The 115,343-nt window shown below is 37.9% G+C and carries 125 protein-coding genes and 1 tRNA gene (1 of these 126 cut by a window edge); 9 read left to right on the top strand and 117 right to left on the bottom strand.

Going from position 1 to position 115,343, the window contains the following annotated elements:
- The 5 genes from F606_RS0106570 to ylqF form a co-directional block, all read right to left on the bottom strand.
- On the bottom strand, positions 1–182 hold the 5' portion of the coding sequence (locus tag F606_RS0106570; RefSeq protein WP_019553085.1) for a YraN family protein. The gene continues 181 nt to the left of window position 1, outside the view; only the first 182 of its 363 coding nucleotides appear in the window; it begins with the start codon at positions 180–182; its stop codon lies beyond the left edge, outside the window.
- A 195-nt stretch (positions 183–377) separates the two neighbouring features.
- Positions 378–680, bottom strand: coding sequence for an EscU/YscU/HrcU family type III secretion system export apparatus switch protein (locus tag F606_RS0106565; protein ID WP_019553084.1), 303 nt, complete (start codon positions 678–680; stop codon positions 378–380).
- Between the two features lie 2 nt (positions 681–682).
- On the bottom strand, positions 683–2,911 hold the full coding sequence (locus F606_RS0106560) for a hypothetical protein (protein WP_019553083.1): 2,229 nt from the start codon (positions 2,909–2,911) through the stop codon (positions 683–685).
- 16 nt (positions 2,912–2,927) lie between these two features.
- Positions 2,928–3,695 carry a ribonuclease HII gene (locus F606_RS0106555; RefSeq protein WP_019553082.1) on the bottom strand — a complete coding sequence of 256 codons (768 nt, stop codon included), beginning with the start codon at positions 3,693–3,695 and terminating at the stop codon, positions 2,928–2,930.
- A gap of 303 nt (positions 3,696–3,998) precedes the next feature.
- Positions 3,999–4,889 carry a ribosome biogenesis GTPase YlqF gene (gene ylqF / locus F606_RS0106550; RefSeq protein ID WP_019553081.1) on the bottom strand — a complete coding sequence of 297 codons (891 nt, stop codon included), beginning with the start codon at positions 4,887–4,889 and terminating at the stop codon, positions 3,999–4,001.
- Positions 4,890–5,167: 278 nt separating this feature from the next.
- On the opposite strand from ylqF, the gene F606_RS0106545 reads away from it, so the two are divergent.
- On the top strand, positions 5,168–5,368 hold the full coding sequence (locus tag F606_RS0106545; protein ID WP_019553080.1) for a KTSC domain-containing protein: 201 nt from the start codon (positions 5,168–5,170) through the stop codon (positions 5,366–5,368).
- A gap of 98 nt (positions 5,369–5,466) precedes the next feature.
- Here F606_RS0106545 and lepB read toward each other — a convergent pair whose 3' ends face one another.
- From lepB to F606_RS0106475, 14 genes are all read right to left on the bottom strand, one after another.
- A complete protein-coding gene (gene lepB / locus F606_RS0106540; protein WP_019553079.1) occupies positions 5,467–5,994 on the bottom strand; it encodes a signal peptidase I in 528 nt (175 codons plus the stop codon).
- Between the two features lie 63 nt (positions 5,995–6,057).
- The gene (gene rplS, locus F606_RS0106535) at positions 6,058–6,399 is read right to left on the bottom strand and encodes a 50S ribosomal protein L19 (RefSeq protein WP_019553078.1); all 342 of its coding nucleotides are present in this window, start codon (positions 6,397–6,399) and stop codon (positions 6,058–6,060) included.
- 116 nt (positions 6,400–6,515) lie between these two features.
- A complete protein-coding gene (locus F606_RS0106530; RefSeq protein WP_019553077.1) occupies positions 6,516–7,082 on the bottom strand; it encodes an RNA methyltransferase in 567 nt (188 codons plus the stop codon).
- Between the two features lies 1 nt (position 7,083).
- A complete protein-coding gene (trmD, locus tag F606_RS0106525; protein WP_019553076.1) occupies positions 7,084–7,830 on the bottom strand; it encodes a tRNA (guanosine(37)-N1)-methyltransferase TrmD in 747 nt (248 codons plus the stop codon).
- Positions 7,831–7,832: 2 nt separating this feature from the next.
- Entirely contained in the window at positions 7,833–8,333 is a 501-nt protein-coding gene (rimM, locus tag F606_RS0106520) for a ribosome maturation factor RimM (RefSeq protein ID WP_033368236.1), read from the bottom strand.
- 4 nt (positions 8,334–8,337) lie between these two features.
- Complete coding sequence (locus tag F606_RS0106515) at positions 8,338–8,745, bottom strand: YlqD family protein (protein ID WP_019553074.1); 408 nt, start codon at positions 8,743–8,745, stop codon at positions 8,338–8,340.
- Between the two features lie 118 nt (positions 8,746–8,863).
- Positions 8,864–9,091 (bottom strand): KH domain-containing protein, encoded by a 228-nt coding sequence (locus F606_RS0106510; protein WP_019553073.1) that lies wholly within the window; start codon positions 9,089–9,091, stop codon positions 8,864–8,866.
- An 18-nt stretch (positions 9,092–9,109) separates the two neighbouring features.
- Positions 9,110–9,385: a 30S ribosomal protein S16 gene (gene rpsP / locus F606_RS0106505; RefSeq protein WP_019553072.1), complete on the bottom strand. Its 276-nt coding sequence runs from the start codon at positions 9,383–9,385 to the stop codon at positions 9,110–9,112.
- A gap of 43 nt (positions 9,386–9,428) precedes the next feature.
- Positions 9,429–10,790 (bottom strand): signal recognition particle protein, encoded by a 1,362-nt coding sequence (gene ffh / locus F606_RS0106500; RefSeq protein ID WP_019553071.1) that lies wholly within the window; start codon positions 10,788–10,790, stop codon positions 9,429–9,431.
- Position 10,791: 1 nt separating this feature from the next.
- Positions 10,792–11,148 carry a YlxM family DNA-binding protein gene (ylxM, locus tag F606_RS0106495; protein WP_019553070.1) on the bottom strand — a complete coding sequence of 119 codons (357 nt, stop codon included), beginning with the start codon at positions 11,146–11,148 and terminating at the stop codon, positions 10,792–10,794.
- Between the two features lie 92 nt (positions 11,149–11,240).
- On the bottom strand, positions 11,241–12,158 hold the full coding sequence (gene ftsY, locus F606_RS0106490) for a signal recognition particle-docking protein FtsY (RefSeq protein ID WP_019553069.1): 918 nt from the start codon (positions 12,156–12,158) through the stop codon (positions 11,241–11,243).
- A 16-nt stretch (positions 12,159–12,174) separates the two neighbouring features.
- Complete coding sequence (gene smc, locus F606_RS0106485) at positions 12,175–15,729, bottom strand: chromosome segregation protein SMC (RefSeq protein ID WP_019553068.1); 3,555 nt, start codon at positions 15,727–15,729, stop codon at positions 12,175–12,177.
- A 101-nt stretch (positions 15,730–15,830) separates the two neighbouring features.
- Positions 15,831–16,634, bottom strand: coding sequence for an MBL fold metallo-hydrolase (locus F606_RS0106480; RefSeq protein WP_019553067.1), 804 nt, complete (start codon positions 16,632–16,634; stop codon positions 15,831–15,833).
- Positions 16,635–16,708: 74 nt separating this feature from the next.
- Positions 16,709–17,119 (bottom strand): winged helix-turn-helix transcriptional regulator, encoded by a 411-nt coding sequence (locus tag F606_RS0106475; RefSeq protein WP_019553066.1) that lies wholly within the window; start codon positions 17,117–17,119, stop codon positions 16,709–16,711.
- A gap of 153 nt (positions 17,120–17,272) precedes the next feature.
- On the opposite strand from F606_RS0106475, the gene F606_RS0106470 reads away from it, so the two are divergent.
- Positions 17,273–17,746, top strand: a complete 474-nt coding sequence (locus F606_RS0106470; RefSeq protein ID WP_019553065.1) for an acyl-CoA thioesterase — start codon at positions 17,273–17,275, stop codon at positions 17,744–17,746.
- Between the two features lie 110 nt (positions 17,747–17,856).
- On the opposite strand, the gene F606_RS0106465 is transcribed toward F606_RS0106470, so the two are convergent.
- From F606_RS0106465 to F606_RS0106405, 13 genes are all read right to left on the bottom strand, one after another.
- Entirely contained in the window at positions 17,857–18,909 is a 1,053-nt protein-coding gene (locus tag F606_RS0106465) for an elongator complex protein 3 (protein ID WP_019553064.1), read from the bottom strand.
- 42 nt (positions 18,910–18,951) lie between these two features.
- Positions 18,952–19,683, bottom strand: coding sequence for a ribonuclease III (gene rnc, locus F606_RS0106460; RefSeq protein ID WP_019553063.1), 732 nt, complete (start codon positions 19,681–19,683; stop codon positions 18,952–18,954).
- A 1-nt stretch (position 19,684) separates the two neighbouring features.
- The gene (gene fabF / locus F606_RS0106455; protein WP_019553062.1) at positions 19,685–20,929 is read right to left on the bottom strand and encodes a beta-ketoacyl-ACP synthase II; all 1,245 of its coding nucleotides are present in this window, start codon (positions 20,927–20,929) and stop codon (positions 19,685–19,687) included.
- 19 nt (positions 20,930–20,948) lie between these two features.
- Entirely contained in the window at positions 20,949–21,893 is a 945-nt protein-coding gene (locus F606_RS0106450) for an NAD(P)H-dependent flavin oxidoreductase (RefSeq protein ID WP_019553061.1), read from the bottom strand.
- A gap of 95 nt (positions 21,894–21,988) precedes the next feature.
- Complete coding sequence (locus tag F606_RS0106445) at positions 21,989–22,219, bottom strand: acyl carrier protein (RefSeq protein WP_019553060.1); 231 nt, start codon at positions 22,217–22,219, stop codon at positions 21,989–21,991.
- Positions 22,220–22,253: 34 nt separating this feature from the next.
- Positions 22,254–22,997, bottom strand: coding sequence for a 3-oxoacyl-[acyl-carrier-protein] reductase (gene fabG, locus F606_RS0106440; protein WP_019553059.1), 744 nt, complete (start codon positions 22,995–22,997; stop codon positions 22,254–22,256).
- A 1-nt stretch (position 22,998) separates the two neighbouring features.
- Positions 22,999–23,940 carry an ACP S-malonyltransferase gene (gene fabD, locus F606_RS0106435; RefSeq protein ID WP_019553058.1) on the bottom strand — a complete coding sequence of 314 codons (942 nt, stop codon included), beginning with the start codon at positions 23,938–23,940 and terminating at the stop codon, positions 22,999–23,001.
- A 21-nt stretch (positions 23,941–23,961) separates the two neighbouring features.
- The gene (fabK, locus tag F606_RS0106430; RefSeq protein WP_019553057.1) at positions 23,962–24,909 is read right to left on the bottom strand and encodes an enoyl-[acyl-carrier-protein] reductase FabK; all 948 of its coding nucleotides are present in this window, start codon (positions 24,907–24,909) and stop codon (positions 23,962–23,964) included.
- Position 24,910: 1 nt separating this feature from the next.
- A complete protein-coding gene (locus F606_RS0106425; protein WP_019553056.1) occupies positions 24,911–25,915 on the bottom strand; it encodes a beta-ketoacyl-ACP synthase III in 1,005 nt (334 codons plus the stop codon).
- Positions 25,896–26,924: a phosphate acyltransferase PlsX gene (plsX, locus tag F606_RS0106420; RefSeq protein WP_019553055.1), complete on the bottom strand. Its 1,029-nt coding sequence runs from the start codon at positions 26,922–26,924 to the stop codon at positions 25,896–25,898. Before plsX ends, F606_RS0106425 begins: the two co-directional genes overlap by 20 nt.
- 16 nt (positions 26,925–26,940) lie before the next feature.
- Positions 26,941–27,498, bottom strand: a complete 558-nt coding sequence (fapR, locus tag F606_RS0106415) for a transcription factor FapR (protein WP_019553054.1) — start codon at positions 27,496–27,498, stop codon at positions 26,941–26,943.
- Positions 27,499–27,634: 136 nt separating this feature from the next.
- A complete protein-coding gene (gene rpmF, locus F606_RS0106410) occupies positions 27,635–27,817 on the bottom strand; it encodes a 50S ribosomal protein L32 (RefSeq protein ID WP_019553053.1) in 183 nt (60 codons plus the stop codon).
- A 45-nt stretch (positions 27,818–27,862) separates the two neighbouring features.
- On the bottom strand, positions 27,863–28,366 hold the full coding sequence (locus F606_RS0106405; protein WP_019553052.1) for a YceD family protein: 504 nt from the start codon (positions 28,364–28,366) through the stop codon (positions 27,863–27,865).
- Positions 28,367–28,510: 144 nt separating this feature from the next.
- On the opposite strand from F606_RS0106405, the gene F606_RS0106400 reads away from it, so the two are divergent.
- A complete protein-coding gene (locus tag F606_RS0106400; protein ID WP_019553051.1) occupies positions 28,511–29,749 on the top strand; it encodes a nucleotidyltransferase in 1,239 nt (412 codons plus the stop codon).
- 14 nt (positions 29,750–29,763) lie between these two features.
- Here the strand turns inward: F606_RS0106400 and F606_RS0106395 are convergent, their stop codons facing one another.
- From F606_RS0106395 to rsmD, 3 genes are read right to left on the bottom strand one after another with little or no spacing between them, the layout of a single operon-like run.
- On the bottom strand, positions 29,764–30,213 hold the full coding sequence (locus F606_RS0106395) for an ATP synthase subunit B family protein (protein WP_019553050.1): 450 nt from the start codon (positions 30,211–30,213) through the stop codon (positions 29,764–29,766).
- 47 nt (positions 30,214–30,260) lie between these two features.
- The gene (gene coaD / locus F606_RS0106390; protein WP_019553049.1) at positions 30,261–30,746 is read right to left on the bottom strand and encodes a pantetheine-phosphate adenylyltransferase; all 486 of its coding nucleotides are present in this window, start codon (positions 30,744–30,746) and stop codon (positions 30,261–30,263) included.
- A gap of 19 nt (positions 30,747–30,765) precedes the next feature.
- The gene (gene rsmD / locus F606_RS0106385; RefSeq protein WP_019553048.1) at positions 30,766–31,341 is read right to left on the bottom strand and encodes a 16S rRNA (guanine(966)-N(2))-methyltransferase RsmD; all 576 of its coding nucleotides are present in this window, start codon (positions 31,339–31,341) and stop codon (positions 30,766–30,768) included.
- Between the two features lie 260 nt (positions 31,342–31,601).
- Between rsmD and F606_RS0106380 the strand changes: the two genes are divergently transcribed.
- Both F606_RS0106380 and F606_RS0106375 read left to right on the top strand, forming a co-directional pair.
- On the top strand, positions 31,602–33,278 hold the full coding sequence (locus tag F606_RS0106380; RefSeq protein ID WP_019553047.1) for a DUF4127 family protein: 1,677 nt from the start codon (positions 31,602–31,604) through the stop codon (positions 33,276–33,278).
- A 56-nt stretch (positions 33,279–33,334) separates the two neighbouring features.
- Positions 33,335–33,410, top strand: a tRNA-Gln gene (locus F606_RS0106375).
- A 91-nt stretch (positions 33,411–33,501) separates the two neighbouring features.
- Here F606_RS0106375 and fusA read toward each other — a convergent pair.
- The 55 genes from fusA to yicI form a co-directional block, all read right to left on the bottom strand.
- Complete coding sequence (gene fusA / locus F606_RS0106370) at positions 33,502–35,574, bottom strand: elongation factor G (protein ID WP_019553046.1); 2,073 nt, start codon at positions 35,572–35,574, stop codon at positions 33,502–33,504.
- Positions 35,575–35,825: 251 nt separating this feature from the next.
- Entirely contained in the window at positions 35,826–36,320 is a 495-nt protein-coding gene (locus F606_RS0106365; RefSeq protein WP_019553045.1) for a cob(I)yrinic acid a,c-diamide adenosyltransferase, read from the bottom strand.
- A gap of 22 nt (positions 36,321–36,342) precedes the next feature.
- Entirely contained in the window at positions 36,343–36,759 is a 417-nt protein-coding gene (gene ndk, locus F606_RS0106360) for a nucleoside-diphosphate kinase (RefSeq protein WP_026329280.1), read from the bottom strand.
- 13 nt (positions 36,760–36,772) lie between these two features.
- Positions 36,773–37,291 (bottom strand): gamma carbonic anhydrase family protein, encoded by a 519-nt coding sequence (locus tag F606_RS0106355; RefSeq protein ID WP_019553043.1) that lies wholly within the window; start codon positions 37,289–37,291, stop codon positions 36,773–36,775.
- A 126-nt stretch (positions 37,292–37,417) separates the two neighbouring features.
- Positions 37,418–38,656 (bottom strand): tRNA nucleotidyltransferase/poly(A) polymerase-related protein, encoded by a 1,239-nt coding sequence (locus F606_RS0106350; RefSeq protein ID WP_019553042.1) that lies wholly within the window; start codon positions 38,654–38,656, stop codon positions 37,418–37,420.
- Between the two features lie 75 nt (positions 38,657–38,731).
- The gene (thrB, locus tag F606_RS0106345; protein ID WP_019553041.1) at positions 38,732–39,646 is read right to left on the bottom strand and encodes a homoserine kinase; all 915 of its coding nucleotides are present in this window, start codon (positions 39,644–39,646) and stop codon (positions 38,732–38,734) included.
- 4 nt (positions 39,647–39,650) lie between these two features.
- A complete protein-coding gene (locus tag F606_RS0106340) occupies positions 39,651–40,952 on the bottom strand; it encodes a homoserine dehydrogenase (protein ID WP_019553040.1) in 1,302 nt (433 codons plus the stop codon).
- A gap of 33 nt (positions 40,953–40,985) precedes the next feature.
- Positions 40,986–41,432 carry an ACT domain-containing protein gene (locus F606_RS0106335; RefSeq protein ID WP_019553039.1) on the bottom strand — a complete coding sequence of 149 codons (447 nt, stop codon included), beginning with the start codon at positions 41,430–41,432 and terminating at the stop codon, positions 40,986–40,988.
- Positions 41,433–41,586: 154 nt separating this feature from the next.
- The gene (plsY, locus tag F606_RS0106330) at positions 41,587–42,186 is read right to left on the bottom strand and encodes a glycerol-3-phosphate 1-O-acyltransferase PlsY (protein WP_019553038.1); all 600 of its coding nucleotides are present in this window, start codon (positions 42,184–42,186) and stop codon (positions 41,587–41,589) included.
- Positions 42,187–42,214: 28 nt separating this feature from the next.
- Positions 42,215–43,540 carry a ribosome biogenesis GTPase Der gene (der, locus tag F606_RS0106325; RefSeq protein ID WP_019553037.1) on the bottom strand — a complete coding sequence of 442 codons (1,326 nt, stop codon included), beginning with the start codon at positions 43,538–43,540 and terminating at the stop codon, positions 42,215–42,217.
- Positions 43,541–43,558: 18 nt separating this feature from the next.
- Positions 43,559–44,986, bottom strand: coding sequence for a DUF512 domain-containing protein (locus tag F606_RS0106320; RefSeq protein WP_019553036.1), 1,428 nt, complete (start codon positions 44,984–44,986; stop codon positions 43,559–43,561).
- A 116-nt stretch (positions 44,987–45,102) separates the two neighbouring features.
- Positions 45,103–47,076, bottom strand: coding sequence for a bifunctional 4-hydroxy-3-methylbut-2-enyl diphosphate reductase/30S ribosomal protein S1 (locus tag F606_RS0106315; RefSeq protein WP_019553035.1), 1,974 nt, complete (start codon positions 47,074–47,076; stop codon positions 45,103–45,105).
- 17 nt (positions 47,077–47,093) lie between these two features.
- Positions 47,094–47,696, bottom strand: coding sequence for a lysophospholipid acyltransferase family protein (locus tag F606_RS0106310; RefSeq protein WP_019553034.1), 603 nt, complete (start codon positions 47,694–47,696; stop codon positions 47,094–47,096).
- Between the two features lie 6 nt (positions 47,697–47,702).
- A complete protein-coding gene (cmk, locus tag F606_RS0106305) occupies positions 47,703–48,362 on the bottom strand; it encodes a (d)CMP kinase (protein ID WP_019553033.1) in 660 nt (219 codons plus the stop codon).
- Between the two features lie 14 nt (positions 48,363–48,376).
- Positions 48,377–49,678, bottom strand: a complete 1,302-nt coding sequence (gene aroA / locus F606_RS0106300; RefSeq protein WP_019553032.1) for a 3-phosphoshikimate 1-carboxyvinyltransferase — start codon at positions 49,676–49,678, stop codon at positions 48,377–48,379.
- A 28-nt stretch (positions 49,679–49,706) separates the two neighbouring features.
- Positions 49,707–50,948, bottom strand: a complete 1,242-nt coding sequence (locus F606_RS0106295; protein WP_019553031.1) for a BaiN/RdsA family NAD(P)/FAD-dependent oxidoreductase — start codon at positions 50,946–50,948, stop codon at positions 49,707–49,709.
- A 38-nt stretch (positions 50,949–50,986) separates the two neighbouring features.
- On the bottom strand, positions 50,987–51,706 hold the full coding sequence (locus F606_RS0106290) for a pseudouridine synthase (protein WP_019553030.1): 720 nt from the start codon (positions 51,704–51,706) through the stop codon (positions 50,987–50,989).
- 136 nt (positions 51,707–51,842) lie between these two features.
- Positions 51,843–53,000: a D-alanyl-D-alanine carboxypeptidase family protein gene (locus F606_RS0106285; RefSeq protein WP_245542090.1), complete on the bottom strand. Its 1,158-nt coding sequence runs from the start codon at positions 52,998–53,000 to the stop codon at positions 51,843–51,845.
- A 141-nt stretch (positions 53,001–53,141) separates the two neighbouring features.
- On the bottom strand, positions 53,142–53,663 hold the full coding sequence (gene scpB, locus F606_RS0106280; protein ID WP_019553028.1) for an SMC-Scp complex subunit ScpB: 522 nt from the start codon (positions 53,661–53,663) through the stop codon (positions 53,142–53,144).
- A gap of 2 nt (positions 53,664–53,665) precedes the next feature.
- Positions 53,666–54,388, bottom strand: coding sequence for a segregation and condensation protein A (locus tag F606_RS0106275; RefSeq protein WP_019553027.1), 723 nt, complete (start codon positions 54,386–54,388; stop codon positions 53,666–53,668).
- Entirely contained in the window at positions 54,389–55,378 is a 990-nt protein-coding gene (gene trpS, locus F606_RS0106270) for a tryptophan--tRNA ligase (protein ID WP_019553026.1), read from the bottom strand.
- Between the two features lie 12 nt (positions 55,379–55,390).
- Positions 55,391–56,005: a site-2 protease family protein gene (locus F606_RS0106265; protein WP_019553025.1), complete on the bottom strand. Its 615-nt coding sequence runs from the start codon at positions 56,003–56,005 to the stop codon at positions 55,391–55,393.
- Positions 56,006–56,188: 183 nt separating this feature from the next.
- Complete coding sequence (locus F606_RS0106260) at positions 56,189–56,731, bottom strand: NUDIX domain-containing protein (RefSeq protein ID WP_019553024.1); 543 nt, start codon at positions 56,729–56,731, stop codon at positions 56,189–56,191.
- Positions 56,732–56,757: 26 nt separating this feature from the next.
- Entirely contained in the window at positions 56,758–58,464 is a 1,707-nt protein-coding gene (gene recN, locus F606_RS0106255; protein ID WP_019553023.1) for a DNA repair protein RecN, read from the bottom strand.
- A gap of 31 nt (positions 58,465–58,495) precedes the next feature.
- Positions 58,496–58,948 carry an arginine repressor gene (argR, locus tag F606_RS0106250; protein WP_019553022.1) on the bottom strand — a complete coding sequence of 151 codons (453 nt, stop codon included), beginning with the start codon at positions 58,946–58,948 and terminating at the stop codon, positions 58,496–58,498.
- A 4-nt stretch (positions 58,949–58,952) separates the two neighbouring features.
- Positions 58,953–59,513 (bottom strand): tRNA 5-(aminomethyl)-2-thiouridylate-methyltransferase MnmM, encoded by a 561-nt coding sequence (locus F606_RS0106245; protein WP_019553021.1) that lies wholly within the window; start codon positions 59,511–59,513, stop codon positions 58,953–58,955.
- Positions 59,513–60,367: an NAD(+)/NADH kinase gene (locus F606_RS0106240; protein ID WP_026329277.1), complete on the bottom strand. Its 855-nt coding sequence runs from the start codon at positions 60,365–60,367 to the stop codon at positions 59,513–59,515. Before F606_RS0106240 ends, F606_RS0106245 begins: the two co-directional genes overlap by 1 nt.
- A 54-nt stretch (positions 60,368–60,421) precedes the next feature.
- The gene (locus F606_RS0106235; RefSeq protein WP_019553019.1) at positions 60,422–61,243 is read right to left on the bottom strand and encodes a TlyA family RNA methyltransferase; all 822 of its coding nucleotides are present in this window, start codon (positions 61,241–61,243) and stop codon (positions 60,422–60,424) included.
- Positions 61,244–61,273: 30 nt separating this feature from the next.
- Positions 61,274–63,148, bottom strand: a complete 1,875-nt coding sequence (gene dxs / locus F606_RS0106230; protein ID WP_026329276.1) for a 1-deoxy-D-xylulose-5-phosphate synthase — start codon at positions 63,146–63,148, stop codon at positions 61,274–61,276.
- Positions 63,149–63,182: 34 nt separating this feature from the next.
- Positions 63,183–64,061, bottom strand: coding sequence for a polyprenyl synthetase family protein (locus F606_RS0106225; protein WP_019553017.1), 879 nt, complete (start codon positions 64,059–64,061; stop codon positions 63,183–63,185).
- 3 nt (positions 64,062–64,064) lie between these two features.
- Positions 64,065–64,304 (bottom strand): exodeoxyribonuclease VII small subunit, encoded by a 240-nt coding sequence (gene xseB, locus F606_RS0106220; RefSeq protein ID WP_019553016.1) that lies wholly within the window; start codon positions 64,302–64,304, stop codon positions 64,065–64,067.
- Positions 64,291–65,508 carry an exodeoxyribonuclease VII large subunit gene (gene xseA / locus F606_RS0106215; protein ID WP_026329275.1) on the bottom strand — a complete coding sequence of 406 codons (1,218 nt, stop codon included), beginning with the start codon at positions 65,506–65,508 and terminating at the stop codon, positions 64,291–64,293. The genes xseB and xseA overlap by 14 nt, the downstream gene beginning before the upstream one ends.
- Before the next feature lie 130 nt (positions 65,509–65,638).
- Positions 65,639–66,037 carry a transcription antitermination factor NusB gene (gene nusB / locus F606_RS0106210; protein WP_019553014.1) on the bottom strand — a complete coding sequence of 133 codons (399 nt, stop codon included), beginning with the start codon at positions 66,035–66,037 and terminating at the stop codon, positions 65,639–65,641.
- 47 nt (positions 66,038–66,084) lie between these two features.
- Complete coding sequence (locus tag F606_RS0106205) at positions 66,085–66,318, bottom strand: DUF2273 domain-containing protein (RefSeq protein WP_019553013.1); 234 nt, start codon at positions 66,316–66,318, stop codon at positions 66,085–66,087.
- A 31-nt stretch (positions 66,319–66,349) separates the two neighbouring features.
- Complete coding sequence (gene amaP / locus F606_RS0106200; protein ID WP_019553012.1) at positions 66,350–66,919, bottom strand: alkaline shock response membrane anchor protein AmaP; 570 nt, start codon at positions 66,917–66,919, stop codon at positions 66,350–66,352.
- A 14-nt stretch (positions 66,920–66,933) separates the two neighbouring features.
- On the bottom strand, positions 66,934–67,332 hold the full coding sequence (locus F606_RS0106195) for an Asp23/Gls24 family envelope stress response protein (protein ID WP_019553011.1): 399 nt from the start codon (positions 67,330–67,332) through the stop codon (positions 66,934–66,936).
- 261 nt (positions 67,333–67,593) lie between these two features.
- Positions 67,594–68,151 (bottom strand): elongation factor P, encoded by a 558-nt coding sequence (gene efp, locus F606_RS0106185; protein ID WP_019553009.1) that lies wholly within the window; start codon positions 68,149–68,151, stop codon positions 67,594–67,596.
- A gap of 33 nt (positions 68,152–68,184) precedes the next feature.
- Positions 68,185–69,255 (bottom strand): M24 family metallopeptidase, encoded by a 1,071-nt coding sequence (locus F606_RS0106180; RefSeq protein WP_019553008.1) that lies wholly within the window; start codon positions 69,253–69,255, stop codon positions 68,185–68,187.
- A gap of 12 nt (positions 69,256–69,267) precedes the next feature.
- Positions 69,268–69,705 carry a type II 3-dehydroquinate dehydratase gene (gene aroQ, locus F606_RS0106175; protein ID WP_019553007.1) on the bottom strand — a complete coding sequence of 146 codons (438 nt, stop codon included), beginning with the start codon at positions 69,703–69,705 and terminating at the stop codon, positions 69,268–69,270.
- Positions 69,706–69,817: 112 nt separating this feature from the next.
- Positions 69,818–70,102, bottom strand: coding sequence for an acylphosphatase (locus F606_RS0106170; protein WP_019553006.1), 285 nt, complete (start codon positions 70,100–70,102; stop codon positions 69,818–69,820).
- A gap of 117 nt (positions 70,103–70,219) precedes the next feature.
- Positions 70,220–70,429: a DUF4911 domain-containing protein gene (locus F606_RS0106165; protein WP_019553005.1), complete on the bottom strand. Its 210-nt coding sequence runs from the start codon at positions 70,427–70,429 to the stop codon at positions 70,220–70,222.
- On the bottom strand, positions 70,426–71,649 hold the full coding sequence (locus F606_RS0106160; RefSeq protein ID WP_019553004.1) for a peptidase U32 family protein: 1,224 nt from the start codon (positions 71,647–71,649) through the stop codon (positions 70,426–70,428). Before F606_RS0106160 ends, F606_RS0106165 begins: the two co-directional genes overlap by 4 nt.
- On the bottom strand, positions 71,636–72,241 hold the full coding sequence (locus tag F606_RS0106155) for an O-methyltransferase (RefSeq protein WP_019553003.1): 606 nt from the start codon (positions 72,239–72,241) through the stop codon (positions 71,636–71,638). The genes F606_RS0106160 and F606_RS0106155 overlap by 14 nt, the downstream gene beginning before the upstream one ends.
- Before the next feature lies 1 nt (position 72,242).
- Positions 72,243–73,274 (bottom strand): endolytic transglycosylase MltG, encoded by a 1,032-nt coding sequence (gene mltG, locus F606_RS21940; protein ID WP_019553002.1) that lies wholly within the window; start codon positions 73,272–73,274, stop codon positions 72,243–72,245.
- A gap of 148 nt (positions 73,275–73,422) precedes the next feature.
- Entirely contained in the window at positions 73,423–75,147 is a 1,725-nt protein-coding gene (locus tag F606_RS0106145) for a HAMP domain-containing methyl-accepting chemotaxis protein (protein ID WP_019553001.1), read from the bottom strand.
- A 379-nt stretch (positions 75,148–75,526) separates the two neighbouring features.
- Complete coding sequence (locus tag F606_RS0106140; protein WP_019553000.1) at positions 75,527–75,895, bottom strand: DUF1292 domain-containing protein; 369 nt, start codon at positions 75,893–75,895, stop codon at positions 75,527–75,529.
- Between the two features lie 85 nt (positions 75,896–75,980).
- On the bottom strand, positions 75,981–76,394 hold the full coding sequence (gene ruvX, locus F606_RS0106135; RefSeq protein WP_019552999.1) for a Holliday junction resolvase RuvX: 414 nt from the start codon (positions 76,392–76,394) through the stop codon (positions 75,981–75,983).
- 25 nt (positions 76,395–76,419) lie between these two features.
- Complete coding sequence (locus tag F606_RS0106130; RefSeq protein ID WP_019552998.1) at positions 76,420–76,674, bottom strand: IreB family regulatory phosphoprotein; 255 nt, start codon at positions 76,672–76,674, stop codon at positions 76,420–76,422.
- 215 nt (positions 76,675–76,889) lie between these two features.
- Entirely contained in the window at positions 76,890–79,505 is a 2,616-nt protein-coding gene (gene alaS / locus F606_RS0106125) for an alanine--tRNA ligase (protein WP_019552997.1), read from the bottom strand.
- Positions 79,506–79,675: 170 nt separating this feature from the next.
- On the bottom strand, positions 79,676–80,770 hold the full coding sequence (gene mnmA / locus F606_RS0106120) for a tRNA 2-thiouridine(34) synthase MnmA (RefSeq protein WP_019552996.1): 1,095 nt from the start codon (positions 80,768–80,770) through the stop codon (positions 79,676–79,678).
- Positions 80,771–80,896: 126 nt separating this feature from the next.
- Positions 80,897–81,280 carry a Fe-S cluster assembly scaffold protein NifU gene (nifU, locus tag F606_RS0106115; RefSeq protein WP_019552995.1) on the bottom strand — a complete coding sequence of 128 codons (384 nt, stop codon included), beginning with the start codon at positions 81,278–81,280 and terminating at the stop codon, positions 80,897–80,899.
- A 61-nt stretch (positions 81,281–81,341) separates the two neighbouring features.
- Entirely contained in the window at positions 81,342–82,556 is a 1,215-nt protein-coding gene (gene nifS / locus F606_RS20695) for a cysteine desulfurase NifS (protein WP_019552994.1), read from the bottom strand.
- A 15-nt stretch (positions 82,557–82,571) separates the two neighbouring features.
- On the bottom strand, positions 82,572–82,991 hold the full coding sequence (locus F606_RS0106105) for an RrF2 family transcriptional regulator (protein ID WP_019552993.1): 420 nt from the start codon (positions 82,989–82,991) through the stop codon (positions 82,572–82,574).
- Between the two features lie 216 nt (positions 82,992–83,207).
- Positions 83,208–84,611: a glycoside-pentoside-hexuronide (GPH):cation symporter gene (locus F606_RS0106100; protein WP_019552992.1), complete on the bottom strand. Its 1,404-nt coding sequence runs from the start codon at positions 84,609–84,611 to the stop codon at positions 83,208–83,210.
- A 56-nt stretch (positions 84,612–84,667) separates the two neighbouring features.
- Positions 84,668–87,001 carry an alpha-xylosidase gene (gene yicI / locus F606_RS0106095; protein WP_019552991.1) on the bottom strand — a complete coding sequence of 778 codons (2,334 nt, stop codon included), beginning with the start codon at positions 86,999–87,001 and terminating at the stop codon, positions 84,668–84,670.
- 284 nt (positions 87,002–87,285) lie between these two features.
- Between yicI and F606_RS20690 the strand changes: the two genes are divergently transcribed.
- Positions 87,286–88,170: an AraC family transcriptional regulator gene (locus F606_RS20690; protein ID WP_019552990.1), complete on the top strand. Its 885-nt coding sequence runs from the start codon at positions 87,286–87,288 to the stop codon at positions 88,168–88,170.
- Between the two features lie 24 nt (positions 88,171–88,194).
- On the opposite strand, the gene F606_RS0106085 is transcribed toward F606_RS20690, so the two are convergent.
- The 4 genes from F606_RS0106085 to miaA form a co-directional block, all read right to left on the bottom strand.
- Positions 88,195–89,529 (bottom strand): replication-associated recombination protein A, encoded by a 1,335-nt coding sequence (locus F606_RS0106085; protein ID WP_019552989.1) that lies wholly within the window; start codon positions 89,527–89,529, stop codon positions 88,195–88,197.
- A gap of 5 nt (positions 89,530–89,534) precedes the next feature.
- Positions 89,535–89,987, bottom strand: a complete 453-nt coding sequence (locus F606_RS0106080) for a dCTP deaminase/dUTPase family protein (RefSeq protein WP_019552988.1) — start codon at positions 89,985–89,987, stop codon at positions 89,535–89,537.
- 77 nt (positions 89,988–90,064) lie between these two features.
- Positions 90,065–90,316 (bottom strand): RNA chaperone Hfq, encoded by a 252-nt coding sequence (gene hfq / locus F606_RS0106075; protein ID WP_019552987.1) that lies wholly within the window; start codon positions 90,314–90,316, stop codon positions 90,065–90,067.
- A gap of 62 nt (positions 90,317–90,378) precedes the next feature.
- Complete coding sequence (gene miaA / locus F606_RS0106070) at positions 90,379–91,323, bottom strand: tRNA (adenosine(37)-N6)-dimethylallyltransferase MiaA (RefSeq protein WP_019552986.1); 945 nt, start codon at positions 91,321–91,323, stop codon at positions 90,379–90,381.
- A 188-nt stretch (positions 91,324–91,511) separates the two neighbouring features.
- Between miaA and F606_RS0106065 the strand changes: the two genes are divergently transcribed.
- The gene (locus F606_RS0106065) at positions 91,512–92,282 is read left to right on the top strand and encodes an HAD-IIB family hydrolase (protein ID WP_019552985.1); all 771 of its coding nucleotides are present in this window, start codon (positions 91,512–91,514) and stop codon (positions 92,280–92,282) included.
- 61 nt (positions 92,283–92,343) lie between these two features.
- On the opposite strand, the gene ygiD is transcribed toward F606_RS0106065, so the two are convergent.
- Both ygiD and F606_RS0106055 read right to left on the bottom strand, forming a co-directional pair.
- On the bottom strand, positions 92,344–93,111 hold the full coding sequence (ygiD, locus tag F606_RS0106060; RefSeq protein ID WP_019552984.1) for a 4,5-DOPA-extradiol-dioxygenase: 768 nt from the start codon (positions 93,109–93,111) through the stop codon (positions 92,344–92,346).
- Between the two features lie 40 nt (positions 93,112–93,151).
- The gene (locus F606_RS0106055) at positions 93,152–93,823 is read right to left on the bottom strand and encodes a metal-dependent hydrolase (RefSeq protein ID WP_019552983.1); all 672 of its coding nucleotides are present in this window, start codon (positions 93,821–93,823) and stop codon (positions 93,152–93,154) included.
- Positions 93,824–94,037: 214 nt separating this feature from the next.
- Here F606_RS0106055 and F606_RS0106050 point away from each other — a divergent pair, with 214 nt between their 5' ends.
- Together F606_RS0106050 and thiT are read left to right on the top strand one after the other, a co-directional pair.
- Positions 94,038–94,751 (top strand): thiamine diphosphokinase, encoded by a 714-nt coding sequence (locus tag F606_RS0106050; protein ID WP_019552982.1) that lies wholly within the window; start codon positions 94,038–94,040, stop codon positions 94,749–94,751.
- Between the two features lie 35 nt (positions 94,752–94,786).
- On the top strand, positions 94,787–95,437 hold the full coding sequence (thiT, locus tag F606_RS0106045; protein WP_019552981.1) for an energy-coupled thiamine transporter ThiT: 651 nt from the start codon (positions 94,787–94,789) through the stop codon (positions 95,435–95,437).
- 95 nt (positions 95,438–95,532) lie between these two features.
- On the opposite strand, the gene F606_RS0106040 is transcribed toward thiT, so the two are convergent.
- The 21 genes from F606_RS0106040 to F606_RS0105935 all read right to left on the bottom strand — a co-directional run bounded on the left by F606_RS0106040 (position 95,533) and on the right by F606_RS0105935 (position 115,174).
- Positions 95,533–96,198 (bottom strand): GGDEF domain-containing protein, encoded by a 666-nt coding sequence (locus F606_RS0106040; protein WP_019552980.1) that lies wholly within the window; start codon positions 96,196–96,198, stop codon positions 95,533–95,535.
- Between the two features lie 166 nt (positions 96,199–96,364).
- Entirely contained in the window at positions 96,365–96,583 is a 219-nt protein-coding gene (locus F606_RS0106035) for a hypothetical protein (RefSeq protein WP_019552979.1), read from the bottom strand.
- Between the two features lie 160 nt (positions 96,584–96,743).
- Positions 96,744–97,409: a hypothetical protein gene (locus F606_RS0106030; protein ID WP_154651114.1), complete on the bottom strand. Its 666-nt coding sequence runs from the start codon at positions 97,407–97,409 to the stop codon at positions 96,744–96,746.
- 241 nt (positions 97,410–97,650) lie between these two features.
- The gene (locus F606_RS0106025) at positions 97,651–98,139 is read right to left on the bottom strand and encodes a phenolic acid decarboxylase (protein WP_019552977.1); all 489 of its coding nucleotides are present in this window, start codon (positions 98,137–98,139) and stop codon (positions 97,651–97,653) included.
- Positions 98,140–98,253: 114 nt separating this feature from the next.
- Positions 98,254–99,492, bottom strand: coding sequence for an LL-diaminopimelate aminotransferase (locus F606_RS0106020; protein WP_019552976.1), 1,239 nt, complete (start codon positions 99,490–99,492; stop codon positions 98,254–98,256).
- 74 nt (positions 99,493–99,566) lie between these two features.
- A complete protein-coding gene (locus tag F606_RS0106015) occupies positions 99,567–100,034 on the bottom strand; it encodes a MarR family winged helix-turn-helix transcriptional regulator (RefSeq protein ID WP_019552975.1) in 468 nt (155 codons plus the stop codon).
- A 167-nt stretch (positions 100,035–100,201) separates the two neighbouring features.
- A complete protein-coding gene (locus F606_RS0106010) occupies positions 100,202–100,786 on the bottom strand; it encodes a nitroreductase family protein (RefSeq protein WP_019552974.1) in 585 nt (194 codons plus the stop codon).
- A gap of 55 nt (positions 100,787–100,841) precedes the next feature.
- Positions 100,842–101,237, bottom strand: a complete 396-nt coding sequence (locus tag F606_RS0106005; RefSeq protein ID WP_019552973.1) for a pyridoxamine 5'-phosphate oxidase family protein — start codon at positions 101,235–101,237, stop codon at positions 100,842–100,844.
- A gap of 229 nt (positions 101,238–101,466) precedes the next feature.
- Positions 101,467–102,099, bottom strand: a complete 633-nt coding sequence (gene hxlA / locus F606_RS0106000; RefSeq protein ID WP_019552972.1) for a 3-hexulose-6-phosphate synthase — start codon at positions 102,097–102,099, stop codon at positions 101,467–101,469.
- 93 nt (positions 102,100–102,192) lie between these two features.
- Complete coding sequence (locus F606_RS0105995) at positions 102,193–103,248, bottom strand: galactitol-1-phosphate 5-dehydrogenase (protein WP_019552971.1); 1,056 nt, start codon at positions 103,246–103,248, stop codon at positions 102,193–102,195.
- Between the two features lie 20 nt (positions 103,249–103,268).
- A complete protein-coding gene (rpe, locus tag F606_RS0105990; protein ID WP_019552970.1) occupies positions 103,269–103,919 on the bottom strand; it encodes a ribulose-phosphate 3-epimerase in 651 nt (216 codons plus the stop codon).
- Between the two features lie 69 nt (positions 103,920–103,988).
- A complete protein-coding gene (locus tag F606_RS0105985; RefSeq protein ID WP_245542089.1) occupies positions 103,989–105,236 on the bottom strand; it encodes a PTS transporter subunit IIC in 1,248 nt (415 codons plus the stop codon).
- 77 nt (positions 105,237–105,313) lie between these two features.
- Complete coding sequence (locus tag F606_RS0105980) at positions 105,314–105,622, bottom strand: PTS sugar transporter subunit IIB (protein WP_019552968.1); 309 nt, start codon at positions 105,620–105,622, stop codon at positions 105,314–105,316.
- 62 nt (positions 105,623–105,684) lie between these two features.
- Positions 105,685–105,846 (bottom strand): hypothetical protein, encoded by a 162-nt coding sequence (locus F606_RS23805; protein ID WP_019552967.1) that lies wholly within the window; start codon positions 105,844–105,846, stop codon positions 105,685–105,687.
- Positions 105,836–106,171 carry a PTS sugar transporter subunit IIA gene (locus F606_RS0105970; RefSeq protein ID WP_019552966.1) on the bottom strand — a complete coding sequence of 112 codons (336 nt, stop codon included), beginning with the start codon at positions 106,169–106,171 and terminating at the stop codon, positions 105,836–105,838. Before F606_RS0105970 ends, F606_RS23805 begins: the two co-directional genes overlap by 11 nt.
- An 81-nt stretch (positions 106,172–106,252) precedes the next feature.
- Entirely contained in the window at positions 106,253–108,160 is a 1,908-nt protein-coding gene (locus tag F606_RS0105965; RefSeq protein ID WP_019552965.1) for a BglG family transcription antiterminator, read from the bottom strand.
- A 130-nt stretch (positions 108,161–108,290) separates the two neighbouring features.
- The gene (locus F606_RS0105960) at positions 108,291–109,151 is read right to left on the bottom strand and encodes a ketose-bisphosphate aldolase (RefSeq protein ID WP_019552964.1); all 861 of its coding nucleotides are present in this window, start codon (positions 109,149–109,151) and stop codon (positions 108,291–108,293) included.
- Between the two features lie 17 nt (positions 109,152–109,168).
- A complete protein-coding gene (locus tag F606_RS0105955) occupies positions 109,169–110,542 on the bottom strand; it encodes a PTS fructose transporter subunit IIC (protein ID WP_019552963.1) in 1,374 nt (457 codons plus the stop codon).
- Positions 110,543–110,596: 54 nt separating this feature from the next.
- The gene (locus F606_RS0105950) at positions 110,597–111,046 is read right to left on the bottom strand and encodes a PTS sugar transporter subunit IIA (protein WP_019552962.1); all 450 of its coding nucleotides are present in this window, start codon (positions 111,044–111,046) and stop codon (positions 110,597–110,599) included.
- A 112-nt stretch (positions 111,047–111,158) separates the two neighbouring features.
- On the bottom strand, positions 111,159–113,132 hold the full coding sequence (locus tag F606_RS0105940) for a BglG family transcription antiterminator (protein ID WP_019552960.1): 1,974 nt from the start codon (positions 113,130–113,132) through the stop codon (positions 111,159–111,161).
- Positions 113,133–113,488: 356 nt separating this feature from the next.
- The gene (locus F606_RS0105935) at positions 113,489–115,174 is read right to left on the bottom strand and encodes a methyl-accepting chemotaxis protein (protein WP_019552959.1); all 1,686 of its coding nucleotides are present in this window, start codon (positions 115,172–115,174) and stop codon (positions 113,489–113,491) included.
- Positions 115,175–115,343: the final 169 nt, after the last annotated feature.

Below are 115,343 nucleotides of genomic sequence, written 5' to 3'. Positions count from 1 at the left end.
CCAAATTTCAAGCTGCGCCTTGTTTTTACTTCAACAAAAACAAGAACGTCTTTGTCTTTTACAATAAGATCAATTTCACCAATTTTAACTTTAAAATTTTTCACTAAAACAGAATACCCATTTCTATGTAAATAGGTTGCTGCAATCGCTTCTCCAAGTGCCCCCAAACATTTATTATCCATAAAAGCGCTTCCATTTCAAGCAATTTAATAAAAAAATCAAACTATCATAAGTTACATTAAATATTTTATATGGCAATCGTCAGGAATTTGGTATAGGCTTGAGTGGCGTTACGGAGGAATCAAACGATGCCCTGTACCAAATTCCCGACAGACTAATAGGCTAGATATCATTTATTTAATACATTATATATAACATTACAAATTAAAATCCTTCATTCTTTTTTGGTCCATTCGATATACATACGCTAAAACCTCAGCAACCATGGCATACAGATCTGGTGGAATTTCCTTATCAATTTCCAGTGCCATAAGCATTGCTGTTAACGTTTTATTCTTATAGACAGGCACAGCATTATTTTGCGCAGTAAGCAGAATGTTTTCTGCAACTTTCCCCTTACCTTTTGCAACAATTTTTGGTGCCGTATTTTCATCTTCCCTATATTGTAAGGCAACGGCTTTAATAGTTTCTTGTTTTTCACTTTTTTCATCATTGATCATAGTTATTCACCTATCGCCCGCACTTTAAAATCTTTTAAAACCAAAGGATAATTTTCAAAAGAAGCTTTCAGTTCTGGTATATATTGATTAAACGACTCTACCATGTCTGTATTTGAAAAAGACAGCCGCACATTTATATTTTCTTTTTCATACAATCGAAATACCATTTCTACCGCACCAATATTTTCAGTAAGAAGACAAAGCCTGAGCCATGTTTCTTTTTTTTCATTATTTGGACCATTCTCATTTTCAGACTGGTCATATATATGAACATAGGTTGGATAATTTTTTTGATTCTCACCTAAATACAACGGTGTCATAAATGCCATCGAACGATGATTTTCCGAAATTGAGTTTTCATTCCCCATGGATTTACGTAATAGCGAGGCAAAATCGTTCATATTTTTACTGGCATTTTTTAATTCATTCGCTTGCATATCCTTTAATTCACTCAAATCACAAAGTTGAACAAATGTCCATAATTTTGGTAATTCAGGCAGGTTTTGCTTGATTGCCGCCTGTGAAATAGATGTTGGTATGTTTTTTTCGCTGAGTTTCAGTAACAACTGTAACTGTTTTGCATCCTCTTCTGACATCATTTCTTGTTTTCCATTGAGAAAATTCTTCAATAAAGTGAAACTCTTCTCATCTAATGAAGACGTATTCATCAGCTGATTTGCTAAATTCTTCATTGTTTGCATCGTCTGTTCTGTATTTTCCAGCGGTGCTGCTAATAACTGACTCAAGGTTTGCGGATTCACAGCCGAACTTACTACGAATTGTCTCATCATCGTAGAATTGGCTTGACCAGGTAGAGACCCTGCAGAATTTTGTAGTTTGGTTTGCGTTTGCATCATTTCATTTTCATCGAATGCAGCCGTACCAGCATTTGTTAAAATCAGCTTTGTATCTGTTTTTGTGGCAAGTGTCTGATTTAATGTATCATTTGCCAAGGTTCTCGTCCCTGCATTTTGCTGCAAAGAAGAAGCCATTGCTTGTCCTTTCACTTGTGGATTGGCTCCAGCTTGATTATTTTGCTTGTTGGCTCCATTTTCTTGGTCCATTGATTCAGTTTCAGCTGATGTACCAGGACTTGATAAGGTTGCATCCGTTTTTGTGGTAAGTGGCTGATTTAATATATCATTTGCCAAGGTTTTCGTTCCTGCATTTTGCTGTAAAGAAGAAGCCATTGCTTGCCCTTTCATTTGTGGATTGGCTCCAGCTTGATTATTTTGTTTGTTGGCTCCATTTTCTTGATCCATCGATTCATTTAATGAATCTTCAATAGGCTCCTGCAGTGTCATCGTATTCAGTAAATTTTCATTTGCTGTACCAAAATTTTTCTGCATAGCATAAGTTGCCGAAGCCAAAGACTGTGTTGTTGTCTGCAAGGGATTTCTCAGGCTGCCTTCATTTGGCATTGATTGTTTTGTATTCGTCGCCGCCGTTTGATTTTCATTTTCCAAATTGCCTGTTCCTAATTTTTGCTGAGGTACATTCGTTGAAGCCGTGGCTGAGGGTGCATTAGTCTGTCCCATATTTTGCTGATTTTGCGATGCAGTATTTATCGATGAAGGAGTCGGCAAAAACATTTTAACCAATTGTTTCAAAAAGCCTAAACTTTCTGTTTCTGATTGCGGCAAAGCAGGCATAGAACTTTTGCTATTCCCTAGCAAAAGTTGTAATTGTGCAGGAAAATCTTCGACGGATTTCCCTTCTAACAATTGAAATGCCATTTTCATCAAATTTACGGAATTAAGTGTTTTTCCATTATTTCCATCTAACTGCGTTAGATTGCTTAAAAGTGTTTTCAAATCATCCGGTAAAACCTTCGCTTGATCCATTTCCGCCAGAGTGCCCATTTGATCTAAAATTTTTGCTACGCCATTCAATTGATCAAGCGTGAACCGTTGGCTTTGCAGCACACTGCCAAGGCCTTCTGATAAAGAAGAATCTACTGAAAAAGAATTTTGCAGCAAATTATTGATAAATTTCTGTAATTCAGCTGGCATTTTTTGTGTTCCATCTGCGGTCTCTGTTGCAGCTTTTGATAACACATTCAGCATATCCGCTACTGAATTTTCTATTGTTACATTCGTTTGTGGCTGAAACGGCGAACTTGCTTGATCACCCACTTTTTTATTACTGACTGTGCTATTATTTGAAATAGGTTGTGTCCGCTCTACAGGCGATATATTATTTACACCCGTAGCATTCGTTTCTATTGCCATAGTTATTCCTCCATACTTAACACTTCACAAGCGACTTCACTGGTTCAAAAGAGCGACGATGGATTGGGCAAGGACCGTATTTTTTAAGAGCCGCTACATGTTGGGCTGTTCCATATCCCTTGTGCTGCGCAAAACCATATTCAGGATACATTTTATCATATTCATCCATCATATGATCACGTTCTACTTTAGCCACAATCGATGCTGCTGCAATCGAAGCACTGATAGCATCTCCTTTTATCAAAGACAGTGATGGTATCTCTAGCTGTTCTAAAGGAACTGCATCAATCAAAACCTGCTGTGGTTTTGGCTTTAGTGATAAAATCGCATTATACATACCATTAATCGTTGCTTGATAAATATTAATCCGATCAATCGTTTTCTCATCCACAATTGATCTTTCAATAGCAATTGCTTCTTTTAGCAGTAATTCATAAATTGACTCTCTGACTTTCGCTGATATTTTTTTCGAATCATTTATTTTAGGAATATATAAACCGATCGGTAAAATAACAGAAGCTACAAATACAGGACCAGCTAAAGGTCCACGTCCAGCCTCATCTACACCAGCAATGTATTCAATGCCTTGCTTTTGGAATTGATATTCATATTTATATAAAGCATCGACTCGCTGTATTTCATTTTGCTCACGTTCCCATTTACGAAAAAGTCTCTGAACCGCACTGCGTGTATCATTTGTTAACGCTGTGATTGTTTCTGCCATTAAATCTTTTTGCTTAACTAATATCTCTATTTCTTTTATCGTCATTTTTTGAATATCCATTAATTAATTCTGCGCCCCATCTCATAATTCTTCTAAAAATATATTACATATATAGAACGCATTAAACATTTTATATGGCAATCGTCAAGAATGGGGTATAGGGCTCCGTGGCCTTACGTAGGAAGCAAACGATGCCCCCTATACCCCATTTTTGGCAGACTGATAGACTGGATGGAATTTCTTTAATGCGTTATATATAATCTGTATTCGATAGCAAAAGATTTGTTTCCTTGTAAAAAGTACTTTTATTTCTTCCGATTAAAAAAGCTGTCTACGATATTGTAAACAGCTTTTAGCAAAGGTTTAATGAACCTGCTGCGCATTGGGCTGATCCAAACTAATCAAACCAAGCTTGCCGGCACGAAATTCATTTATGATAATACGTCTACCTTTTTCATGATCGATAATACCACCTTTTAAAAGGAATCCACGTTTTTTACCAATCATCTCTAAAATTTCTGCCGATGTTTTTGGCAATTCACCGATTAATTTATAACGTTCTATGAGCCTTTCTGGATAATCTGCTGCCATCGTTTCTAAAAAAACACTCATTACCTTTTCCATATCATATGCTTCATCATTAATTGCTCCAGTAAAGGCGAGCTTTAACCCTACCGTCATATCTTCAAATTTCGGCCATAATATACCCGGTGTATCAAGTAAATCTAGATTTTTTCCTATTTTAATCCATTGCTTTGATTTTGTCACACCTGGTTTATCGGCGGTCCGTGTGACCGATGCACCAGCTAAACGATTAATCAAAGAAGATTTCCCTACATTCGGTATACCTAAAATCATAACACGTGCTGCTCTCGCATTCGCACCACGACTCACTAATTTTTCTGTTTTTACCCTTGCTAATTCTTCGGCCATCTTCACTAAAGTTTTCATACCAACACCGGTCATTGCATCAATAGAAACAGCTTGTACCTGCTGCTTTTTATACAAATCAATCCACGCCTTTGTCGTTGCTGGATCTGCCAGATCAGACTTATTTAAAGCCACTACACGCGGTTTTTCACCAATAAGTTCAAGAAGCATCGGATTAGCACTACTATAGGGAATGCGTGCATCAAGAAGTTCAATCACCACATCAACGAGTTTTAGATTTTCGGTAATTAAACGACGTGCTTTTGCCATATGCCCTGGAAACCAATGAACCGTTGGCAAATCATTTTTCATTTCTTCAGTCATCTTTTATTATCCTCCTGTGAACCATTGACAGTACTGGATTTCTCAATGGTTTCGCATTTTTATTTTTTTAATTTTCTTGTATTATCTTTTCCTGTATTATACAGTTTTAAAGTGAAATGGTAGACGGCGGTAGACAAAATGTAGACAAATCGCTTAACATCAAGCATATTCTTGATTATTTATTTATAAATATTATCTATTGTTTAATTGTTGTTTTTTGCGTATACTTACAGTATCAACATAATTTGTTGAAATGGTCTAGAAGGGAATGGTTTATAATGCAGAGACACACTGTATCATCTAGTCGAATAGATAGTGTTGGCTGGGAAAATAACGTCTTGGAAATTAAATTCCCAGGCGGATTACTATATCAATATGCAGATGTTTCTAAAGCGGAATATGATAATTTTCTTAATTCCGCGTCTTTAGGTTCTGCTCTTTCCCGTATTGAAATAATCCATCATTATCATCGAGTTTAGCTTATAAAAGTGGCTGTGGTTTTGGATGCAGCCACTTTTTTTGTTTCTATAAATAAAACGCCAGTATATAGGTTCTATATACTGGCGTTGTTGTCTAATTAAGATAATGTCTTTAAATGATCAAACGGCCAAAATACCATAACCGCTTTTCCTTTTATTAATTCAAACGGAACAAATCCAACATCAGAAAATCTGCTGTCTTCTGAATTATTTCGATTATCGCCCATAACGAAGATGTGACCATCCGGCACAGTCGATAATGGATAATCTCCCATTGTTTTACTTAAAATATAAGGTTCATTCATCAATTGTTGATTCACAAAAACTCTGCCTTCTTTTATCTCAATTGTATCGCCAGGTACAGCAATAACTCTCTTAATAAAATCGCGACTAGTGTCTTTTGGATATTGAAAAATCAAGACTTCGCCACGCTCAGGGGCTCTAAAGCGATAAATAAATTTATTTACCACCAAACGTTCCTGACTTAGTAAAGTAGGCCGCATGGAAGGTCCATCTACTAAATATAATTCAACAATAAAATATCGAATAAAAAACGCTAATATTACAGCAATAAGTATGGATATGATCCAGTCTTTAAGTTCTTCACCTAGCGACATATTACTCATAAACGCAAGCCTCCCTATAAAAACAAAGAATAGGGACTGGAAATACAGTCCCTATCATTACTACTAACGTCTTTCTTTAATACGAGCAGCTTTACCAGTAAGGCTACGAAGATAATAAAGTTTCGCGCGGCGTACAACACCTCTACGAATAACGTCGATTTTTTCAAGTCTTGGAGAATGTACAGGGAAAGTACGTTCAACACCAACACCATAAGATATACGTCTTACTGTAAATGTTTCACGAACGCCGGTACTCTGACGACCAATTACAACGCCTTCAAACATCTGAATACGTTCACGCGTACCTTCGACGACTTTTACATGTACACGTACACTGTCACCAGGTGCAAATTCAGGAATATCTGAGCGAAGTTGTTCTTGTTCTAAAGCTTGAATAATGTTCATTGATAATTTCCTCCTTAATTCAGACGTTCATGGTAAATCATATAATCATTACTCAGAGGACCGTCCACATACTTTTTCATTATATCATATATTAAAATTTGTTTCAAACACTTTTTTCATTTCCACCAGATTTCACCTAATAGGCGATCTAAAATAATCGCTGCAGCGGCACGAACTGGCAAATGATTATAATCAACAGCACCATAAATTGGAGTAAGAATAAAATCAAACTTTGCCATGGTCTCTTTTTCAATACCCCAGCCCGTACCAAATAGCAGTAAGCATGGCTGATCGTCCGCAGCTAGCTTATCTCGCAGCAACTGATATGATATCGTATTGGGATAGGTTCGTGCATCTGTTGTTACAACAAAAGGTCTCTGACCTTCTCGTTCTTGAATTTGTTGAATGGCGTCTTCAATCGTAGCAACCTGTTGCAAAATTGAAAATGCTTCCTTACGATCTTTATGATATTCGCTGCCATAACCAGTTTGCCAATAATCAATAACAGCCTGAGCCAGCTTTGCCTGTGCTTCATTTGGTTGAATAATAAAATATTTAACCATACCATAAGTCCGTGCAGTTCGTGCAATATCATGCAAATCATAATTGGTCAAAGAGGTCGTTACAACTTCCATATTGCGATTATAAATCGGATAATGTACCAAACCAATATACACCGTCATATTAGCTGCCCCTGCGTTCTGCTTTTATTTCAGCTAATAGTTTGAGGTCCGTCGAATCAAGTTCAATCTTTTCTAATAAATCAGGGCGTGCGTACAATGTTACACGCAAAGCCTCTCGGCGACGCCACAAATTAATTTTCGCATGATCCCCAGAAAGAAGAATATCTGGTACTGAAAGCCCATGATATTCTCGCGGACGAGTATATTGCGGACACTCTAAAAGCCCTGCATAAAACGAATCAGTTGGCGCTGACTCAGCTGAACCAAGCACGCCAGGCAGCATTCTAGACAATGCATCAACAATCACCATTGCGGGCAATTCACCACCAGTAAGAACATAATCACCAATGGAAATAGCTTCATCAACTAGATGACCCGTAATCCGAGCATCAAAACCTTCATAATGACCACAAACAAAAATCAACTGATCATAGCCCGCCAATTCTTTTGCTTTAGCTTGCGTAAAAGGCTGTCCACTCGGACACATCAATACGACGCGACGCTTGATAAATTCTGTATTTTCTTTAATATGCTTGACCGCACGAAAAAACGGTTCTGGTTTCAAAACCATACCGTTGCCGCCGCCAAAAGGAGCATCATCGACCTGCTGATGTTTGTCATAAGCAAATTGACGAGGATTTGTAATTTGTACATTTAAAAGATTGTTTTCAATTGCTCTTTTGGTAATGCTTTGACCAAAAGGACCCGCAAACATCTCAGGAAATAAAGAAATGATATCTATCTGCATAATTAATCCAACTCTTCTGGACGAATAATTTTCATTTTACCATTCACGAGATCAATCTCTGTTACAACCTTTTTAAGTGCTGGCACTAAAATCTGTTTTGCTTGCCCTTTTTGCGAAACAATATATACATCATTGCTGCCTGTTTTTAATATTTCCGTAATGTTTCCGACAAGCTCATTATTTTCATCGTACACAGACAAACCAATGATATCAAAAGAATAATACTCACCTGCAGAAAGCGGTGGGACTTCACTGCGTTTCACATGGATCAATTTTCCATTAAAAGGCGTGATATCATTCCGTTCATTGAATTGCTTAAATTTCATGATAATGAACTGTTTGTTGTATTTCATTGATTCCACCTCAAGTGTTGTGGAATCTTCCAAATAAACTTTTTTCAAAGACTCAAATCGATCGGGGAAATCAGACAGAGAAATAATACGAACATCACCCCGCACACCGTGCGGGGCACCAATCTTACCAATTACAATTAATTTTTCCATTGTTTTAGTTGCGGAAGGCAATGATTTTTCCATCTTCCACCAAAATTTCAGCATTCATAATTTGTGGCATTTCATCGCCAACTTTGATTTCAACAATTCTTTCCAATGTCCCCTGAACGATTTCCGCGCCAATTTCAAGCTGTCCACTTTCTTTTAACTGATCAACTAAATGATTTTTAAAATCAAGGCGCTTCTTAGTTTCCGCATCAATTTGTTGGCGAACTGCTTCCAATCCCTGCATATCCTGTTTTGCTTGTTCTGCCATGATACGCTTTGCCTGAAATTCAATCTGCTGCAATTCTAAATCTGTTTTCTTGATATTGTTTTGAATCTCACTCGCTAATTGTTTTTTTAAGTCTTCCGTAACTTTTGCCTTGATAGTTACAGGACATTTCAAAGTCATACTATCCATTATACGGTCACTCCCACTCTATTTTATGTAAATAATCTATCATTTTCCATCAAAATTTTTATAAAGAAACAGCGGCAATAATCCCTATTCTAAAAGAATGGATTCGTTGCCGCAGTTTTCAAACGATCTCAACAGTGACTTTTTTGTTTTCGCGAGTAGCCGCCGCTTTCACAACAGTCCGCATTGCTTTCGCAATGCGACCTTGTTTGCCGATGACTTTGCCCATATCATCCGGAGCAACATGTAATTCATATACAGTAATACTAGTATTATCTTTTTCTACTACTACTACCTGTTCCGGATTTTGTACTAATGATTTGGCGATAATTTCAACAATTTGTTTCATATCTATTATGCCTCTTTCTTAGTTCTTTGTGCGTTTTGCTTCATCAAATTTAGCCATGATACCTTCTTTTCTAAATAAAGACTTAACGGTATCAGTTGGTTGAGCACCTTTATTCATCCATTCAAGAGCTTTTTCTTCATCAATCTTAATAATTGCAGGTTCTTTAGTGGAATCATAATGTCCTAATATTTCAATAAAACGACCATCACGTGGTGAACGAGAATCAGCTACTACCACACGATAGAAAGGGTTCTTTTTCGCACCCATACGGTTTAAACGAATTTTAACTGCCATAAAAAAATTCACCTCCTTCTAAAAATAATAAATTCTATAAACTTTAATTCATAAACGGCATTTTAAAACCGCCTAGACCTTGTTTACCTTTACCTTTGGTCATTCCCTGCATCTTTTTCATCATCTTTTTAGCTTCAGAAAATTGTTTGATGAGTTTATTAACCTCTTGGACTTTTGTACCACTGCCTACAGCAATACGTTTACGTCGGCTGCCATTTATAATATTTACATCCCGACGTTCTTTCGGCGTCATGGAATAAATAATAGCTTCAATATGTTTTATTTCTTTACCATTCAAATCAAGATCTACATCGCCTAGCTTTTTCTTGATATTACCCATACCCGGAATCATACCAAGAATCTGATCTAACGATCCTAATTTACGAACCTGCTGCATCTGTGCTAAAAAATCATCTAAAGTAAATTCATCTTTACGGAATTTCTTTTCCATTTTTTTAGTTTCATCGGCATCAAACGTTGATTGTGCTTTTTCAATCAACGAAAGCATATCACCCATACCAAGAATTCGTGATGCCATACGGTCTGGATAAAATGGTTCAAGAGCTTCTAGCTTTTCGCCCATACCGACAAATTTAATTGGGCAGCCTGTTACTGCCTTAACAGATAATGCCGCACCACCGCGGGCATCACCATCTAATTTGGTGAGGATTACACCATCTAAGCCTAAATCAGCATTAAAACTTTCCGCAACATTAACTGCATCCTGCCCCGTCATAGCATCAACTACAAGTAAAATTTCATGTGGTTTGACGTGTTGCTTAATTGATTTTAATTCCTGCATCAATTCTTCATTGATATGCAAGCGACCGGCTGTATCTATAATTACAATATCATTGATATGTGAGTTTGCTTGTTCCATCGCTTTTTCAGTGATTGTCACAACATCCGTGCCTTCCGGCATTGCAAAAACTGGAATATCAAGCTGTTCGCCTAATACTTGCAGTTGCTTGATTGCTGCCGGACGATAAATATCCGCTGCCACTAAAAGAGGCCTTTTGCCTTGCTTTTTCATTGCTAAACCAAGTTTTCCTGCCGATGTTGTTTTCCCTGCGCCTTGCAGACCAACTAACATGATAACCGTTGGCGGTTTAGATGCAATCATAATTCGGCTTTGTGTGCCACCCATTAAAGCCGTTAATTCTTCATTAACAATCTTTATGACAACTTGCGCCGGTGTCAATGTTTCTAAAACATCTTGACCAATTGCACGTTCTTTTACTTTTGCAACAAATTCTTTTACAACTTTAAAGTTAACATCTGCTTCTAAAAGTGCCATACGCACTTCACGCATTGCTTCATTAACATCAGCTTCTGTTAACTTGCCATGACCGCGTAACTTCTTAAAAGTCTCTTGGAGACGATCCGCTAAACCTTCAAAAATCATTTCATGCCTCCTTAACCTTACCAATTAGGCTGGAAAGCCTTTTCAATATATCATTTATTTCTGTTTTATTATCTAAACCCCGAAGTTTCTCTACCGATTCTGAAATCGATTGCAACTCCAAGCGTTCTTCTTTATATCTTGCGACTAAACCCAGCTTTATTTCATAATCATTCAAAGACTGCTCTGAACGATGGATAATATCATAAATAGCTTGCCTCGATATTCCCAGTTCATTTGCAATTTCTGATAAAGACAAGTCATCAAAAAAATGCATTTCCAGGCAACGTTGTTGCTTCTCTGTAAGTAAAGCCCCGTAAAAATCAAACAATGCACTCATGTGCAAAAGTTTTTCCAGCACGTCGGATCACCCTGACTACTACATTTATTCTGCCAAGTAAATTCACTTGACTTTGCTATTATACAGAACTTATTTATTATTGTCAAGCTTTTTTACTTGTCGGAGAATAAAGCTTTCGCAAAGTCTTCTGAGTTAAATGGTCTCAAATCATCTACCGCTTCACCGATGCCAATCCACTTCACTGGCATTTTTAGTTCGGCTTTGATGCCAACAACAACGCCGCCTTTTGCCGTACCATCCAATTTCGTCAATACTACACCAGAAATTGGTGCCGACTGTGAAAAAACATCGGCCTGATTAATCGCATTTTGCCCCGTTGTTGCATCTAGCACAAGCAATGTTTCGTGGGGAGCTTCGGGAATTTCGCGTTGAATGACCCGATTTATTTTTTTCAATTCTTCCATTAAATTTGATTTTGTATGCAAACGACCAGCTGTATCAATAATGAGCACATCGATATTTCTGGCTTTTGCCGCTTTCACTGCATCAAAAGCAACTGATGCAGGGTCTGATCCTTCATCATGTTTAATTACAGTTGCCCCGATACGGCTGCCCCAAATTTCCAGCTGATCAATCGCCGCAGCGCGAAATGTATCCGCGGCAGCCAGCATAACGGTTTTGCCTTGTTCCTTATAGTAATTTCCTAACTTACCAATGGTTGTCGTCTTACCGACTCCATTAACACCAATAACCAGAATAACCGTAGGTGGATTCACGGCTAGTGTACTTGCATCCGACCCGGCCATTAAAAGCGCACTGATTTTTTCCTCTAGGAACGGTCGTAAATCTTCTGGTGTATTAATTTCTTTCTTTTTGATGCCGCGGTGAACCTCTTCCATTAACAGAGTTGATGTCTTTACCCCAACATCTGCTGAAATCAAAGCTTCTTCCAACTCATCGAGTAAATCATCGTCTATTTTTGCGTAACCCACAACAATTTGTTCAATTTTTTCTGTAAACGATTTACGTGTTTTTTCTAACCCTTTTTTTAATTTATCAAAAAATCCCATAATTTTCCTCCAAAATTTATTTCAACGCTTCTTCCAGCCTTACGGAAACAAGTCTCGAAACACCTGCATCTTCAACGGTTACTCCATACATGATATCCGCGGCCTCCATCGTTCCTTTACGATGTGTTACAACAATAAATTGTGTTTTTAGAGCATATTCTTTCAAAAAAGCACTAAATCGATCCACGTTCGCCTCGTCAAGCGGTGCATCAATTTCATCGACTACACTAAATGGTGCCGGACGATATTGTAAAAAGGAGAACAGCAGAGCAATAACCGTAAGTGCCCGTTCACCCCCTGATAAGACTGCAAGATTTTGCAGTTTTTTATCGGGAGGCTGAACAGCAATTTCCACCCCGGCTTCCAATACATTTTGTGTATCGGTAAGTTCCAATTTAGCTTGACCGCCACCAAACAATTTTACAAAAATCTCGCTGAAGTACAGGCTGATTTGGGCAAAAGCTTCTGAAAACTGTTTGGACATTGTAATATCCATATCACGAATAATACCCGCCAAATACTCTTTTGCGACACTAAGATCCGTTAACTGCTTTTGCATGAATGTATACCTTGTATTGAGATTTTCATATTCCGTTATCGCGTTAGGATTGATCGGTCCTAATTCTTCCATTTCTTTTTCCAGTAAACGAATTTTTTTACCAAGTGATGTATTCGTCTCATCGAGTCTATATGTTTGTGCCTGTTCAATCGATAAATGGTACTCACCCTCGAATATTTCAAGACATTGCTGCCGTTCAAATTCAGATTTTGTTTGTAACAGTTCCGTTTGATGAATTTTATTTTGTAAGTCATTTTGTTGTTTATTCGCATCTTTTATTTCGCGATCATTACTTTGAATTGACACCATTTTTTCCATTTTAACTTGATAAAAATTATCATAATCTTTCGTGCCAATCTCACGGAGTGTAACGAGCTGTACATTTTTCTTCGTCAATTCCGTTAATTCTCGCTGCGTTGCAGAAGTCACCTGATGCAGTGACTCTTGTTCTTGTTTGATTTTTAGTAAATCGCTGTTATACCGATCCATAGTCTGCTGCATATTAGTTCGAAGTTCATGATGGCGGATTAATTCCTGCTCAACGACAGTTTGTTCTATTTTACTATTCACAGAAATCTGTCGAAGTGCTTCTTGTTCTTTTTTTAATTGTACAAGCTGATTTGCTGTCGTTTCATCTTGGCCTTTTTGTTGATTATCTGTATGCTGCATATATTCAATTTCAGCTTTAACATCTGTCATCTGCTGTTTGATACGAATTTCTTTTGCCTGTAACGTATCACCTAGTTCCTGTAAAGAATGCAGCTTAGTTTTCTTATCGGCTAATTCCAGCGTCGCTTTTTCAATATAAATTTTCAGTTCCGCCTGTTGTACTGTCAAGAGGTGCTCTTGTTTACTAGCAGTTTGAGCTTGCATTTCCAATTCTCGCAGACTATTTTCCTGTAAAATCTTTTTTTGATTCAATTCTATAAGTTCACGCTGCTTGCTTGCGATTTCCTGATGGAAGGCTGCAATTTCGCCACTACGATTTAAGAAACTGACCTCACGCCGACCCGTACTACCGCCAGAAATAGATCCGCCGGGATTGATGAGTTCACCTGCCAGCGTGACAATTCGCGCTTTAAAGCCTTGCTTTTTCGCCAATTCAACTGCATGTTCAATCGTATCAACTACTAATGTCCTAGCAAGTAAAAAATCAACGATTTTTTTATATTTCACATCGGTGGAAACAAGTTCGTTTGCATAACCAATAAAACCTGGTGCCGTATGCAGACTGCCATCATCAAATGATTTACGAACAACAATTGTATTCAAAGGTAAAAAGGTTACACGCCCTAGTTTCTCGCGTTTTAAAAAATTAATTGCTGCTTTTGCTGTCATATCATGATCGGTAACGATATTTTGCAGACTGCCGCCTAAAGCAATTTCAATTGCTGTAATATAATCCGATTGAACATCAATGAGTTCAACTACAGCACCGCAAATACCAGCCTGCCATTTTTCATTGCTTTTTAACACACTTTTTGTAGCACGACCAAAGCCTTCGTATTCTTTCTGCATATTCGCCAAAAATTCAACTTTTGATTGAGCCGCATTAAGTCCTTGCTGCAATTTCCGTTGTTTTTCATCCATTTCATGCTGCTCAATGCCAGCCGCTGCAAGGTTTTTTTCTACCAACATTTTTTCATGCTGTGCTTTCATCATGTTATCAAACAAAACTTGTACCTGCGTATTTAAATCTGTTAAAATTACCTGATTATCCGTCATCTTTTGTTGTTCATTCACAACTTCTTCATTTCGTTGAAGCAATTGTACTTGAAGTTCTTTTATATCATGCTCTAAAAGAAGCAAATCATTGCGCCGATTCGTTAATTTTTGGACTTGTTCCAACGATTTTTCCTGAATCATTTTTATTGCCAGTTCAATTTCAGAAATTTGTCCCTGCAGTATTTCTTCACGGACCGATTCCTCTTGAATCTGTAAAACAATTCGTTTAGCTTTTTCTTCAAATTGTTCTATATTTTTCTGTGATTCAAAAAGTTGGTCTGACATTTCCAGCTTATTTTTCTCCAATTCGACTTGATTGGTCTGTAATCGTTGACTTGTTTCATGGCTTCGTTCTAATCGTTCCTTACATATAGCCATATCACTATTGTTTTTTTCAATCGCAGTAGCGAGTTCACTATTTTTAACCGAAAGTATTTGCAGTGATTTCTCTACTTGGGTTAATTCATTATTTAACTGTTCCTTTGTGACCTCTAATAAATTAACTCTCACTTCACTTGCCTGACTCGATTGCTGCAATTCAAAAATTTGCTTCTTATTCATTTCAAAATCATGATTATACTGTTCATACCGATTTAATAATACGGTTAATTTTGATTTTTTATATTCTTCATTTAATACATTATACTGTTTTGTTTTTTCTGCATATTCAGCCAGTGGCCCTAACTGATGTTCAATTTCATGAATAATATCCATAACACGCAGCAGATTCTGCTGTGTATCATCTAGTTTGCGTAAGGATTCTTTCTTTCGATTACGATACTTGGTAATGCCTGCTGTTTCTTCGAATAAAAGTCGTCGTTCTTCTGGTTTACTATTTAAAACCTGATCAATTTTATTTTGGCTGATGACGCTGATCGCATCACGCCCTAATCCCGTATCGGCAAAAAGATCATAGATGTCTTTTAAACGACAGCGTGCTTTATTAATATAATATTCACTTTCACCGGATCGGTACAGACGGCGTGTTATGACAACTTCATTAAAATCGACCGACAACTGTCCATCACTATTATCAAAGGTCAGGGAGACTTCAGCTAAACCTAATGCTCTCCTAGTAGAGCTTCCTGTAAAAATAATATCTTCCGCTTTTGCCCCACGTAGATTTCGTACATTTTGCTCACCCAAAACCCAGCGAATTGCATCTGTAATATTGCTTTTTCCGCTGCCATTTGGACCGACAATTGCCGTAATTCCTTTATCAAATTCAATTTCCAGCTTATCAGCAAACGATTTGAAGCCATACGCTTCTAATTTACGTAATTGCAATCTATTCACCAACCTAATATTATTGCTATTATAGAAATAAATTTTTTCAGTCATTCTATACCTTAAAATAAACCTCAAATTTATTGTATCACAAACAAGCTTTATAAAACAATTACAGCCAAATCATCCGGTACATAGATCTGCCCCTTATAATACGCTGCACCTTCCTTTGTATAAGAATACTGACGATTTTTCATGTTTTTATCTTCGGTATGATAAAGCACCAGATTCTTTGCTTTAAGTAGTTCCGCTGTCTCACAAGCTTCTTTTACAGTACTATGATTTTTTTCATATGGCTTGAAAACATCACGATCCGCATAAAGACAAAACGCTTCTGATAAAAGCCATTCGCTGTTTTCAACATAATCCTGACAGCGTTCATTAAATGGTTCATCACCCAGACAGGAAAACCGTTTCCCACTTGGCAAAACTGCTGTAAACCCAAATTGCTTTGCTTTTATCGATGCAATATCAAAAAATGTCATTTTCATAGCCAATATCGATAAAGATTGACCATCTTGCACTTCTTTAAAGAAAATACGCTGTCCTAATTGCTGTATATCCTTCTTTTTCAAAGTTAATTTGGTGATGGTGGTTATGATATCGATTAATTCCCTGTGACAATATATCGTAAAATTCCCCTGATATTTATTTTGGTTCATGAGAGTTGCTATTTTTCGAATGACCCAGATTACTCCAAGCACATGATCGGTATGACTATGTGTCACAAACATATGGTGAATATTTTTACAGGGAATATTTGTTTGTTCCAATTGGCGCAAAATACCATTGCCACCCCCCGCATCTACTAAAAAATATTCTTCGGATAAATGTATGGCAAAACACGTATTAAAACAATTTGTCACCATAGCCGAACCAGTTCCCAGCATAATTAATTCTTCCATCTCTCAAATCACCTTTTCATTTCATAATTATATAAGTTTCATTAAATATTTTATATGGCAATCGTCAGAAAACATTATTGGCATGGTTTTTCAACAATTTTTTGATGTTCCGCTGCCGTTTCATACAAGCCTGCTTCCAGATAACTTGACCCAAACTGATGCATCATTTCTAAAATAGGAATCATCTTTCTGCCATTATCCGTCAGACCATATTCAACTTTTGGTGGAATGACCGGATACACTTTACGAAAAATAAGTTTATCTTCCTCTAAACTTCTAAGCTGCAAGGTCAGCATCCTTTGCGTAATATCGGGCAAGCGCCTTTTTATATCACTAAAACGAAGCACTTTATAGCTTAAATACCAAAGAATAATCAATTTTCGTTTCCCTGATAAAAGATGTTGTACTAAATCCATTGGACAAATCGCATATTGGACACAAGTATCTTTCATATGACATTCTTCATGTTTTTTAATTTCTTTCACAAATACCCCTCCTTTACAGTATCATTATTGATACTACAATACAAATAAGTGCCTACTTGCAAAATAAATAGTGTAATGTTACTATCTTAACATACAAATTAAAGATTTGCATGTAACAAATAAAATACAATTGAAAACTTAGAGGTGCTTTATATGTTGAACCAAAAAATTAAAAAACAAGTAATCATCAGCCAAATTATGCTACCGAATCAAGCGAATGTAGCCGGCAATGTTCATGGCGGCGAAATCATGAAAATCATGGATTCAACTGCTTATACAGCAGCTCGTAGATATGCACATACCAATGTTGTCACAGCCCGAGTCGATGAATTGCAATTTCATGAACCAATTTTAATTGGTGATTTAGTAATTTGTACAGCTGAAATTGTATTTGTCGGTCATACATCAATGGAAATTTCCGTAAAAGTAGAAGTTGAAGATCTAGACGATGAGTCCACACCACAACAAGCTTTATCCGCTTATTTTACAATGGTAGCAATGGACCGGAATGGTAAACCATTGCCAGTACCACCATTAAAATTAGAAACAGATACAGAAAAAAGAGCTTTCATGGAAGGCAAACGCCGTTATGAAGAACATCGTCAAAGCAAGCGCAAATCTGCTTAAAGTAAAAAAGACTTTTGCACGAACGCTATTATACAATTAGAAAATTACGAAACCTACACAAAATAAACTCTGCTCAATTTAATTCGGGCAGAGTTTATTTATATATCTTTTTATATCATGACTAATAAATCACTATTCAAACTGTATTTTATGTTTTGAAATTCTACAACAACGTGATGTAGAATTGCCAAATCCTGTTTTAAAATAATATTTTTTAACTGATATTCTTTATACCAACTGCCTAGATTGCAATTTTTATTGCCTCGTAGTTTAGAAGTATCTTTCGGATGATGGTGCACAATGATTTCTCCATATTGAGTAGGAAGTCTTTCTAGTAGCTGATCCATTTGGATTTTAAATAAATACGAATCCACTAATTCGCCAAAAGCAGGATGATACGGTCCAGCAAGGATCGTTTCACCATCATCAAGTTGTTCACTGGCCTGAAGCCCAACACGAATGACCTGAATATCATGACGAATAAAAGTCAGCTTCATGAGTGCAGCATATTGAATGGCCTGTTTTAATGATAAAGGCTGATAATCTCCGTTTTTATAAAGCTGTGCTAATTGCGTCTGAATTAAAACTAAGGTTGGATAAATACGCACAAAATCAGGACAAAGTGCAATCGTATAAAAAAGTGAAGCCATAATAGTTTGCCAAGTATCTCCAGGCAGTCCTGGCATCAATTGAATTCCCAAATGAAAGCCATGCCCACGCACAAGTTCAGCTGCTCTTAGAATGTCGTCCACGGTGTGACCACGTTCTGATCGTGCAAGGATTGAATCATTAAAAGATTGGGCACCGAGTTCAATCGTCTCTACACCAAAAGCAGCTAAATTATCTAAAATATCACTCGTAATACAGTCTGGACGAGTCGATATCCGAATCGAATTTATTTTTTTTGCTTGCATATAGCGATAAGCCGGCTCTAATAATTTTCTTTGCAACGAAAGCGGTAGTGCCGTAAAGCTGCCACCATAAAAAGCAACTTCAACAAATTTATTTCCCCGGATTCGATTTAAATGATATTCAATTGTGTTTTGAATAAACTCTTGCGTCACATCAGTTTGGATACCGGTTATTTTGCGTTGATTGCAAAATACACAGGTATGAGGGCACCCATAGTGCGGTATAAAAATTGGAATAATATAATTTTTCATATTTACCTCATACAAAAATTGGATGGCCGAGGCCATCCAATTTTATTCATCAATTTTATTCATTTTTGCTAAAGCTGCTTTAGCAGCGTGCTGCTCCGCCTCTTTTTTGCTCTTGCCGAAGCCAATGCCATATTTCTCATCATTTACCATAACAGCAATTTCAAAGATTTTATTATGATCTGGACCATCTTCCGAAAGCAATGCATAGTGAATTTTTTGATCGATATTTTTTTGAATAACCTCTTGCAACAATGTTTTATAATCTTGAATATTTTTTCCCGTTTCAATCATCAATAAATCATCTTGCAACTGTTTTAGAATATAAGAGGATGCTTTTTGCATACCTTGATCCATATAAATAGCACCAATAACCGCCTCAAAAGCATCAGCTAAAATAGATGCACGCGTTTTACCACCAGTTGCAAGCTCACCCTTACCAAACAGAAGATACTCCCCTACATTAAGCTTGGAAGCCCGTTTAGCAAGAGTCGCCTCACAAACGACAGAGGCTCTTGCTTTTGTCAATTCGCCTTCGGGCAAATTGGGAAAATGTTTAAACAAATACGAACTGGTTGCGAGTTCCAACACGGCATCCCCCAAAAATTCCAACCGTTCATTATGAACAATATGCGACCGTTTCGCTTCGTTCGCATAGGAAGTATGAGTCAACGCCTGATGGAGCAAATTCCAATCCGTAAATGCAACACCCAATTTCTTGGCAAATGTAACTAATGCTGCTTTTCTTTCCTCAGTCAATTTCTTAGCTACATTCATTTTACTTTACATATTTCTTTAAAATGAGACATGCATTATGACCACCAAAACCTAAGGAATTTGATAAAGCAACATTGACAACTTTTTCACGGGATTTATTTGGTACATAATCAAGATCTAAACCTTCATCTGGCACTTCATAATTGATCGTTGGCGGCATAATATCATTTTCAATGGTAAGCGCCGTTGCAATACATTCAATTCCACCAGCAGCACCAAGCAAATGTCCTGTCATGGATTTAATTGAGCTCATAGCCAATTTATAGGCATGATCACCAAAAACAGTTTTAACCGCCGCTGTTTCTGTTTCATCATTCAAATGAGTAGATGTACCATGGGCATTGATATAATCAACCGATTCAGGAGCAAGCTTTGCATCTTTTAACGCAATTTGCATGCATTTTGCAGCCTGTGCACCACCTGGAGCAGGAGATGTAATATGAAAAGCATCCGAATTGGAACCATAGCCTACAATCTCAGCATAAATATGAGCCCCACGCCTTTCGGCATGTTCTAAACTTTCTAATAAAACTACACCAGCGCCTTCGCCCATAACAAACCCACTACGTGTTTTATCAAATGGACGAGATGCTTTTTCTGGATCCGCGTTATGATCGGAACATAATGCTTTCATTGAACAAAATCCAGCAACCGCTGCAGGTGAAATACATGCTTCTGTTCCACCAGCAACCATAGCATCGGCATCGCCGCGTTGAATCAAACGACAAGCATCACCAATTGAATTGGTTCCGGTAGCACATGCTGTTACGACACAGCTGCTTGGACCTTTAAGACCAAAGGTAATCGACGTTTGACCAGCTGCCATATTGCCAATCATCATTGGAATAAAAAATGGGCTGATACGACCAGGACCTTTATCGAATAACGTCGTATATTGTGTATGCAATGTCTCAATACCACCAATACCAGTACCAATGATAACTCCAATACGATCCCGATCTTCTTGATCTAAATCAATTTTCGAATCTTCTAAAGCAAGCTTACTTGCCGCCACCGCAAACTGCGTATAACGATCCATGCGCTTTGCTTCTTTTTTATCAATATAGTTGAATGGCTCAAAATCTTGAACTTCTCCAGCTACTTGTGCAGTATAATCAGACGCATCAAATCGGCTGGTTTTTTTGATTCCAGACTTTCCTGCTAACAGAGCTTCCCAGAATGCATCTTTACCAATACCGATTGGAGTAATCGCTCCTATACCTGTAATTACTACTCTATTTTCCAAACTCTAAACACCTCACAACTTAATCTATAATTGCAATTTCCGCCTGTAATCTTGAAAATATTTCCTTAACCGATAAAATTTCTTTTATACGATGAATATATTCTCCTGTGAATACCAACCCTGTTTCTACATCGCCCTGCTGGGCTCGAATCAAGGCTCGAATAATGCAAAAATTCTGTTTGCAATTTTTCAAACAGGCATCACAGGTTTTAACAGGGACTGGCCCCACTAATATTTTTTCTACAAACGGATTTCGAACTGCACGTCCCGGAAGACCTACTGGACTTTGAATTACAATTACATCTTCAGCTCTAGCTTTTAAATAAAATTCTTTTAATGCTGGAGCTGCATTAGACTCTTCACTGGCTGCAAAACGTGTACCCATTTGTACACCATTTGCCCCCATTTTTATCAGATCAACAATATCTTGACCATTCATTACACCACCTGCTGCAATTACAGGAATATCCACAGCCCTACGGATATCAGGAATTAAATTTCTTACCGATGTATCGGTTCCCAAATGTCCGCCTGCTTCTTTTCCTTCTACAACAATGGCTGCTGCACCAAGACGTTGAGAAATTTTCGCTAATTTAACAGAAGAAACAATAGGTACGATTGGAGTACCAGACTCCTGACCTAAACCAAACATATCGCGCGAAAATCCGGCACCTGCAACAACTAAATCTATACCTTCATCAATTGCGGTTTTTACAATCTCGCTAAACTTTCTTGCTGCAACCATCACGTTAATGCCAACAATTCCGGACGTTAAAGATCTAGCCAGTCTGATTTCATAACGCAATTCGTCATTTGTCATACCGGAAGCCGCAATCAGTCCAATCCCGCCCTGATTAGCTACTGAGGCAGCTAATTTAGCAGTGGATAAGCGAATAGCCATACCACCTTGAATGATAGGTACTCTTGCAATTTTAGTGCCAATTTTCAGCTCTGGAAGTTTCAAAATAACTCCTCCAATCAATTCAATGCATATTACCTTTAGAAAGTCCCGAGAACGAATTCACGGGACTTTTCTTCTAAAAGGTAAGACTCTCAAACTTATTTGCTTTGGTCTATATAGGTTACAACATCATTAACAGTTTTAATCTTTTCAGCAGCTTCGTCCGGAATTTCAATACTGAATTCTTCTTCGAATGCCATGATTAATTCAACAATATCAAGAGAGTCTGCACCTAAATCATCGATGAAAGTCGATTCGATTGCTACATCGTCTGCTTCCACACCTAATTGTTCTACTACGATATCTCTAACTTTTTCAAAAGTTGACAAGTCGTTCACCTCCTCCCACTAGGAAAAATTATAATTACATTACCATACCGCCATCTACATTGATAGTTTGGCCAGTGATGTAAGAAGCATTGTCAGATGCTAAGAATAAGACGGCCTGTGCTACATCCTCAGGAGTTCCCATTCTTGCGAGTGGAATATTTTCCACCATATCTTCTTTAATCTTATCAGAAAGAACCGCTGTCATATCGGTTTGAATAAAACCAGGCGCTACCAAGTTTACTGTGATACCTCTTGAAGCCAATTCTTTCGCCATAGATTTAGAAAACCCAATTACACCAGCCTTTGCTGCTGCATAATTTGCCTGACCTGCATTACCAGTCAAACCTACCACGGATGTCATATTAATAACACGACCAATTCGTTGCTTCATCATGATTTTTGAAACAGCCTTCGTACAATAAAAAACACCTGTTAAATTTGTTTGAATGACTGCATTCCAGTCACTTTCTTTCATACGCATCAAAAGTCCATCACGCGTAATTCCAGCATTATTTATAAGAATGTCGATCCGACCAAATTCAGCCATTGTTTGTTGAATCATGGCATCGACAGATTCACTATCTGCAATGTCCGCTTGCACCAGCATCACTTTACCGCCGGCACTCACTATAATCTGTTCTACTTCTTTGGCAGCCGCTACATTACCTGCGTAGTTCACTACAACAGCTGCACCGGCTTTCGCTAATGTAATTGCAATGGCACGGCCAATTCCACGCGATGCACCAGTAACAAGAGCAACCTTACCGTCTAAAAGCATTTTAGCGAACCTCCTTGAAATAATCAAGCGTTTTTTGTAAAGATTCAAGATTTTCCACATTTAAACTTTTCAGTGTTTTATCAATACGTTTGTTAAAACCATTCAAAACTTTACCTGGTCCCACTTCTACATAGATATCCGCACCAAAATTTTTCATTTCAGCAACACAGTCTTCCCATTTCACTGGGCTTGCAGCTTGGGCAATAAGACTTGCTTTTATTTCATCTGCCTTTGTTAAGATTGTCCCAGTAACATTTGTTACCACTGGTATCAATGCATCAGCAATCGTTACTTTATCGAGTTCAACTGCCAGTTTATCAGCTGCTGGTTTCATGAGTGCACTATGAAATGGGGCACTCACTGGTAAAATCACACATTTCTTCGCACCAGCTTCTTTTAAGAGTTCTGATGCTTGTTCCACGCCTTTTGTCGTGCCGGCAATTACAACCTGTCCTGGACAATTAAAATTAACAGCCTGTACAAGATTATCTTTTGAAATCTTTTCACAAATTTCAATTATAACATTCCTGTCAAGCCCAATAACAGCAGCCATGCCCCCCTGTCCAACTGGAACAGCTTCCTGCATGAAAGCACCACGTTTATTGACAAGGCATACAGCATCTTCAAATTTCAAAACCCCCGCTGCCACAAGAGCCGAATACTCACCAAGACTATGTCCCCCAACTATTTCAGGTGCAATCCCATGCTCTTTTAATATTTCATGACAAATTACACTTATCGTAAGAATAGCTGGTTGTGTATTTGCTGTCAAGCGGAGAGATTCTTCAGGACCATTAAAACACATATCCATAATGGAAAACCCCAAGGATTCATCCGCTGCTTTAAATATTTTTTTTGCTACATCATATTTTTCATAGAATTCTTTTCCCATGCCAACAGTCTGCGAACCTTGACCTGGAAATACAAATGCAATTTTACTCATTACAATGCTCCTCTATGTATTTTATTTACAATTTTCTTCTATTGTATTCATAACACTAGATAAACCATCTACAAGATCATGAATGATTTCATCCACAGACTTCAATTCATGAAGCAGTCCAGAAATTTGACCGATCATAACCGATCCATTCTCCACATCACCCTTATGCGTTGCAAGATGAAGTTTGCCAGCACCAAGTTTCTCTAATTCGTCAACAGATACGCCTGTTTTTTCCAGTTCTAAATATTCACGCGTCAGTTTATTACCGATAACACGAACCGGATGGCCTGTTGATCTGCCCGTGACGACAGTCGCACGATCTTTAGCTTTCAGTACAGAATTTTTATAATTGTCATGTGCAATGCATTCTTTCGAAAGCACAAAACGAGAACCAATCTGAACCCCTTGCGCACCAAGGGCAAACGCTGCCGCAAGGCCTCGTGAATCACCAATTCCACCTGCTGCAATTACAGGAATATCGACGGCATCAACAATTTGCGGCACAAGTGCCATCGTTGTGATTTCACCAATATGACCGCCGCTTTCTGTTCCTTCAGCAATAACCGCATCGACACCAGTGCGGGCAAGGCGTTTTGCCAAGGCTACTGAAGCTACAACCGGAATGATTTTACTACCGATTGCTTTTAAAGCCGGAATATATTCGCTAGGATTTCCTGCACCAGTTGTAACAACCGGCACTTTCTCATCCACAACAACCTGCATTACTTCTTTAACAAAAGGTGACATTAACATGATATTAACACCAAACGGTTTATTCGTCCAACTTTTAACTTTTTGAATTTCCGCTCGCAAAATATCTGGAGGCATATGTCCAGCACCAATAATCCCTAAACCACCAGCATTCGATACCGCAGAAGCCAGTTCAGCCGTACCAATCCATGCCATACCACCTTGAAATATAGGATACTGAATATTTAACAATTTGCAAATAACATTCTTACCAAACATGCTAGTCCTCCTTAGCCCATTTCATAATGCACGATGCCCATGTAAGCCCTGCACCAAATCCGGCAATGGCTATTACATCACCTTTTTTAAAGCGTTTTGCCTGCACGGCTTCCGCTAAAGCAATCGGAATCGATGCTGCGGAAGTATTACCATACTGTGCCACATTAACAACTACTTTTTCCATCGGCAAATGCAATCTTTTAGCTGCCGATTGGATAATACGAATATTTGCCTGATGGGGAATAAGACAATCAATTTGATCTTTTGTGAGACCAGACCGTTCTAAAGATTTTAAAACGGTACTGCCCATTACTTTTATGGCAAACTTAAAAACTTCACTGCCGTTCATATGAATATAATGCATATTACTAGCAATCGTTTCCAAAGATGCTGGATGGAGACTCCCACTAGCTGGTATATCAAGACATTCTGCCCCAGCCCCATCCGAGCCAAGATCAATGCCCAGTATCCCATAACCATCGTCTACTTGACCTAAAACAGCCGCACCAGCACCATCACCAAATAAGACACAGGTATTGCGGTCTTTCCAGTTAATATATTTCGATAAAGTTTCAGCTGCAACAACCAAAACTTTTTTATAAACACCCGTTTTAATAAACTGAGTTCCGACACTCATTGCATAAACAAAGCCCGAACACGCTGCCGATAAATCAAATGCAGCTGCATGCGTTGCCCCTAATTTATCCTGTAAAATACAAGCTGTAGATGGAATCGTCCGGTCTGATGTGAGCGTAGCTACAATAATCAAATCAAGTTCTTCCGCTTTAATGCCTGCATTGTCAATTGCATTTTGAGCAGCTTTAATGGCAAGCTGCGATGTAGGAACATCATCTTCCGCAATTCGACGTTCACGAATTCCTGTCCGATCGACAATCCATTCATCGTTTGTATCAACCATTTTTTCTAAATCAAAATTGGTTAAAATCTTTTCCGGTACATAATACCCGACGCCGATAATACCAACACTATTTTCCGTCACTATCATTATTCAATATCTCCTCCTTTGCTATACTATCACTGATGTGTTCCAAAACATTATTCTTCACATATTCATTTGCAACCCCAATGGCACTACGAATTGCTTTTGCATTAGAACTGCCATGGCAAATGATATAGCATCCATTAACACCTAACAAAGGAGCGCCGCCGTACTCAGCATAATCCATTTTCTTCGCTAATTTTTTAAATGTTGGCACAAGCAAAACTGCCCCGGCTTTTGCTAACCAGCCGCCGCCTTTGATTGTCTCTTTAATCAGCTTCATAATAGTTTTTGCTAAACCTTCAGCAAATTTCAGCACAACATTCCCAACAAACCCATCACAAACCACTACATCGAATGTACCGCGAGGAATATCCCGACCTTCGGCATTCCCTTGAAAATTAATTGTTTTCATCTCTTGCAAAAGTGGATACGTAGCAAGTGCCTGTTCATTACCTTTTGTTGATTCTTCACCAATATTTAAAAGTCCAACTCTGGGACTTTTTATACCAAAAACATATTTTGCATAAATTGATCCCATTAAAGCACTTTGTACCAAATGTTGTGGTTTACTGTCGATATTTGCCCCTGAATCCAATAAAAGAGTAACACCATTTACAGTTGGCATCGGCGTTGCTATTGTCGGACGATCAATCCCCTTTATCCGACCAAGGCCAAACAAAGCTGAAGCCACTGCGGCACCCGTACTGCCTGCTGAAAGCACCGCATCGCAAGTCCCGTCTTTTACAAGACGGGTAGCAACAACGATTGATGCATCTTTTTTTCGTCTTACGGCTGCACCGGGATGTTCGGCCATACCAATTTCGTCACTTGCATGATAAATCGATATTTTCAAATCCTGCCAATGAGGACTTTTATTTAGCTCCGCTTTTACTTTATTTTCATCGCCAACTAAAACGACTTCACAATCATATTGTTTCGCAGCTGCAATCGCACCTAGCACGATTTGTTCAGGAGCAAAATCCCCACCCATAGCATCAACTGCAATTTTCATACACTAGGTCCCTCCATTAACTCTCCAATGAAACCATTATAAATTTAGCTCTAAATACTTCCTGTGTTTCATTTTTTGTTTTAACCCAAACAAAGTATTTATTCCCTCGTTTACGCATAATTTCTGCCTTGGCAACTAACTTCTCACCAACATGAACTGGAATTTTATATTTTACATTCGCTACACCAGTCACAGCCAGAGGTGCATCAATAATCGCAAGTGCTAAAGAATTCGCTTGTGAAAACACATAATGTCCACGTGCAACCTGCGTTTTTTCAAACACCATTTCTTCTGTAATTTTCATGAGTGATATACCCGATTTCCCAAGCTCAAGATCAATGAGTTCTCCAACTACTTCGCCTCGGCCAATAGATTTAACCTTATTTTGTGCGTTTTCTGCCATTTTTTTGACACGTTCACGCAACTCAGGCATTCCAAGCTCTAATCGATCAAGCCGAATCGTCTGGATGCTAACCTGCAAAATTTTCGCCAGTTCTTCATCCGTAAGAAACGGCTTTTCTTTTACCTGATCCAACAACAACTGTTGTCTGATTCTTTTTTTTATACGCACCATATGATTATCACCTATTTTTAGTACTAGATACTATAACCAGTTACAATTAAATATTATAACGACTTTTGAGCTAAAAGGCAAGTAAAAAGAATGAGCAAGATATAAGTAACTTATATCTTGCTCATTCTGAAGACTTTTATTCAGCTGCTGCTGCAATAACTTGTTTACCATCATAATAACCACAATCCAGACATACATGATGTGGCATTTTTGGTTCATGACATTGCGGACATGCAATAAAACCAGGGGCTGTTAACTTCCAGTTTGCACGGCGTTTGTCACGACGAGCTTTCGACATTTTACGCTTAGGTACTGCCATTTATTACACCTCCTTAAAAGGATCACCGTTGTGATCAATTCCAAGCTATTCCTTATTTAAAGCTTCTTGTAATGCTGCAAGCCTAGGATCCACAATATGGCGATCGCAACCACATTCTGTTTCGTTTAGATTAGCACCGCACTTCATGCATAACCCGCGACAATCAGGACTACATATATTATTCAACGGCTGTGAAAGCAAGATCACATCACGAACTAAGTCCGTAATGTCGAGCGCGTCACCGTTAAAATAATTTACATTTTCATTTTGATCTTCTGCTTCTTTTTTATAACTTTCATCAAAAGAATGCTTCTGATCGTGTACAAAATGTTCGAGACAGCGGTCACATTGAAAAGATTTTTTACAATAAATAACGCCTTCCACACGATAAACTTTTCCCGTATTCACAATAGAACCTTTTACTTCTATTTTTCCTTCAATAGAATAGGTTTCGTGAACTAAGTCAATTTCATTAGCAGAAGTCGTAAATGTAAATGGATATGCACTTCCAATGTCTGATTCCAACTGTACAATACTTACTCTCATCATTTAGCATCAACCTCAATCTATTATAGCGGCCAGAATATCATTTGTCAAGGGTTTCTCCTTGTCTTACTTTTTGATTTTTCTCAGCCAAACTATACAAAAATTTATTTATCATGGTAAAATATAGTAAACGAAAGGTGGTCTCTTATGGAATCCATTGGTATTATTGCTGAATATAATCCGTTTCACAACGGGCATCTCCATCAAATAACGGAAGCAAAAAAAAAATCCAAACTCGATTATACAATCTGCATCATGAGCGGCAACTTCACGCAGCGTGGTGAGCCAGCACTTTTTAGCAAATGGACTCGCGCTGCTATGGCTGTCAATTCAGGTGTAGATCTTGTAATAGAGCTTCCTTGTGTCTTTACCGTACGCAGTGCACAAGACTTTGCCAGAGGCGGCATACGGCTCTTAAACAGCCTCAACATCCGTTACATATCTTTTGGCAGTGAACATGCAGACCTTTCACTTCTGGAAAAAGTTTCGGCAGCCTCACTTGATCCAGCCATCACGGAAGAATTACACACCAATTTAAAATCCGGTCAATCCTATGCGGCGGCATTGAGTACTGCAATAAGTAAAATGCATTCCATTCCAGCAGCTATTTTATCACAGCCAAATACTATTTTAGCAGTTGAATATTTAAATGCAATAAAAATTTTCAAAACAAAGCAAAAAATACTACCAATCGAGCGTGCTGCTGCTCCTTACCACAGTGGAATAATTTCAGGTAATCTTGCCAGCGCTGGTGCGATTCGCAAAGAACTATATAGCTCTTCCCCAAATTTTTCTTTAATAAAGCAGTCCGTCCCGCTGCAAGCTTATCAAACAATTGAGACATTCTGCCAAAATAGTGCAGCCCTGCCATCAATGGATTTACTCAGTACCAGTATACTTGCTTTACTTCGCAAAATAAAACAACCCGAATTAAAAAATATCACGGGGATTTCCGAAGGTCTTGAATACAAAATCGCCAAAGCCGCTTTGCAAAGCAGGGATTTAACGGAGCTTTTAGCTTTAACAAAAAGCAAACGCTATCCCATGAGTCGGCTGCACAGACTTGTTCTGCATTGTTTGCTGGGTACCACCAAGCAATCTATTGCCGCCTTTGACCAAAGTGGACCGCTCTATGCCAGAGTTTTGGCCTTCAATATGAAAGGGCGTGAAATCTTGCATGAACTCAAAAGAACTGCCCGCATCCCAATCATCACGAAAACAACTGATTTTTTAGACAGCACAAAACGCTCTCATTCTCAACTTTCGTTGCTTGAGAGCATGCTTGCCATCGATACGTATGCAACCGATCTATATGCACTTTGCTTTTCCCCAGCCCAGATAGGCGGGTTAGACTTTCTGACCTCACCTATGTATATTAAACGCTAAATAATACGTCTATATTATTTACTGCCTTGATTTAAATCTGTTTTGGCTTGTTGAACAACGTCGAGTGTGCTATTCATCCCTGATAATAAATGATCAAAAACCTGATTTGCATATTTTACAGAATCCTCTTTAAGTTCATTTGAATTTTGAATCGTTTTTTCCATAATTTCACTCGCCTGATTTTGAGCCTGCTTTACGATCTCGTGTTCGGCTACTAATTTTTCGCCATAATTTTTTGCCTGCTCAACAATTTTATTTGCTTCTCTTTTTGCTTCATCAAGTATTTGCTGGCGTTCTTGCATAACTTGACCCGCATTTTGAATTTCATTTGGCAGTGCATTTCTCAAATCATCAACAAGACGGATCAAATCATCTTCCTCAATAATGCATTTATTGGTGAAAACAACGCGTCTAGCATCCACTACTAAATTTTCAATTTCATCTAAAATTTCATTTACAGCCATATATCCAGCCTACCTTCATCTTTTCGTTAAATTTATAAAATTTCTATTCAACTTTTATTTTGAACTTTTTGTTTAATTGCTATTTCTACACATTTTGGCACAAGTCCTTTAATCTCACCTTGAAAATTCGCTAACTCACGAATTCCTGATGAACTCAAAAATGAATATTCATTACTGGTCATCATGAAAACAGTCTCGATTTCCGGATCCAGGTGTTTTAGTAAAAGAGCTCTTTGAAATTCGTATTCAAAATCACTCATCGCCCGAAGACCTCTTACAATAATACGCGAACCCTGTTGTTTTACGTATTCGTTCAACAATCCGTGAAAAGAAGTAACTCGTACGTTTTTAAGATGTTTCGTCGCCTCCGCCAGCAAAGCTACTCGCTCTTGCATCGTAAATAAAGGTTTTTTATTTACATTATGAAATACACCGACAATGAGTTCATCAAACATCGTACTAGCTCGTTCTATAATGTCGATATGCCCATTCGTCACTGGGTCAAAACTCCCCGGACATACAGCAATTTTCATACTCTCGCCTCCATTTCAATTAACAATCTGTTAAAGAATCTGTTTTTCTGATAAAAATACTTATCTGCGTCGTCGTCCCATAGCGCTGATTCCGAAAAAGTACGATATTCTGTAAATTCAGTTCCAAAGAATCCTCCGCGGCATGTTCCATAATTACAAGGGCTTCACTTGTCAATAGATCCATTTCGTCAAAAAGTAATAATGCTTTTTGGCATAAATTTTTATTATATGGTGGGTCACAAAAAACAACATCAAATTTTTTACCCAACCGTTGTAATTTTTTCATTGCTGTGAACACATCGCATTTGATAATTTCTGTTGCGTCCGTTAATTTTGTATGTTCAGCATTTTGTTTAATGATATTTACACTATCGACACTTTGATCAATAAATACTGCATCGATAGCACCACGACTGAGCGCCTCTAAGCCCAAGTTTCCAGTTCCAGCAAAAATATCCAGTACATGCGTGCCCGCTATATCCGCGTTTAAAATATTAAACAAAGATTCTTTAATGCGATCAGCTGTTGGTCTTGTGCTCATTCCTTTTGGTGTTTTAAGTTTGCAGCCCTTTGCTTTCCCTGTTATGATTCTCATATATCTACTCCAAAACTATATAGAACACATTAAAGAAATTACATCCAATCTATCAGTCTGCCAAGAATGGGGTATAGGGATACCCTATGCCTGACGATTGAGATATAGAATATTTAATGCCACTTATATATTAATAATTAATTGCTTTCATTTTACCATACTTTCCCGTGTTAGTGAACTATTACACGTAGGTCAATAGTACTCCATTTATGTTATAATACGATGGTAATAATTTTTTCATAGCAAAAGGATGATGTTTCGTGAAGCTGCGCTGGCTATTTTTCGTTGTTTTTATATCGAGTCTAGTTGTTTATTTTAATTATACGACCCAAAGGTTTCAAGCAGCTGCACCAGTTGAAACCAAACAAATTTATACGCATACTGTTATTTTGCTGCCCCTTGACAGCCGTCCCCCATGCCGCCAGTTTGTGATTGATGCTGGCAAAATTGCGAATATTAAAGTAATCGTTCCACCACCAAACATCCTTGATTACTATACGCAATCCGGTGATACAAAAGCACTGCGCCTATGGCTGGCAGAAAATATAAAGCAGGCAGATGCCGCCATTATTTCCATTGATCAGCTGATTCATGGCGGCTTGCTTGCCTCACGTGAAGCACGCAGTAAAGAAAGCGATGAAATAGAAGCACTGGATTTTTTAGAAAAACTGCACGCTGATAATCTTCAAATCCCAATATATGCCTTCAATATTTTACCGCGTATCTATCCCACTGCTAGTATTGACAATTATAAAGATCAAAAAGCCCTCATAAAATACTCAAGATTACTTGATGAACTTGCTACTTTCGAAAACCCCCTTGATCTTGATGAATTAAATCAAATACAAAAAAAGATCAAACCTGAAATTATTGAAAAATATAAATCACTTTACACAAAAAACACACTGCTCAATGAAAAGCTGAGTGCTTTAGCTAAACGGGGTGTCTTAACTAAGCTCATCATCGCCCAAGACGATGGCCAAGATTTTGGAATTCCGAATATGGAAAAAAGACAAATCCAGAGGTACTTACATCAAGAAAATATTTATTCCAGTCAAGTTACCAGCACACGAGGTGCCGACGAAGTTGCACTTACACTACTTAGCGACATTAATAATAATCAAGAGTCTTATCAGCCTAAGATTTACGTTGAATACTGCGATGAGGCAGCGCCTAAAACCATCATGCCATATATGCCATGTTCTGTAGCAACAACCGTCAAAGAAAAGATAGCCTTGGTAAACGGACAACTCGTGAATAATCCAGTGGCAGCTGACTTTATTTTATATGTCTATATTGGCAACGAAAAAAATCTCAGTCAACGAATACAAAGTACGAAAAAAATTGAAGGTTTCCTGAAACAAAATTACAAAGTTGCCTTAGTTGATTTAAGTAAACATTTTTTAGCAGAGGAAACCCTTTTTCCTATTTTACTAAACCACGATATCCCGTTAAACCAGTTAATTGCCTATGCCGGCTGGAATACAACCAGCAATGCGGTTGGCACGGCAATCACCCAAGCTTCACTTTTTACCGAAAAACTGAGGACTCCACTTTCATCAGCGAATGCATTGCTACTCTATAAAAACAACCTTACATTTCTGAACAATCGCTACGTAGAAGATTATTATTATTTAAAAGAAGTCATTGATCTTGTAAATGTAAATCTCAAAAAATCCGGTTTTACAAATGTGAATGATCTGGACCTTGACCATAATTCCAAATGGGCCAACGATATGCTGCAAACAGGTCTCACTAAGCGAACAACACTTTTAAAATACAGTAAAGCCTATAAACAATCTATCCCAGTACATACCACCGATGGTGATTTATTACTCAAAATTAATGATATACAAATCGAGGCGTCTTATCCCTGGCCACGAACCTTTGAAATTTATTTAGAAACTACTTTATCGTTGGGAAAAATTGATTATTGACTTTCATGCTTTATTTATGTATAATATTGAACTGTTGAGAACACATCTTTTTTGAATGGGGTATCGCCAAGTTGGTAAGGCACGGGATTCTGAATCCCGCATTCGTTGGTTCGAGTCCAGCTACCCCAGCCATTATGTTTTTTATGTAATTCCAGTATCGGAATCACAATATTATAAATCCAATACAAAAAGCAGCGATTTAGTAATCGCTGCTTTTTTCGTATTATTGTGCTTTTTTATGCTGATAGTCTAAAATAATCAATTCTGCAAGTTTAACAGGAAGCTCTTGATAATGTGAAAATTTCATATCAAACGTACCACGGCCTTGTGTCAGGGAACGTAAATGGGTAGCATATTTATTTAATTCTGCTAATGGAACTTCAGCACAAATTCGTCCACTGCCATCATCCCGAACATCTGTAGATGAAATATGAGCTCTTTTTGTATTAAGACTACCGATTACATCTCCCGTATAATATTCAGGTGCCTCAATAAACACCTGATAAATTGGCTCTAAAAGCACCGGTACTGCATCCATAACACCTTTTTTTATTGCCTGTGCTGTTGCAACCTTAAACGCCATTTCCGATGAATCGACATTATGGTAGGAACCATCCACTAAATTGACTTTGACATCAACGACAGGATACCCTGCAAGTACTCCAGCCTGTAATGTTTCAAAAGTACCTTTTTCCACAGCTGGTATATATTGTCTTGGCACTGCTCCACCAAAAATACTTTCGATAAATTCATTGCCTGCACCTAGTTCCAAGGGTTCAATTTCCAGCCAAACATGACCAAATTGTCCATGCCCGCCACTTTGTTTTTTGTGTTTGCCTTCCACCTTAACCTTTTTCTTAATCGTTTCACGATATGGAACAATGGGTTGATGCAGACAAGCTTCCACTCCATATTTACGCTTCATTTTTTCAATGACGATTTCAAGCTGCACTTCACCAATCCCATTGATTAAAAAGTCCTTTGTTTCGGAATTTTTCCCCAAACAAAGTGTCGGATCTTCATCTTTCATCTTAGCCAAAGCACTACCGATTTTTTCTTCATCGCCTTTGTTTTTAGGACTGATTGCCATCGTCAGCATTGATTTTGGATACACTATTTTTTCATACAAAATTGGTGAAATTTTATCACAAAGAGTATCTCCCGTATTGGTTTCTTGTAGTTTTCCCACCATACAAATATCGCCAGCATTGATACAGTTAACATGTTCCTGGCGTTTTCCCTGCATAGTGACAATATTACCAATACGTTCATTCTTTTTAATATTGACATTGTAAACATAGGATTCACTTTTTAAAACACCGGATAGAACCTTTATAAAGCTAAGCCGACCGACAAATGGATCAACCAATGTTTTAAAAACCTGACCGGAAAAAGCACCTTCTGTTTTACGTTCAAGCAAATCGCCGTTGTCAGGATCTGTACCGAGTGAAGTTTTAAAATAAGGGACAGGCATATATTCAACCATAGCATTCATCATTTTCATTACACCAACATTGCGATAACCAGAACCACAAAGTACCGGAAAAATCTTAGCTGAATGAATTCCCTCAATGAGTGCCGCGGCCAATTCCACTTCGGTAATTTCTTCCCCCTCTATGTATTTTGTTAATAATTCATTATTATACTCAGCAACCACTTCAATTAATTTTTGGCGAGCCTGTTCCACCTCAGCCGCTAGATATTCTGGAATACCGCCTTCAACTACATCATCTTTCACGGTAACAATCTTCGTGTGCATTGTAAGCAAATCTACAACGCCTTGAAAGGCTGCTGCATGGCCAATAGGGATTTGAATTGGAACCACGCCAGGGCCAAACTTCATACGGAGCTGCGAAACCACGCCTTCAAAATCGGCATGTTCACGATCCATTTTATTAATAAAAACAGCACGTGGCAAACCGATATCACTTGCATACTTCCAGTCACGTTCTGTTTCTACTTCAATCCCTGATGGTGCCGATAACACCACCAATGCATTGTCCGCTGCCAGCAAGGCACCTTCGACATCACCAAAAAAATCTGGATAACCCGGTGTATCTATAAAATTCAGTTTGTACCCTTGCCATTCACATGAAGCCAGCGCACTGCTGATACTGAGTTTTCTTTTGATTTCTTCTGGATCGAAATCTGTAGCTGCTGTACCATCATCAACTTTCCCCAAACGCTTCACAGCTCCGGCGTTAAATAAACAAGCTTCCGCCAAAGTCGTTTTACCACATTTTCCATGTCCAATAATCGCAATATTGCGTAAATTCTTACTGCTATATTCTTTCAAAAAAATCCCCTCCCAATCACCCAGATTTTTCTATATAAATTGAACTAAAGATTATGAATGCTTACCGTCAAAAAAAGAGATACTTACCAGCCCTGACAGACTTCTAAAAGACCCCATCCTTTAACACAACCTATATAGCTTTGCTTATATATTCTCCAAAAGCAGATCAGATTCCTTTTTATTTGTTGCATTTTATAAATTAGCTTCACGCAAAATGGGGATTGTTTTTCTCAAACAATCCCCCGTACATATTATAGCTCTTCAGTTCGCATAAGTACAAAACATAAATCAGATAAACGATTCAAAACCAGCAGTACATTTTTATTGATTTGCTCAGATGCAGCAAGCTCCAAAGTCCTGCGTTCTGCCCGCCGGGTAACGGTTCTTGCAAAATCAAGTGCGGCCCCGCCTGCGCTATCACCCGCTGTAATAAATGCAGTAAGGGGTGGAAGTTTCGCCTCCAAATCATCAATTGATTTTTCTAATTCATGAACATGCGCTTCTGTAATATAGGCCTTTGGCGCAATACTGGCCAAATCTGCCATAAGCATCATATTCAATTTTTGTAATTCTTTAATTTTTTCTTTTACGAAAGCCTTGCTGCATAAAGCACGTGCCAAACCTAAAGCTGAGTTGATTTCATCAACTGAGCCATAAGCTTCAACCCTGCATGAATTTTTAGCAATTCGTTCACCCGTAAGTAATCCAGTTGTTCCCTGGTCGCCTGTTTTCGTATAAACACTCATACCTATTCCTCCAAATCAGAAATCAATCAAATATTTCTGTTTCATTAAAGAAAATGTGAATCTCTCGCGCGGCACTTTCAAGTCCATCCGAAGCATGTACGGCATTATGCTGCACACTTTGCGCATATTCTTTGCGAATTGTACCTGCTGCTGCTTTTTCAGGATTCGTCGCCCCATTTAACGCTCTAACTTTAGCAATCGCATTTTCTCCTGTTAAAACCATTGCCACCAGCGGTGCGGAGGTCATAAAACCAACTAATTCATCATAAAAATCTTTACCAATATGCTCTGCATAATGTTTTGCCGCAAGCTCAGGTGTCATTTTTAATAGCTTCAATGCTTTAATCTTAAGACCATTTTCTTCATAACAAGTAAGAATCTTGCCCGTATATTTTTTATCAAAAGCATCTGGCTTAATCAAAACCAATGTATTTTCTATCATGTTAAAACTCCTATTTCTTCATATATTCTTGCGCCACTAAATTATAATTAATAGCCGATTGATGAATGGCTGCGATTTCATCATCACGCAACGGTCTAATAATTTTCCCTGGAGCCCCCATAACCATTGAATTTGGTGGAATTTTTTTATGTTGTGTAATAATCGTCCCCGCGGCAATAATAGTATTTTCACCAATTTCACAATAGCCCAGCAAAATAGCACCCATGCCAATTAGACAATTATTCCCGACTTTATTACAATGAATCACCGCATTATGCCCGATTGTAACATAGTCACCAATAATTGTTGGTTGATTTCCCATTACATGAATTGTTGTATTATCCTGAATATTTGTATATTTACCGATATGGATACGCTCAATATCACCGCGCAAAACTGTATTAAACCAAGTACTTGAGCCTTCCTCCATTGTCACATCACCGATAATCGTAGCTCGATCCGCAACAAAAACACTCGGATCAATTTTTGGTGTTAAAGATTTGTAAGGCATAATCAAATTTTCAGACATTTTTACCACTCCTTCACAATCTTACATTATACTACACAGATACTTCCAATTTACAGTCTCTTTTCATTATACAATATTTTCCTCATAAATGTAAATAAAGTGCTAGATAAAACCAGAAAATAAGTGTTACCATTTCATTTTAACTCCAAGCATTTTTTGGCACGCTAAAATGCGTTGCTGACGTATCCAGATACCAATATCGATGCCCTGCAAGGCTGCCGGTTTATTCGTACCACGCACTTTGTAAATTGTCTGCAAATATCGTTTATATTCTTGCAGGTAGGCAGGTAATCCTTTATGATCTGCCTCAATAATCAAATTAAAGCCCTCGACTCGCAAGGGATTTTTATCGAGCAGTAAAAGCAAATCGATGATTTTACCGATTTTTTTTAGATGTGGTGCCCGCATATGTTCCGAAATAATCACAGTTGCACACTGCAGCCAAATCTTAGGCAACTGCATCCGCCTGTTCCAATCTGCCAGAATTTCTCTGCCAACGATCTCATGCCCATAATGATGTGGCAAAAGATCGGGTTTTGTAGCACCTTTGCCGATATCATGAACCAATGCTGAAAAACGAACTTCGAGGCGTTCCGTTTTTTTTGCAACTTGATCTAATATAAACATACTGTGTTCAAAAGCATCCCCCTCAGGGTGAAACGCAGCAGGCTGGGTTTTACCAATCAAGGCAAAAATTTCAGGAAAGGTTACAGCCAAAATCTCCGCCTCAGCAAGATAACGAAAAAAACAGGATGGCTGGCTTGATCCCAAAGCCAGCGTCAATTCCTTCAAGATTCTCGCCTGCGGTTCGCAAATCAATTCGGTCCGGCAAGCTTTCATCATAAGAACCGTTTCCGATTCAATTGAGAATCCAGTTTGTGCCGCCTGCCGTGCTGCCCGCAGCGCTCGAACTGGATCTTCTAAAAAATGCTCCGATATCGCCCGAATCTTTTTATTTTTAATATCTGCCTGTCCACGATATGGATCAATTAGCTCTCCATTCGGCAGTGCAAGAGCAATACTATTCATCGTCGTATCCCGTCTATACAAATCTTCTTCAATTGTAACCGAAGCATCATAAAAAACAGCAAAACCCTTATAACCACTGCCTGTTTTTCTTTCTTTACGGGCAAAAGCAATTTCACAAATCTTCCCATCAATTTCGAGCAAATATACCGGAAATGATTTTCCAACCTTCAAAGCGGTCGGAAATGCTGTTTTGAACTTCATTTCCGTGATTCCAGTGATTACATAGTCTTTATCTTTTTCTTTTATCTGCCTCAATTGATCTCTAACCCAGCCACCCACAATATAAACCTTTCCGTTATTTTCTTGGATTCGATCCATAAAACCTTTTTCATTCATATTAAACACCTCAAAAGCCCAACTCAAACTAAGAAAGCAACAGGCAAAAATGCCTGTTGCTTTCTTAGTTTCGCCTTATAGCAGGCATGCTCCTTTTTTATCAATCGTCAAAAGTAAATATTTTGCTTTGACGTTATGTTCTTTAAAAGCAGCAACCATAGCTGTGCCAATTGCGTCACCATTTTTCTCAGTAAAAGCGATTAAGCAAGGACCCGCCCCACTCATCGCTGCTCCCAAAGCTCCATTTTGCACCGCCGCAGCAAATACATCATACATACCCGGAATCAACTTCTCGCGATATGGTTGATGAAGACGGTCTTCAAAAGCATGCTCCAAAAACTCCGTTTTACCTTCACAAAGTGCACCAACTAAAAGTGCTGTCCGCCCGACGTTAAAAACAGCATCTTTGAGTGGAACAACAGCTGGCAATACTTTGCGGGCTGCTTTTGTTGATAAAGAAAACTCAGGAACTGTAACAATAAGCTGTAAATCAATTTTAGGAAAAAAAGACAAACATTCCGGCTCACCATCTTTACGAAGAATACTCAATGTCATTCCGCCAAAAATTGCCGGAGCAACATTGTCTGGATGTCCTTCAAGATCCGTAGCCATCGCAAAAATTTCCTGAGACGTAAAACGATTTCCAATTGCATAATTCGCGGCAGTAAGACCAGCGACAATAGCCGCAGCACTACTGCCAAGACCGCGAGAAAGCGGCACACGATTTAGCATTTTTATATAAGCACCTTGATATTCAACATTTGCTCGATGAAGCAAATATTGAATCGATTTCCAAACAACATTACGCCCATCACAAGGAATGTTTTGCGCACCTTCGCCCATGATTTCAATCACCAGTTTACCTTTTTTGCGTAAAGTAAGCTCTAATTCATTATAAAGATTGCAAGCTATTCCCAATGAGTCAAAACCCGGACCACAATTAGCCGTAGTTCCCGGTACTTTTACTTTTACCGTCTTATCTTCCACCATGTATTCAATTGACCTCCTGCGATTTCTCTACACGAATCACATTACGAATCTCGGTAACAACCGGCAATTCATTTAATACGTGCGTTGCCTTCCGCAGATTTGCCTCCGTTACACAATGCGTAATCACAACGATTTCCGCTTGATTTGCCACACGTCTTGTTTGAATTACCGAATTCAAACTAACACCTTGATCCCCAAATGCACAGGCAATAGAGCCTAAAACACCTGGCTGATCTTCAACCAGTAAGCGTACATAATAAGAAGACACTGTATTTTCTACAGGACAAAACTTTTTATCTTCAAAACAAGTACAACGAATACGACCAAAAGTCTGGTTTACGATATCACGAGAAACATCAACCACATCAGCCACAACAGCAGATGCTGTCGGCAATGCGCCTGCCCCTCGACCATAAAACATTGCTTCGCCAATTGCATTACCCTTGACAAAAATTGCATTAAAAACATCATTAACCGCTGCCAATGGATGTGCTTTTGGCACAAAAGCCGGATGTACACGTACATCCACACCATTTTCCGGCGAATCTTTTGCGATTGCCAATAATTTTATGACATAGCCTAATTCGGTAGCATATTCAACATCTTGCGGTGTAATTTTTGTAATGCCTTCTACATAGACTTTATCGAGAGTAACTCTCGTATTAAAAGCGATCGATGATAAAATCGCGGCTTTGCGAGCTGCATCCAGCCCCCCCACATCAGCTGTAGGGTCGGATTCAGCATAGCCCTTCGCTTGAGCTTCCGCTAATACAGTATTATAATCCATGCCCTCTTTGGTCATTTTAGTCAACATGTAATTCGTTGTCCCATTGACAATACCAATTACTTCAGTTATTTTGTTGGCAGTTAAACATTGTTTCAGTGGTGTAATAATTGGAATACCGCCGCCGACACTTGCTTCAAACATGAAATCAACATCTGCTGACTCAGCCGCTTCAAACATCTCTTTTCCATGCTCAGCAACAACATCTTTATTTGCGGTAACAACATTTTTACCCGACTGCAATGCACGCAGCATATACGTACGGGATGGCTCGGTACCACCCATAAGTTCAATCACAATGTCAATTTCAGGATCGTCTAATATGGTCTCAATTTTATCGGTAATCACAAAATTACCAACGATATTGCGTTTCTTATTGACATCACGTACTAAAACCGTTTTAACTTCTACTGCCCGTCCGACTTTCTGTGAAATTTCATGAGCATTTTCCGTCAGAACTTTACATACCCCAACACCTACTGTACCCAAACCTAATAAGCCTATTTTTATCTTATCCTTCATTCACTATCCAGTCCTTTCCGCCGGTTGGTTTCCTTACGCTTGTCCTAATACTTCCAAGCGTTTTACACCCTCAACCATTCTCAATTTATCAAGAAGTGCTTCCAAATCCACCACCAAGTTTGCCGTTTCAATGGATACCGTGGCATTCGCAACCCCCTGCAGTGGTATTCCCTGATTAATTGTCAATACACTTCCTGAATCAGCGGAAATCGTATTTAATACACTTGATAAAACACCTTGCTTATGTTCCAGCAAAAATGTCAATGTTACAATTTTATTCTGACTCGCTTCATAAAATGGAAATACATAATCTTTATATTTATAATATGCACTACGACTGAGTTCCATTTTTTCAACAGCCTCATTAATTGTTCTCGCTTCACCACGTTTCAACATTTCCTTAACGCGGATTGTTTTTTTTATTGCTTCTGGTAAAATTTCTTCTCTCACCAAAAAAAAGCCAGATTTTTCTTTATTCATATTCAGCCTCCGTACTCTTCCAATGGATGATATTCTATACTCAGTAGACATTATACCATCTTTTATTTACAATTTACAATAGATAATCAATAAAAAATGCCCGCTTATCACAAAATGAATCATGCGCGAGCATTTTTATCCGAACTAGTCGGTTTTACTTATTTATATGTCCAGATCGAATCTTCGATTCAGTACCATTTATTAAACGCTCAATATTCATTTTATGTCGGCAAATCACAAAAATTGCCGCAACAATGCCAAAATACAAAAATTCCAATGGCTCATCAAATATATACGCAACAATTGGAACCAAGGCTGCTGCAATCACTGATCCCAACGATACATATTTACTGAAAAATACAATGACAATCCATACCCCTAGAATAACAAGCGTCACATGCGGCATCAGCATTGTAACAACACCAAGACCGGTAGCCACACCTTTACCGCCTTTAAAGCCTAAAAAGATCGACCAGCCATGACCTACAATAGCTGCGATTCCACCCAAAATCATAGCCAGCGGCGTCCCAACAAAATAAAGTCCTAAAGCCACACCGAGAACACCTTTTAGTAAATCAGCGGTAAATACTAAGAGTCCCGGTCCTTTACCCAAAATACGCCAAGCATTGGTTGCACCGATATTTTTACTACCATGTTCACGAAGATCGACACCCCAAATATATTTTCCAAAAAGTAAACCACTTGGAATCGATCCAAGACAATAACTTAAAATGCCAGCGAAAAAAAGTCCCATTTTATCGCCTCCCCATTCACTTTGTTATTTATTCATCTTCTTCTTTACGACCTCTAACGACTAGCTTTAGAGGCGTCCCTTCAAAGCCAAAACTATCACGCAATTTATTTTCCAAGAATCGCAGATACGAAAAATGCATGAGTTCCGGATCATTGACAAATACAATAAAGGTTGGTGGTTTAATATCAACCTGTGTCATAAAGAGGATCTTCAGACGTTTTCCTTTATGAGCTGGTGGTGGATTAATCGATATAGCATCCATTAAGAGTGTATTTAGTACACTCGTTTGAATACGCATCGCTTGTTGTTCTGCCACGTATTTTACTAGTTCTGTAATTCTATGAACACGTTGTTTCGTTAAAGCTGATGTATACAGTACCGGTGCATATTGCAAAAAGCCAAGTTCATCGCGTACAGTTTCCGTAAAACGAAGTGAAGTCTTATCATCTTTTTCAATTAGATCCCATTTATTTACGACAAGAACGACACCTTTTCCCGCTTCATGTGCATACCCGGCAATTTTCTTATCCTGCTCCGTAACACCATCGACAGCATCAATAACCATTAGCACAACATCCGAACGATCCACTGCGCGCAAAGCACGCATAACGCTATATCGTTCTACCGGCAAATCAATTTTACTTTTACGGCGCATGCCAGCTGTATCAATCAAGATAAATTTTGTATCATCTCTTACAAAATGTGTATCAATAGCATCACGTGTTGTCCCCGCAACATCACTGACAATAGAACGCTGCTGACCAATTATCAAATTCACTAAAGATGATTTACCAACATTCGGCCGACCAATTACTGCAATGCTGATTTCATCGGTTTCTCGTGCTTCTTCGGCATGATCTGGAAAAGCTTCTACAATCCCATCCAATAAATCCCCAAGATTTAAGGAATTTGATGCAGAAATTGGAATCGGCTCACCGAGTCCTAATTTATAAAACTCATAAACATCCATTTCACGATTTGGGCTGTCTACCTTATTTACTGCCAAAACAATTGGTTTTTTAGTGGTACGCAAAATATGAGCTACGGCTTCATCCGCATTCGTTATCCCAGACCTGCCGTCAACTACGAACACGATCACATCTGCTTCCTCAATCGCAATCTTAGCTTGATAACGCATCGAAGTCAGCATATCATCCGTTGTTTCAATTTCAATACCGCCCGTATCAATCATTGTAAATTGATGATTCAACCATTCTGCATCCATGTAAATACGATCTCTGGTCACACCTGGAAAATCTTCAACAATCGATACACGTTTTTTTCCAATTTGATTAAAAAGTGTGGACTTACCCACATTCGGACGACCAACAATCGCCACAATTGGTTTGCTCATTCATCTCACCTGTCTTTACTATTTATTCTTACTATATGCTGCATTACTTTGCCAAGTATATACATTCGGATTGACATCTAATGTCATCGGATGCTCATGCCACGATTGCAACAAACGTTTAAGTTCACCGCCATTATAGGCAACCTTCACATCCACGCCCAAATCTCGCTGTAAATCCGCTAATGAATAATCATCCAAAAAAACATCTTCGCCAGTACGTAGTGCTGACCCTGGAATAATGACACCAGTCCGTTTTCCTTGGTGATCTTTTAAATTCTTTAAAATGTCCTGCCCTGTCAAGAGCCCCGTAACTGTGATTTCTTTTCCAAAAAATTCATTTTCAATCGCAACAACCCGAACTGATAAATTTGGTATATCAAGCTGTTCGAGTAAAGAAGTCAATACCGAACCTGCTGATTTACCGCATACAATATCTAAGTATATCTGCTTCGCGTAAGGATTGCAAACATTATCTGTAATTTCATCCCATTCAGAGAGAAAATTGCGGGTAAGACCTATACCATTTTCGAGTTGTGGAAAGCCATCATATTCCTTAGTAGGCGGGATTTCCCGTTTCGCCAGAAAATAAAATTCATCACCTAAGTATACAAACGATTTTCCCGTTTTATTGCGATTTATTTTTTGCCAGCGTTCAACTTGATCAATCACTCTCGACGCTTCTTCTTGGCTAAACATTGCCAAGGGGTAACAATCTTCGCGATATTTCGTCAAACCTACAGGAACAATCGCCAGTGTTTGGGCAAATGGCTGCAGCTGCATCAAATCATGAATGGTTTTTTCCAATTCTTCGCCGTCATTGATTCCAGGGCATAATACAATTTGTGTATGAAATTCTACCGCAGCCTCTTTTAAATGGTTCAATTGCTGCATGATATCGGCCGCACGTTTATTCTGCAGCATTTTGGCACGAAGTGCACCGTTCGTTGTATGCACCGAAACAAACAGTGGTGTCAAATGCAGTTTCTTAATGCGCTCAAAATCTTCCGGTTTAGTGTTCGTAAGTGTCACAAAATTCCCATATAAAAAAGACATGCGATAATCATCATCTTTGACCGACAGACTGGCACGCATATTGGGTGCAATTTGATCGACAAAACAGAACCAACAATGGTTACCACAGCAGCGAATTCCATCAAAAACAGCCGATTCAAACTCTGCGCCAAGTTTCTCATCATATTCTTTATCAAATTCAATAACTTCTTGTTCACCATTTTTTTTCTCAATCAGCAGCTCAATTTCTTCCTCCGCCAAAGCAAAACTAAGATCAATGATATCTCGCAAATTTTGACCATTGATCTCGATAATTTTATCGCCAATTTCTAGCCCGATTTCTTCCGCTAAACTATCTGCTTCGATGTTGACAATAATTCCTTTATGTGTTACCAATCCAATCACCTTACCTATGAAAGCTAAACCGATAAACAAAGGAGTGATGTAGAAAAACCACCACTCCTTTGGAAATTCAGTCACACTCAATTTTTCCTGTATTAAGTAATATTATATACGAATTAAAGAATCCTGAATACCAACAAGATTATCTTTTATTTATCGGAAAAGTTTTTAAACAGATCCCCAAATTGATCACCCAATGTGTTTGTTGGTTCCGTCTGTTCTGAAATATAATCCGTATACTCTGCTCTTTCAGCATCTTGTTGTGCCTGTATAAGACTAAGTGCAATGCGTTTCGTCTTTTTATCGATATGAATAATTTTTACGTTTAGTTCCTCATCAAGATGAACGACTTCTTCCGCTTTTGTTATCCGTTTTTCCGAAAGCTCTTTCATATGAATCAACCCGTCTAGATGATCTCCAATCGTTAAAAATACACCAAATTCGGCAATTTTACTAACCTTACCCTTAACATAGCTGCCTTCTTTATATTGCTCCACTTTGGCAAACCATGGATCACGAATTGTATCTTTCACACTCAAAGAAATCCGTTTTGCCGCTATATCAAAACTTTTTACGAAAACATCAACTTGATCGCCTACTGCCAAAATATCGGAAGGGTGATTGACTCGTTCCCACGATAAATCTGAAATATGTGCCAAACCATCAATTCCGCCAATATCGATAAACGCTCCATAATCCGCTAAATGTTTCACAGTGCCGCGAATCACCTGACCAACCGCTAACTGCTCAAAAATCTCCGTTTGTTTTTCATTGCGCTCTGCTTCCAAAAGCACACGCCGTGATAAAACAATACGCTGTTTATCTGGATCAATTTCGATCGGCAAAACAACCAACGTTTGACCAATATATACAGATAAATCTTCAATAAATTTCAAATCAATCTGTGAGGCAGGAATAAAACCTCTAAGACCAAATATCGCTGTTACCAGACCACCTTTTACAGCTTCAAGCACAATCGTTTCCAGCTTTTCTTTTGTATTAAAAGCATTTTTTATTTTATCCCAAGCAACAGTTTTATCCGCTTTCACTTTCGATAAAACAACCCCGTTTTCACCACCGACAGATACAACATATAAATCAAGTTCATCACCAATTTGTACAAGATCAGCGGCATTTTCAGGAATTGGAAATGCCAGTTCCGATTTTGGAATACTAACTTCGGCCTTATAGCCAATATCGACAAAAATTTCCTCATGATTTATTAAGACAACCGTCCCTTTAATTATATCATCTTCCTGAATTTTTTTAATATCTTGTTCCTTAAGTAAACTTTCCATATTCTGCACTTTTTCGTAAACCTCCTTAATAATCCAATCTGGAGTTGAAGCCCCAGCTGATATACCAACTTTATGAATACCGTTAAACCAGCCCGTTTCAATCTCTTGTACCGTTTCAATATGATATGTTTTGCAACCGACATTTGAACAAAGCTGGGCTAGTCTAGTTGTATTTGCGCTGTTTTTTCCACCAACTACAAGCATGAGGTCAACTTCCTGTGAAAGCTCAATGGCGGCCTTTTGCCGCTGGTCTGTTGCCGTACAAATCGTTCGGGCAATTTTAATATCATTTGATTTATCAATTAAGACATTGACAATCTTCTTAAATTCTTCCCCTGAAAAAGTCGTTTGAGCGACAATACCTAATTTTAAACACGTTTTAATTTGAGCCGCCTGCTCCACCGTCTCAACAACTTCCGCCTTATGCCCTGACCATTCAAAAATACTTTTTACTTCTGGATGTTTTTTTTCGCCAACAATCACAACTTGATAATTTTCTTCAGACAGAGAATAGGCTGACATCTGCGCTTTTTTCACATGCGGACAAGTTGCATCCACAATTTGCAGACCAGCAGCTCCTGCTTCTTCATAAACTTGCGGACCAACACCATGAGAACGAATAATGATTGTATCCCCTGTCATCTCTTGTAGCGTATCCACCATACCAATGCCCTCACTGGCTAAGCGTTCTACCATTTGGGGATTATGGATAATCGGGCCTAATGTACAGGCCTTTCCCTCTAAAGCGGCACTATCTTGTGCTAATTTGATTGCGCGTTTTACACCATAACAAAAACCATTATGTCTTGCTAAAAAAACTTCCATCTTTATATCACCATCAATTATTTATTCTGTTCAATCGTTATCATTTTTTCTATTTCATCCATAATCTGCTGCGAAAAAGCTTGTAATTCATCTCGATCCGCTGGATTTCCTTGAAACACCATTGGCATTCCATAGCGGATTTTCAGCTTGGGAAATTTTGTCTTTTCACCAAAAATATCTGCGGCCCCTACCAGTGCGGTGGGAATGACCGGCACATTAGCCTTAGCAGCAATAAAAGCTATTCCAGCTTCCGGCTTATGCATTTTGCCATCATGGCTGCGTGTTCCTTCTGGAAAAAGCCCTAAGCAATCTCCTTTTTTTAATATCTGCAAGGCTGTTTTTATTGCGCCACGATCACCAGACCCCCGTTTAACTGGAAATGCATAGAGTTGCTTTATAATTTGTCCCAAAACAGGTACAGCAAATAATTCCTGTTTGGCCATAAAGCAGACCGGACGCAAAGCAAATACAGCTGCCATGGGAGGGTCCCAATTACTCGCATGATTCGCGGCGATAATGAGTCCTCCTGACAATGGAATATGCTCAGCACCTGATATTTTACAGCGAAATACCACTTTAAACAACCACTGTAACAATTTGCGAACAAATTTGTATAACATGATATATCACCTACATAAATTTAATATAGCTTCTACCGTTTGATCAATAGATAGTCTCGTCGTATCAATCAAGACTGCATCAGCCGCCTGAACAAGCGGAGAGATTTCTCGTTCACTGTCCGCCTTATCACGAGCTGCGATTTCTTGTTTTAATTCAGACATGTCCACACTATAACCATTCAGCTGCAATTGACGCCAGCGTCTTGCCGCACGTTCATCAATTGATGCAGTTAAAAATATTTTCACATCAGCATTCGGTAATACATTGGTTGCTATATCCCGTCCATCCATAAGCACCGAACCACGCTGTGCCATTTTTCGCTGCAACGCGACTAATTTTTCTCGAACAACACCAATTTTTGCAACTTGCGAAACAAGTGCTGTAACTTCAGGAGTTCGAATTTCACCACTAACATCGATTCCATCAACAAAAATAATAGATTTTCGATCTATATATTGTAAATCAACTTCAATATCTGCGGCTACAGAAAGTATAAGTTCCTCTGTGATATTTGTTGCAGCTTGTTGCAAAACTTTCCAAGCTACAGCACGATACATTGCTCCTGTATCAATATATGTATAAGCCAATTTTTCTGCGGCCAACTGTGCTACGGTGCTTTTTCCAGCCCCGGCGGGGCCATCAATTGCTACGACTAAATTCCTCATGTATTTCTCCCCCGCTATCCTTTTCTTAAAGTTTCCAATGTCGCATAAAATTCCGGATACGAAATATTCACACATTCCGCATTGTCTATGGTTACTCCCGCACCCGCTGCTCCCGCAATTGCCAAGGCCATTGCTATGCGATGATCATGATAGGATAAACAAGAGGCAGCTTTCAGCTTAGCAGATCCTTTAATCGTAAGTCCATCCTCTGCCGCGATAATGCAGTCTGCTAATTTATTAAACTCAGTCGTAATGGCTTGCAAGCGATCCGTTTCTTTCACCCGAAGTTCACCCGCGCCAGTAATGACAGTTTCTCCTTCAGCAAACATCGCCGCAACTGCAATCACAGGAATTTCATCAACCAGACGAGGAATAATTTTTGCACCAAAAGTTGTACCATGAAGTGCAGCTGATTTTACGACAATATCTGCGACTGGTTCTTTGCCGCTAAACCGTTTATTAATTAAAGTAATATCAGCTCCCATATCAATTAAAACATCAAGGATTCCAGTGCGGGTTGGATTCACCCCAACATTACGCAATGTCAATTCACTGCCTGGAATAATAGATGCTGCCACCAGCCAAAAAGCCGCTGAACTGATATCCCCGGGAACTTCAATCAACTCTGGTGCGTGAAAAGAATCCACCGCTTTGATTGTAATGCTCGTTCCCTCTTTATCCAATGCAACACCAAAAGTTTCCAGCATTTTTTCTGTATGATCGCGTGATGTATAAGGCTCCGTAACCCGAGTCTCACCATCAGCATACATACCGGCGAGCAAAACAGCAGACTTCACCTGTGCACTAGCCATCGGCATCTGATAATCAATACCTTTTAATTTTTGCGTTGGAATCAAAGTTACTGGCAAAAATTTCGCACTTTCACGACCGACAATATGAGCCCCCATCGCCGACAGCGGCTTAATAACACGTCCCATCGGACGTTTATGAAGCGATGCATCACCTGTAAAGGTTGTTAAAAAAGGCTGGGGTGCTAAGATTCCCATCATTAAGCGCAAAGTCGTTCCTGAATTCCCCGCATCAACAATGCACTGCGGCTCCTGCAATCCATGAAGGCCCTTGCCATGGACAATAAATTCAGTCGGTCCGATTTGGTCTATTTGAATACCCAATGAACGCATACATGCAACAGTAGACATACAATCCTGTGCATTTAAAAAATTCCTTATCCGTACTGCCCTATCGCCTAAACTTGAAAACATAACGCTGCGATGTGAAATTGATTTATCTCCTGGAATAAAAATCTCCCCGCATATACCATGTTTTAAAGAATCAACTGTTTTATTTCCACCCATTTCATTCAACCTTTCTACTTAAAAATCATCAATCACTCCAAGCCGCATATTGCCCTGCGGCAGCACCTGTCGAAAAGGCAGCTTGAAGATTGAAACCACCTGTATAACCATCGATATCAATGACCTCACCAGCAAAATATAAGTGCTTCACAAGCTTTGATTCCATTGTTTTAGGGTTAATTTCCTTGACTTCAATTCCCCCCGCTGTAACAATTGCCTCTGCAATCGGCCGTGTTTTCGTAACGGTAAGCGTTAAATGTTCAATTGCATTCACCAACCTGAGCCGTTCTTCTTTTGTTACTTGATGGATTTCTTTATCCGGTTCCAGTGAAGCTAACCCAATCATTACATCAATGAGTTTCGCTGGTAGAAGTTCGTGCAGCGAATTTTTAATCTGTTTACGAATAAACTTTTCAAAGTCACGTTGAATTCTTTTATCCAATACTTCCGGTGTCAAAGCTGGTTTTAGATTAATACTAAGTTCTACCTTTTTGCCCTGTTGTAGCTGCTCCGTTACAACCCGGCTGAGTGATAATATAATTGGTCCTGATACACCAAAATGCGTAAACAGCATCTCGCCAAAGTCCTCACCAATCTTTTCACCATCAGCAAGAGCTGTCACTTTTACATTTTTCAGTGACAGTCCCTGTACGGATTTGATCCAGGATTCTTTTGTTTCAAGCGGAACCAACGATGGTTTGATTGGCACAACCGAATGTCCTAAATTTTTGGCCATAGTATATCCGTCGCCCGTTGAACCTGTCCCGGGATACGAAGCTCCACCCGTTGCTAAAATAACAGCATCGCCCTCATAGATCTTTCCCGTTTTCGTTTTAACACCGCAGACTGTGCCATCTTTCACTAAAATATGATCAATCACCTGATTGATTTCAATTTTAACACCAAGTCGATGCAGCGCGCGCAACATTGACCCTACTACATCAGCAGCTTTATCACTTTCAGGAAAAATTCTACCGCCACGTTCTATTTTAGTACTCAGTCCTAGTCCATTAAAAAAAGCAATAACATCCTCATTATCAAATGCTCGGATTGTACTATTCAAAAAAGCACCATTGCCCGTAATGTTTTTTATAAGTTCAGGTATTTGTGCTGTATTTGTTATATTGCAGCGCCCCTTACCTGTAATCAACATTTTTTTACCGACACGATTCATTTTTTCCAGTAAAAGTACTTCAGAGCCATTTTCCGCAGCTTTGACGGCTGCCATCAATCCCGCGGGACCACCACCGACCACAATAATCTTTTCCATTTGTCTACACCCTATCTTTTGAAAATAAACTTTTCTTCTTATTGAATTGATTTCAAACGATCTACTTCTCTTGCCGTCAAAGCACGATACTGTCCGCGATGAACGCCCGACAAGGTAAGTCCCGCAAATTCAATTCTTTTCAGTGACTTAATCGAGCATCCAATCGCTTCACACATCCGACGTACCTGACGGTTCCGACCTTCATGAATGATGATTTCAAGCGTTGTAATATTTTTCATAGGTTCTGTCCCAGCAATATATACTTCAGCGGGAGCCGTCATACCGTCCTCAAGTTCAATACCAGCCCTCAGCTGATCGAGTTTATCTTCCGAAGGATTCCCTTCAACTTTTGCAATATATGTTTTATAAATTTTATATTTAGGATGCAGTAGTGAATTCATTAATTCACCATCATTGGTCAAAAGCAAAAGGCCTTCTGTATTGTTATCAAGCCTGCCGACAGGATAAATACGTTCCGGAACCTTTGCTAAAAGATCAAGGACTGTTTTTCTGCCACGTTCATCCTTCGCTGTCGAAATAACCCCTTTGGGTTTATTTAAAATAAAATAAACATGATCCGTCATTGTCTTAATAACTTTTCCATCAACCAAAAGTTCGTCTTTTTCCGGATCAATTTTGCTACCAAGTTCTTTTACCACTCGTCCATTGACACTGACGCGGCCTTCTAGAATAATTTTTTCTGCTGCCCGGCGGGATGAAACTCCAGCCTGACTCATAACTTTTTGTAAACGTTCCAAACAACATTCTCCTTTTTTTACGCAACTACCGATGCTTTCATAAAATCATACTGCTTTTATTATAACAGATATCGCTGTTAAATTTTCTTTTTATACAAAAAAAGAACAGTTTACACTGTTCTTTTACTGTATTATATTAAACCAATGTATTTTTGATATAGGACACGGCCAAAGAAATCGTCTGATATACCGTTGAAAAAAAAGAACGTTTATCTACCGATTCCTTAGCGATCAGATTTACCGAAGCAACCTCTTTACCATCATACATGATTTTCACCTTACCAACAGAATCTCCTTTGCTAACGGGTGCATAAATGCGTTCAGGAACATCAATCAGTGTTTGAAATTTATCCTGATCACCTTCGACAACCGGAATATCAACATCACCATCCGCTATCAACTGAATCGCATCTTTTTTCCCCGATATGACATGAACCGTCTTCACAATATCTTTTTTCTTAAATAAATTCATTGGTTGAATATTCCTAAAGCCATAATCTAACAAGGCAATAGAATCATTCCACATATATTCACTGTCAAGAACTACTGCAATCAATTGAACCCCATCACGTTTGGCCGCGGATACCAAGCACCGCCCGGCAAGATCCGTATATCCTGTTTTAACACCATTGCCGCCATCATATAAAGACAGCATCCTGTTTTCATTGTTCAAATCTCGCATATAAGCTCTAGATCCCCATGGAATCAGCTTTTCTTTCGTATTAACAATCTTGGCAAACATAGGGTTTTTATACCCATAAGCAGCAATCTTGGCCAAATCAGATGCCGTTGTATAATGATTTGGATCAGGCAGTCCACTTGAATTCACAAAGGAAGTATTTTGTGCTCCGATTTCAATAGCCTTTTTTGTCATAAGTTGAGCAAATTTATCAACAGAACCAGCAATATGTTCTGCCACCGCCACCGTAGCATCATTTCCTGATACGAGCATCATACCATATAATAAATCGGACAACTTGATTTTTTCACCTTCGTCAAGGCCCAGCGAGGACCCCTCTGTCTCTACTGCATTTTTACTTACTGTTACAGTATCTTCCAGCTTGCCATATTCAAGTGCCACAATTAGCGTCATCATCTTTGTTGTACTAGCAGGATATCGTTTTGAATTTGCATCTTTTTCATACAAAACCTTGCCGGTAGCTGCTTCAATAACGATGGCTGACTTTGCCGTCAGATTCGATAGCTCTTGTGCCGATGCAACACTAAAGTTAAAATTAAGCAACATCATATTCAGCACTAAAATAATAGAAAAAACTTTTTTCAACCTTTCCACCCTTTCATTAAACACACCGTAAATATTATATATAAGACCACTAAGCACCGTCAAGTATTTTTACAAAAAAACAGCTATTCTGCCAAATAAGTAAAAAACAAGGACTATCCTCGTAGATTGCAAGACAGTCCTTACTTTTATTCATTCCGTATATACTGCATCTGGCAGTAATGGCAAATCTTCAATATTGTCCAAACCAAAACATTTTAAGAATTCTTCTGTCGTTCCATACAAAATTGGTCGTCCAATTACTTTTTTTCGACCTAATTCTTTGACCAGCAAACGATCTATTAGTTTCATCAAAACTCGATCTACTCGTACACCACGAATGTTTTCGATTTCCTGTTTGGTAATCGGCTGCTTAAATGCAATAATAGAGAGCGTTTCCATAGCCGGAACAGATAATTTATTATCCAATACCTGTGCCATTTTTTCCACGATCGCTGCTAATTCTGGCTTTGTACAAAGCTGATAGCCGCCAGCAACTTTAATGATGGTCAGGCCACGCTCCGATGTATCCATGTCTTCTTTTAACTGTGTGACGATTTCTTCTATATTGACTTTATCAACATTCAAAATTTCAGCAAGCTGCCCCGCTGGAACAGGATCACCATTGATAAACAACAGTGCCTCAACATGACCCTTAAGATTTGCATAAAACACGGTTATTCCTCGCTCCTTCTGTTAATATAGATAGGCGAAAAAGGCTGTGTCTGTTTAATTGTGACAGTTTTAAGCTTCATCAATTCGAGCAAAGCCAAAAATGTCGTAATAAATTCATTTTTTGTCCCGGATCTTGTGAAAGCGTCCGTAAAGAGAATAGTCCCAGCCTGCTTATCCAAAAGAAAAATAATATCCGCCATTTTATCTTGTACACTGAATTTTTCACGAGATACAAGCGAAGTATGATCTGCATTTGCCTCTAAAACACTATGAAATGCTTCCAAAAGCAGTTGAATATCGAGATTTGTCGGAGGCAGGTACTGAACAGGTATTAATGTTGGTGACCGAAAAAATAATTTTTCCTGTTCTTCTGCCAATTGGTCCAAAATTTCGCTTACTTCTTTGAAACGTCGATATTCTAAAAGACGATCAATCAGTTCTTGTCTTGGATCCAGTTCATCCTCAATATCCGTTTCATCCTCTGTTTTTTTTACCTTAGGCAATAAGATACGTGATTTAATTTGCAGCAAAGTTGCCGCCATAACCAAAAACTCGCTGGCTATTTCAATATTGAATTCCTGAAACCGATCCAGATATTCTATATACTGCTCGGTAAGAACAGCAATTGGAATATCATAAATATCAATTTTATTTTTTTCAATTAAATGCATCAGCAAATCCAAAGGACCTTCAAATGCATCTAATTTAATTTCATAGTCCAGCATTTATTGTAAATGCATTGCTTCGCGAACTTCTTCCATTGTCGCTGCTGCAACTTTACGTGCCCGCTCCGTACCAGCCTCCAAAATTTCTCGAATTTTTTCTGGCTTTCCTTCATATTCCTGACGACGCACATGCATCGCCCCCATGATGTTTACCATCTTTTCAGCGAGTCGTTTTTTGCAATCTACACAGCCAATGGATGCACTGCGACAGGCTTGATCAATCTCAAGAACCTCTTCTTTATTGAACAATGTATGAAATTTAAAAGCTATACAAACATCCGGATTGCCCTTATCTGTCCTTTTAATGCGTTGTGGATCCGTAATAATCATGCGAACCCGTTCTCTAAGTTCATCCGGACTCGAAGCAAACGGAATCGTATTTCCATAGGATTTGCTCATTTTACGCCCATCAATACCAGGAAGAACCGCCGCTTCGCTCATTAAGCCCTGTGGCTCAGGGAAAATTGGACTATATAAATTATTGAAACGACGCGTAATTTCACGCGCAAGTTCCAAATGCGGCAGCTGATCTTCGCCGACAGGCACAAAGCCTGCTTTATAAAGAATAATGTCGGCTGTCATAAGTTCCGGATACCCTAAAAACCCATACGTATTAATATCTTTCCCCTGTGCACCAAGCTGCTGGAGTTTATCTTTATAGGTTGGTACACGTTCCAGCCAGGAAAGCGGGGTCATCATCGAAAGCAGTAAATGCAGTTCGGCATGTTCCTTTACCTTTGATTGAACAAAAATAACATTTTTTTCTGGGTCTAACCCTGCACTTAACCAATCAAGTGCCATGTTATAAATATTTTCTGGAATTTTACTTGTATCAGCATAGGCACTTGTCAAGGCGTGTAAATCAACAATTGAAAAAAAACATTCATAATCATTCTGTAATTTCACCCAATTTTCAAGTGCACCCATATAATTTCCTAAATGAAACTTACCCGACGGCTGCATACCACTAAAAATACGACCCTTACTCAAAAAAATCTCCTCCTAAAATATAAATGACAAGATAAACGACATTACATTAAGAATTACATTCCGAATCGGGAAAATAATATATCCCAATATATTCGTAAAAACTAATAAAATTAAGATAAAAAAGCTATAGCGTTCTAACCCAGCATATTGATAGGCTAATTTGCCCGGCAAAAAACTCATCAGAACTTTCGAGCCATCAAGTGGTGGCAATGGAATCATATTAAATATAGCAAAATTAAGATTGAATACCATAACCAATTTGATAACAAGATAGACCCACTGCACCTGAATACCCATTACTGCAATAATATTCAAAAGAAGCAAGGATACAAATGCTGTTATTAAATTGGCTGCCGGTCCGGCAATTGCAACATAGAGTTCACCATGACGTCGATCGCTAAAATTCCGCGGATTGATCATAACTGGTTTTGCCCAACCAAATTGTGCAAAAAACAGCATCAATAACCCAATTGGATCTAAATGAGCTAATGGATTGAGTGTCAACCGTCCCTCAAACTTTGGAGTTGGATCTCCCAATGCCACAGCGATCCTCGCATGTGCATACTCATGCACAGTCATCGCAATCAATAAACCAGGTATACCAAAAATCATATCTGGACCAAACACTAAAAAACCACTCCCAACCTGTTAAACTAAAGATAAATTTATGTCTATCTTTATAATTATACTAGAAAACCTTTGAATTGTAACGATAAATTACAAATTTTTCAAAACCATATTTCAATAAAATGAAGACCTATATATAAAAATCCTCTCTACAGATCCTATTGCAGAAAGGATTTTTACAAATTAAAGAATAAAATTTTTCACCATAAGCAAAGAAACTACTGATTTTGCATCATCAATTTTCCCTGTCTGAATCAATTCATCAATTTTTTCAACTGAAATCATCACCGTATTAATAAACTCATCTTCATCAGGACATTGTAACCCGGCATCAAGATCTTTAGCAACATACAGATGAATCACTTCATTTGAAAACCCCACTGTTGTAGCAATTGTAGTAAGTTTTGTTAAAGTATGAGCTCGATAGCCGGTTTCTTCTTTTAGTTCACGGCGTGCACATTCTAGTGGATCTTCATTTGGATCATCGAGTTTTCCTGCGGGAATTTCAAGAGTCACTTTTCCCATCGGATGACGATATTGCCTAACCATAACAATTTTTCCATTATTTAAAAGAGGCACTACAGCCGCTGCCCCTGGATGTTCAATCCATTCACGTACCGCCTGCTTGCCATTTGGCAGTTCGACTACGTCTTTATTAACCTTCAAAAGAACGCCTTCATAGACGCGTGTACTGCTTATTTTTTTTTCAATTAAACCTTCATCCATTTTTGTGCCTCCATTGCTATTCAATCCTATTTATTTTGTCTAAAACTCTCTTTTTTCAATTTTGCATTATTGAGCATTTCCATTGCGTTGTCAAGTGATGCCGCCGTAATATCGATTCCCGAAGCCATTCGCGCAATTTCATTTAACTGCTCACTCGTTGATAAAGGACGCACTTGCGTTACTGTTTTATTATTTTGTATCTGTTTATCAATATATAGATGTACATCGGCCATACAAGCAATCTGGGGCAAATGTGTAATACATAAAACCTGTTTATACGCAGCTACCATTGCAATACGTTCTGCAACCATCTGTGCCGTCTTTCCACCAATACCTGTATCGATTTCATCAAAAACCATGATACCAATTTTATCTTTTGCTGCACAAACCGTTTTAATTGCCAAAGCAATTCGGGAAAGTTCCCCGCCTGAGGCTACCTTTTGCATTGGTTTTGGATCTTCTCCTAAATTAGCAGAAAATAAAATATGAATTGTGTTAGCACCATTCATATGGTAAATAGCATCGTCTTTTATTTCAATCACAAAACGTGCATTTTCCATTCCCAACGACAACAAATGTTTTTGAATGTCAGCGGATAGCAGCTCCGCTGAACTTTGTCGAAGTTTCGTCAATGCGGCTGCCTTCACAGCCAAATCTTTTTCTGCCTGTGCAATATTGTATTTAAGATCTTCAATACGCTGATCATAATTTTCAATTGCCAGTAATTCTTTTTTTGCATTATGATAATGCTCTAATACATCTGCAATTGTGGCTCCATATTTTTTACGAAGCTTATAAATTTCATCCATGCGTTCTTGTAATTTATTTAACCGCTCCGGACTATAATCAATACTTTCACCATAATCACGAATTTCGTAAGAACATTCTTCAATCTGACATAATGCATCCGTAATCATTTGCATAACATTTGTTAATTTCGTGTCATAGCGAATAAGCATCTCCATATTTTTTTTAATTTCTACCAGCGATGGGATGACCGCTGGCTGCCTTTTATCCCCACTATCTAAAAGGCGATAGGAAGACTTAACCAAATCAGAAATTTTTTCGGCATTCGATAAAAGTTTAATTTCTTGTTCTAACCCTTCGTCTTCCGCTTCTTTTAATTTAGCTGCCTCAATCTCATTGACCTGCCACGATAACATATCCATACGCTGAGCATGTTCGCGTGAATCCAGCTCTTGCTGTTTAAGACTCTCTTTCAGCTCATTCCATTTTACAAATGCAGTCTGATATACGGCAAGGCATGTCTTAATTTCTATCTTATAAGCATCCACAAGAGCAAATTGATTTTCCGTCCGCAAAAGGGCTTGGTTCTCATTTTGTCCATGAATGTCAATCAGTAATTCGCCTAGCATTTTCAATGAAGTAAGCGTTACATGGCAGCCATTGACCTGAATTGCATTTTTTCCGGTTTTAGCAATTTGCCGACTGATAATTAAAGAATCGTCTTCATCTACAATATCGGATCGCTGCAAAAAATCATGCACGTCCGGATATTTGCTAGTATCAAAGACAGCTTCCACTCGCAACCAGTCACGATCTTTACGGATTTTTTCAATTGAAGTCCTGTGCCCAAGAATCATCCCTAAAGAATCAATCAAAATAGATTTTCCCGCACCCGTTTCACCCGTTAAAATATTTAACCCACGCTCAAACTCGATCTGGACATGTTCGAGTAAAGCAAAATTCCATACAGTTAATGTTTTCAGCATAGTCAATTTACTCCCTTGATGAACGATGCACTTAATTAATAAGCAGCTCCAATTTTTTTATAATACTCGGGACTGCTTCCAATGGTTTAACAACAACAAAAATATTGTCATCCCCAGCTACCGTTCCAATAATTTCCGGCCATTTCGCGTAATCCAAAGTCGATGCTACGGCATTCGCTGTTCCCGGCAGCGTTTTGATCACAATAATGTTCTCACTGAAATTCAATCCAATAACCGAATCCTGAAACATCCTAGTCATTCTATTTTTAGAAAAAACCATATTTTTTTCTAAAGGATAAGCATACCTATAACGGCCATCACCCGTCGGTATTTTGATGAGCATTAGTTCTTTTATGTCACGTGACACGGTTGCCTGCGTTACCTCTATATTTTGTTTACGTAAAGATTCTGCTAAATCTTCCTGTGTCTCAACAACCGTATTTTCAATAATGGCTTTTATTTTCGCATGACGTATTGCCTTCACTTCATCATCTCCTAACTTTTTCGATCAAATATAAAACAGGTGCCTTAATTGTGTGATTGAGCATACTATAACAAGCCACAGTAAATTCTTGCATTGGCAAATTTCTTAAATACTCGACCAATTGATTATATTCCAAAAGACCTTCCTCATGTCCAGGATACGTAGTAATTGCCAAAAGTCCATTTGTCGCTAAACAATCGATAATTTTCATTACAGCTTCTATCGTTGATTCAGCCTGTGTAGTAATCGCATGATCACCACCCGGTAAATAACCGAGATTAAACATTGCCACATCAATCCGCGTAACTACATATTTTTCAATATTCACATGACTGTCCAAAATCAACTGCACTTTATTTCGGTACAATTCTACTATTTCTGCTGTTCTCTCCAATGCACTTTTTTGAATATCAAATGCATAAATATGAGCCGATTCCAACGAATTTTGGGCTAAAAAAAGGGTATCATTGCCATTACCGGCAGTTGCATCAACGATGGTCAATGCATTCTGTAATTTCTTCTTGAGCAGTTCATGTGCTGCATCAATTGCACTGATTGTCTGCATTAAGCATTCCCCCGCCATAATTTCGTTCGCATCGTTTTATAGTAATTTTTATCTTCAAACTTTATTATTTTTGCCATAAACGAAGACTTTCTTACGATCACCTCGTCGCCTGGAACCAAATTACAACTTTCTTGACCATCAAAAGTCAATAAAATATCACGGTGTGCCGCTGCCACATTAATACGAACTTCTTCATCTTCAGAAATAATCATAGGACGAGCATTTAGCGTATGCGGACAAATCGGTGTCACCAATAGCAATTTCACCTTCGGATTTATAATAGGCCCCCCAGCCGAAAGAGAATATCCCGTCGACCCAGTTGCTGTCGATACAATCAGTCCATCCGCTTGATAATTGGCAATCAAGCAATTATCGATGCTTAACCCCAAATTAAGCATCCGAGCCACGCCGCCTTTTGTAACAACAATATCATTTATTGCATTGCCAACAAAACTCATTTGATTCCCCCGCTTGATAATACCCGCCAGCATCAAACGTTCTTCAATACGATATTCCCCCTGTAAAACCTTCTCAAGTTTATCTTCAAGTTCCGATAATTCAATATCAGCCAAAAAGCCAAATCTGCCAATATTGATTCCACAAACCGGAATATTACGCAAAGCCAATCGGCGGCAAACGCCTAATAACGTACCATCGCCACCAATTGTTAGACCTAAATTGATAGCTGCATCAAATATATTTTCTACGCCAAACGCCGGATAGCCAAAAAATTCTGCTTCATCTTTTGGCAGAACCAACTGAACATCTTTATCTCGATAAAAGTCAACAAGTCGTGTTAAAACAGAATTGGCTTTTTTTTTATTTTTATTAGGAAAAACAGCAACTGTAATCATATAACTACCCACAAACCTTTCCCCAACTGCTATAATGGCATATCCATCCCAGCTTCAATGATGTGTCACCTTATCTAGCTCCTGATGCGCATCCTTTACAACAGATTGAATTGTGTCAATATTAATCAAACATGCTTCATCCGTATTGAGACCAAGACGAACCAGATATTCGATATTGCCCTCTGGTCCTTTCACCGGGGAAAAAGTCAATGCCATCGGCATAAAACCAATACTTCGACTAAAATCTATAACATGCTGAATAACTTCTTCATGTACCTTCGGATCACGAACTACACCTTTTTTTCCAACTTTTTCTCGACCGGCTTCGAATTGCGGTTTAATAAGTGCTACAATTTCACCGGTCGGCTGCAATAAAGACTTTGCCGCTGGTAATACCTTCTCCAATGAAATAAATGCCACATCAATAGAAGCAAAATCGATGAGTTCATTTAAATCAGCTGCTGTAACATTTCGAATATTAGTGCGTTCCATATTCACAACACGCTCATCTGTACGTAAAGACCAAGCTAACTGTCCATAACCAACATCAATGGCATATACTTTCACGGCACCATTTTGCAAAGAGCAATCCGTGAATCCACCTGTTGAAGCGCCAATATCAGCTACAACTTTTCCTTTTAATTCAATTGAAAATACTTCAATTGCTTTGGCAAGTTTAAGCCCGCCCCGGCTAACATACCCAATACTATCACCTAAAATACGAATTTCAGCCTCTGGCTTTATAAGTGTACCGACCTTGTCTATTTTTTGCCCATCAACAAGTACCAGTCCAGCCATAATCGTTGTTTTTGCCCGTTCACGACTCACTACAAGATTTCTATTTACTAAGACTACATCTAATCTTTCCTTAGCCATAACTTTATCCCACCTACAAAAAAGTGAAACTTACTGAATAAAATTGCGCACCATTGCCGCAATCGTTTCACCTGTTAAATTATATTTTTGCAAAAGCTCAGTCCTGCTGCCCTGTTCAATAAAATGATCAGGCAGACCGCATCGCAGCACTTTTACATCATTTAGTTGATCTTCATTTAGTAATTCCAATACCGCAGAACCAAAACCGCCTGCCAATACATTATCTTCTACCGTTACAATTACATCCATTTGCCTCGCCAGTTGCTGCAGCAAAATATGATCAAGCGGTTTCACAAAGCGCGCATTGATCACCGTCGACTCAACACCAGCGACACGAAGCAAATCACTTGCCTTCGCGCAGGCATCTACCATACTTCCAATACCCACAAAAGCAATTTTCCCGCCCGAACGAATTTGCTCAGCTTTGCCAATGGGAATTCCACTAAAATCTGCCTCAATCGGAACACCGAGTCCACAGCCACGAGGGTAGCGAAGCACAACCGGTCCATCCATCGCAATTGCCGTACCTAACATCTGCCGAAGCTCATTTTCGTCTTTTGGTGCCATGATCGTCAAATTAGGCATGTGCCTAAGATAAGAATAATCAAAGACACCATGATGTGTCGGACCGTCTTCACCCACCAGACCAGCCCTGTCAAGACCTAAGACCACCGGCAAATTCTGTAGACAAACATCATGCAATATTTGATCATATGCTCTTTGAGCAAACGTCGAGTAAAGCACAACGACGGGCTTTTTACCCTGCGAAGCCAGCCCAGCCGCTAATGTAATCGCATGCTGTTCAGCGATTCCTACATCAAACAAACGAGTTGGATAAAATTCGCCAAATTTTTTAAGACCTGTCCCCGATGGCATTCCGGCTGTAATAGCTACAATGTCTTCATTTGTCTGTGCGAGTTCAATCAACGCCTTGCTAAAAATAGACGTATAAGACGGAATATTAGTTGCCGCTTTATTTGGTTCGCCACTGGCAATATCAAATTTGCCAATTCCATGAAATTTATCCGGTTCGATTTCAGCCGGTAAATAGCCTTTTCCTTTTTTCGTTAATGTATGGATAAGAATTGGTCCATGCATTTTTTTCGCCTTTTCAAGAACCTCCAATAATATCTCCATATTATTTCCATCGATCGGTCCTACATAGGTAAAGCCCATTTCTTCAAACAGCCCCCCGGGAACAAGGAAAAAACGAACACTATCTTTAATATGTTCAGCCGTTTTAAGAACTGTATCACCAATAGCCGGTATCCGCCGCAAAAGTCCTTCTAAATCTTTTTTGGCTTTATTATACTTAGGAGCTGTACGCATCTTCGATAAATATTCTGACATAGCTCCAACGTTCCGATCAATAGACATTTCATTATCATTTAAAATAACAATAAGATCTTTACCCAAATCTCCAGCATGATTGAGTGCTTCGAAAGCTTCACCGCCCGTTAAGGCCCCATCACCGATAACCGTGATAACATGATTTTTTTTATGATCTAAATCACGTGCAATCGCCATTCCCAGTGCTGCAGAGATGGATGTACTCGAATGACCCACGCCAAAACTATCATATTTGCTTTCACTCCGGTTAGGGAACCCAGTTATACCACCAGATTGTCGCAGCGTATGAAATACGTCACGACGACCGGTCAAGATTTTATGGGCATAAGCCTGGTGTCCAACATCCCAAACAATCTTATCACTGGGGCAGTTAAAAACTTTATAAAGTGCTACCGTAAGATCGACTACGCCTAAGCTTGGTGCGAGATGTCCACCAGTTTTTGCAACATTTTGTATAATAAACCCACGAAGTTCCTGGGCAAGTTTTTTCAGTTCTCCCAATGAAAGGTTTTTTAATGCATCAGGAGTATCTATCGTATCTAATATATGATTCATTTTCACCAACACACTTTCCTTTAGAATCTATATTTTATTTATCACGTGACTCCAAATACTGTACGATTGACCTCAGAAAATCGGCTTGGCTTCCAAAAATGTCTAAAGAATGTAACGCATCCGCAACAGCTTCCGCCGCCATTTTTTTTGCCTCTGCTAAGGATGTCAATGTAACATACGTAGATTTATGGTTGCGTTCGTCACTACCCACTGGTTTACCAATTTTTTCTGCTGAACCGATAACATCCAATATATCATCCGTAATTTGAAAAGCTAAACCGAATTTTTCCGCATAGAGCGTCAGCGCATCAACCTCACGTTCCGTCGCATTCGCTAAAATAGCACCGGAACGAATTGCTGCGCAAAACAGAGCTCCTGTTTTCGCTTCATGCATTTGCTTTAAAGTATTCATATCAATTCTTTTATTTTCTGATAAAAGATCAATAGCCTGTCCACCAACCATTCCATTTGGTCCTGCCGAAAAGCTCATTTCCTGAACAACACGAAGCCGATTTTCTGCGTTTACATTTTTTTGACTGCACAAAACTTCAAAAGCCATTGTAAGCAGCGCATCTCCAGCTAGTACAGCCATCCCGTCACCATATACTTTGTGGTTGGTCAGCTTACCACGCCGATAATCATCATTATCCATAGCTGGTAAATCATCATGAATCAAAGAATAGGTGTGTATCATTTCAATGGCACAGGCAGATTTCACAAAAGAATCCCCCTGCCCACCCACTGCATCAGCTGCCGCAATAAGTAAGACTGGACGAAGTCTTTTCCCGCCAGCCATAAGACTATAATTCATGGCTTCGCACAAAGTACTTGAAAGAGCTGACTTCGGAGGAATAATTTGAGCCAATTCAGCTTCAACCAATTGTAATTTTTCATTCCAATACGTTTTAAACATAAACTACTCTCCTTCTATATTCAATATTGATTCCTGAATTTCACCCTTATTTTCCTGTACCATCTTATCAATGGCAGCTTCAGTCTGATTTAACTGATCCAGACATGTCTTTGAAAGCAAGACTGCCTGTGTATATTTATCCAGAAGAGTCTCTAAACTAATATCGCCAGCTTCTAAATCTTTAACAAGTTCTTCTAAATTTTCCAAAGATGCTTCAAACGATATTTTTTTACTTTTCGCCATACAGAACCTGCCCCTTTCTAACACCCGCGACAATTGCATCAAAACTGCCATCACTAAGTATTACGGCAAGTTTCTGTCCCGGTTTTACAGCATCTATATTATACACAATTTTTCTTTCTATTTTCACAATACCATACCCTCTTTTTAAAACAGCAGCGGGATTGAGTATGTGTAGTTTTTCTAAAACTACATTCATTTTATGTTTTTTTTCGACAAGCAGCCTCGTCTTCAATTGTTCTACTTTTTCGAATGAATCATCGAGGTGCTGTCTTTTTTCCTGCAATAGAAGTTGTGGTTTTTGCAGCGTCTTACTCTTTAAACAAACCATCAGACGAGTTTTTTTCGTCTGCAGCGTATGACGTATCTGTAAATCAGCCTGAATAAATAGCGATTGTATATAACGGGTCAATTCTCGTGCATCTGGAACAATCAATTCAGCCGCCTGTGATGGTGTTGCTGCCCGTATATCACTTACAAAATCTGACAATGTATAATCCGTTTCATGTCCAACAGCAGACACTACTGGTATTTTTGAGGCAAAAATCGCCCGTACCACTTTTTCTTCATTAAAAGACCAAAGATCTTCCATCGAACCGCCGCCACGTCCAATAATTAGAACATCAACCGGAAATTTTTTATTAAAAAACTTCACAGCTTGAACAATTTGTGATGCGGATTCAAGTCCTTGAACTTGGACTGGATACAAAACTAACTGCACATTTGGATTGCGCCGCTTCGAAACTTTATAAATATCTCGTAAAACAGCTCCAGTCGCTGAAGTAATAATCCCCACTGTTTTTGGCAGAATAGGCAGACTTTTTTTATGGATTTTCTCAAAAAGCCCTTCCTGTGTCAATTTTGTTTTAAGCTGTTCAAAAGCAACACTCAGCTCACCTGCACCTTCTGGTATCAGCATATCAACGTACATCTGATATGCCCCGTCACGCTCATAAACTGATATAGACCCATTGGCAACGACTTTCATACCATTGGTCGGCATGAATTTCAGATATTGTGCTTTACCACGAAACATCACAGATTTAAGGCTTGAACTACTATCTTTCAATGTAAAATAGCAATGACCGGAATAATGCTGTTTAAAATTTGAAATTTCGCCTCGCACCATCAAATTTTGCAGCGTAAAATCCTGTTCCATGATAGTTTTTATATGTTTTGTAATTTCATTCACACCATAAATATTCAAAACGGTCATAGCTCCTTACTTTACATACTATAATAAGAAAAAAGCCAGACCAAAGCCTGGCAAATTTAAAATAAATTTACAGCAACAATTTTGCTACAATATCCATATTGAAACGAAAAATAAATTTTTTTCACTTTAACATTGACCCTAAAATTCCATTTACAAAACGTGCTGATGCATCTGTCCCGAACTTCTTTGCCAGTTCAACGGCTTCATTGATAATAATGTTTGGTGCCATTTTCTCTTCACTAAACTGCAATTCAAAAACAGCGATTCGCGTAATATTGCGATCAACCCCTGGCATTCTATCAACTTTCCACTCGGTGGAATTTTTTGTAATCCATGCATCAATTTCGGCAAGATGTGCTTTGGTTCCATCAAGAAGCAGCTTTGCATATTCTCTTGCGGAATCACTGAGTACAGGTGTCTCACTTAATACAGCATCATACGCATCGGTTTGATCTATTTCATTATAATCCAATTGGAATAACGCCTGCAGCGCTACCTCTCTGGCTTGTCTACGACTCATAACGTACCTTCCTTTTAAAACAACATTTTATAACGATTCATTTTCTATCATCTAAATCTAGTGGGAATCAGCTTTTCTAAAAGCCGAAACAAGTCTTCGTGATGATCAATCTTACCACCTATATAGAGTCCTATAACAGCACAAATCAACACGAACAAAGTCTTAAAAAAGCCAAAAACTAAAACAGACAATCCAATAAAAAGTCCTGTGATAGTTCCGATAAATCTACCGCGATGATTTTTCCAGACTGCTTCCATAAAATTCTTCATATCTTCCTTCACTCTGTCACCTCATTGTGTAATGCAGCAAACATCACATAACACGCTGTTTCTGCAGCGCTACATTCGTTATATTGTCCACTGCAATCGTAACGGTCAAAGTTTCTAGGCCTAAAATGTTTTTCACATTTTCTTTTATAGCTGTTTGCAGCTGATCAGAAATCTCCGTAACATTGATTTCCTGCCCAATGACAACTGTTAAATGTACACTTACATTTGTATCAATTGCACCTTTTGCAGCTTCAACTAAAACACGAACCTTTACATCACGTATCCCGCGAACCGCTCTTGCTGTCTTATCCACTAAATTTTTGACAGCATCTACAGCCACAGACACATCACCCAAATCTCCATGAATAAGGATTGCTTCACTGGCATACTTTACTTTTTTATTGGAACTGAAACTGACGCCCATAAGTTGTATACTAACTAAAAATACAGCAAAGGCTGCAATGCCTGTTTCATAGCGTCCACAAAGATATAAAAAATTATTCCATACCAAATCAATTGGAATAACCCCTGTACACAAAACAACAATTGCCAAGGACAATACAGCAAACGCAATTGTGTATATAAATAAAAGAATTCGATTTATGACTCCCATATTTATACCTCTCCCTAGCGTACTCTGACTTCTTCTTCTTTTGCATCCTCAGGAAAACCTACACCCTGCACATGAATATTAACTTCCACAACACGTAATCCAGTCATGGTTTCAATTGCTGTTTTTACATTTTCCTGTACAGCTAAAGCAACATCTGGGATTCGCACGCCATATTTCACAATAATATATAGATCAACAGCGGCTTCACGTTCCCCCACCTCAACCTTAACACCTTTGGCGAAATTCTTTTTACCAAGCATTTCGGCAATTCCGCCAACAAGGCCTCCACTCATGCCCGCAATACCAGCTACTTCTGTCGCAGCCAGGCCTGAAATAATGCTAACGACCTCATCTGCAATACGAATAGAACCAAGACTACCCTGCATTTCTTTCTTTTCCATATTTTTATCCATGATAGAAACCTCCCTTATTTTGTTGATTCACCCCATCTGTTCATTATACCTAAATTATAACAAACAAATACTTAATATACAAATTCTATCCTACTAATTATGTAAAAATTTATTATTTTTATTCATAAGCAACCAAGAATATAGCTCAAGCTGAACTTACTCTATTTCTTTAAAATTCGCTATCAAACGCAGTAAATCCTCCAACTGTGTAAAAAAATCCGATGAAGAATTTTCATCTTCATCGGATTTTTTATTCATATTCTACGCTCTTTCAAGATAATTTCCTGTACGAGTATCAATGCGTAAAACATCACCCAAATTAATAAACAAAGGTACACGCACAGTATAGCCTGTTTCCAAGGTTGCTATTTTAGTAGCACCAGTCGCTGTATCACCTTTGATACTTGGTTCACATTCAGTTACCTCTAAATCAACCGAATTTGGTAATGCAATACCAATAATAGTACCTTTATGAGTTTGCAAACTAATATTCATATTTTCTTTCAGATATTGCAAAGCATCACCAAGTTGATCTTTACTAAGCTCAACCTGTTCATAGCTTTCATTATCCATAAATGTGTATACACCATCTGCTTCATATAAGTATTGCATTTCGTTTGTTTCAATATGAGCTCTTGGCAATTTTTCATTCGGGTTAAAGGTACGTTCAACAACAGCACCTGTTCTTACATTTTTAATTTTTGTTCTAACAAAAGCAGCACCTTTACCTGGTTTTACATGTTGGAAATCGACAATCTGCCATACACCATTGTCAAATTCAAGTGTTAATCCTGTACGGAAATCACTACTAGAAATCATTAATTACGCCCTCCACTATCATCTTAATCAGATTTACTTAATTTCTACTAATTGCTTGTTACTTTGCGTCAACGGTCGACCGCCGAGTGTCGTAACCAAAACAGTATCTTCAATTCTTATGCCGCCCCACCCCGGCAAATAAATCCCCGGTTCTACAGTGACCAGCATATTTTCTTCTAAGTGTTCACACGTACTTGACGGTGAAAGCCTTGGAAGCTCGTGAATTTCAAGACCTACACTATGCCCAAGTCCATGACCAAAAAAGCGGCCATACCCTGCGTCCATAATATAGCGGCGTACATCAGCATCTACAGCTTGACCAGAACTGCCAATCTGTACTTTTTCGACACCTAAAAGCTGCGCTTGTAATACTATCTCATAAATTTTACGTTGCTTATCATCGGCACTACCAACACATACAGTCCGTGTGATATCCGAATGATAGCCTTTATAAACAGCACCGAAATCCATTGTAACAAAATCTCCGTCAACAATCAACTTATCGGTAGCAATTCCATGCGGCAGACTGCCTCGTTCACCCGATGCAACAATTGTCGTAAAGGCTGGTTTCTCCGACCCTAAACGACGCATACAATTTTCTAATTCGGCGGCAATTTCAATTTCGGAAATTCCCGGTCGAAGAATCGTTAAAATATGTTCATAAGCCCGGTCACTGATTTCAACGGCTTTTTGCAAAAGAGCAATTTCTTGTTCATCTTTAATCATACGAAGCGTATCAAGCTCCACAGCTTGTTTAAAGTCCACTCCGTTTAGCATTTTTTTAAGAAGAGAAAAGTCGTTATACGTAAGTGCATTGCCCTCAAAGCCTATATTTTTGAGTTCTAACCCCATAAGTACCTCGGCCGTTTTTGGCAAAAGCCCCTTGCTATGTTCGATCAACTGAAAAAACTTACTTTGCTGCCTTGCCTGTTCCATATAACGAAAATCTGTAATAAGTATGGCAGCTTTCTGTGAAACGACCAATATTGTGTCATCCCCCGTAAAGCCGCTAAAATAATGCAAATTCTCTACTTTGTTGATAACGACTGCATCTAAGCCCTGATTTTTTAGAAGCTCGCGCAGTTTTTCTAAACGTGCATCCATCGGCACGCCTCCCTATTTTAATTTACGTAAAACAATTTCTAATGCCGCCAGATAACTGTCAGCACCAAAACCACAAATCTGCCCCATTACCACAGGTGCTATCACAGAATGATGTCGAAATTCTTCTCGTTTATGAATATTTGATAAATGCACCTCAATTACAGGGACCGTAACGCCCGCAATCGCATCACGCAAAGCAATGCTGTAATGTGTAAAAGCTGCTGCATTAAAAATAATAAATTGATACCCTTGCTCAGCTGCACTTTGAATAGTATCTACCAGTACACCTTCGTGATTGCTTTGCACAGCATCTATTAGAACCTCGCCTTGTCGGCCTCTCTGATACAGCAGTTCATTTATATCTGCCAATGTCATTGAGCCATAAATTTCCGGTTCACGTTTACCAAGTAAATTCAAATTGGGACCATGCAATACCAATATTTTTTTCAATAAGATCACTGCCTCACCTAAAAAGTAACATGACAATAAGTCCCATTATTATACCATAAATCATTTCAGTATTCAATCCTGCAACGCGGATTTAAACCACACAGCGGTATAATCAATACAAAATAGCAAATTTTTTATCTTGATCGATCACATCAATCTGTGTTAATTCCATATTTTTCACTTTAATAAACGCACTACCCTTTTTTATTCGCGCAACAAGTTTTTCAAGTTGTTCCTCGGTTCCCTGAATTTCCATTGTTACGCTACCGTCATCCATATTGCGCACCCAGCCTGTAACATCAAGTTCCATTGCATTTGTTTGCACAAAATAACGAAAACCAACCCCTTGAACACGGCCTGCTGCACTGGCAAAATATCGTATTTTTTGCTCCGTCATAAAAACTCACCACCTTCATCATAATATAATGAATTTTATCTTTAATTATACGTCGTTTTCACAAAACTGCCAATAAAAAAACTGGTCATATACCAAAATGATATATAACCAGTCTGATCAGGAAGATTTTATACGAATCACAGGCATGGGCATATTTTCAACAATTCCCAAAACATCTTCATAAAAATCTTTTGTAGTGCTAATGATTAAAATACCCGCATTTTTATCTAATGTTGTTACGACACCAAGGTACTCGTAACCTTCCATAATGCGATTAAAAAAATTAATATTCTTGGGAGAAATTTTCAATTTTATAATCTCATTCATGCTTTGATGTCTCGCCGCAAAATAGAATGCGGCTCTACGCTTTGTGTCATGACGATCGTCACCACTTGTTGGGCATGTGGTGCTACAACAATGGGCAGTCCCGTCTCATCAAACATTTGTTGAATCGTCTGTTTAAACAATTCGCCGCACGGCTGAAAGACTTCAATCTCCTGACCAAGTTTCATATTATTACGTTGTTCAACCACTGCCATTTTTGTTTTTTCATCATAGCTTAATACGAAACCAATAAAATCAGACGTCTGCGTATAAGAAGATGTACTGTAAATCTGATCATCTTCGGTTGGTTTATTAAAATAAAAACCAGTTGTATAGGCACGATGTGATACTTTGTGAAGTTCATCGATCCATGCCTGCTCAATTTTAAACTGCACCGGATTTTCACAATAACTATCAATTGCTTGACGATATGCTTTCACAATACTTGCCACATAATGAACACTTTTCATACGACCTTCAATTTTCAAACTAGTGACTCCGCTTGCAATCACTTCATCAATATGCGGCAAAAGACACATATCTTTAGAATTAAAAATATAGGTACCTCGGTCATCTTCTTCTACCGGGAAGTATTCACCAGGACGTTTCTCCTCAACCAAGCTGTATTTCCAACGACAAGGTTGTGCACAGCTTCCACGATTCGCATCGCGGCCTGTAAAATAATTACTCATAAGACATCGACCAGAATACGAAATGCACATCGCTCCATGCACAAACATTTCCAGTTCCACCTTTGATTTTTCACGAATTTCTTTAATTTCAGCCAAAGACATCTCGCGTGCCAGCACAACCCGAGTCGCTCCTAGATCATCCCAGGCATTCACTGCCGCCCAATTGGTATTATTCGATTGTGTACTGATATGCAGCGGCAAATTTGGCACAAGACTGCGAGCCATCATAAAGATTCCCAAATCAGCTACCAAAACAGCATCAACTTTTATACGATCTAAAAAAAGCAGATAATCCGGCAGTGCTTCTAAATCACTGTTATGTGGAAATATATTAACTGTCACATATACTTTTTTATGTAAAGAATGGGCAAAGTCAACCCCCTCTTTAAGTTCTTCATTCGTAAAATTTCCACCAAAAGCCCTTAGTCCAAAAGCTTTTCCGCCCAAATACACTGCATCAGCACCATATAAAAGAGCTACTTTCAATTTTTCTAAATTTCCTGCTGGTGCTAATAATTCAGGTTTTTCCACTATTCTTCCTCCTATAAGAAACAGCTAAACCATCCCCTTGCTCATGGATCACCGTCTCAAACTCAGGATGGTTTTCAACTATTTCGATATATTTTTTCAATCTCGTTACAATTGTTTTATAACGACGCGGTGGTTTTTCACTGCTCCGTACATATCCACGAAATAGTACATTATCTGCAACAACAACACCGTCTGCTGCCAGATGCGGTAATATCTTATTAAAATACGTAAGATACTGCCCTTTGGCAGCATCAATAAAAACAAGATCATATACATCTTGCAGTGTATCAATGTTTACCGCCGCATCACCAAGTAAAATTGTAATTTGTTCACTGTATCTTGACTGATTCATAAATTTTCTTGCCGTCGCGGCACGCTCTTCATTTAACTCCAAAGTAGTGATTTGAATATCATCTGCACTATTTTCTGCAATCAAAAGCGAAGAATATCCAATTGCCGTACCAATCTCCAATACACGATGCGGTCGTTTGGCTGCAACGGTCTCTATAAGGAATGCTTTGCCGTTTACATTAATAATTGGTACATGATGCACTACAGCATACTCTTCCATTTCTCGTAACAAATACTCCATTTTATTCCACCCGGTCTATCGTTTGTAAATGTTCTTGATATGTTTTGCTAAAATGATGTTTCCCATGCTTATCCGCCACAAAATATAAATACTCTGTTGGTTCAGAATATAAAACTTCTTTAATAGATGCAAGTCCCGGATTGGCAATAGGACCCGGTGGCAGCCCCATATTCAGATACGTATTATAAGGCGATTTAATCTGCGTATCCTGAATAGACAATTCTGCTTTCGGATTCCCCAAAATATATTGAATGGTCGCACACGATTGCAGCGGCATCTTTTCGCGCAACCGATTCATAAATACTTGTGCGATGATAGGACGATCTTCTTCCACTTGCGCTTCTTTTTCAACAAGGGAGGCCAAAATTACCAAGTCGCGAATCGATAAATTCATTGCTGTCGCCCGTGAACGCATTTCCGGCGTTAATTTATGATCAAATTCCTTCGCCATTAATGTAAGAATATCCATTGCCGTAAAATCTCCAGCAATTTCATAGGTATCGGGAAATAAAAAACCATCCACTCGATATTTCACATCATGCGCTTTTGTTATATAGTCGTATGGTGCAAAATCGGTAGCAGCTTTTTCAAAATCTTTGGCACTAACAATCCCCTTATCTTGCAAGGTTTTAGCAATTTGCTCGACATTATAACCTTCAGGAATCATAATTGACATCATCGCCGTTTTCCCACTAACTAAAACCTCAAGAATTTCCTTATATGTCATATTTGTCTGTAACTGATAATCACCCGTCTTTAAATTATTATCTAAGCCTTCCACCTTCGCCATAATTCTAAACATATAGACATTATCAATGACGTTCCGATCTCGCAACAGGTTGGCAATTTTTTCAGCATCCATCCCTGGTTTTACACGAATATAAACGGACTTCACCTTCGACTGCTCATTAGAAGCCGCCGCCGTATGAGATTGATGCATGCAGCCATATGTAAAAATCATAAAAATGAAAAGTATGATACTCCCTAATACAATACCTTTTGATAATTGTAACTTCTCTTTTATTTCCGACACAAAACCCTCTCCTTAACTCTAGACGCTTTTACATATCTTTTAATTATACGAAAACCACATAACAATTACAATATTTTTTTACGAAAAAAAAATGTACTTACCTTTCACAGATGAGTACATTTTCTTTCCATGACCTATAAGTCAGAACTTAAACCTTGAACTTCAAAATTGAATTTTGCAGTTCCATCGCCATATCAGCCAAATGTTTACTCGCTGTCGCAATTTCCTCAACAGCCGCCGATTGCTGCTCCGTTGCCGCTGAAATAGACTCGGTTTCTTCCGCTGCTTTTTCACTTTCCTTTATGGTATGTCGAGCGCTCATTACCACCGTATCCGTTCCACTGGTAAGTTCCTCACTCGCCGCCGAAATTTCATGAATTTGATTTGTAATCTCACTCACCCTTGTTAATATTTCAGCGAAATTTTCACCAGCAAGATTCGCCACTTCCGCACCAGCTTTAACTTCTTTTTTACTATCATTCATAAACGAAACCGCACTATTGGTTCGTTCCTGAATTTCATGAATCAACTCCGTAATTTCCTTAGCAGACTGGGCAGATTGTTCCGCCAGCTTACGAACCTCTTCAGCTACAACAGAAAAACCACGCCCCGCCTCACCTGCTCTAGCAGCTTCAATTGCTGCATTTAAAGCCAGTAAATTGGTTTGGTCGGCAATCGTCGTAATGGCCTCAACAATCTGACCAATTTGCTGTGAACGAGCATCCAATTCACTGATAACATTGGCTGTATGATCCGTTTTTTGCTCAATGACTTTCATTTGATCGATTGTTTGTTCAATAGCTGAACCGCCGCTGGTTGCCGAAATTGATGTTTTTTCAGCCGACTGCGTCGCAACCATACTATTTTGAGCTACTTGCTGAATTCCTTTTGCCATTTCTTCAATCGTAAGACTCGTTTCGTTCGCCATATGCAATTGCTTTTCCGATCCCTTCGCAACCGTTGTAATCGACTGAGCTACTTGTTCTGAAGCTTGTGCTGATTGCTCAGCTGTAGCAGATAGTTCCTCAGATGCCGATGCTAAGTTCTCAGCCGTAGTAGAAATATTCTTAATCAACGCACGAATATGCTTATTCATTTGATCAATTGACCTTGATAAACGACCAAATTCACTATGATCTTCAAGGCTGTGAGCTGCACTTACATCGCGTGAAAAATCGCCTGTCGCAATTTCATCTAAAAAATCCACTGCATCATTTAAGCGCGTAACAATTTGTCGAATAATAAGGCTGCCTAAAATAAGCCCGATCACAGTCAGACACAAAACAAAAAGAATAAATACCATTTTTGCCTGCTGGAATGCCGTATGTGATGCAGCCGCCATTTCATCCGCATTCGCTTGTGATTTAATTGTCATATCATTTAAGTGCTGTACAAAATCATCGGCTATGACTTCGCCTTTATCCCGATATAATTGTCGAGCCGCTTGATCCTGACCAGTTGTAGCTAATTCAATAACCCTCTTTTTGACCACACGATAATCATTGATCGCATCTCTCAATTCTTTTAAATTTCCTTGTTCCATAGAGTTTAGAGGCAGCTGTTCATAAGATTTAAGAGTTTCATCAAATTTTAAGGTTAGATTATTAATTTCGCCCATTAATTTTTTTTCTTCCTCAGGATAGGTGGTACTCATTAAAAGAAACATATCTCCCTGAATTTCGCGAATCAGTACGCAGCCTTGTGATGCCTGCTCAACTTTTTTTAAATCCACCTGATATAAATTTTCAAAATTCTCATTTGCTTGCCGTAAATAATAAAAGCCCATAACCCCAATACTTATTAATCCACAAATAAATACAAACATCAAAATAAATAGTTTTTTCTTCACCTTTAGATTATGCAGCCATTGCATTGTACATCTCTCCTTTAATCGATTACGTTCATTGAATGGACACCACGACCGCCATACACATCATAAAATCTTACACGTTGTATAATCTTTTAAAAAAATTGGCATTTTTAATGCTTGGTATCAATAAGAACTGTATTAAATGATTTCTTGAGAATATCGTACAAAGTATCTACGTAAAATAACTTCTAAAAAAAATAGCAACAAACAAAAAAATTTGATTACTGCTATTTTTTAAATTCACTCACTATAAATAGTATTTATTATTTAATTCCATTTAAAACATAAGATTCCTGCTGCGATCAATTTAAATTTACAAATAAAAAAATAAATCGTCCCAATCAACAAGACAGGGACGACTTAAAAAGTTATTTATTCGCTTTTATTCTTTATCTTCGGCTTCTTCTTCATCCATAATTGCATCATATGCTTTTTGAACTTCTTCGAATTCTTCATCCGTAGGGTCGATATATTCATCTTCGCCATTTTCATTGGTTACGATTTTCGCAATCAATACATCTTCTTCATCGTCACAACCGCAGCCACAGCCGCAATCTTCATGTTCATGTTCATGAGCTTCCTCGGATACATCTTCTTCATCTTCATGAATACCTACGAGTAAAGCAAATTTCTTGTCGCCAACTGGTATGATCATTTCTTCGCGATAATAAAACTCATTACCGTCTTCATCGGTCATAACAACAACCATTTCTTCTGCTTCATCAATTAAATCTTTTTCTTTATCTGTCATTCAATTCACCTCATAGTATTTTTAGGTCCGTATAAACCCATTCTTTGCTAACATTCTAACCTAGAAACTTCGCTCTGTCAAGAATTTATGAACGACCATCCAAATATCCCTGTAAGATAAAAACTGCCGCCATTTTATCAATGACTTTTTTTCGTTTTGCCCTGCTTACATCAGCGGCAATCAAAGAGCGCGATGCTGCAACAGTAGATAACCGTTCATCCCAAAAAATGATTTTCGTCTCCGGCATCACATTTGTAATCTCTTGCGTAAAAGCTTTGACAATTTCGCAGCGTACCCCTATGGTACCATCCATATTTTTAGGTAACCCAACAAGTAACGTATTGGTCTCATACTGCTCCATCAACTCACCCAGGCGTTTCAAATCACGATCTAAAGATGTACGGCGAATCGTCTCCACTCCTTGTGCTGTAAACATCAGTTCATCACTCACAGCAATACCAATTGTACGATCACCAACATCAAGCGCTATTATCCGCATACGTCCTCCATTATTATCACTATACTTATTTATTCGTTGCAATGTAAGATCGAATGAGCTCTTCTAACAGCTCATCTCGTTCCAGTTTTCGAATCATACTCCTGGCATCATTGTGACTCGTCACATAAGCAGGATCACCTGACAACAAATAACCAACCAACTGATTGATTGGATTATAACCTTTTTCTTCCATAGCCTGACATACTTTTTTAAGAACATTTGCTGCTTTATTTTCATCGGCACCAAACTTAAACATCATTGTTTCTTCCATATTAGCCATTATTGAGTCCTCCCCTCAAAACACAGATCATTTGCTATTTCCGTAAATATAGTATAAATAACGCGGTAAATAGTACTTGCAGTAAAAATCTAATGCATTATTTATATTTTAGATACTTATAGTTTATATTCTTGTTTCATTCATGATTTCCTGTCCAGTATGAAAAATAAAGATAGAGCAGACTGTAAGATCTGCCCCATCTCCCTTGATTAGACTTAGTGAATTTGTTCTTTTATAATAGCTGCCGCCGCTATAAAAGCATCCGCCAGCTTTTCCGGTATTTTTCCGCCAGCCTGTGCCATATCTGGGCGACCGCCACCACCGCCGCCAACAAGCTTCGCTGCATCTTTAATAATTTTTCCGGCATGAACGCCTTTCGCAACAGCTGCTTTACTCACTTTAACAACAAGACTAACTTTCCCGTCATTAACAGCTGCAAGCACAACTGTACCACACGTTAATTGATCACAAACCATATCAGCAATATTGCGCAATTCATCCATATCGCTAGCCGTAGCTTTCGCAATGACAACTTGAACTTCACCATAATTTTCAGCTGATAACAAAAGTTTTTGCGTTGCTTCCTTTGCTCTTGTTTCATTAAATGCAGTGAGTTCCTGTTCTAAATCCTTGATGTTGCTTAAAATCGCATCCACTCGCGCTGCTGCTTCATCAGGTCGGGTTTTTAATTTATCGGAAATCACCTGCAAAGTTTGAATCTGTTTATTTGCATACTCCATAGAAACCCTGCCAGTCACCGCTTCAATCCGGCGCACACCCGATGCGACTCCAGATTCACTCATGATTTTAAACAAGCCGATTTGCCCCACATTTTCCACATGTGACCCACCGCACAATTCCATACTGAAATCAGCAACCGATACCACGCGAACAACATCGCCATATTTTTCACCAAAAAGTGCCATTGCACCTTTTTCTTTTGCTTCGGATTGACTCATTTGGCAAATATCAACAGCAGTACCTTTTAAGATTTCCGTATTAACGATTGCCTCTACTTCCTGCAACTGCTCTTTGCTAACCGGTTCAAAACTAGAAAAATCAAAACGCAAATGCTCTGCGTTAACAGAAGACCCTGCTTGGTTCACATGTTCACCAACGACAGATTTCAAAGCAGCCTGTAGTAAATGTGTTGCTGTATGATTACGCGCCGAAGCAAGTTTTTTTATTTCATCTAATTCTATTTTGATTGTATCACCAACTTTAATGATACCTTCTTCTACATAACCAATATGATAAACGGTTCCATTTGGCAATTTTTTTGTATTTGAAACACTTACCTTGCCAAATTGACCTTCAAGAATACCCGCATCGCCGACCTGTCCGCCGCCTTCTGCATAAAACGGCGTAACATCAAAGACCATCCCCGCTTCTTCGCCATCATTGACTGAATCGACCATCTGGCCATCTTTCCAAATACAAACAATTTTCGCTTCTTTCACAGTTGGATCTATCAATAATTTTTCCGTATCAAGACCGCGTAAATCCGGTATTGCCACTCTTGTATTTTCGTGGCGTGCCGCCCGAGCTCTTTGGCGCTGCTGCTGCATTGCCTTATCAAAGGCATCTTTATCCAGCGTCATATCATTTTCGTGCAAAATTTCATCTGTAAGTTCCCAAGGGAAACCAAACGTATCATACAACTTAAAGCCAATTTCACCACTTAAAACAGTTTTTTTATCGGCTTGTAATTGTTCAATATGCCCGCTTAAAAGTTCCATGCCTTGAACAAGTGTCGTATGGAAACGATCTTCTTCCAAACTGATTACTTTTTTGATATAATCTTGTTTTTCTACCAATTCAGCAAATACGCCATTATAAATTTTCAGGACTGCATCCACAGCGCCCGTCAAAAATTTCGTTTCAATCCCCAGCATCCTACCATGACGAATGGCTCGACGTAAAATGCGACGAAGTACATACCCCCGACCTTCATTAGATGGCAGGATACCATCCATAATCATAATCGTCATACTTCTTGCATGATCAGCAATAACTTTCAGGGAAACATCCTTATCTTCATCGCTGCCATATGTAACACCGGAAACGGCACTTGCATATTCGATGATTGGGAATAACAAATCTGTTTCAAAATTTGTCTTTTTATTTTGCATAACCGATGCCAAACGTTCCAAACCAGCACCTGTATCAATATTTTTCTTCGCCAGCGGTACATATTCACCCGCTTCGCTCTTATCATATTGTGTAAAGACAAGATTCCAAATTTCAAGGTATCTGTCACAATCACAACCAACTGCACAATCAGAGCTGCCACAACCGCGTTCTTCACCTAAATCAATATAAATTTCTGAATCCGGACCACATGGACCAGGCCCGATTTCCCAAAAATTATCTTCCAACTTAACAATATGAGAAGGATCTACATTTGTTTCTTCGGCCCAAATCTTATAAGCCTCTTCATCTTTCGGATAAACCGTGACCCATAATTTGTCTTCTGGTAATTCAAGTTCTTTTGTTAAAAACTCCCAAGCCCAATTAATTGCATCATGTTTAAAATAATCACCAAACGAAAAATTGCCGAGCATTTCAAAATAAGTCTGATGACGGGCTGTTCTACCAACATTTTCGATATCACCAGTTCTCACGCAGCGCTGACTCGTTGTAATACGTGTACAAGGCGGCTTCATCTTTCCTGTAAAAAACGGTTTAAACGGTGCCATTCCAGCACCAACCATTAATAATGTTGGATCATTTTCCGGTATCAAAGACGCACTTTGCAATCTCAGATGACCTTTACTAACAAAAAACTGCAAATATTTTTCTCGCAGTTCATTTCCACTCATAAATTTCAAACTAATCGACCTCCACTACAGATAGGTACTTTTTCAAGTAAAAACTATTCAAATAATTATATAAAATTCCAGTCATAAAGTCAATTTTCACTGACTTCAGCTTTTTTCATAAAAATAGATGTTCTGGTGAAAAATTCAGAACATCTATTTTTATCTGCACAAAAGGCGCCCTAGCTGAAAGCTCGCACGATGTTGCCACCGCCAACCACAGAATCATTTTCATAAAAAACAACCGACTGACCAGGTGTAACCGCTCGCTGCGGTTTATCAAATACCACTTTGACCAGTCCATCCTTAAGCGGCGAAATCAATGCCGCACCCTCTTTATTGCCATACCGAACTTTGGCCATGACTTGCATTGGATCCTTGAGTTCATCAATCGTAATCCAGTTCATATCATTGGCAATCAGTCCATTTGTAAAAGTATCTTTATCTTCACCGACCACAACCAAATGCTGTTTCAAATTCAGTTCAACAACATAAAGCGGGGTTTTTGCGGCAATACCAAGACCTTTGCGCTGACCAATCGTATACAGCGGCACCCCTTTATGACGACCAAGGACATTTCCTTGCAAGTCGACAATATTGCCCGGCTGAAGTGCCTGAGGTACCTTATCTTCTAAATACGCTTTATAGTCATCATTTGGCACAAAGCAAATTTCCTGACTATCTGGTTTATGTGCTACCGGTAAATTAAATTCTTCCGCCAGCTCACGAGTCTCTACTTTCGTATACGTTCCGAGCGGCATCATAAAATGCTGCAAAGATTTCTGATTCAAATGATACAAAGCATAGGACTGATCTTTTAGAACATCAATCCCTTTACGAAGTAAATATCGTCCACTGTGTTCATCCTGCTCGATTTTGGCATAATGCCCGGTTGCTACGTAGTCAGCACCAATTTCGCGGCATCTTTGTAAAAGCCCCTCAAATTTCACATAACGGTTGCAGGCAATGCAAGGATTTGGTGTTCTGCCATGAACATATTCATCCAAGAAATAATCCACGACTGTTTTTTGAAACATATCACGAAAATTCATAACATAATGCGGGATGCCAATGATCTCCGCCACACGCCGAGCATCATCAACTGCTTTTAGCGAACAGCATCCGCGATCTTCATTTTCATCATAATCCCTGCTATCATCACTCAGGCGCATTGTCACGCCAATCACGTTATAGCCTTCACGTACAAGAAGGGCGGCAGTCAAAGAACTGTCCACCCCTCCGCTCATGGCTACAACCACTGTTGGTTTAGTACCCATTTAAATTCATCCTTACTAGTTGTTATTCATTATTTCCAATCAAAACTTCTTAATTATCATGTATACACAGTATAAACCATTACAGAGAAACTGAACAGATATTTTAAAAATTTTAAATAAAAAATCTTATTTTTTATGATGTTCCATATAATCTTTTATGGCTTCATGCATAGCATCCGCTGCTAAATTGGAACAATGCATCTTAACGGCCGGTAATCCACCCAAAGCCTCTGCTACAGCTGCATTCGTAACGTCCAGTGCAGCTTCAAGAGTTTTGCCTTTAACAAGTTCCGTTACCATACTGCTGGTAGCTATAGCCGCCCCGCAGCCAAAAGTCTTGAACTTCACATCTTCAATAATATTATTTTCTACCTTTAAATAAATCTTCATGATATCACCGCAAACCGGATTACCCACTTCACCGATACCATCCGCATTTAAAATTTCTCCAACATTTCTTGGATTTGCAAAATGATCCAATACTTTCTCATTATAATCGCTAGCACCCATTCTATTTCTCCCCTATTTATGCAATATTCTCGAATTGTATTTCAAAACAGCACAGATTGTGTCAGCCGTTTGCTTTTTGATATGTTTTGCCTTCACTGGCCATAATTCCCGTAGTATGCTTTTCATTGAGTGGTGACATGCTGCGAAGTCTGGCTACGATTTCCGGTAAAACTTCCAACATATAATCAATATCTGCTTCTGTATTTTCCCGTCCTAATGTCAGGCGCAACGAGCCATGTGCTACCTCATGCGTTAATCCCATAGCCAATAATACATGCGACGGGTCTAGCGATCCTGATGTGCAAGCCGAACCACTCGAAGCAGCAATTCCTTTCATATCAAGTGTCAATAGGAGTGATTCACCTTCAACAAACCGAAAACTAAAATTTACATTACCAGGCAGGCGCTGGAGGCGATGACCATTTAATTTCGCATCTGGTATTTTAGATTCAATGCCCTGAATCAATTTATCGCGCAGACTTTCCAGTCGATTCTTTTCTGTTTTCAACTCACTGAGTGCCTTTTGTGCTGCAATACCCAAACCGACAATAGCAGGCACATTTTCTGTACCAGCACGAAGTTTACGTTCTTGCGCACCACCATGTTGAACCGTTTCAATCTTCACTCCACGGCGAATATAAAGAGCCCCAATTCCTTTTGGTCCATAAAATTTATGGCCCGATAACGACAATAGATCAATATTCATTGCCTTTACGTCAATTGGCACATGAGATACAGCCTGAACCGCATCTGTATGAAAATAAATGCCCTTTGCTTTAGCAAGAGCACCAATTTCAGCAATAGGTTCAATTGTGCCAACCTCATTATTAGCAAACATCACGCTGATTAAAATTGTTTTATCCGTAATCGCCTGTTTTACAGCCTCAACACTTACCAATCCAAATTCATCAACTGGTAAATACGTAACCGTAAAGCCATGCTTTTCGAGCCACTGACAAGTATGCAAAACAGCATGATGTTCAATTTGTGTCGTAATGATATGATTGCCTTTTTTCTGATTGGCAAAAGCAATCCCCTTCAAAGCAAAGTTATCACTTTCACTGCCCCCGCTCGTATAAAAAATTTCATCTGCGGTTGCACCGATAAGATCAGCCAATTGCTGCCTTGCATCAACAACTTCTTTGCGAACCTGACGGCCAAAATAATGTGGACTGGATGGATTGCCAAATTTTGTCGTCATATATTCAAGCATCGCGTTCGCTATAGCTGGGTCAGTTGCGGTTGTTGACGCATGGTCAAAATAAATGTGTCTCATTATAAAAATCTCTCCTTAAGGTTTATCTTTACATAAATCTGCCAAAGTAATAGAGTTCAATACACTGCTGATGCTGTCACAGACTTTAGCCCAAACACCACGAGTAACACATCGTTCGGCTTTATTGCAATACTGATTGTCCGTAATATCCGTAAGCAGGCAATCCACAAGCGCAATAGGGCCTTCCATCACCGTAATAATATCCCCGACCGTAATTTCAGCCGGATTTTTGGTCAATAAATAACCGCCCTGTGCTCCACGCATACTTGTAACAAAACCAGCATTACGCAGCGTACAAATAAGTTGTTCTAAATAATGTTCTGAAATATCTTGTTTTGCAGCTATCGTTTTAAGCGATATGGGACCTTCACCGTAATGCAAAGCAAGTTCATACATTGCAATAACTCCATATCGCCCTTTCGTTGATAATTTCACAAAAATCGCTCCTTATTTTACCCGGTAATCATCTCCGACTAAAACAATCGGATTTCTGAGTATTAATATACCAAATATTTGTTCATTTGTCAAAGAAATTTTATCCATCTATATATTAATGAACTTAACGAAACATTAAGCCATATAACAATATAATTTGAAATGATATAAAAAGGATGCTGCAAAAATGCTGCAACACCCTCTTTTAAGCGAAGTTTATATATCGGTCTTAGTAACCAATTGAAGCTCGGACAAAATTTTCTGCAATATATTCTTCTTTAAAATATATTTGTGTGTCAAAAGGAAGCTAAGAAAATAGGCTATCCCTGGAACTACAGTAAATAAAGCAACGATTCCACTCAGAGCAGCACTTCCCTGTGTTGTTGCTCCCGCTTGATAACTGGATCCGGCCAATACCCAGCCAATTAAAGCCCCGCCAATGGCTAATCCCAGTTTTAAAACAAAAAGTATGCCAGAAAAGCTAATGCCAGTAAGGCGTTTACCGCTCTTCCACTCACCATATTCAACAGTATCAGACATCATAACCCATTGAATTGGTGTAATCATTTGATGTAGTATTCCAATAAAAAAGACAAAAATAAACATCATAACAACGGACTGCATGGGAATCCAAAACATCACAAAACTGATAACAGCTAAAATTAAATTTGTCCAGCCAAAAACACGCACTTTACAGATACGATCTGTAACTGGTTTAGCCAAAGCACTGCCTAGCAGATTGCCCACGGAATACGTCCCAAGAAAAACAGCAAAATAACCAGCATTGCCTAAAATGTACGTTACATAATACATCATAGCTCCACCGCGAACCGACACAGCCAAAATATTCAAGATTGTGAACCCCGCCACAATACGCCATTGATCATTTTTTATCAAATCCTTTAAATCATTCCACATACTAGAATGATAAGCCTCTGTAACTGTCACTCTTTCTTTTGTAAAATAAAAACATAAAACCAGCATAATGCAGGCAGCCACGGCCAAAATTGTAATCCCACCTTGATAGCCAAGAGCACGATTGCTGCCACCAATGAATTCCGCCAGAGGTGTCATGAGTACGGTACTCAACATACCGCCAGCTGTTGCCAAAACAAAACGATAGGACTGCAACGACATCCGCTGCGTCGGCTCAGCTGTAATAACACCACCAAGTGCACAATAGGGAATATTGACTACCGTATATAAAAGCATCAATAAGACATAGGTAATCGCTGCAAAGATCATCTTCCCATCCATCGCAAAATTTGGTGTTGTATAAACTAAGATACAAGACACAGCAAATGGCAGCGCTCCAAATAAAATATAAGGCCTAAACTGTCCCCATCTGGTTCGCGTTCGATCAGTGATATGCCCCATAATCGGATCTACCACAGCATCCAATCCTCTTGCCAGTAAAAACATGGTACCAACAAAACCAGCAGGCAGACCAACGATATCTGTGTAAAAAAACATCATATAAAACATGACATTATCAAAAACAATATGACTTGCTGCATCACCTAAACCATAACCAATCTTTTCCGTGCGTGATAAAACCTGCATTGCTGTATCATTTAATGCGTTAGCAGATATTTTACTTTCCTCTACAAATGTACTCATTTTTTCGCTCCTTTTATCTTGCTGACATTTTGAAAATTTATTCAAAAACAAATTTGTTATATTTCTTCTATTATAAAGGAGAACGCTTTTGTTCCCGCTTGTACCAAAATTCGATCAGCAACTATTTCGACAGACCTCGCTAAAGTAGAATCAAGTTTTATTTTTTTATAACCATGTACCACCATCACACAAGGCTGGATAAGTTTCGAAAATGTAACATTACAGACGGCAGCCTCTCTTTCAACGCGAACCTCTAGTGAAACCGCTCCTGTTAAATCTCGGATCACACACACAGCATGATTGCCAGCCTGAAGTTCAAATAAATGCAGCTCCAATCCGGCTAAATAATCATAATCCGGCTTTTGTGTATTTGCTCCGATTGCCAAGAGCGTATTTTCCTTTATATAAATTGGCAAACTTTTAAAGTCATAGATTTCATTTCGCCAGCCTGTTCCAGATATGCTTTCCCCCGTAAATAAATGCGTCCACTGACCTTTTGGCAGATATACCGAAACCTTGCCATCTTCACGAAAAACAGGTGCCACCAAAATAGAATCCCCCAGCATATACTGTCGATCCAAAGATTCACAACCTAAATCATCCTGAAATTCCAATATCATAGCCCGCATCATCGGCAGTCCCTGCGTCGCAGCCAGCACTGCCATCTGGTAAAGATATGGCATCAAGCGACATTTCCAATTTGTGAAAAATCGCAAAACATCCACCGCTTCTTCATCATAAGCCCAAGGAATTCGATAAGATTTACTGCCATGCAGCCTGCTATGGCTTGACAGAAGACCAAACGCGCACCACCGTTTGTAAACATGCGCTGGTGCCGTATTTTCAAAGCCGCCAATATCATGACTCCAAAAACCAAAACCAGATAAGCCAAGTGAGAGTCCTCCCCGCAAACTTTCCGCCATAGATTCATAAGTTCCATAACAATCACCGCCCCAATGAACGGGGAACATTTGACTGCCCACACTCGCCGAACGAGCAAAAACGACTGCTTCTTTTTCGCCTTGTATTTCTTTTAAAACATCAAAGACTACCTTATTATATAGGTAAGCATAATAATTATGCATTTTCAACGGATCAGAACTATCATAATAAACCACATCTGTTGGAATCCGTTCACCAAAATCCGTCTTAAAACAATCGACCCCCATTGCAATTAATTTGCGCAGACAATCTGTATACCATCTGCACGCCGCTGGATTGGTAAAATCAACAATTGCCTGCCCCGGCTGCCATTTATCCCATTGCCATACATTTCCCGCTTTATTCGTAATAAAATAATGGTGATCCATTCCCTCTTTGAACAAATGCGACTGCTGACTGATATACGGATTGATCCAAACACAAATTTTAAGACCTTTCTCTTTCAAACGTCTAAGCATCGCCTCTGGTTCAGGAAAAACATCTTTATCCCATGTGAAATCACACCAATGAAGTCCTTTCATCCAAAAACAATCAAAATGAAAAACATGCACCGGCAGCGAACGCTCTTTCATGCCGTCGATAAAATGATTAACAGTAGCTTCATCATAATTCGTTGTAAATGACGTGGAGAGCCACAACCCAAATGACCAGGCTGGCGGCAAAGCTGGTTTGCCAGTCAATGCCGTATAACGTTCCAGAACCTGTTTGAGTGTCGGCCCTGCTATAACATAATATTCTAACACTTCACCTGGCACAGAAAATTGTACCTTAGATACTTTTTCCGAGGCAACTTCAAATGACACATTTCCTGGATCATTGATAAAAACACCATAGCCTTGATTGGTTACATAAAAAGGGATGTTTTTATAAGCCTGCTCCGTACTGGTCCCGCCATCGCGATTCCAAGTCTCAACCGCCTGTCCATTTTTCACAAAAGACGTAAAGTGTTCACCAAGACCGTATACCACTTCACCCACACTTAAATCCAGCCGATCAAATATAGTTTTCGTTCCCAATTTTCGATCGCTGGCATAACCAGCTGATTTTGTTCCGCTTCCCGTAATGCGCTGACCCTCATGCATAAAATCAACCTGCCATAGTTTTTCCTTATCAATTTCTACCGATAAAGGTCCACTGCTCAAACTGGCTTTTTTAGCATCATTCACACAATGAACCGTTACAGCTTGATCTCGTTGCAAACTAAATTCCGGTGTTTTGGGGTAAATTCCTGTAAAATGCTCCATCCTTACACCAATAATACCTTCACGCGGCGAAAAAAAATGAAACGTGATTAGTGGTATATCTATTTGATTTTCGCGCGCTTTCACCGGATACTGTGCGACATATGCTGTAAGTTCACTTCCCGTAGACTCTATCTCATATACATGACATGGATTCAAAACAGCTAAATTTTCTTGAATCAGCCAATTTCCATCACTAATCTTCATCCAAAATTACCTCACCTTTTTTATTTCTCAACAAAATATTAAATCATACTTAACCTAAATATTTCAAACAGCAAAGGATGCCTATTCTTATGAAACCTTCTCCTGTAATGCATTACTGCTCTTTATTTATTATAAGTAAATTCAAAACTAGAATCTTGCTATATATTGACCGTCACTAACAATATTTTGACTTTTCAGATATATTTATTTGAAATTGTTTACTTTTCTTTTCTTTCGTTTTGCAATATAATTTGAGATATGAACTACATAAGGAGATAACGATTTTGGACAAAGCTATTTTAAAAGAACATCGTATTCATGGCAACGATTCATTTCCGCTCGGCACATATACAATTGAGCACGAAGCTGGCGAAAACATTCTCGATTGTCATTGGCACGACGAATGGGAATTTTTACTTGTAACCGCCGGAAAAGCCACATTCCAGATTGATACTGCTTACTATCCGGTCGAAAAAGGACAAGGTATTTTTGTAAACAGTGGCTGCATTCACGCCGGCTATCCGCTGCAAAATTCAGCCTGTACATATCGTGCGATTGTTTTTAACCCGAATCTCTTATGTAGTACTTCGTTTGATCCTTTGCAAATAAAATTCATTGATCCGTTCTTAAATGAACACTATACCCTGCCTGCTTTTATTTCTGGTAAAGAAGCCGGGGAAAGTGAAGCCTTATTATATTTGTTAAATATTTTAAAAATTTGTGAAGATCTGCCATTTGCCTATGAATTAACGGTAAAAGCGCAGCTCCTTCTTGTTTTAGCTTCTTTTATAAAAAACCACACCTTTCATACAAAAACAATACATCCCATGCATAATCGCAAAGCCGAACAACTAAAAACCATTTTATCTTTCATTCATGAAAACTATAGCAAAAAAATAAACAGCAACGAAATTTGTCAGCAAGTCCATATAAATGAAAGTTATTTTTGCCGTTTTTTCAAACAGATGATGCGCCAAACACCCATTGAATATATCAATATGTATCGAATGAACATGGCTGCCAAGCTGCTGCGCGACAACGATCAAAAAATTTTGGACATCGCCTGGAGTGTCGGATTTGATAATCTAAGTTATTTTAATAGTGTCTTCAAAAAGCAATTCCAATCTACACCTTCCGAGTATCGTCAAAAAAAATCGCGTAACCCTTGAAAATCAGGGTTACGCGATTTTTATTTATTTTTTGTTCTTCCAGCACTGTTGCAGCCGATCTTTCAAGACTTTTTCCTGTCCATTTTCTGTCGGCAAATAATATTGACTGCCTTGTAATTCTTTCGGTAAATATTGCTGAATAGTAAAGTGACCTGGAAAATCATGTGGATATATATATTCAATTCCATGTCCTAATTTTGCTGCACCTTTATAATGTGCATCACGTAAATGTGCCGGAACAGCACCACAGTTTTTACTGCGTACATCTTGCAATGCCCGATCAATCGCCAAATAAGCCGCATTACTTTTGGGAGCAGCAGCTACATATGTCACAGCTTGCGCCAGAGGGATTCGTGCCTCTGGCATTCCTAGAAACTGTACGGCCTGCACGGTTGCCATAGCTAAAACAAGAGCCTGCGGATCAGCATTCCCCACATCTTCCGCGGCACAAATCGCAATTCGCCTGGCGATAAAATTCAAATTTTCACCAGATACCAGCATTCTTGCTAAATAATGCAAGGCTGCATCTGGATCACTGCCGCGCATGCTCTTGATGAAAGCAGACACCGTATCATAATGATTGTCGCCTTTTTTATCATATTTCTGTAATCGATCGCCCACGATTTCATATAAAATATCGATTGTAATTTCACCACCAGTTCCACTTAGCATAGAACTTGATTGCTCTAAGATATTAAGTGCCACCCGAGCATCTCCACCTGAGGCCTCAGCAATTGCTGCCAAAACTTCATCGCTGCATTTAAGCTGCAAAAAACCCAGCCCCCTTGTCTCATCGACAAGAGCCTGCTTTAATATTTCCACCAGCTGGATCGTAGTAAGCAGCACCAATTTCACAATACGAACTCTCGATAGCAGTGGATGATTTACTTCAAAATAAGGATTTTCCGTGGTCGCACCAATTAAAATCAACCGACCATCTTCCACGTAAGGCAGCAGTACATCCTGTTGTCCCTTATTGAAACGATGTATTTCATCTATAAATATAATTGTCCTTTTTTGATAAAACTTCAACTGTTCTTTCGCCTGATCGACAATTTTACGAATATCAGAAATTCCTGCCGATACAGCATTGATTTTTTCAAAATCACTATGTGTGACATTAGCAACCATTTGTGCCAGTGTTGTTTTGCCGGTACCCGGCGGACCAAATAAGATAAGCGACGGAATCTGGTCTTTTTCAATCATCTTACGCAAATAACACTGCTTACCTACAACGGCCTCCTGTCCAATAAATTCATCAAAGCTTCGCGGGCGCATCCGAACCGCTAACGGTGAATAACCATTTTCGTTCTTGCCGCTTTGATTCGCACCTGAAAACAAATCCATATCTGTATCCATTGATCTCATACTCCTGTCGAGCCCATACCACCTTGACGTACATCACCATCGCCCGCAAAATCTCCATCTACCGTTAAATAGTGATAAAAAATTCCTTGGGCTACACGCATACCCTTCGTTACAAGAACCACTTCATCACTATGATTGATGACTGCAATCATGATATGACCTTCATTTTCTAAATTATTATAATAATCTGCATCAATTACCCCTTGGCTATTCATGAGTGACACTGCCTGCTTTATAGAAAATCCAGACCGGATATGAATTCCCAAATATTCGTCTTGCTGCATGTAAGCTTTAAGACCAGTAGGAATAATCGTTACCTTATGCGGCGTAAGTTCAATCCGTTCGGCAGCTTCCATATCATAGCCAGCACTGCAACCAGTTTTTCGTTTTGGCAGTGTAATGGCCTTATCTTTATATTTTGTAACAATTTCAAAACCACGTTTTCTCATAAACCCTCCACTTTGGAACCTTAGTTCTTTTTCTATTCAAAAAATAAGCAAAACAGTTCCCTGTTTTGCTTATTTCTTTATTTCGTTTCTTCTTTTTTATCAACACCGTAATTACCACTGAGGGTCTTAAACGGAGTAATTGTCGAAATTGCATGTTTATAAACCATTTGCTGTTTACCTTCATTTTCAATAATCACCGTAAAATTATCAAACCCTTTTACATAACCCCGAATCTGAAAACCATTCACCAGATGGATCGTAACGGATACATTCTCCTTGCGAACCTGATTTAAAAAACTATCCTGTAAATTGATCACTTTCGTTGGCATAGTGAAAACCTCCTGCACTTTGTTACACTTTATAAACTTAATTTACTACTTTTATATTAATTCTACTTGAGTAAAAATTCTCCTGCAATATCTTTAAAAACGATTTTTAATAGTTCTTTAGGACTATATTCTTCAACATCATACCAATGAATATATGGCATCTTACGATACCAGGTAATCTGACGTTTCGCAAAATGTCGTGTCGCTTTTTTAATATTTTCAATAGCGGTATTCAATGAAATAAATCCATCTATATACCCAACAATATCCAAATATCCAATTCCTTTCATCGCCTGGCAATCCCTTGAAATCCCAGCATTTAAGAGTGATTGGACTTCTTCAACAAAACCAGATTCCATCATCAAGTCAACACGCTGATTAATCCGTTCATATAAATGACTCCGTTCACGATTCAGTCCAATGACTACAGCATTATAAGCAAGTTTTCCATCCTCCAGCATCGCCTTATCCTGTGAAATAAGTTCCCCCCCCATATGATAAACTTCTAACGCGCGAATCACGCGGCGAAAATCATTTATATGCAGCCGCTCCGCTGTTTTCGGATCTACGGCTCGCAGCATTTCGTGTACATATGCCTTGCCCTGTTTTTGTGCCAAAGATTCCAGCTCACATCGATATACTTCATCACCTGGTGTTTTATTAAAAGAATAATCTTCAACCAGTGATTTTACGTAAAGACCTGTACCTCCGGCTAAAATTGGAATCTTACCCCTGTTATTGATTTTTTGAATATGCTCCTGTGCATAAGCCTTAAACTGCGTCACGCTAAACTCTTGTTCGGGATTTAAAATATCAATCATATGATGCTGAACACTTTTTTGTTCAAGTAATGTTGGTTTTGCCGTACCAACATCAAATCCTTTATAGACAAGCATCGAATCACCCGAAATAATTTCCGTAGACATTTTTTTCGCCAGCTCAAGACTAAGTTCTGTTTTACCGACGGCAGTCGGGCCAATAATTGCAATCAACTTTTCGCTCTTCATTTTTTACCTCGTATGACTTCTTTCCAGTAACATATGTCTTATTATACCATTTCATATCAAAAAGAAAAACTGCCTCTGTATACAAATCTGCTCATCAGAAAAAGATATATTTATTGACCACTTGATCTAAAAAAATGATACAATAAAATCTATACGATAAATCATTACATATCAGGAGTGAGTTTCTTTTGCGTAAAAAATATTTTTTCTTTGACATTGATGGAACACTCGCCTATGGAATTACTGGTATTATTTTGCCGGAAACCATCGCTACGATTGAGACGCTGCAAAAGAATGGGCATTTTGTTGCCATAGCTACAGGACGACTTCAATGTTCCGCTATACCACAATGCAAAATTCTCGGTATTCAAAACATGGTCAGCGACGGTGGAAATGCGCTAACTTTACATCACAAAATTATCCACATGCACCCATTACCAAAGCAACCCATTCTTGATTTAATTGCCGAACTTGAGCATCATCAAATACCGTGGGCCTACACTGCCGAAAATAAAACCATTCGTCATACGAAATATGTTAAATTTAAAGAATTAGCTGGCGAATCAAATATGGATACACTCGTACATCCCAGTATTGAAATAGCTTCGATTGAACAGTTTTACAAAATCTATATCTATCATCCGAATCTAAAAAAGCTCAATTCTTTGCCAAGTTTGACTGGTCTGCCGCAGATTCATTACAACAATAATATGCTGCTCATTGAACCAACCCATAAGGAAAAAGGGATTTTTAATATGATGGAATATCTAAAAGCCGACCTTGCTGATGTTGTTGTTTTTGGAGATGGAATCAATGATCTCTCAATGTTCCGTCCCGAATGGTTTTCCATCGCAATGGGCAACGCCATTGAAATCCTCAAACAAAAAGCCGATTTTGTCACGAAACGCTGTGAAGATGGTGGAATCACATATGCCTGTCAACGTTTTGGCTGGATCTAAAAATAAAAAATGCCTCCACATTATGCATAAAAGCGGAGGCATTTTTGCAACAAAATTTTTACTATCCAAGCAGATAACTTGTCATGGAAAGTGACCCCATCACACAAGCATCATTATAGACCGTAACTTTATCATCTGTATCCGCTGCTCCAATCATATATAGCAATGGATAATAATGATCCGGTGTTGGTACGGACCACTGTGCTGGCTTGCCAAATACTTCATAATTAATAATATTTTCATAGCGTCCAGCAACAACCTCATCACGAATTTGATGATCAAATGTTTCAGCCCAATCATAACCTGAAGTTGAATCCCAATCGACTCGCTGCAAATTATGGACAACATCACCACTAGCTAGAATCAAAACGCCTTCGTCTCTAAGCGGCTTTAATTTCTGCCCCAGTAAAAAATGGCCCTTGGCACTTAAAGTCTGATCTACGCTAAGCTGCGTAACTGGAATATCACAGTTTGGATACATCTTGTGCAAAACAGCCCAATTCCCATGATCATACCCCCAGCTATTATCAACTTTAACTATATTCCCTAATAAGTCTTGAACACGTTGGGCAGTCTCTACAGCTCCAGGAGCATCATAAACAACTTGATATAATTCTTGTGGAAAACCATACATATCATACGTCATTTTCGGTTTCACATCAGTCAAAACCCTTGTTCCTTTTACATACCAATGCGCCGAAATAACTAAAATCGCTTTCGGAATTGGTATTTTTTTCGCCATTTCTTCCCAGGTCTGAGTAAAAGAATTATCTTCAATCGCATTCATTGGTGAACCATGCCCAATAAACAAAACTGGCATTTTTGACATAAAAATCATCTCCTCCGATCAATCGAAAAAGTACGATCCATCATTTAAGTTCCAAAGAATTTCCTGAACTTACAATGTGCACCTCAGCACGTGATGTACTTTCTGCCAATTCTTTGAATTTTTCCGGGTCCTGCGCAATTGGCGGCCACGTATTATAATGGATTGGTATAACATGTTTTGCATTAAGCCACTGTGCTGCCATAGCAGCATCTTCTAAACCCATCGTAAAGTTATCACCAATTGGCAGTAGAGCATAATCAATTTTTTCTTTGTGACCAATTAATTTCATATCACCAAACAGTGCTGTATCACCAGCAAAATAAATAACCTGATCTCCAAAATGAAGCACAAACCCACAAGCTGTTCCACCAGCAATCCCTGAACTATGCAGCGCGAAAGTGACTCTCACTTTACCAAAATCAAAACGATATGAACCACCGAGATTCATGCCATGAACAGTGCAGCCTTGATCCGCACATAGATGGGTAACTTCGGCAGTTGAAATAATCATTGCACCTGTACGTTTAGCGATAGCCACCGCATCCCCAAGATGATCAAAATGTGCATGAGAAACCAATATATATTGACACTCTACCTGCTCTGCCGTTATCGTGGCTAACGGATTATTTGTAAAAAACGGATCAAAAAGCAAGGTCGTTTTACCATCACTAAGCGTAAAACAAGAATGCCCAAAATAAGAAAATGTAACCATTAAAACACAACCTTTCTTGTAAACAGCTAAACCAGAAAATCTTCTACACGAGCATACCTAAGCTGTTATTAAATAGATTAGACACCTAACAGAAAAATCCTGCTAACCAGCCTGTTACATTGTTTTTCCTTGGAAAATTGCAAATCCTCCCTAGTCGTAGTATCCTAAATTAGACTATGCAACATAAATTTGACAAACTATAGGAGATTACAGCATGAACCATCTTTTAATACTACCGCAGCTACGCTGTACCTTTAAAAATCCACTACCCGAAAAACAAGTTTTTTTAGTCGCCGGTGGTAAAGCACCAGATACTATCTGGTTAAAAAAAGCAGTTGGCACTGCTCCCTTATGGTGTGCGGATCACGGAATAGACGCTTGTATGAAAGCTAAACTAGTGCCCCATCATGTCGTTGGCGATGGTGACAGTGCTACAACCAAAGGCTGGAGCTGGGCCAAATCGTTACAAATTCCTGTTGATGAATATCCCCCAGAAAAAGATCTAACCGATTTACAACTCACATTACAAAAAATTGGTAAGGCTTATGGTGAAGCCAGCGTTATTTTGACTGGTGTCTGGGGCGGACGCTTTGACCATGCCTTCAGTAATATATTTTCTTTAAAAGGTGCCGCCGATTTTGGTATAAATGGCGCCTGTGCGGCTGATGAAAAAGAAGTTCTTATTTTGCTAAAAGGCTCAAACAATGTCCATATAGAAACCCTGAACCGACCTGAAGTCATTTCTCTTTTGCCGTTGTCAAGTGAATGCACAGGTCTCTCCATCGATGGAGTCCATTGGCCGCTGGATCAGGTTCTATTAAAAAACACCCTTCCCTACGCCATCAGTAACAGCTTAACCCCGTCCAATAATGAATTTCATGTTACCATTGAAGACGGCTGGGTTGGTATTTACCTATATTGGAAATAGGCTTTACAAAACTATTGAAACAGGAGTTGTTTACCATGCAAGAAACCGCACTGAAAAATCTGACCGAATTAGCAGCACATCCAAGCAGTCTATTTGCTTTGCTCGGTACTGCTTTATTGATTTTAGCATTAATCTATAGTAAAAAAACGAAATTAAATACTCCTTTGCTCGTTCATGTTGGACTTATGTTAGCTTTGACTGTTATTTTGCATCAATTCCGCCTTTATCATATGCCGCAAGGCGGCAGCATTACCTTAGGTGGTATGATTCCTCTATTATTTATTTCTTTCCGTTATGGTCCCGGTGTTGGTTATCTAGCCGGATTTCTTTACGGTATGATCAATCTGCTGCAAGACCCATTTGTAATGCATCCTGTTCAGGTTCTTTTTGACTATCCGCTGCCCTATATGGCATTAGGTCTTGCTGGATATTTTAAAGATCGTTTTCTCCTTGGAGCCAGCATCGGTATTTTCGGTCGTTTCATCTGCCATTATATATCCGGCATCATTTTTTTCGCCTCATATGCACCCGAAGGAACCTCCCCCTATCTATATTCACTTTTATTCAATGCGGCATATCTCTTGCCGGAACTACTCATTTGTCTATTTATTTTAAAAGTATTACCCGTTAAAAGACTGCTATTACAGATGCATAATACAACAAAAAATAATTTTTCATATAAATAGCACTCAAAAAGGAGTTGACTCTGCGTTACAGAGCAACTCCTTTTTATATCAAAATATTTAAACTTTACAAAACAAATATATAAATTCCTTATGTATTATCGTTGTCCGTTGTAAACCTTCTTACCTTTATGCCTTTCTTTATAGGCATACATATCCTTATCTGCAATAGAAACCAGATACTCGAACTCACTACCTTCTTGTGGATACGAGGAAACACCCACTGATAATGTAATGGAAAATCCCAACTGACTGGATAAATCACTCATATGCTCTGCCAATTTTTCTTTCCAAACATAGATGGCATCAAACTTAGCCCGATGCAAAATCACCAAGAACTCATCCCCACCCCATCTTGCAGCAATATCATTGGTTTCTAGCAGAACGTTAAATGTTTTAGCTATTTTTTGCAAGACCAAATCGCCTTTTGCATGTCCATATGTATCATTAATAACTTTAAAGTCATTGCAATCAATTAAAACAATTCCCAAACAGTTATGAATCTTTTTTGTATTTTGTAAAATCATCGGCATTGATTTTTGGATAAAGCGTCGATTATACAGACCTGTTAATTCATCTTTTTCTGAAAAAAATTTAGCTTCATCATATTTTTTACCACTCCAATAAACAACTCCCAAAACAATAATTCCTGGAATCGGTAAATTCATCCAGGAATAATCCAAATATAAATATGCATATATACGAATCATAAGAATAACCAAAAACGTTATTATGGTACCAAGCAATCGACCTGTATACTTCAATCAGTTCACCTTATTTATAAAATGTATTTATATTATACAATACCACAAAACAGTATTTCATAGAATCAAATTTACAAATTTTACAAAACAAACGAACCTGCTTTATTGCATATTTAACGAAAAAAATAGACCATCCATACTATATGGTGGTCTATTTTTAACTACATTAATTCTGTGGAGGAACATCATCCTGCGGCTGTGGTTGACCCGGCTGAGGGTCCTGATGTTCTTTATGCATTTGCGGTTGATGATGATCTCCAGGTTGATTTTCCTGTTGTTGTGGTGGTTGCGGTGGAACATCATTTGGCGGTACTGCAGCACTTACAGTTGCTGCCGATAAAGCAAACATAAACATAAATACGAGCAGCATAGATATTTTTTTCATATTGACATCTCCTATATTAAATTTTACTGTTATGTAACTAACAACGTATCTTTCAAATCTTATGATATAACTTTATTCTTTGTTTTTCTTTTATTTTCAATAAAAATATCATTTTATAAAAAATTGCACCTAAATAAAATTATTCAGGTGCAATTTTTTGTTAAAATACGATTTGTGAAGAATTATCTTTCTGTGACTGTTGATTTTCTTGAGCAGGTTTCAATTGTTCTTGTTTCGTTGGATCTGTTTTTCCTGATATAAGTGAACCTTGTGTAGTTTGATCTTCTTTATTTGATTTCAGTTGATCCTGTTTCTTTTGATCTTCTTTATTTAATTTTATCTGATCTTCTTTCACTGTGTCTTTTTTAATTAATTTAGCCTGATCCTGTTTTTTTGTGTCTTTTTTAATTAATTTGCTATCTTGTTTTGTTTGGTCTGTTTTATCTTGATTTAATATGTCTTGTTTTGTTGAATCTGTTTTGCCTTGATTTAACGTATCTTGTTTCATTGGATCTGCTTTACCCTGGTTTAACGTATCTTGTTTCGTTGAATCTGTTTTACTTGGATTTAACTGATCCTGTTTCGTTGAATCTGTTTTACCTGGATTTAGCTGATCTTGTTTCGTTGAATCTGCTTTACCCTGATTTAACTGATCTTCACTCTGTTGGCCTGTTTGAGTTGGAGTCTGCCTGATTTGATCTTCATGCTGCTTTTGCTGAGTAACTGGTGGGATTGTCTCCGTTTCAGGTACTGCGGCACTCACACTTGCTGCTGATAATGTAAACATAAACATACCAACAATCAACATCGATATCTTTCTCATCAATAAACCATCTCCTAAATTAAATTTTACACCTTTATTGTGTAACTCATTTACGATACAAGCCTTATATTACAAGGATACTATTGGATTTCCTTTTGTTTTACATTTGATTTTCATTTTTAAATAAAAAAAATAAAAATACCTATCGCTTGAACAAATTTTAATTGTCCTATCGATAAGTATTTTTATTTATATACAATATCATTAATATACTGTTTTCAATGCTAAGCGTTCATTTGAATTCTTATTTCAATTTTCCTGCACGAATATCGTCTGTCATTCCTACATAAGGTTCTTTTGATATCAATGTTTCATTATTCACACCAGCATTATGCAAAAATGTTATATCCGCAAATTCTGGAACAACATACTTCGGATACGTATCATACTTTTCACGAGATGTTCGCATGAGATCAAGATGATCATTTTGATAACAAACTGTAATTTCCGGATGTTCATGAACCCATTTCGGGAAAAATATAATTCCATGCATTCTTTTTTCATTTGGCATAAAATTCAAAGCAACATCGGTTCCGGTAGGCTCAGTCCAAGCAACTTTATAAACACCTTCTGTGAGTTTCACAATATTGACTTCCTGATCACGTACCCATCGTCCTGCAACCATACCACTATGAATACGATAGTCAATTGTATGATCATTTTTTATATAGATTTCATATTCCCAACCATTTTCATACGTATAAATCATATGACTGCCAATAAATTGTTCCATCTGTAAATCCTTCTTTCGTTTTAATTATTACATGTTGTTCTTGACATGTTTATATTGTAACCCATAAAAATAGACCAAGTCAAGCATCTTCTGCCAGTCTTGGTCTATTTTTATTTAAAAAACAAAATGAACATCGGCTAACCGCTGTTTTACATTTGCAATGATCTCCTGTTCTTCTGCTTCACCACCTGCTTCAAATGTCACGGAAAATCGGACATAGGCGCCTGCGTCATCCCACGGAACCGTTGAAAGCATTTTTTCGACAATAAGATATTCGGAAAAATCTTCTGCACTGGCAAAACTGCGGCCTCCTTTGATTCCCTTTGGCACCTTCACATAAAGATAGAAAGAAGCCTTCGGTTTCTTTACTGAAAAACCAAGACTCTGCAAAGCTGCGACCAGTAAATTGTGGCGACGTGAATACTTTAGACTCGTTTTTTCGGTAATTTCAGGATGTTTGAGACAATATACCCCTGCTTTTTGGATGGCTGCAAACTGTCCGGAATCATTATTATCCTTAACTGCAGCAAACGCTTTCACTACCAGCTCATTTCCACAAATAAAAGCCAATCTCCAGCCTGTCATATTATATGCCTTGGACAGTGAATGTATTTCCACACCAACATCCTTTGCACCATCCATTGACAAGAAGCTGAGTGGGACTTCCCCGTCAAATGTGAGCGCAGCATAGGCAGCATCTGATACGACAATAATATTATGTTTTTTCGCAAAGTCGATAACCTTTGCAAAAAACTCTTTATTTGCCACAGCTCCTGTCGGATTGTTTGGATAATTTATATAAAGCAATTTTGCCCTTTTACACTGCTCAGCCGTTAAAGAATCCAAGTCAGGCAAAAAGTTATTTTCTGCTAAAAGCGGCAGATTGACCACTTCGCCACCGATTGCCTGTGTCGTCGTCCCCATCACCGGATACCCTGGAACCGTCATAATAGTAATATCACCCGGATTAATGAAGGCCAATGGCAAAAGTGCCAAAATAGGTTTAGACCCGATACCATGATTCACCTCTAACACAGGATTTAACCCTTTCACATGATAAACGTTGTTCATATAATCTGCAGCCGCTTCTTTGAAATCAAGCAGTCCATTATCTGTATAACCCCGATTTTCTTTACACTTAGCTGCTTTATATAAAGTCTCAATCACTTCTGGTTCTGCCATCCAATCCGGTTCGCCGACCCCCAAATCAATTAAATTCATATCCGGATTTTTTTTCTGTGCTGCCCGCTTTGCTCTTTTAATTTTTTCAAATTTATACAAAACCGTATCTTTGCCAAATTGACTCCCACCAATTCTTTCCGCAATCATTTTTTGAATAAAACTTTCCGTCATTATAAATTCCTCCAATTTTATCTGTGTTTCACAATAAATATTTGTATCATACAAGTATTTGTTGTGAAAATACTTTACTCTGTTTTAGCTTTCTCCAATGCTCCCAATAGTGCTTCAACTGCACTCATAATCTCACGCACATGGCCGCGTGGTAAATTTTTGATGACATTACGATAATACATTTTTATACTCGCTTCCAGACGAACTGCCGCTGTGTGCCCTTGCTCAGTAAGTATCGCTTCTACAATCCGTTTATCGAATGTAGATCGCTGACGCATCAGCAAGTGATCCCGCACTAAATTATCCATGATCCGGGTAATCGTACTCGCTTCCAGCTTCATCTTCACACTAATTTCATTAATCGTAAGCGATCCATGCTTAAGAATTTCCAATAAGATATAACACTGCGAATGTGTAAAGCCATGTATGCGAATTTGTTCTTTCTCAAACATCTGAAATCCTCGAACTGTTTTTTGCAACAACTCACCGATATCTTCGATACAACGATTATATTTCTCATCATTCAAAATTACATCCAGCATCGTTATCACCCTCTTATATATTTGTATCATACAAATATATAAGAGTCAAGACCTTAACAATAAATTTCCTTATTTCCATAAAATTTACTGACATAAAGCAGGGCAGGTCTCTTTTATAGATTTATCACTGTGACCTACCCGCTTCATTTTACAAAAACATTCACATATCAGCTTACGATATGCACCATACCTTCTTTACGAGACACAGCTTTAGGAAAATTCCCCGCTATATAACCAAGTGCAGCTGCACCACAAACTTTATGATTTTCCGGAATTCTAAGTGAAGTCAACATAGATCTTACAGGTATATCATCACAAAACCAAGTCAGTTGATTGATCCAGCATGAACCAATATCGAGTGCATGCGCCGCTAAAAAAATATTCTGCAAAGCTGCGCCCGTATCCGCCAATGCATTTGAATACTCTCGTTCATTCGATACAATAATCAAAGTCGGTGCATGATAATAAAAATTATAAGATTCATTTACCGCTGCTGCTTTTCCGGCTTTTTTAGAACGGTACGTCGTATCATCAACTACTAAATTTGAAAAAGCGTTCCGTACCCATTGATTCAATTCTTCCAGCTTATCTGTATTTTGTACAACTGTAAAATGCCACGATTGTGAATTACCCCCACTTGGTGCATATTTCGCTGCTTCAAGAATACTTTCAAGTTCAAGATCGGCTATTTGTTCTGTTTTATATTTACGAACACTGCGACGTGTCAAAATATTTTCTAAAATAGGATTCATCGTATCTTCCTCTCATAAAATCTGCATGCTGTTTCACCGCTCAATCATAAGACAATTAAAACGTAATTGTTTTAGCAGCACCTTTCATATCTTTCAAAGTTGCCTCAGCATCTTCTATGTAGAAAAGTTCAAACAGCGAATCTTCAACACTGTAAACGTTTTTTAACATCGGCACAACATCTAATGCAGCCTGCTTTATTTGTGGTGTTGTATTAAAAACAGCTTTTCCCTTTAAACGTAACCATTCTCCTGTTTTAGAAGCTGTGCTGATTTCAATTTTCGGATTTACTTGAAGCTGCTGATATACAGACTTTTTATTATTTGTACCAAAGTATAGTTTTCCTTCAAATTCCATCGCTAAACCAAACGGACGAACCTTTGGAACATCGCCATCAACCGTGGCCAGAAAAAACGGTGAATTATCCTGCAAAAACTTTAAAACCTCATCCATTATAAAACACTCCTCATAATAAATTTGATCGTACTTTTAATATAACGCAGGACTCATCAATTTATTGCATAAATTTTTAAATTTCTTAAACAAACTTGCCTTAACGTTGATAAGACTAGTCATAAAATGAAAAATAGGAACATAAATTTATGCTCCCATTTTTTCTGTTTTATGTCCAGATAGTACAATTACACTTAAAAGCATTTTTGTACTCTATCAGTTTCACAACCTATTTACTTTTGAGTTCTTTATAGATCGCTTTCGCTGCCTTAACAGGATCATCTGCGTGAATAATACCACTTCCAACAATAATAATATCAGCACCTACTTTCTTATATTTATAAAGAGTACTTTCTTTGATTCCTCCCGCTACAGAAATCTGAGATTTTTTACTTACTTTCTTCATTTCTGCCAAATCTTCTAATGCTGTTCTGCCAACAGCCTGTTGATCAACTCCTGTATGAACTGTAAAACAGTCAACACCAATTTCCTCCAATTCTAAAATTCTTTTTTCCATATCTTTTACACAAATCATATCAACAAAAACTTTTTTCCCATATTTTTTTGCAGATTCCAGACAGCCTTTTACTGTCAAAGTATCTGTTACACCAAGAACTGTACAATAATCTGCTCCTGCTAAATATGTTAGTTCTGTCTCGTAATCTCCAGCATCCATAATTTTAGTATCTGCCAAAATATATTTTTCTGGGAAATACTTTCTAAATTCTCGTACGCTTCTCATGCCTTCTTCAATAATAAATGGCGAGCCAATTTCAATAATATCAATATACTCTCTTATTTTTTCTACTAATACTAATGCATCGACTAATTTTATGTCATCTAATGCCAGTTGTAGTTTCATGAACAATTCCTCCTAATTTATCTTCATTTATAGAGGATATACTAATTAAAAATATCTTCCATAATTTCTATATCCAGCTCTAGTATTAATGACTTATTTTTCATCTGGATGAAGTATAACTTTACCTATCAATTCTTTTCTTTCCATTAATTTTTTAAAAATTTCTGGTCCTTTACTTAAAGGTAATCTATGTGTAACAATATGCTCTGTGTTGATTTTGTGCTCCGCAAAAAACTTCACGCTATCCGACCATTCTTTTCCAGGAAAAGGTGCTGAAACATTACTCCATGAACCAAAAACTGTTAATTCACTTCTTAAAATTTTTTCAAAATAATATCTCTTCACATGAACATCACCATAAGGGATGCCTAAGAACAATATTTCTCCACCTTTTTTAGCATAAGCAAAAACTTGTGAAGCAGTGATATGTGACCCCGCAGCTTCAATAACAAGATCTGCTTTCAGTCCATCCGTATTTTTTGCAATAAGTTTTTCCGTATCCTCATTTAATGAATTAATAACGACATCTGCACCAACCTTTTTTGATAGTTCTAACTTAGCATCATCTATATCAATTGCTATAATTTTTCCTACACCGAAAATCTTAGCCCATTGAATAGCAATCAGACCAAGAGTTCCGCCCGCGCCAACTATTGCTACACTCTTGCCAACGGTTAAAGATGTTCTATATAATCCATGAATTACAACAGATGAAGGTTCAACTAAAGATGCTGCATCAAAAGAAAGTGTATTCGGTATTTTAACAAGATTTTGTGAAGGCAAACAAATATATTCGGCAAAAGCTCCTGGTCTTTTGGCACCAATAGCATTGTTAAAATCACTTCTATTAAATTCACCTTTTTTATAATAATAATCTTCTCCGTCAAATACGACTGGGCAGCCTACGACTCTATCATTAATTGAAACATTTGTAACTGCTTTGCCAATCGCTACTACTTCTCCAGAAAATTCATGTCCCCAAATCATCCCTATAATATAAGGTCCTAAAAGTCTATATCTAGATACATCAGACCCACATATCCCTGCTGCTTTAATTTTTACAATGACATCATTGTCACTGTGCATTATCGGTTCTTCTGCTTTTTCAAATCGTATATCTCTAACTCCGTATAATTTTAAAGAATCCATTTTAATCTCTCCATATTCAATTATTTTAATATTTTTTGTAATTTTAAAATATTTTCTTTTTTATCTCCATCAAACAAATAACTTCCGACAACAAACATAGAAGCTCCAATATTTGAAGCTTTTTTAATTCGGTTTGGGTCCATTCGACCATCTATCTCAATTTCAACCATTCGATTATCAATCAGCTCCTTTGTTTCTTTGATTTTACCGTAAATATTATCAATGAATTGTTGATTCCAATGTCCTGGATTAATAGACATAAGTAAAACAAAATCGATGTCTTCAATCATATATTTTAAAACAGCAGGTGGCGTCGCTGGATTAAGTGCGATACCTGCACGTACCCCCTTGTTTTTAATATTTTTCACCACTTCATGAGCATGAAGTGTAGATTCATAATGTATAGAAATGAAATCAGCACCAGCATCTATAACTCTATCAATTATTTTTTCTGGTCGAGCAACCATCAAATGAACATCTATTTTCATAGATGTATTTTCTTTTATTCGTTTTATTTGGTCAGGACCAAATGCAATATTAGGAACATAGTTTCCATCCATCATATCAATATGTAAAATATCCATATGATTTTTTTCTAAAAAGACAATATCATCTCTTAAATTTAACAAATCAGCATTAAAAACTGAAGGAATAATTTTTATCATATTCATGTAAATTTCTCCTATTATTAACTCCATATATATTTTATAGATTTAATATTAACTATAATTTTCTTACATTTATTGGAATATTGTACTTAACCAATAAATAAGAACGCCCCAAATAGGTGAACCAACAGATACATCTGTTCCTAATCCGTTAATACTCAACCCAGCTGCATTGAGCATTGCTGTAGCTCCAGGTGCCACATAAGCACAGGTATACATTGAAATTATGCAATAAATGAGCGTAGAAATAACCGATCGAAATAAATTACCATTACTAGCAAGTGTACAAACTACTGCAAAATAACAGACTGACGTCAGCATTCCCACCGGGAAAAATTGAACACCTGGTAAAATTAAAGCAAACAAAATCACGAGCGGTATCGTAACAACTGTTGTTGTAATAGTCGTGGGGTCCCCCAACCCTAGAGCAACATCCATCCCAATAATTATTTCTTTTTCTGTTTTTATCCTCTTTTTTATAAAACTATTTGCTGCTTTTCCAACCGGAGCTAAACCTTCCATCATAATCCCAACCATTTTAGGCATCAATAGCATAACTCCTGCAATTCCTATCCCCATGGTGACCGTATTAGAAAAATTTTGTTTTGTTAGGATACCAAGTAATGCTCCTACAAACAAACCTATAAGAACTGGATCTCCCATAATTCCTAATCTCTTATTTGCCTTTTCTATACTGAAATCTATTTTGTTTAAGCCTGGAATCAAATCAATAATCTTATTAATAATGAGAGCTACAGGAAAAGTCCACGCAATTAAATTAACGGTTGTACAGGTAGTTCCTTCCAACCCAAAGTATTTTTGCCATCTTGGTGCTAATTGATCTCCTACAAAAATTGCAATAACTGACATTAAAATTGTAACTAAAAACCCAGCAATAGCACTACTAAATAATACATATGTTAAAAATCCTGGTATTAAAAAATGCATATAATTCCATATATCAATATTCATTGTTCTTACGGCACCAAATCTAATTAATGCTAAATTGATAAATAAACCGACTGGAATTGCGAGTGCTGCGAAAGGAGCCATCCATGAAGCTGCACCAACAGCAGCCCAGCCAATATCAATAATCGTATAACCTGATCCTAATTTTTGATAAAATGAAACAGCTGGTTCTAATGTCGAAGTTAATAAAGTTATAATTAAACCTAACCCTAAAAATCCTAACCCAACTGTCAGCCCTGCTTTAATAGCATCTCTTAATTTCATTCTAAAAAACAAACCTAATGAACAGATAATAATAGGCAAAATAGCCTTAGCACCTAATCCTAAAACCTCTTGAATACCTGCCAACATTGTTTCCAAAATAAAACATCCCCTTTATATATTTTTCACTGAATCGAATAAGCATCAGGAATGATATCCTTCCTATTTCATTGTTTTAATTGTTGATAAATTTCCAATATTTGTTTTTTGACTTTTTCTCGCAAAGCATCTTCATTAATTCCTGTAATAAACCCTGTAATACTTATATGAGGTATTTGCGTTTTACCCGTATAATTATTTGTTGTCAAAATAAGATCTACATTTTTTTCCATGGAAGATATTTCAGTCATAGTACACTTAATAATCTCAAAAGAAGAAATCTTTAAATTCTTACATATTTCTTTTACTACATCAGCACCAATCGTAGAAGTAGCTATTCCACTGCCACAAGCAATCAATATTTTAATTTTTTTCATGTTCATCATCCTCACTTTAGTATTGATCATTATGCTTTGTCTTATAATATGGACCTCAAGAATCATGCTGGATCTAATAAACGCCCCCCCAATGAATCAGTTGATAACAAGCTTATTATTTTTTCCGAAGAAGCAGCTTTTTTCATTTTTAAAATTAATTTTTTATTTTTTATAATACAAATAACCTCCTTCAAAAACTTTATATGATCTTGATCATTGTTCATACCTAAAAAAAAACACATATTCGACCGGTATTTCCATCTCTGGATCATCCATTTTATTCATGATTACAGGTTTATCTAAAATAACAACACTTACAAATGATTTTTTTACATTTTTGCAATCACTATGAGGTATTGCTACAAAATAATCTTCCAATGCTAACCCTGTAGGAAACTTAATTTCTCTTGATATAAGACTTTCAGAATATTGCTCATTGACAAAACCATTATTATATAAATTTCTTGCAACTGTCTTGAATAAATCTTCTTTGTTGGGAAATAATTTATGAACCCATACAAGTTCTGGATAAACATATTGATCGATCATGTTAGTAAGCTCCTTTATTAATAAATTTATACCATCAAACTTTAATCCATCATAGTTAAGATGTTATGATTTAATGTTTTACTAAATTCTAAATATTTTAACTATTTTTTTTATAAAATATTGATAAGATGTACCGTTTAAAAAAAACTGTACTCCTTTTTCTTTTACTAAAAAGTGTATCAATTTAGGGAAAAAGGTATCCCACACTTCAAATGTTTCTTTTGCAACATTGATTAACAACACCATCTGTACATATTTCGTATTCCAAAGAATCGGTTTTTTTAAAACCAACACTGGTATAATTGTCTTATCAAGATCATTATATAAACAATGTGGAATTGCCAATAGATTGCTCATTTCGGTAGAAAACAAAGATTCTCGTTCCTTGATTGAAACTTTCCCAATTTCACTCATCATTCCTTTTTGTATCATCTGATCTGTCATAAAGTCTAAAATATCCTCTTTATTATCAAAATCCATTTGTGTATAGAAAAAATCCTCTCGAAAAAATTGTAAAATAAGATCTTTATTAAACATCTCTTTATTAAATATTTTTGACTCAATAAAGACAATTTCATCTAAATTTAATAAATAATTAACGTTTATTATTTTATCAGATTTGATATGATCGATAGGTATTGTTGTTAAGACCACATCCACCAAACTTATGATTTGTTCATTTAATTTATAACCAGGTATAGTGTTTACTATCTGTATACGATCTTGAAAATATTCTTGTATCCTTGCTTTCAATAAAACTGTAGTTCCAATCCCCGATCCACATACTAACAAGATTTTTTTTACATTTGCATTCTTTAAATTACCACGACGACTGAAGGCAGCCGCAAAATGAATTGCAATATAACCGATTTCATTTTCATTAACTTTAATATTTTTTTCCTGTTCAATAACTTTTCCTGCCATTGCTGCAATTTGAAAGGGCAATGGATATTCTTTTTTTATTAAATCTAAAGCCTCATTGTGAATATTCATATTGTTTTTCAGTCGGTTCATGGCAATGTCAAGATGCAGCGACAACCAATGGAGTAAGGTTTTATCTTCTGAAAAATCAATTCCACAAATTTTATTTATCATATTCATTATATTTTTTATCAAATTTTCTATTTCAACATTCACCTTTATATTTTCAAATTCAGAATATTTTTTGCTAGTAATGATATGTTGAGCAAGATAGCAAGTCTCATTTAAATTAATTTCCACGCCAAAGCTAAGATAGATTGATTTAACAATATATCGTGCTGCCTCAAAAGATTTTGTTTGCTCTATTTTTGCAATTTGATCATCATTATAAATAATTAACTGTCCAAGACTAGCTCGTTTCATTAAGATAACAATATGTATTAATAAATTATCAATAGATAAATCCGTTAGCTTTAACATATTTTGCTCAATTACTTGAATTACAATTTTTTTCAGCAAAAGTAAATCTATATTAGCAAAAAAAGGCTGATAAACTTGACATACACTGCTTTTATATTTTGTGAAAATGTATTCAGAAATAGCATACCGGATTTGTTCTTCATTCCCGTATATTTTCATGCCCTTATTTTTGTAATTAATAATTTCCAAATGATATTTCTCCAAATTATTTTCTATCATTTTGATGTGTAGTTTTAATGTCGAAAGACTCATATAGAGTTTATCTGCCAACTCTGCCTGCGAAATACAAGTATCATTTAACGTGTTAATGATAAGTTGTTCTAAAATATAATCTGTTTGTTCACAATCATTCAGATTTTTTTTCAAAGTATTAAATTTATCTTCGTCCAAAATTTCTAAGGAATAACCATTTTTTACAGAGGAATGTATTATACAGCCCGAACTTTCGATATATGTTTGAATATATTTAATATCTCGCCGAATTGTACGCTCCGAAACACCAATAAGTTGTGCTAATTCATTACCTGATAATCCTTGAGCAGATTCCAATAACAATGATATAATCTGGAATTCTCTGGCTTGCAGCATGTTCATCACCTCTATTCGTTGATTTCATTTTAACAATAAACAATAAAGAAGCATAGCTATATTATGTCCGTTAAAACGGACATAATATAGCTATGCTTCGATTGAACTATGCTTGTATGCATCGACTTACTTAATACAATGATGCTTTTCCCAGCGTATTTAAGATATCAAATTTATGATGAATTACTTTTTTCGCTTCCTGTATACACGATGAGAAAATCATGTTTGGCTCATACTGATCTGGATTTTCCCGAAAAAACCGCTGACATTCTGTAAAAAAAGCACTTTTGACATCACTTGAAATATTGACTTTACAGATGCCTAATGAAACAGACTTCGTGACTTCATCATCTGGATTTCCCGAACCGCCGTGCAATACTAAAGGAATATCCAAACGTTTATTCAATTCTGCCAGCAACGGTAGATTTAGTTTAGGCGTAAAGTTTTTTGGATATAAGCCATGTGCTGTACCTATAGCAATTGCTAATGTATCGATGCCTGTTTTTTCAACAAAGTCCTGTGCTTGATCAGGGTCTGTATACGTAACATTGTCTACGCCTTCATCCGCATAGTTCATAGCACCAATTGTACCCAACTCTGCTTCTACTGAAATATTCAACGCATGTGCTATTTCAACAACTCTTTTAGTAACTTCGATATTTTCCTGATACGTATTTTTTGAAGAATCAATCATAACCGATGTATATCCATTTCGAATAGCACGCAGCACATCATATAAATTAGCACCATGATCTAAGTGAATGACCACCGGTACCGGTGCTTCATAAGCAGCCTGCTTAACCGACTCTATAAAAACATCCGTTAAATATGCAATTTCATCAGGATGAATTTCCAAAATAACGGGAGAATTTGTTTCCGTTGCCGCATCTATGACGGAACGCAAAATTTCAAAACTCCCAATATTAAAAGCAGGAACTGCAAATTGATTTTTTTTAGCTACGCACAGTAAATCATTCATTGTATAAAGCATAGTTCTTCTCTCCTTTATTATAATTCATAGTTATTTTTTCTTTTTAAAAATGCCACACAGAAACAAGTTACAATACTTCCGGCAAGTAAAGCTACAACATACATTGGTAAATTACCGATGACATTTGGTATTGGCAATATCCAAATACCTCCATGCGGTGCCAAAGATGTACATCCAGCACCAAGTGAAATAGCCGCCGCTATCGCTGAACCTGCCATCAGCGAGGGAATAACACGAAACGGATCGGCTACAGCAAAAGGAATTGCCCCCTCGGTAATATACGAAAGTCCCAAAACCCAACACGACTTTCCCGCCTCACGTTCTTCGACCGTAAATCTTTGTTTAAATAAAACAGTTGCCAGTGCCAAGCCAAGCGGAGGTGTCATACCGGCGACCATACAGGCGGCAATGGGACCATAGACTCCAGAAGACATTAAAGCAATTGAAAAAGTAGAAATTGCTTTATTAATTGGTCCCCCCATATCAGATGCCATCATCATTCCAATCAAAAGACCAATCCAAATCCCATTGGTTGTTCCCATATTATTTAAAAAAGTTGATAATGTATCCAGTAAAAATTTAACAGGTGTGCCAATAATAAAAATCATAATAAACCCTGTGATACAAGTTGATAAGAGAGGCACAATGATAAGACCTTTTAAGCTTTGTATTGATTTTGGTAAGTGAATCTGCTTAAGTAAAAAAAGTGTTAAATACCCTGCGATAAATGCACCTGCTAATCCACCAATAAAGCCTGCACCAATACTTTTTGCCAGCATTCCGGCAACCATCCCCGAACAAATACCAGGCTTTCCTGCAATAGAATACGCAACCCCAGCGGCTAAGACTGGAACCATTAATCCAAAAGCAACCTCACCACCAATTTTATTGAAAGCTGCTGCCAAGATATTATAGGAAGGATCATTCGGATCACCGGCATGAATACCAAACATAAAACTACAAGCGATTAAAATACCACCGGCGATAACAAACGGCAGCATAAAATTAACACCTGTCATCAAATGTTTATATACACCTGTTTGCTGATTTTTTTGTTCTTTTTCCTCTTCAGCTAAATGAAATATGCTAATGTTTTTTCCTTCAACAGCATCCATGATAATTTGTCTCGCATTTTTAACAGCTTTGTCGATTGGTACTTCAATGACTCTTTTTCCTTCAAAACGTGTCAAGTCGACATTTTTTGCACAAGCAATGATAACAAGATCTGCCTCTTCAATTTCCTGTGGTGTTAAAATATTTTCAATCTCAATACCCTGTGTTTCAATTTTGACTTCATACCCCAATTCTTTCCCGCATTTCTCCAATGCTTCGGCAGCCATATAGGTGTGAGCAATCCCTGTCGGACACGCTGAAACTCCAACGATTTTCATACTAATCCCCCCACTCAAATTTTGTTATTTTAAAACATTTTATAATAAAACATGTTAAAAAATACGTAAAGCCTCAAACATAAGATCTTCATTTTTAGCAGCTAAAATGTTTTTTCTAAAATTCTCATCCATAAATTTCCGGGCAAGTTTATTTAAGATTTTCAAATGGGCATCATTGCCATTTTCCGGAACTGCAATCATAAAAAGAATCCGCACGGGTTCATTATCAATCGAATCATATACGATATTATGTGCTAGTTTCCCTACCGCAATAGCTGTTGTTTTCACATATTTTGATTTAGCGTGTGGTATCGCGATGCCATAACCAATGCCTGTGCTAAATTCTGCTTCACGCTTTAATACATCTTCTACATACCCCTTGACATCCGTAATAATATTGTTTTCTTTAAAACATTGTGCAAGTTCAAAAAAAGCATCACTTTTTTCCTTTGACTGCATAGCCAAAATTATATTTTTTTTATCAAGAATGGATGAAATATCCATCTGCATGACCTCCTATGTATCATCTCTACGTTTAGAATACGCCAGAGTAACTTCCATATTCAAGCTGTTATAGATCTCGAATTTTTCCATATTCAATTCATAAATAAGGTATTTATCTTGATTTTTCAAGATGCTCTAACTCTGTCAATATTTTCTTAATATCCTCCAAATTAGCTGATTTTTTTATTTTCTTAATCAGAACATCATCTTTTATAATCTCATAGAGTGTTTTAAAAAAATACTGATTTGTCATACTGGTCGAAAAATTGACAGCCAAAATAAAAATCAAATCAACATTATATTCATCCCAAACAATTGTTTTTTTCAAATTAACAATCACTAAAGCAGAAACTAACACCAATTCTCTCGACCCATGTGGTGCAGCTATATATCTTCCCAATGCTGTTGATGCACGATTTTCACGCTCCAGCATACTCTCTGCGTAGCCTGCCTTTACATAACCTTTCTTAAATAAATATTCCCCATACTTCAAGAAAACTTCTTCCTTCGTTTTTAAATCATCATTAAAATACAATAAATTTTCTGATTCTGATTTTCCTTCTTTAAAAGCATCTAAGACAAATTTACCTAAAATCCAATGACGAATCCGAGAGACATCCTCTTTTGTAAACATTTCCTGAATCTGAATCAATTTAGCCTGATCATTTTTAATCATATAGGTTGCATCAAGAATTAAATCATATTGTCCGATTGCCAAATAATTAAAATCATCACTAACACAAGTTTTGACGATTTTAATTTCCCGCACTTCCTTCTGAATGGCACTCTCTAAATATTGTGCAATCGTAATACCCCCATTACAAATCAAGCAAGTCTTAATATAGTTCCCCCGTTCGCGTCGATTAATCGCAGCAGCAATATGAAGGCAAATATATCCAATTTCATTTGAGTCAAAAGCTACTTGCTCGTATTTTTCTAATTCTTCAATAGAAGTCAACACCGCAAGATATATATTTGTAAACTCATGTCGAATCCGATAAATCAATGGATTTTCGATTTTTGCCCCATATTTTATTCTACGAATAGCAGGTTGCAAATGTAGCAGAAGATTATGGATCAAATCCTCATCATTCGCTAAATCAACCTGCAAGCACTGTGATACATTTTGTAAAAACTTCTCAGCTAAAGGTTGACTTAATTTTGTCGGATTCTTCTCGATAAGATTGTTTTTTTGCAAACGTGTTTCCAAAAGATATTCTGTTATTTCATACAATTCATTTTCAGGAATCTTAATTTTGAACATTTCTTCAATATGAATTTTCATCACCTGTGCCCCTAAATATTCATGAAGCTTTTTTACATCCTGCAGTGGTTTTATAATGATTTTGTGTATACATATCCTATTAATTAAAATATTAAGTTTTATAATTAAATAAAATAAGGAATTTTCTGTCATTTTTTGATTCAGTATAATTTCTGCCAGTAATGCAATTTGAATCGTCTTATCCGTAACCTCTTTGGTAAAAATCATGACAATTCTATTGTAATGATTTCGATCCAATCGATCAAAACTTGTAAGATTTAAGGTATCTTCATTAAGTGGAATATTAAGGCAATAATCTTTATAGGCCTCACGAATGAACCGTTCATTTCCCTCAAGCCAAATTCCATGATTTTCTTTTTTCATCAATTGAATATTTCGCCTTTTTAACCAATCTTCAATAGCAATAAAATGGGTATGAATGCTTGTTTTACTCATAAATAACATATCGCCAAGTTCCTGTGTAGTACATGGCTTAGCCGAAGTGAATAACACCTGTAAAATAAAAGAATAATCTGATAATTTTAATAAATTATTTTTAACAATCCTATTTATATTTTCAGCAGCAATCATACTACGAAGAGCATCTAACTCTTCCTCTGTTCCAATAAGTCGAATTCCTAATTTTTGTTTTTTTTCAAATACCACAGGTCGGATAAACGCTTGAAGTTGGTGCTGATTTAAATAATTATGGATTGTTTTTGTGGATACATGAAGTTGTTCCGCAATTTGCGCTACGGACATATAACTGCCACATTCCAAAAGAATCTCAATGATATTTTTTAACAATTCACTTTTCACCATACTTCCCTCCTGGATCTTTTATTTTATTTAAATATATGTTCATGATTAAATCATACCAGTTCATTCCTACTCTATACAATCTGTAAAAGTTCTTTTTTTTTACATGATTACCACAAAAATTATAAACATTACTTTTCTATAGACTTACAATTTTAAAAGCACCTTTCAAATTCGAAAGGTGCTTTTTCGTACAGTCAATTTATATTCATAAGCGTTTTGTCAATATTCCATTTACGCTTAACATTTTTTGTATGCATCGATCGCTCAAACATAGAAACATATTACTTTATATACCTTTGATAAGCTGCAAGCCAAACAAATAACCGAAAAAACTTTTGCTTTAAAATTCACACAAATCACACACGAAATTGATTAACAGCCATTTGTAAATCTCCTGCCAAAGTAGCCAAAGACTGACTAGCTGTTGCAATTTCTTCCATCGACGCCAATTGTTCTTCCGTTGCTGCAGAAACACTTTGTGTCTCTCCAGCTGCTTTTTTACTGAGATCATCAATTTTTTGTACAGAAACGACAATTTGCTGGCTTCCAGATGCCATTTGCTGTATAGATGATGAGATTTCCTTCACCTGATCAGAAACCTCACCTACAGCCATCATAATATCCTTAAATGCGATTCCTGTATCCCTGATTACTTTCGCACCAGTTTTAACTTCTAGTGTACCTGCATTCATAGCAATGACTGCTTGTTCTGTTTCACCTTGAATATGAGCAATCAATTCAGCTATTCTTTGTGCAGCTTCCTGAGACTGTTCGGCCAGCTTTCTCACTTCTTCGGCTACTACAGCAAAGCCTTTGCCTTGCTCTCCTGCCCGAGCGGCTTCAATTGCTGCATTCAAAGCCAGCAAATTCGTCTGACCAGCAATTCCTGAAATCGTGTCCACAATTTGTCCGATTTCTTTTGATCTCTCGCCCAGCTGAACTACAACCTGAGCGGAGCTATTTACTGTATTTTCAATTTGATTCATCTGACGGACTGCATCTTCCGCTTTTTGGTCACCATCTTTTGCTTTATCCGTAGCCTTCGCTGAACTTTCGGCAACTTGGCTGGCATTAGCCGCTATTTGTTGGATTCCAGCTGACATTTGTTCTACCACTGCCGATGCTGAATTTGCTGCATCCATTTGTTCGGTCGCACCAGCGGCCACATCCGTAATAGACGTAGCAATTTGGGTTGTTGCTTGAGCCGACTGTTCAGAATTTGCCGTAAGTTCCTCACTAGAAGCCGCTACCTGTTCTGCATTGATATTGACTTTTTTTATTAAAGTTTTCAATGCCACTACCATAGTATTAAATGCGACTGCCAGTTCCCCTACTTCATCTTTTCGATCAATTATCACCTGTTGTGTCAAATCACCGGCCGCCACTTTTTGTGCAACCCCAACCAATTCATTAATCGGACGCGATATACTACGAGCCGAAAAGAGCCCGATGAGCATACCTAAAATGGCAGCAAATATTCCGGCAAAAAGTGCTATCATCTTCGCATGACCTGCCAGTTCAACAGATCGATCCAAAGAAGCGGTAACGTTCTTATTTCGCAAATCTTGGTATTCATCTACTTTATCATTTAGAGCTTTCGCTGTCGGTGTCATTTCATTGATCATAACCTGCAAAGCTTCTGCATCCGCCCCTGCTTTTAGCAGGGGAAACAGCTTGTTTTCTGCAATAGAAGAATATTTATCATCTAGAGCTTTTACTTCTTTACTTAACCTTTTTCCATCTTCAGTGACAGAACTATTAATAAGATCATCTTCAATATTGCTATTCTCTTGAACGATTTTCTTATAATCATCCAGCATTTGCTGGTTTTTTGTAATAAAATAACCTCTCACATACCCAACTTTATCAGAAATATTGTTATTTAGCTTACTCGTCGTAAGTGTACGAGGTAAATCACGTGTTTTAACAGTATCGACAATTTCTGCTACATCGTTTACTTTCCACACCGTATATGAAAATCCCACTAAAGCTACCATAACCACCATAAAAAAATAAATCAACATTTTTGCCCTTAAATTCATTCTCACATTCTCCATTCCCCTATAACAATTTCATTTTCGTAACGAATCAACCCCAAATTCCGTCAATGACGCTGCTTTTCAAAACCATCCCCTGACTTAAGTCTCAATTTCTAGATTATTCTTTCCAATAGCGATGTAACACAATTGTATTGTGTTACTTGAAGAGAAA

This window comes from Propionispira raffinosivorans DSM 20765 (genome assembly GCF_000381065.1).
Classification (GTDB): Bacteria; Bacillota; Negativicutes; order Selenomonadales; family Selenomonadaceae; genus Propionispira; species Propionispira raffinosivorans.
The sequence above is the reverse complement of the archived record's forward strand: the minus strand, read 5'-3'. Positions and strand labels throughout refer to the sequence as shown.

Coding starts and splice junctions, on each gene's coding strand:
- F606_RS0106565 (WP_019553084.1), bottom strand. CDS start 680: ATGATCAATGATGAAAAAAGTGAAAAACAAGAAACTATTAAAGCCGTT.
- F606_RS0106560 (WP_019553083.1), bottom strand. CDS start 2,911: ATGGCAATAGAAACGAATGCTACGGGTGTAAATAATATATCGCCTGTA.
- F606_RS0106555 (WP_019553082.1), bottom strand. CDS start 3,695: ATGGATATTCAAAAAATGACGATAAAAGAAATAGAGATATTAGTTAAG.
- ylqF (WP_019553081.1), bottom strand. CDS start 4,889: ATGACTGAAGAAATGAAAAATGATTTGCCAACGGTTCATTGGTTTCCA.
- F606_RS0106545 (WP_019553080.1), top strand. CDS start 5,168: ATGCAGAGACACACTGTATCATCTAGTCGAATAGATAGTGTTGGCTGG.
- lepB (WP_019553079.1), bottom strand. CDS start 5,994: ATGAGTAATATGTCGCTAGGTGAAGAACTTAAAGACTGGATCATATCC.
- rplS (WP_019553078.1), bottom strand. CDS start 6,399: ATGAACATTATTCAAGCTTTAGAACAAGAACAACTTCGCTCAGATATT.
- F606_RS0106530 (WP_019553077.1), bottom strand. CDS start 7,082: ATGACGGTGTATATTGGTTTGGTACATTATCCGATTTATAATCGCAAT.
- trmD (WP_019553076.1), bottom strand. CDS start 7,830: ATGCAGATAGATATCATTTCTTTATTTCCTGAGATGTTTGCGGGTCCT.
- rimM (WP_033368236.1), bottom strand. CDS start 8,333: ATGGAAAAATTAATTGTAATTGGTAAGATTGGTGCCCCGCACGGTGTG.
- F606_RS0106515 (WP_019553074.1), bottom strand. CDS start 8,745: ATGGATAGTATGACTTTGAAATGTCCTGTAACTATCAAGGCAAAAGTT.
- F606_RS0106510 (WP_019553073.1), bottom strand. CDS start 9,091: ATGAAACAAATTGTTGAAATTATCGCCAAATCATTAGTACAAAATCCG.
- rpsP (WP_019553072.1), bottom strand. CDS start 9,385: ATGGCAGTTAAAATTCGTTTAAACCGTATGGGTGCGAAAAAGAACCCT.
- ffh (WP_019553071.1), bottom strand. CDS start 10,790: ATGATTTTTGAAGGTTTAGCGGATCGTCTCCAAGAGACTTTTAAGAAG.
- ftsY (WP_019553069.1), bottom strand. CDS start 12,158: ATGGGATTTTTTGATAAATTAAAAAAAGGGTTAGAAAAAACACGTAAA.
- F606_RS0106480 (WP_019553067.1), bottom strand. CDS start 16,634: ATGGAAGAATTAATTATGCTGGGAACTGGTTCGGCTATGGTGACAAAT.
- F606_RS0106470 (WP_019553065.1), top strand. CDS start 17,273: ATGTTGAACCAAAAAATTAAAAAACAAGTAATCATCAGCCAAATTATG.
- F606_RS0106465 (WP_019553064.1), bottom strand. CDS start 18,909: ATGAAAAATTATATTATTCCAATTTTTATACCGCACTATGGGTGCCCT.
- rnc (WP_019553063.1), bottom strand. CDS start 19,683: ATGAATGTAGCTAAGAAATTGACTGAGGAAAGAAAAGCAGCATTAGTT.
- fabG (WP_019553059.1), bottom strand. CDS start 22,997: ATGCTTTTAGACGGTAAGGTTGCTCTTGTTACTGGTGCATCGCGTGGA.
- fabD (WP_019553058.1), bottom strand. CDS start 23,940: ATGAGTAAAATTGCATTTGTATTTCCAGGTCAAGGTTCGCAGACTGTT.
- fabK (WP_019553057.1), bottom strand. CDS start 24,909: ATGTTTGGTAAGAATGTTATTTGCAAATTGTTAAATATTCAGTATCCT.
- F606_RS0106425 (WP_019553056.1), bottom strand. CDS start 25,915: ATGATAGTGACGGAAAATAGTGTTGGTATTATCGGCGTCGGGTATTAT.
- plsX (WP_019553055.1), bottom strand. CDS start 26,924: ATGAAAATTGCAGTTGATGCTATGGGTGGGGATTTTGCTCCTGAACAA.
- fapR (WP_019553054.1), bottom strand. CDS start 27,498: ATGGTGCGTATAAAAAAAAGAATCAGACAACAGTTGTTGTTGGATCAG.
- rpmF (WP_019553053.1), bottom strand. CDS start 27,817: ATGGCAGTACCTAAGCGTAAAATGTCGAAAGCTCGTCGTGACAAACGC.
- F606_RS0106405 (WP_019553052.1), bottom strand. CDS start 28,366: ATGATGAGAGTAAGTATTGTACAGTTGGAATCAGACATTGGAAGTGCA.
- F606_RS0106400 (WP_019553051.1), top strand. CDS start 28,511: ATGGAATCCATTGGTATTATTGCTGAATATAATCCGTTTCACAACGGG.
- F606_RS0106395 (WP_019553050.1), bottom strand. CDS start 30,213: ATGGCTGTAAATGAAATTTTAGATGAAATTGAAAATTTAGTAGTGGAT.
- coaD (WP_019553049.1), bottom strand. CDS start 30,746: ATGAAAATTGCTGTATGTCCGGGGAGTTTTGACCCAGTGACGAATGGG.
- rsmD (WP_019553048.1), bottom strand. CDS start 31,341: ATGAGAATCATAACAGGGAAAGCAAAGGGCTGCAAACTTAAAACACCA.
- F606_RS0106365 (WP_019553045.1), bottom strand. CDS start 36,320: ATGAGTGTTTATACGAAAACAGGCGACCAGGGAACAACTGGATTACTT.
- F606_RS0106355 (WP_019553043.1), bottom strand. CDS start 37,291: ATGTCTGAAAATTTGATTATGCCTTACAAATCTTTAACACCAAAAATT.
- F606_RS0106350 (WP_019553042.1), bottom strand. CDS start 38,656: ATGAATGAAAAAGGTTTTATGGATCGAATCCAAGAAAATAACGGAAAG.
- thrB (WP_019553041.1), bottom strand. CDS start 39,646: ATGGTGGAAGATAAGACGGTAAAAGTAAAAGTACCGGGAACTACGGCT.
- F606_RS0106340 (WP_019553040.1), bottom strand. CDS start 40,952: ATGAAGGATAAGATAAAAATAGGCTTATTAGGTTTGGGTACAGTAGGT.
- F606_RS0106335 (WP_019553039.1), bottom strand. CDS start 41,432: ATGAATAAAGAAAAATCTGGCTTTTTTTTGGTGAGAGAAGAAATTTTA.
- plsY (WP_019553038.1), bottom strand. CDS start 42,186: ATGGGACTTTTTTTCGCTGGCATTTTAAGTTATTGTCTTGGATCGATT.
- der (WP_019553037.1), bottom strand. CDS start 43,540: ATGAGCAAACCAATTGTGGCGATTGTTGGTCGTCCGAATGTGGGTAAG.
- F606_RS0106315 (WP_019553035.1), bottom strand. CDS start 47,076: ATGGAAGTTTTTTTAGCAAGACATAATGGTTTTTGTTATGGTGTAAAA.
- F606_RS0106310 (WP_019553034.1), bottom strand. CDS start 47,696: ATGTTATACAAATTTGTTCGCAAATTGTTACAGTGGTTGTTTAAAGTG.
- cmk (WP_019553033.1), bottom strand. CDS start 48,362: ATGAGGAATTTAGTCGTAGCAATTGATGGCCCCGCCGGGGCTGGAAAA.
- aroA (WP_019553032.1), bottom strand. CDS start 49,678: ATGGGTGGAAATAAAACAGTTGATTCTTTAAAACATGGTATATGCGGG.
- F606_RS0106295 (WP_019553031.1), bottom strand. CDS start 50,948: ATGGAAAAGATTATTGTGGTCGGTGGTGGTCCCGCGGGATTGATGGCA.
- F606_RS0106275 (WP_019553027.1), bottom strand. CDS start 54,388: ATGCTGGACTATGAAATTAAATTAGATGCATTTGAAGGTCCTTTGGAT.
- F606_RS0106260 (WP_019553024.1), bottom strand. CDS start 56,731: ATGGATGAAGGTTTAATTGAAAAAAAAATAAGCAGTACACGCGTCTAT.
- recN (WP_019553023.1), bottom strand. CDS start 58,464: ATGCTGAAAACATTAACTGTATGGAATTTTGCTTTACTCGAACATGTC.
- F606_RS0106245 (WP_019553021.1), bottom strand. CDS start 59,513: ATGCAGACAATCAGTGCAATTGATGCAGCACATGAACTGCTCAAGAAG.
- F606_RS0106240 (WP_026329277.1), bottom strand. CDS start 60,367: ATGATTACAGTTGCTGTTTTTCCTAATAAAAATAAAAAAAAAGCCAAT.
- F606_RS0106235 (WP_019553019.1), bottom strand. CDS start 61,243: ATGGCTAAGGAAAGATTAGATGTAGTCTTAGTAAATAGAAATCTTGTA.
- dxs (WP_026329276.1), bottom strand. CDS start 63,148: ATGAATCATATATTAGATACGATAGATACTCCTGATGCATTAAAAAAC.
- F606_RS0106225 (WP_019553017.1), bottom strand. CDS start 64,061: ATGTTTAAAACGTATTGGAATGAAAAATTACAATTGGTTGAAGCTGAA.
- xseB (WP_019553016.1), bottom strand. CDS start 64,304: ATGGCGAAAAGTAAAAAAATATCGTTTGAAGCATCTTTGGAAAATTTA.
- nusB (WP_019553014.1), bottom strand. CDS start 66,037: ATGAGTCGTAGACAAGCCAGAGAGGTAGCGCTGCAGGCGTTATTCCAA.
- amaP (WP_019553012.1), bottom strand. CDS start 66,919: ATGGGAGTCATAAATCGAATTCTTTTATTTATATACACAATTGCGTTT.
- F606_RS0106195 (WP_019553011.1), bottom strand. CDS start 67,332: ATGGATAAAAATATGGAAAAGAAAGAAATGCAGGGTAGTCTTGGTTCT.
- efp (WP_019553009.1), bottom strand. CDS start 68,151: ATGATTTCTAGTAGTGATTTCCGTACAGGATTAACACTTGAATTTGAC.
- F606_RS0106180 (WP_019553008.1), bottom strand. CDS start 69,255: ATGGATGCACGTTTAGAAAAACTGCGCGAGCTTCTAAAAAATCAGGGC.
- F606_RS0106170 (WP_019553006.1), bottom strand. CDS start 70,102: ATGACGGAGCAAAAAATACGATATTTTGCCAGTGCAGCAGGCCGTGTT.
- F606_RS0106165 (WP_019553005.1), bottom strand. CDS start 70,429: ATGAATGAGATTATAAAATTGAAAATTTCTCCCAAGAATATTAATTTT.
- F606_RS0106155 (WP_019553003.1), bottom strand. CDS start 72,241: ATGGAGTATTTGTTACGAGAAATGGAAGAGTATGCTGTAGTGCATCAT.
- F606_RS0106145 (WP_019553001.1), bottom strand. CDS start 75,147: ATGCAATGGCTGCATAATCTAAAGGTGAAGAAAAAACTATTTATTTTG.
- F606_RS0106140 (WP_019553000.1), bottom strand. CDS start 75,895: ATGACAGATAAAGAAAAAGATTTAATTGATGAAGCAGAAGAAATGGTT.
- ruvX (WP_019552999.1), bottom strand. CDS start 76,394: ATGCGGATAATAGCGCTTGATGTTGGTGATCGTACAATTGGTATTGCT.
- F606_RS0106130 (WP_019552998.1), bottom strand. CDS start 76,674: ATGGCTAATATGGAAGAAACAATGATGTTTAAGTTTGGTGCCGATGAA.
- mnmA (WP_019552996.1), bottom strand. CDS start 80,770: ATGGGTACTAAACCAACAGTGGTTGTAGCCATGAGCGGAGGGGTGGAC.
- nifU (WP_019552995.1), bottom strand. CDS start 81,280: ATGGGTGCTAGCGATTATAATGAGAAAGTATTGGATCATTTTGCAAAT.
- nifS (WP_019552994.1), bottom strand. CDS start 82,556: ATGAGACACATTTATTTTGACCATGCGTCAACAACCGCAACTGACCCA.
- F606_RS0106100 (WP_019552992.1), bottom strand. CDS start 84,611: ATGAGTACATTTGTAGAGGAAAGTAAAATATCTGCTAACGCATTAAAT.
- yicI (WP_019552991.1), bottom strand. CDS start 87,001: ATGAAGATTAGTGATGGAAATTGGCTGATTCAAGAAAATTTAGCTGTT.
- F606_RS0106085 (WP_019552989.1), bottom strand. CDS start 89,529: ATGGATACAGATATGGATTTGTTTTCAGGTGCGAATCAAAGCGGCAAG.
- F606_RS0106080 (WP_019552988.1), bottom strand. CDS start 89,987: ATGAGAAAACGTGGTTTTGAAATTGTTACAAAATATAAAGATAAGGCC.
- hfq (WP_019552987.1), bottom strand. CDS start 90,316: ATGCCAACGAAAGTGATCAATTTACAGGATAGTTTTTTAAATCAGGTT.
- miaA (WP_019552986.1), bottom strand. CDS start 91,323: ATGAAGAGCGAAAAGTTGATTGCAATTATTGGCCCGACTGCCGTCGGT.
- ygiD (WP_019552984.1), bottom strand. CDS start 93,111: ATGTCAAAAATGCCAGTTTTGTTTATTGGGCATGGTTCACCAATGAAT.
- F606_RS0106055 (WP_019552983.1), bottom strand. CDS start 93,823: ATGGTTACATTTTCTTATTTTGGGCATTCTTGTTTTACGCTTAGTGAT.
- F606_RS0106050 (WP_019552982.1), top strand. CDS start 94,038: ATGAACCATCTTTTAATACTACCGCAGCTACGCTGTACCTTTAAAAAT.
- thiT (WP_019552981.1), top strand. CDS start 94,787: ATGCAAGAAACCGCACTGAAAAATCTGACCGAATTAGCAGCACATCCA.
- F606_RS0106035 (WP_019552979.1), bottom strand. CDS start 96,583: ATGAAAAAAATATCTATGCTGCTCGTATTTATGTTTATGTTTGCTTTA.
- F606_RS0106025 (WP_019552977.1), bottom strand. CDS start 98,139: ATGGAACAATTTATTGGCAGTCATATGATTTATACGTATGAAAATGGT.
- F606_RS0106020 (WP_019552976.1), bottom strand. CDS start 99,492: ATGACGGAAAGTTTTATTCAAAAAATGATTGCGGAAAGAATTGGTGGG.
- F606_RS0106015 (WP_019552975.1), bottom strand. CDS start 100,034: ATGCTGGATGTAATTTTGAATGATGAGAAATATAATCGTTGTATCGAA.
- F606_RS0106010 (WP_019552974.1), bottom strand. CDS start 100,786: ATGAATCCTATTTTAGAAAATATTTTGACACGTCGCAGTGTTCGTAAA.
- F606_RS0106005 (WP_019552973.1), bottom strand. CDS start 101,237: ATGGATGAGGTTTTAAAGTTTTTGCAGGATAATTCACCGTTTTTTCTG.
- hxlA (WP_019552972.1), bottom strand. CDS start 102,099: ATGAAACTACAACTGGCATTAGATGACATAAAATTAGTCGATGCATTA.
- F606_RS0105995 (WP_019552971.1), bottom strand. CDS start 103,248: ATGGATTCTTTAAAATTATACGGAGTTAGAGATATACGATTTGAAAAA.
- rpe (WP_019552970.1), bottom strand. CDS start 103,919: ATGAATATGATAAAAATTATTCCTTCAGTTTTTAATGCTGATTTGTTA.
- F606_RS0105985 (WP_245542089.1), bottom strand. CDS start 105,236: ATGTTGGCAGGTATTCAAGAGGTTTTAGGATTAGGTGCTAAGGCTATT.
- F606_RS0105980 (WP_019552968.1), bottom strand. CDS start 105,622: ATGAAAAAAATTAAAATATTGATTGCTTGTGGCAGTGGAATAGCTACT.
- F606_RS23805 (WP_019552967.1), bottom strand. CDS start 105,846: ATGAACAATGATCAAGATCATATAAAGTTTTTGAAGGAGGTTATTTGT.
- F606_RS0105970 (WP_019552966.1), bottom strand. CDS start 106,171: ATGATCGATCAATATGTTTATCCAGAACTTGTATGGGTTCATAAATTA.
- F606_RS0105965 (WP_019552965.1), bottom strand. CDS start 108,160: ATGCTGCAAGCCAGAGAATTCCAGATTATATCATTGTTATTGGAATCT.
- F606_RS0105960 (WP_019552964.1), bottom strand. CDS start 109,151: ATGCTTTATACAATGAATGATTTACTGTGCGTAGCTAAAAAAAATCAA.
- F606_RS0105955 (WP_019552963.1), bottom strand. CDS start 110,542: ATGAAAATCGTTGGAGTTTCAGCGTGTCCGACAGGGATTGCTCACACC.
- F606_RS0105950 (WP_019552962.1), bottom strand. CDS start 111,046: ATGGATATTTCATCCATTCTTGATAAAAAAAATATAATTTTGGCTATG.
- F606_RS0105940 (WP_019552960.1), bottom strand. CDS start 113,132: ATGGTGAAAAGTGAATTGTTAAAAAATATCATTGAGATTCTTTTGGAA.
- F606_RS0105935 (WP_019552959.1), bottom strand. CDS start 115,174: ATGAATTTAAGGGCAAAAATGTTGATTTATTTTTTTATGGTGGTTATG.